Source organism: Acinetobacter dispersus (assembly GCF_009884975.1).
GTDB lineage: Bacteria > Pseudomonadota > Gammaproteobacteria > Pseudomonadales > Moraxellaceae > Acinetobacter > Acinetobacter dispersus.
In genome coordinates this window covers 634385-749727 of record NZ_CP041970.1, presented here as the reverse complement: position 1 = coordinate 749727, position 115343 = coordinate 634385, and the positions used below count along the sequence as shown (strand labels likewise).

104 protein-coding genes and 1 pseudogene (2 of these 105 running past the window's edge) are annotated in these 115343 nt (G+C 41.9%); 32 read left to right on the top strand and 73 right to left on the bottom strand.

Features of this window, described 5'->3' with window-relative positions; all coding sequences use genetic code 11:
- A protein-coding gene (rlmKL, locus tag FPL17_RS03135) for a bifunctional 23S rRNA (guanine(2069)-N(7))-methyltransferase RlmK/23S rRNA (guanine(2445)-N(2))-methyltransferase RlmL (protein ID WP_151715326.1) crosses the window boundary here: on the top strand, positions 1-559 show its final stretch. The gene continues 1646 nt to the left of window position 1, outside the view; the window shows 559 of its 2205 coding nt (coding positions 1647-2205); its start codon lies off the left edge, out of view; its stop codon occupies positions 557-559.
- Here rlmKL and FPL17_RS03130 read toward each other — a convergent pair.
- Positions 552-998, bottom strand: a complete 447-nt coding sequence (locus FPL17_RS03130) for a hypothetical protein (RefSeq protein ID WP_005212921.1) — start codon at positions 996-998, stop codon at positions 552-554. The two genes, rlmKL and FPL17_RS03130, sit on opposite strands and share 8 nt — an antisense overlap.
- Positions 999-1168: 170 nt before the next feature.
- Positions 1169-3748: an ATP-dependent chaperone ClpB gene (clpB, locus tag FPL17_RS03125; RefSeq protein ID WP_005212922.1), complete on the bottom strand. Its 2580-nt coding sequence runs from the start codon at positions 3746-3748 to the stop codon at positions 1169-1171.
- A gap of 260 nt (positions 3749-4008) precedes the next feature.
- Here clpB and FPL17_RS03120 point away from each other — a divergent pair, with 260 nt between their 5' ends.
- The gene (locus FPL17_RS03120; RefSeq protein WP_159883168.1) at positions 4009-4809 is read left to right on the top strand and encodes a M23 family metallopeptidase; all 801 of its coding nucleotides are present in this window, start codon (positions 4009-4011) and stop codon (positions 4807-4809) included.
- A gap of 71 nt (positions 4810-4880) precedes the next feature.
- On the opposite strand, the gene FPL17_RS03115 is transcribed toward FPL17_RS03120, so the two are convergent.
- Positions 4881-5303, bottom strand: a complete 423-nt coding sequence (locus tag FPL17_RS03115) for an OsmC family protein (RefSeq protein WP_005295012.1) — start codon at positions 5301-5303, stop codon at positions 4881-4883.
- Positions 5304-5451: 148 nt separating this feature from the next.
- On the opposite strand from FPL17_RS03115, the gene crp reads away from it, so the two are divergent.
- Together crp and FPL17_RS03105 are read left to right on the top strand one after the other, a co-directional pair.
- On the top strand, positions 5452-6159 hold the full coding sequence (gene crp / locus FPL17_RS03110) for a cAMP-activated global transcriptional regulator CRP (RefSeq protein WP_005187555.1): 708 nt from the start codon (positions 5452-5454) through the stop codon (positions 6157-6159).
- A 201-nt stretch (positions 6160-6360) separates the two neighbouring features.
- The gene (locus FPL17_RS03105; RefSeq protein ID WP_005187552.1) at positions 6361-7137 is read left to right on the top strand and encodes a M48 family metallopeptidase; all 777 of its coding nucleotides are present in this window, start codon (positions 6361-6363) and stop codon (positions 7135-7137) included.
- 68 nt (positions 7138-7205) lie between these two features.
- Here FPL17_RS03105 and FPL17_RS03100 read toward each other — a convergent pair whose 3' ends face one another.
- The 5 genes from FPL17_RS03100 to FPL17_RS03080 form a co-directional block, all read right to left on the bottom strand.
- Positions 7206-8084 carry a class I SAM-dependent methyltransferase gene (locus FPL17_RS03100; protein ID WP_159883166.1) on the bottom strand — a complete coding sequence of 293 codons (879 nt, stop codon included), beginning with the start codon at positions 8082-8084 and terminating at the stop codon, positions 7206-7208.
- 95 nt (positions 8085-8179) lie between these two features.
- Positions 8180-9700, bottom strand: a complete 1521-nt coding sequence (locus tag FPL17_RS03095; protein WP_151715330.1) for a flavin-containing monooxygenase — start codon at positions 9698-9700, stop codon at positions 8180-8182.
- Positions 9701-9793: 93 nt separating this feature from the next.
- The gene (locus FPL17_RS03090; protein ID WP_005212933.1) at positions 9794-10618 is read right to left on the bottom strand and encodes an SDR family NAD(P)-dependent oxidoreductase; all 825 of its coding nucleotides are present in this window, start codon (positions 10616-10618) and stop codon (positions 9794-9796) included.
- Positions 10619-10656: 38 nt separating this feature from the next.
- Positions 10657-11631: a metal-dependent hydrolase gene (locus tag FPL17_RS03085; protein WP_005187543.1), complete on the bottom strand. Its 975-nt coding sequence runs from the start codon at positions 11629-11631 to the stop codon at positions 10657-10659.
- 279 nt (positions 11632-11910) lie between these two features.
- Complete coding sequence (locus FPL17_RS03080; RefSeq protein ID WP_005187540.1) at positions 11911-12870, bottom strand: metal-dependent hydrolase; 960 nt, start codon at positions 12868-12870, stop codon at positions 11911-11913.
- Between the two features lie 487 nt (positions 12871-13357).
- Here FPL17_RS03080 and FPL17_RS03075 point away from each other — a divergent pair, with 487 nt between their 5' ends.
- A complete protein-coding gene (locus FPL17_RS03075; protein WP_004806319.1) occupies positions 13358-13975 on the top strand; it encodes a TetR/AcrR family transcriptional regulator in 618 nt (205 codons plus the stop codon).
- 29 nt (positions 13976-14004) lie between these two features.
- Here the strand turns inward: FPL17_RS03075 and FPL17_RS03070 are convergent, their stop codons facing one another.
- The 16 genes from FPL17_RS03070 to adeS form a co-directional block, all read right to left on the bottom strand.
- Complete coding sequence (locus FPL17_RS03070) at positions 14005-14937, bottom strand: TauD/TfdA dioxygenase family protein (RefSeq protein WP_005187531.1); 933 nt, start codon at positions 14935-14937, stop codon at positions 14005-14007.
- 175 nt (positions 14938-15112) lie between these two features.
- The gene (locus FPL17_RS03065) at positions 15113-15937 is read right to left on the bottom strand and encodes an ABC transporter ATP-binding protein (protein ID WP_159883163.1); all 825 of its coding nucleotides are present in this window, start codon (positions 15935-15937) and stop codon (positions 15113-15115) included.
- A 69-nt stretch (positions 15938-16006) separates the two neighbouring features.
- On the bottom strand, positions 16007-16222 hold the full coding sequence (locus tag FPL17_RS03060) for a TOBE domain-containing protein (protein ID WP_004654121.1): 216 nt from the start codon (positions 16220-16222) through the stop codon (positions 16007-16009).
- A gap of 197 nt (positions 16223-16419) precedes the next feature.
- Positions 16420-17547 (bottom strand): sigma-54 interaction domain-containing protein, encoded by a 1128-nt coding sequence (locus FPL17_RS03055; protein ID WP_005187522.1) that lies wholly within the window; start codon positions 17545-17547, stop codon positions 16420-16422.
- 138 nt (positions 17548-17685) lie between these two features.
- On the bottom strand, positions 17686-18708 hold the full coding sequence (locus FPL17_RS03050) for an ABC transporter substrate-binding protein (RefSeq protein ID WP_159883162.1): 1023 nt from the start codon (positions 18706-18708) through the stop codon (positions 17686-17688).
- Between the two features lie 13 nt (positions 18709-18721).
- Complete coding sequence (locus tag FPL17_RS03045; RefSeq protein ID WP_159883160.1) at positions 18722-19579, bottom strand: ABC transporter permease; 858 nt, start codon at positions 19577-19579, stop codon at positions 18722-18724.
- A gap of 42 nt (positions 19580-19621) precedes the next feature.
- Positions 19622-20452 (bottom strand): ABC transporter ATP-binding protein, encoded by an 831-nt coding sequence (locus FPL17_RS03040; protein ID WP_005204473.1) that lies wholly within the window; start codon positions 20450-20452, stop codon positions 19622-19624.
- A complete protein-coding gene (locus tag FPL17_RS03035; protein ID WP_159883158.1) occupies positions 20449-21534 on the bottom strand; it encodes an ABC transporter substrate-binding protein in 1086 nt (361 codons plus the stop codon). The genes FPL17_RS03040 and FPL17_RS03035 overlap by 4 nt, the downstream gene beginning before the upstream one ends.
- A gap of 12 nt (positions 21535-21546) precedes the next feature.
- Positions 21547-22335 (bottom strand): ABC transporter permease, encoded by a 789-nt coding sequence (locus FPL17_RS03030; protein ID WP_159883156.1) that lies wholly within the window; start codon positions 22333-22335, stop codon positions 21547-21549.
- A 13-nt stretch (positions 22336-22348) separates the two neighbouring features.
- On the bottom strand, positions 22349-23188 hold the full coding sequence (locus FPL17_RS03025; RefSeq protein WP_159883154.1) for an ABC transporter permease: 840 nt from the start codon (positions 23186-23188) through the stop codon (positions 22349-22351).
- Position 23189: 1 nt separating this feature from the next.
- Positions 23190-24443, bottom strand: a complete 1254-nt coding sequence (locus FPL17_RS03020; RefSeq protein ID WP_159883152.1) for an MFS transporter — start codon at positions 24441-24443, stop codon at positions 23190-23192.
- 77 nt (positions 24444-24520) lie between these two features.
- Positions 24521-25588, bottom strand: coding sequence for an ABC transporter substrate-binding protein (locus tag FPL17_RS03015; RefSeq protein ID WP_159883150.1), 1068 nt, complete (start codon positions 25586-25588; stop codon positions 24521-24523).
- Positions 25589-25612: 24 nt separating this feature from the next.
- Positions 25613-27136 (bottom strand): porin family protein, encoded by a 1524-nt coding sequence (locus tag FPL17_RS03010; RefSeq protein WP_159883148.1) that lies wholly within the window; start codon positions 27134-27136, stop codon positions 25613-25615.
- A gap of 431 nt (positions 27137-27567) precedes the next feature.
- The gene (locus FPL17_RS03005; RefSeq protein ID WP_159883145.1) at positions 27568-28617 is read right to left on the bottom strand and encodes an NADP(H)-dependent aldo-keto reductase; all 1050 of its coding nucleotides are present in this window, start codon (positions 28615-28617) and stop codon (positions 27568-27570) included.
- A gap of 89 nt (positions 28618-28706) precedes the next feature.
- A complete protein-coding gene (locus FPL17_RS03000) occupies positions 28707-30062 on the bottom strand; it encodes an LLM class flavin-dependent oxidoreductase (RefSeq protein WP_159883142.1) in 1356 nt (451 codons plus the stop codon).
- Between the two features lie 236 nt (positions 30063-30298).
- A complete protein-coding gene (adeS, locus tag FPL17_RS02995; protein ID WP_159883140.1) occupies positions 30299-31369 on the bottom strand; it encodes a two-component sensor histidine kinase AdeS in 1071 nt (356 codons plus the stop codon).
- Between the two features lie 147 nt (positions 31370-31516).
- On the opposite strand from adeS, the gene FPL17_RS02990 reads away from it, so the two are divergent.
- On the top strand, positions 31517-31816 hold the full coding sequence (locus FPL17_RS02990) for a transporter suffix domain-containing protein (RefSeq protein WP_228277590.1): 300 nt from the start codon (positions 31517-31519) through the stop codon (positions 31814-31816).
- Here FPL17_RS02990 and adeR read toward each other — a convergent pair.
- Positions 31770-32498 carry an efflux system response regulator transcription factor AdeR gene (adeR, locus tag FPL17_RS02985; protein ID WP_159883138.1) on the bottom strand — a complete coding sequence of 243 codons (729 nt, stop codon included), beginning with the start codon at positions 32496-32498 and terminating at the stop codon, positions 31770-31772. The two genes, FPL17_RS02990 and adeR, sit on opposite strands and share 47 nt — an antisense overlap.
- Positions 32499-32641: 143 nt before the next feature.
- Between adeR and FPL17_RS02980 the strand changes: the two genes are divergently transcribed.
- The 3 genes from FPL17_RS02980 (at position 32642) to adeC (ending at position 38380) form a co-directional block, all read left to right on the top strand.
- Complete coding sequence (locus FPL17_RS02980; protein WP_159883136.1) at positions 32642-33787, top strand: efflux RND transporter periplasmic adaptor subunit; 1146 nt, start codon at positions 32642-32644, stop codon at positions 33785-33787.
- Positions 33787-36897, top strand: a complete 3111-nt coding sequence (locus tag FPL17_RS02975; protein WP_159883134.1) for an efflux RND transporter permease subunit — start codon at positions 33787-33789, stop codon at positions 36895-36897. The genes FPL17_RS02980 and FPL17_RS02975 overlap by 1 nt, the downstream gene beginning before the upstream one ends.
- 79 nt (positions 36898-36976) lie before the next feature.
- The gene (gene adeC, locus FPL17_RS02970; RefSeq protein WP_159883132.1) at positions 36977-38380 is read left to right on the top strand and encodes an AdeC/AdeK/OprM family multidrug efflux complex outer membrane factor; all 1404 of its coding nucleotides are present in this window, start codon (positions 36977-36979) and stop codon (positions 38378-38380) included.
- A gap of 97 nt (positions 38381-38477) precedes the next feature.
- Here adeC and FPL17_RS02965 read toward each other — a convergent pair whose 3' ends face one another.
- Positions 38478-39209, bottom strand: coding sequence for a hypothetical protein (locus FPL17_RS02965; protein ID WP_159883130.1), 732 nt, complete (start codon positions 39207-39209; stop codon positions 38478-38480).
- A 67-nt stretch (positions 39210-39276) separates the two neighbouring features.
- On the opposite strand from FPL17_RS02965, the gene FPL17_RS02960 reads away from it, so the two are divergent.
- The 5 genes from FPL17_RS02960 to FPL17_RS02945 are packed head-to-tail and all read left to right on the top strand — an operon-like array spanning position 39277 to position 41919.
- The gene (locus tag FPL17_RS02960; RefSeq protein WP_159883123.1) at positions 39277-39711 is read left to right on the top strand and encodes a hypothetical protein; all 435 of its coding nucleotides are present in this window, start codon (positions 39277-39279) and stop codon (positions 39709-39711) included.
- Between the two features lie 2 nt (positions 39712-39713).
- Positions 39714-41030, top strand: coding sequence for a M15 family metallopeptidase (locus FPL17_RS02955; RefSeq protein WP_159883121.1), 1317 nt, complete (start codon positions 39714-39716; stop codon positions 41028-41030).
- Positions 41017-41274: a hypothetical protein gene (locus tag FPL17_RS18970; RefSeq protein WP_228277589.1), complete on the top strand. Its 258-nt coding sequence runs from the start codon at positions 41017-41019 to the stop codon at positions 41272-41274. Before FPL17_RS02955 ends, FPL17_RS18970 begins: the two co-directional genes overlap by 14 nt.
- Positions 41275-41333: 59 nt before the next feature.
- The gene (locus tag FPL17_RS18965) at positions 41334-41504 is read left to right on the top strand and encodes a hypothetical protein (protein ID WP_228277588.1); all 171 of its coding nucleotides are present in this window, start codon (positions 41334-41336) and stop codon (positions 41502-41504) included.
- Positions 41505-41523: 19 nt separating this feature from the next.
- Positions 41524-41919: an acyl-CoA thioesterase gene (locus FPL17_RS02945; protein ID WP_159883119.1), complete on the top strand. Its 396-nt coding sequence runs from the start codon at positions 41524-41526 to the stop codon at positions 41917-41919.
- Positions 41920-41963: 44 nt separating this feature from the next.
- On the opposite strand, the gene FPL17_RS02940 is transcribed toward FPL17_RS02945, so the two are convergent.
- The 6 genes and pseudogenes from FPL17_RS02940 to FPL17_RS02915 all read right to left on the bottom strand — a co-directional run bounded on the left by FPL17_RS02940 (position 41964) and on the right by FPL17_RS02915 (position 49519).
- On the bottom strand, positions 41964-42905 hold the full coding sequence (locus tag FPL17_RS02940; RefSeq protein ID WP_159883117.1) for a Dyp-type peroxidase: 942 nt from the start codon (positions 42903-42905) through the stop codon (positions 41964-41966).
- A gap of 84 nt (positions 42906-42989) precedes the next feature.
- Positions 42990-43778, bottom strand: a complete 789-nt coding sequence (gene fdhD, locus FPL17_RS02935; RefSeq protein WP_159883114.1) for a formate dehydrogenase accessory sulfurtransferase FdhD — start codon at positions 43776-43778, stop codon at positions 42990-42992.
- A gap of 47 nt (positions 43779-43825) precedes the next feature.
- Positions 43826-46233, bottom strand: a pseudogene (locus FPL17_RS02930) (FdhF/YdeP family oxidoreductase).
- Positions 46234-46398: 165 nt separating this feature from the next.
- Positions 46399-47406, bottom strand: a complete 1008-nt coding sequence (locus FPL17_RS02925) for a putative solute-binding protein (protein ID WP_159883112.1) — start codon at positions 47404-47406, stop codon at positions 46399-46401.
- Positions 47407-47535: 129 nt separating this feature from the next.
- Complete coding sequence (locus tag FPL17_RS02920) at positions 47536-48447, bottom strand: metal-dependent hydrolase (RefSeq protein WP_159883110.1); 912 nt, start codon at positions 48445-48447, stop codon at positions 47536-47538.
- Between the two features lie 70 nt (positions 48448-48517).
- On the bottom strand, positions 48518-49519 hold the full coding sequence (locus FPL17_RS02915) for a putative solute-binding protein (protein WP_159883108.1): 1002 nt from the start codon (positions 49517-49519) through the stop codon (positions 48518-48520).
- 167 nt (positions 49520-49686) lie between these two features.
- Here FPL17_RS02915 and FPL17_RS02910 point away from each other — a divergent pair, with 167 nt between their 5' ends.
- A complete protein-coding gene (locus FPL17_RS02910; protein ID WP_159883106.1) occupies positions 49687-50691 on the top strand; it encodes a helix-turn-helix domain-containing protein in 1005 nt (334 codons plus the stop codon).
- 111 nt (positions 50692-50802) lie between these two features.
- On the opposite strand, the gene FPL17_RS18710 is transcribed toward FPL17_RS02910, so the two are convergent.
- Complete coding sequence (locus tag FPL17_RS18710) at positions 50803-50976, bottom strand: cbb3-type cytochrome oxidase assembly protein (protein WP_005204510.1); 174 nt, start codon at positions 50974-50976, stop codon at positions 50803-50805.
- Positions 50977-51019: 43 nt separating this feature from the next.
- On the bottom strand, positions 51020-51838 hold the full coding sequence (locus FPL17_RS02905; RefSeq protein WP_216070855.1) for a hypothetical protein: 819 nt from the start codon (positions 51836-51838) through the stop codon (positions 51020-51022).
- A gap of 362 nt (positions 51839-52200) precedes the next feature.
- Between FPL17_RS02905 and FPL17_RS02900 the strand changes: the two genes are divergently transcribed.
- The 4 genes from FPL17_RS02900 to FPL17_RS02890 are packed head-to-tail and all read left to right on the top strand — an operon-like array spanning position 52201 to position 56269.
- Positions 52201-53646 carry a cytochrome ubiquinol oxidase subunit I gene (locus tag FPL17_RS02900; RefSeq protein ID WP_159883104.1) on the top strand — a complete coding sequence of 482 codons (1446 nt, stop codon included), beginning with the start codon at positions 52201-52203 and terminating at the stop codon, positions 53644-53646.
- Positions 53639-54643, top strand: coding sequence for a cytochrome d ubiquinol oxidase subunit II (cydB, locus tag FPL17_RS02895; protein ID WP_159883102.1), 1005 nt, complete (start codon positions 53639-53641; stop codon positions 54641-54643). The genes FPL17_RS02900 and cydB overlap by 8 nt, the downstream gene beginning before the upstream one ends.
- Before the next feature lie 13 nt (positions 54644-54656).
- Entirely contained in the window at positions 54657-54779 is a 123-nt protein-coding gene (locus tag FPL17_RS19055) for a hypothetical protein (protein WP_005154018.1), read from the top strand.
- 59 nt (positions 54780-54838) lie between these two features.
- Positions 54839-56269 (top strand): aminotransferase-like domain-containing protein, encoded by a 1431-nt coding sequence (locus tag FPL17_RS02890; protein WP_159883100.1) that lies wholly within the window; start codon positions 54839-54841, stop codon positions 56267-56269.
- Here the strand turns inward: FPL17_RS02890 and FPL17_RS02885 are convergent.
- Positions 56230-57312 (bottom strand): helix-turn-helix domain-containing protein, encoded by a 1083-nt coding sequence (locus FPL17_RS02885; RefSeq protein ID WP_159883098.1) that lies wholly within the window; start codon positions 57310-57312, stop codon positions 56230-56232. The two genes, FPL17_RS02890 and FPL17_RS02885, sit on opposite strands and share 40 nt — an antisense overlap.
- 119 nt (positions 57313-57431) lie before the next feature.
- Between FPL17_RS02885 and FPL17_RS02880 the strand changes: the two genes are divergently transcribed.
- Together FPL17_RS02880 and FPL17_RS02875 are read left to right on the top strand one after the other, a co-directional pair.
- Positions 57432-58148, top strand: a complete 717-nt coding sequence (locus tag FPL17_RS02880) for an enoyl-CoA hydratase/isomerase family protein (RefSeq protein WP_159883096.1) — start codon at positions 57432-57434, stop codon at positions 58146-58148.
- Between the two features lie 36 nt (positions 58149-58184).
- A complete protein-coding gene (locus FPL17_RS02875) occupies positions 58185-59012 on the top strand; it encodes an SDR family oxidoreductase (protein ID WP_159883094.1) in 828 nt (275 codons plus the stop codon).
- A 67-nt stretch (positions 59013-59079) separates the two neighbouring features.
- Here FPL17_RS02875 and FPL17_RS02870 read toward each other — a convergent pair whose 3' ends face one another.
- From FPL17_RS02870 to FPL17_RS02830, 9 genes are all read right to left on the bottom strand, one after another.
- The gene (locus FPL17_RS02870; RefSeq protein ID WP_004654197.1) at positions 59080-60351 is read right to left on the bottom strand and encodes a Glu/Leu/Phe/Val family dehydrogenase; all 1272 of its coding nucleotides are present in this window, start codon (positions 60349-60351) and stop codon (positions 59080-59082) included.
- A 32-nt stretch (positions 60352-60383) separates the two neighbouring features.
- A complete protein-coding gene (gene hutG, locus FPL17_RS02865; RefSeq protein ID WP_159883092.1) occupies positions 60384-61304 on the bottom strand; it encodes a formimidoylglutamase in 921 nt (306 codons plus the stop codon).
- A gap of 34 nt (positions 61305-61338) precedes the next feature.
- Complete coding sequence (gene hutI, locus FPL17_RS02860; protein ID WP_159883090.1) at positions 61339-62544, bottom strand: imidazolonepropionase; 1206 nt, start codon at positions 62542-62544, stop codon at positions 61339-61341.
- Between the two features lie 51 nt (positions 62545-62595).
- Entirely contained in the window at positions 62596-64008 is a 1413-nt protein-coding gene (locus FPL17_RS02855) for an amino acid permease (protein ID WP_159883089.1), read from the bottom strand.
- A gap of 64 nt (positions 64009-64072) precedes the next feature.
- Entirely contained in the window at positions 64073-65611 is a 1539-nt protein-coding gene (gene hutH, locus FPL17_RS02850) for a histidine ammonia-lyase (RefSeq protein WP_159883088.1), read from the bottom strand.
- Positions 65612-65695: 84 nt separating this feature from the next.
- Positions 65696-67372: a urocanate hydratase gene (hutU, locus tag FPL17_RS02845; RefSeq protein WP_004806244.1), complete on the bottom strand. Its 1677-nt coding sequence runs from the start codon at positions 67370-67372 to the stop codon at positions 65696-65698.
- Between the two features lie 238 nt (positions 67373-67610).
- The gene (locus tag FPL17_RS02840) at positions 67611-68192 is read right to left on the bottom strand and encodes a HutD/Ves family protein (RefSeq protein ID WP_159883087.1); all 582 of its coding nucleotides are present in this window, start codon (positions 68190-68192) and stop codon (positions 67611-67613) included.
- Positions 68189-68941 (bottom strand): histidine utilization repressor, encoded by a 753-nt coding sequence (hutC, locus tag FPL17_RS02835; RefSeq protein ID WP_159883086.1) that lies wholly within the window; start codon positions 68939-68941, stop codon positions 68189-68191. The genes FPL17_RS02840 and hutC overlap by 4 nt, the downstream gene beginning before the upstream one ends.
- A gap of 148 nt (positions 68942-69089) precedes the next feature.
- Positions 69090-70145: an aromatic ring-hydroxylating oxygenase subunit alpha gene (locus FPL17_RS02830; protein WP_159883085.1), complete on the bottom strand. Its 1056-nt coding sequence runs from the start codon at positions 70143-70145 to the stop codon at positions 69090-69092.
- 164 nt (positions 70146-70309) lie between these two features.
- Between FPL17_RS02830 and FPL17_RS02825 the strand changes: the two genes are divergently transcribed.
- The 3 genes from FPL17_RS02825 (at position 70310) to FPL17_RS02815 (ending at position 72984) form a co-directional block, all read left to right on the top strand.
- Positions 70310-71242, top strand: coding sequence for a LysR family transcriptional regulator (locus FPL17_RS02825; RefSeq protein ID WP_159883084.1), 933 nt, complete (start codon positions 70310-70312; stop codon positions 71240-71242).
- Positions 71243-71369: 127 nt separating this feature from the next.
- Positions 71370-72320, top strand: coding sequence for an allantoinase PuuE (puuE, locus tag FPL17_RS02820; RefSeq protein ID WP_159883083.1), 951 nt, complete (start codon positions 71370-71372; stop codon positions 72318-72320).
- A 100-nt stretch (positions 72321-72420) separates the two neighbouring features.
- Complete coding sequence (locus FPL17_RS02815) at positions 72421-72984, top strand: dihydrofolate reductase family protein (protein ID WP_159883082.1); 564 nt, start codon at positions 72421-72423, stop codon at positions 72982-72984.
- 139 nt (positions 72985-73123) lie between these two features.
- Here FPL17_RS02815 and FPL17_RS02810 read toward each other — a convergent pair whose 3' ends face one another.
- The 4 genes from FPL17_RS02810 to FPL17_RS02795 all read right to left on the bottom strand — a co-directional run bounded on the left by FPL17_RS02810 (position 73124) and on the right by FPL17_RS02795 (position 77240).
- Positions 73124-74578 carry an amidohydrolase family protein gene (locus tag FPL17_RS02810; protein ID WP_159883081.1) on the bottom strand — a complete coding sequence of 485 codons (1455 nt, stop codon included), beginning with the start codon at positions 74576-74578 and terminating at the stop codon, positions 73124-73126.
- Positions 74575-75369, bottom strand: coding sequence for an ABC transporter permease (locus FPL17_RS02805; protein ID WP_159883080.1), 795 nt, complete (start codon positions 75367-75369; stop codon positions 74575-74577). Before FPL17_RS02805 ends, FPL17_RS02810 begins: the two co-directional genes overlap by 4 nt.
- Positions 75362-76183 carry an ABC transporter ATP-binding protein gene (locus FPL17_RS02800; protein WP_159883079.1) on the bottom strand — a complete coding sequence of 274 codons (822 nt, stop codon included), beginning with the start codon at positions 76181-76183 and terminating at the stop codon, positions 75362-75364. Before FPL17_RS02800 ends, FPL17_RS02805 begins: the two co-directional genes overlap by 8 nt.
- Before the next feature lie 64 nt (positions 76184-76247).
- Positions 76248-77240 carry an ABC transporter substrate-binding protein gene (locus FPL17_RS02795; protein ID WP_159883078.1) on the bottom strand — a complete coding sequence of 331 codons (993 nt, stop codon included), beginning with the start codon at positions 77238-77240 and terminating at the stop codon, positions 76248-76250.
- 667 nt (positions 77241-77907) lie between these two features.
- Between FPL17_RS02795 and FPL17_RS02790 the strand changes: the two genes are divergently transcribed.
- Positions 77908-78921, top strand: a complete 1014-nt coding sequence (locus FPL17_RS02790; protein ID WP_159883077.1) for an isopenicillin N synthase family dioxygenase — start codon at positions 77908-77910, stop codon at positions 78919-78921.
- 14 nt (positions 78922-78935) lie between these two features.
- Here FPL17_RS02790 and FPL17_RS02785 read toward each other — a convergent pair whose 3' ends face one another.
- Positions 78936-79472, bottom strand: a complete 537-nt coding sequence (locus tag FPL17_RS02785; protein ID WP_159886765.1) for an ureidoglycolate lyase — start codon at positions 79470-79472, stop codon at positions 78936-78938.
- Positions 79473-79539: 67 nt separating this feature from the next.
- Positions 79540-80544, bottom strand: coding sequence for an allantoicase (gene alc, locus FPL17_RS02780; RefSeq protein ID WP_159883076.1), 1005 nt, complete (start codon positions 80542-80544; stop codon positions 79540-79542).
- A gap of 163 nt (positions 80545-80707) precedes the next feature.
- Between alc and FPL17_RS02775 the strand changes: the two genes are divergently transcribed.
- The gene (locus FPL17_RS02775; protein WP_159883075.1) at positions 80708-81424 is read left to right on the top strand and encodes a FadR/GntR family transcriptional regulator; all 717 of its coding nucleotides are present in this window, start codon (positions 80708-80710) and stop codon (positions 81422-81424) included.
- Between the two features lie 182 nt (positions 81425-81606).
- Positions 81607-82764: an FAD-dependent urate hydroxylase HpxO gene (hpxO, locus tag FPL17_RS02770; protein ID WP_159883074.1), complete on the top strand. Its 1158-nt coding sequence runs from the start codon at positions 81607-81609 to the stop codon at positions 82762-82764.
- A 109-nt stretch (positions 82765-82873) separates the two neighbouring features.
- Here the strand turns inward: hpxO and FPL17_RS02765 are convergent, their stop codons facing one another.
- The 17 genes from FPL17_RS02765 to FPL17_RS02685 all read right to left on the bottom strand — a co-directional run bounded on the left by FPL17_RS02765 (position 82874) and on the right by FPL17_RS02685 (position 101154).
- The gene (locus tag FPL17_RS02765; RefSeq protein ID WP_159883072.1) at positions 82874-84169 is read right to left on the bottom strand and encodes an OprD family outer membrane porin; all 1296 of its coding nucleotides are present in this window, start codon (positions 84167-84169) and stop codon (positions 82874-82876) included.
- 175 nt (positions 84170-84344) lie between these two features.
- Positions 84345-85718 carry a nucleobase:cation symporter-2 family protein gene (locus tag FPL17_RS02760; RefSeq protein WP_159883070.1) on the bottom strand — a complete coding sequence of 458 codons (1374 nt, stop codon included), beginning with the start codon at positions 85716-85718 and terminating at the stop codon, positions 84345-84347.
- Positions 85719-85768: 50 nt separating this feature from the next.
- The gene (uraH, locus tag FPL17_RS02755) at positions 85769-86104 is read right to left on the bottom strand and encodes a hydroxyisourate hydrolase (RefSeq protein ID WP_159883068.1); all 336 of its coding nucleotides are present in this window, start codon (positions 86102-86104) and stop codon (positions 85769-85771) included.
- Positions 86104-86604, bottom strand: coding sequence for a 2-oxo-4-hydroxy-4-carboxy-5-ureidoimidazoline decarboxylase (uraD, locus tag FPL17_RS02750; protein WP_159883066.1), 501 nt, complete (start codon positions 86602-86604; stop codon positions 86104-86106). The genes uraH and uraD overlap by 1 nt, the downstream gene beginning before the upstream one ends.
- A 177-nt stretch (positions 86605-86781) precedes the next feature.
- A complete protein-coding gene (locus FPL17_RS02745; protein ID WP_159883064.1) occupies positions 86782-89205 on the bottom strand; it encodes a glucose/quinate/shikimate family membrane-bound PQQ-dependent dehydrogenase in 2424 nt (807 codons plus the stop codon).
- A gap of 16 nt (positions 89206-89221) precedes the next feature.
- Positions 89222-90550: a carbohydrate porin gene (locus FPL17_RS02740; RefSeq protein ID WP_159883062.1), complete on the bottom strand. Its 1329-nt coding sequence runs from the start codon at positions 90548-90550 to the stop codon at positions 89222-89224.
- 18 nt (positions 90551-90568) lie between these two features.
- Positions 90569-92029 carry a right-handed parallel beta-helix repeat-containing protein gene (locus tag FPL17_RS02735; protein WP_159883060.1) on the bottom strand — a complete coding sequence of 487 codons (1461 nt, stop codon included), beginning with the start codon at positions 92027-92029 and terminating at the stop codon, positions 90569-90571.
- Between the two features lie 20 nt (positions 92030-92049).
- Positions 92050-92889 carry a type I 3-dehydroquinate dehydratase gene (gene aroD / locus FPL17_RS02730; RefSeq protein WP_159883058.1) on the bottom strand — a complete coding sequence of 280 codons (840 nt, stop codon included), beginning with the start codon at positions 92887-92889 and terminating at the stop codon, positions 92050-92052.
- Between the two features lie 258 nt (positions 92890-93147).
- A complete protein-coding gene (gene pcaG / locus FPL17_RS02725) occupies positions 93148-93777 on the bottom strand; it encodes a protocatechuate 3,4-dioxygenase subunit alpha (RefSeq protein ID WP_005286859.1) in 630 nt (209 codons plus the stop codon).
- A gap of 12 nt (positions 93778-93789) precedes the next feature.
- Complete coding sequence (gene pcaH, locus FPL17_RS02720) at positions 93790-94515, bottom strand: protocatechuate 3,4-dioxygenase subunit beta (RefSeq protein ID WP_159883056.1); 726 nt, start codon at positions 94513-94515, stop codon at positions 93790-93792.
- A gap of 10 nt (positions 94516-94525) precedes the next feature.
- The gene (pcaC, locus tag FPL17_RS02715; protein WP_005187383.1) at positions 94526-94939 is read right to left on the bottom strand and encodes a 4-carboxymuconolactone decarboxylase; all 414 of its coding nucleotides are present in this window, start codon (positions 94937-94939) and stop codon (positions 94526-94528) included.
- A 32-nt stretch (positions 94940-94971) separates the two neighbouring features.
- Entirely contained in the window at positions 94972-96324 is a 1353-nt protein-coding gene (pcaK, locus tag FPL17_RS02710; protein ID WP_159883054.1) for a 4-hydroxybenzoate transporter PcaK, read from the bottom strand.
- 41 nt (positions 96325-96365) lie between these two features.
- Positions 96366-97151 (bottom strand): 3-oxoadipate enol-lactonase, encoded by a 786-nt coding sequence (gene pcaD / locus FPL17_RS02705; protein WP_159883052.1) that lies wholly within the window; start codon positions 97149-97151, stop codon positions 96366-96368.
- Positions 97152-97155: 4 nt separating this feature from the next.
- Entirely contained in the window at positions 97156-98505 is a 1350-nt protein-coding gene (locus tag FPL17_RS02700) for a 3-carboxy-cis,cis-muconate cycloisomerase (protein ID WP_159883050.1), read from the bottom strand.
- Positions 98506-98513: 8 nt separating this feature from the next.
- Complete coding sequence (gene pcaF, locus FPL17_RS02695) at positions 98514-99722, bottom strand: 3-oxoadipyl-CoA thiolase (RefSeq protein WP_005187372.1); 1209 nt, start codon at positions 99720-99722, stop codon at positions 98514-98516.
- A gap of 92 nt (positions 99723-99814) precedes the next feature.
- On the bottom strand, positions 99815-100468 hold the full coding sequence (locus FPL17_RS02690) for a 3-oxoacid CoA-transferase subunit B (RefSeq protein ID WP_005187371.1): 654 nt from the start codon (positions 100466-100468) through the stop codon (positions 99815-99817).
- Complete coding sequence (locus tag FPL17_RS02685) at positions 100465-101154, bottom strand: 3-oxoacid CoA-transferase subunit A (protein ID WP_159883048.1); 690 nt, start codon at positions 101152-101154, stop codon at positions 100465-100467. The genes FPL17_RS02690 and FPL17_RS02685 overlap by 4 nt, the downstream gene beginning before the upstream one ends.
- A 249-nt stretch (positions 101155-101403) precedes the next feature.
- Here FPL17_RS02685 and pcaU point away from each other — a divergent pair, with 249 nt between their 5' ends.
- The 3 genes from pcaU (at position 101404) to FPL17_RS02670 (ending at position 106135) form a co-directional block, all read left to right on the top strand.
- Entirely contained in the window at positions 101404-102228 is an 825-nt protein-coding gene (gene pcaU, locus FPL17_RS02680; RefSeq protein WP_005187369.1) for an IclR family transcriptional regulator PcaU, read from the top strand.
- Between the two features lie 563 nt (positions 102229-102791).
- A complete protein-coding gene (aspT, locus tag FPL17_RS02675; RefSeq protein WP_159883046.1) occupies positions 102792-104477 on the top strand; it encodes an aspartate-alanine antiporter in 1686 nt (561 codons plus the stop codon).
- A 56-nt stretch (positions 104478-104533) separates the two neighbouring features.
- Positions 104534-106135 (top strand): bifunctional aspartate transaminase/aspartate 4-decarboxylase, encoded by a 1602-nt coding sequence (locus tag FPL17_RS02670; protein WP_159883044.1) that lies wholly within the window; start codon positions 104534-104536, stop codon positions 106133-106135.
- A 76-nt stretch (positions 106136-106211) separates the two neighbouring features.
- Here the strand turns inward: FPL17_RS02670 and cntB are convergent, their stop codons facing one another.
- The 6 genes from cntB to FPL17_RS02640 all read right to left on the bottom strand — a co-directional run bounded on the left by cntB (position 106212) and on the right by FPL17_RS02640 (position 113739).
- Positions 106212-107168: a carnitine monooxygenase, reductase subunit CntB gene (cntB, locus tag FPL17_RS02665; protein WP_159883042.1), complete on the bottom strand. Its 957-nt coding sequence runs from the start codon at positions 107166-107168 to the stop codon at positions 106212-106214.
- A gap of 104 nt (positions 107169-107272) precedes the next feature.
- A complete protein-coding gene (locus FPL17_RS02660; protein WP_159883040.1) occupies positions 107273-108724 on the bottom strand; it encodes an NAD-dependent succinate-semialdehyde dehydrogenase in 1452 nt (483 codons plus the stop codon).
- 77 nt (positions 108725-108801) lie between these two features.
- Positions 108802-109917, bottom strand: coding sequence for a carnitine monooxygenase subunit alpha (gene cntA / locus FPL17_RS02655; protein WP_159883038.1), 1116 nt, complete (start codon positions 109915-109917; stop codon positions 108802-108804).
- A gap of 64 nt (positions 109918-109981) precedes the next feature.
- Positions 109982-110935, bottom strand: coding sequence for an alpha/beta hydrolase (locus tag FPL17_RS02650; protein WP_159883036.1), 954 nt, complete (start codon positions 110933-110935; stop codon positions 109982-109984).
- Positions 110932-112587: a BCCT family transporter gene (locus FPL17_RS02645; RefSeq protein WP_167515387.1), complete on the bottom strand. Its 1656-nt coding sequence runs from the start codon at positions 112585-112587 to the stop codon at positions 110932-110934. The genes FPL17_RS02650 and FPL17_RS02645 overlap by 4 nt, the downstream gene beginning before the upstream one ends.
- A gap of 39 nt (positions 112588-112626) precedes the next feature.
- Positions 112627-113739 (bottom strand): tartrate dehydrogenase, encoded by a 1113-nt coding sequence (locus FPL17_RS02640; RefSeq protein WP_159883032.1) that lies wholly within the window; start codon positions 113737-113739, stop codon positions 112627-112629.
- Positions 113740-113839: 100 nt separating this feature from the next.
- Between FPL17_RS02640 and FPL17_RS02635 the strand changes: the two genes are divergently transcribed.
- Complete coding sequence (locus FPL17_RS02635) at positions 113840-114820, top strand: LysR family transcriptional regulator (protein ID WP_159883030.1); 981 nt, start codon at positions 113840-113842, stop codon at positions 114818-114820.
- Positions 114821-114895: 75 nt separating this feature from the next.
- Positions 114896-115343 carry the 5' portion of a DMT family transporter gene (locus FPL17_RS02630; RefSeq protein ID WP_159883028.1) on the top strand. It continues 386 nt past the right edge of the window, so 448 of the gene's 834 nt are visible here — the first part of the coding sequence; the start codon lies at positions 114896-114898; the stop codon falls past the right edge of the window.

The window sequence follows — 115343 nt, the reverse complement described above, 5'->3', positions numbered from 1 at the left end:
CTTATTCTTGGATCACCGTCAAATTCGTCTGAGAATTGCCAAAGAAGCACGTGGCAAGCATTTCTTAAATCTTTATAGCTACACCTCTACAGCAAGTTTACATGCTGCTTTAGGTGGCGCAGCAAGTACGACCAGTGTCGATTTATCCAATACTTACTTAAATTGGTCAAAAGAAAACTTTGTGCTGAATGGTTTAACTGTCGATCATGCCGATGAACAGCATATGTTCTTTGCAAGTGATTGCTTTGAATGGTTAAAAGAAGGCCATGAACAGTATGATCTAATCTTCATTGACCCACCAACCTTCTCGAACTCGAAAAAGTTTTATGGAACTTTTGATGTTCAGCGCGACCATATCTCCTTACTTAAACGAGCAATGAACCGTTTAACCAGCGATGGGACTTTGTACTTCTCCAATAACTATCGCGGTTTTGAGCTGGATGAAGAAATTGAGGCGATGTATCAAGTTGAAGAAATTACCTCTGAAACGATTGGTCTAGATTTCAAACGCAATCAAAAGATTCATCGTGCTTGGAAAATACAACACCCAGCTATTTGACAACAAGCTCAATATTAGTTTCATCATTATAAGTCACATGGACATTGCCTGAATCGAATTCATATACTCTGAATCGATCAGGTGGTTGTTCATGTGGCTTAATCGTAGCCTCTCTCTTATCCTTATCTCTTGTATCAACAGCCAATATTTTCTTTTGCTCCTCGTGAGAAGAAAGTACCCCGTCTAAAATCGTATTGACTCGAATATCACCTAAATATTTATCACTTAAGATACGCTGTGAACGCCAACGTTGTTCTTCAGGTTTTAACGCATCTTGCTGAGCTTTAATGATAATACTGGGGAGCGCATTATTCAGCGCGCCAGTTTGTAAGGCGAGTATTCCCTCATTCAATGGCTGTGCAGCATTCGCCATTGAAGATAAAGCGGTTATCAACAAAATTACACAAGTATATGCGCAATGATGTCTGCTATTTTCCATTGCAATTCATCCTGAATTTTTTTCTTATTTGCTCAAGAAACTATCAAGTTTTTCATCAAGTCGCAATGTCATTGGTAATATTCCTGAAAAAATCAGACCAGTTGCACCAATATAAAAAAAGATGGTGACTTTCATCACCATCTTTTTTGGTCAAACATAAAAATTTCTGCTTAACTCAGTTTCATTTTATCGAAAATCAGATGACCATTTTCACCTTTGATTAAAATGTTATCTCCAGCTTGGAATTCACCAGACAGGATTTTTTGAGCCAAACTATTTTCCACTTGTTGCTGAATCGCACGTTTCAAAGGACGAGCACCGTATATCGGATCGAAACCAGCATCGATCAATAGATCGAAAGCAGTGTCATCCACAGTTAAGCCCATATCTCGATCACTCAAACGTGAACGTAAGCGATCTAACTGGATATCGGCAATACCACGAATCTGTGCTTTTTGCAGTGAATGGAAAATCACCAATTCGTCAATACGGTTAATAAACTCTGGACGGAAATGCTGTGTTACCGCATTCATAACCACAGTTCTCACCTCATCATCAGTCGCCCCTTCACCCAGCTCACGTACATCTTGTGAACCCAGATTAGAGGTCATTACGATCACCGTATTTTTAAAGTCGATCACACGGCCTTGCGAATCAGTTAAACGACCATCATCCAAGACTTGCAATAAAATATTGAACACATCTGGATGCGCTTTTTCCACCTCATCAAACAACACCACACTATATGGCTTACGACGTACGGCTTCAGTTAGAACGCCACCTTCTTCATAGCCGACATAGCCTGGAGGCGCACCGACCAAACGACTGACAGAGTGTTTTTCCATAAACTCACTCATATCGATACGAATCATGGCATCATCACTATCAAACAAGAAGTTTGCCAATGCTTTGGTTAACTCAGTTTTACCGACCCCTGTTGGACCAAGGAACAAGAATGATCCACTTGGGCGATTTGGGTCAGATAAGCCAGCACGTGAACGACGGACTGCATTAGACACTGCAACCACAGCTTCATCTTGTCCCACCACACGATTATGTAAAAACTCTTCCATTTTCAGAAGTTTTTCACGTTCACCTTGCAGCATTTTCGTCACAGGGATGCCTGTAGCCGCGCTCACGACTTCAGCAATCTCATTTTCAGTGACTTTGGTCCGAATCAACTTCGGTTCTTCATTTTCTTCTGCAACTTCAGCTTGCTCTAAGCGTTTCTGTAACTCTGGAATAACTCCATATTGCAAACGTGCAGCTTCAGCCAAATCGCCTTCACGTTTGGCTTTTTCCAAAGCACTACGCGCTTGATCCAGTTCGACTTGTGCTTTTTTATCACCTTCAACCAGTGTTTTTTCAGCTTTCCAAATCTCTTCTAAATCATTGTACTCTTTTTGCTTTTCCGCAATTTGCTGTTCAAGATGATTGACTTCAGCTTTACTGCCGACATCTTCATCTTTTTTCACCGCTTCGAGCTGCATTTTTAATTGAATCAAACGGCGATCTAATTTATCTAAAGCTTCAGGCTTAGAGTCGATCTCCATCTTGATACGTGACGCAGCTTCATCAATCAAATCAATTGCCTTATCTGGTAACTGACGATCAGTGATATAGCGATGTGACATTTTCGCAGCAGCTATAATCGCTGAATCTAAAATTTGTACACCGTGATGGGTCGCATATTTCTCTTTTAGACCGCGTAGAATCGCAATGGTATCTTCAACACTTGGTTCATCCACCAACACTTTTTGGAAACGACGTTCAAGTGCAGCATCTTTCTCGATATATTGACGATACTCATCTAAAGTCGTAGCACCAACACAACGAAGTTCACCACGCGCCAAGGCAGGTTTAAGCATATTGCCTGCATCCATCGCGCCATCACCTTTACCTGCGCCTACGAGTGTATGAAGCTCGTCGATAAACAGAATGATTTCACCTTCATGTTTTGCCAAGTCTTTAAGAACTGCTTTTAAACGTTCCTCAAATTCACCACGATATTTTGCACCTGCAAGTAGTGAACCCAAGTCGAGTGACAGTACACGCTTATTCTTTAAGCTTTCTGGTACTTCACCATTGATAATACGCTGCGCTAAACCTTCTACAATCGCAGTTTTCCCAACCCCTGGTTCACCAATCAGTACAGGGTTATTTTTAGTACGACGAGATAGTACTTGAATAGTACGACGGATCTCATCATCTCGGCCAATCACAGGGTCTAACTTCCCAGCCAAGGCACGCTCAGTCAAATCGATGGTATATTTATTTAGTGAGTCACGTTGATCTTCGTGATTATTACTCATGACTTTGTCATTTCCTCGAATATTTTCAATTACCTTACGTAAACTTTCTGGTGACACACCAACACTATTTAAAATAGTTTTGGTTTCGCCCGTTTCTGCCAGGCTAAGTAAAACCCAATCCGTAGATAAAAACTCATCACCTGCTTTCTGTGCATAGCGGTCAGCTAAATTGAGAGCCTTGACCGCTTCAGGATTCAGATTGATATCACCTGTCGGATTTGCCAAAGTCGGTGCATTTTGCACCGCTTGTTCAAGTTTCTGCTTTAACTCTGGTAAACGTGCACCCGCTTGTTGCAATAAACTCAGATTGGCTGGCTCTTCTAATAAAGATGTTAAGATATGAATCCCTGCTATTGCAGTGTGATCTTTACCCATAGCCAATGATTGTGCATCTGAGAGCGCTTGCTGTAAGCGGTTTGTAAATTTTTCAAATCGCATTCTTGTTATTCCTCACAACAAATTTTTAACTTATCACTTAGATGGGAACACTTTTTAAAATTTCAAATAAAATTTATATATTTTCAATATTTTATATAAAATAAAAAATATAAGACTCGACATTAATATGGGTACAAAAACAATCTATTTCAAGTATATTTTGTATAATTTTGCTACCTAATCTGTTTTGCACAGCAGCAAACTTGTACATTTAAGCAGAACCTTTTAGCTTACAGCTTTCTTTATTCATCATGATGACCATGTATTTAAAAAAAATTTATCTTGTCGCTACTTGTCTTCTGCCGCTTCATGTTGCTTATGCGCAACTGCCACAAGATTCGAGACGGGCTGGTGGAATCGCGGTTATTCCTCTAGAAGCACATACCACTCAAGTTTTTTATGAACAAAATCCTGTACTCATTACACAGGAAGGTTCCCAACGTTATGCGGTGTTTGGCATCCCTTTATCCGCGCCTTTAGGGACACTCACCTTAAAAACCAATAATAGTCCAATTCAAATTGAGCTTAAGCCATATCCATATGCTGAGCAGCGTTTAACCGTCAAAAACCAAGACTATGTCAATCCAAAGCAAGAGCAACTGGATCGTTATGCACGTGAAGCAAAAGAGCAAAATGATATTTATAACTCTTTTAGTCAAAGTACATGGAACAGTTTCCCAAACTTTATCCGCCCTACAGCAGGTAAATTTAGCAACTCTTTTGGCCGTAAACGCTTTTTTAATGGTGAAGAGCGTGCTCCACACTCAGGTTTGGACATTCCAGCCCCAACTGGTCAAAAAGTAATTGCACCTACTGATGGTATCGTAGTGCAAACTGGAAACTATTTCTTTAATGGCAATACAGTCCTGATTGACCATGGGCAAGGTTTAATCAGTATGTTCTGTCATCTAAGTAAAATTAACGTAGAAAAAGGACAACGCATTCGTCAGGGTGAAACGCTTGGCTTAGTGGGCAATACTGGACGAGTCACGGGGGCTCATTTACATTGGGGTATGAGTCTAAATAATGCTCGGGTAGACCCACAATTATTTCTAAAATAAAAAGAAAAGCTTATAAAAAAAGTGATCTATAAAAATAGATCACTTTTTAGAAAAACTTAATAATTTAAGCTTTATGCAGCTTCAACAATTTCAAAATCATGGGTAATTTCAACACCACCGTCCGCAAGCATTTTGCTCGCCGAACAATATTTCTCCGCCGAAAGTTCAACTGCTTTTTCAACTTGCTTGGTTTTTACCGCTTTACCTGTCACCACGAAATGTAAATGAATTTTAGTGAACACGGCTGGAATCGAATCTGCTCTTTCCGCTTTTAGCTGACATACGACACCCGTCACATCTTGGCGAGATTTCTTTAAAATGGTCACAATATCAAACGAAGCACACCCACCAAGTCCCATTAAAATCAATTCCATAGGACGTGGACCACGGTTTTCACCCCCATATTCAGCAGAACCGTCCATCACCACAGTGTGGCCACTTTCTGATTTTGCCTCAAAAGCAACATTCTCTAACCAATGTACACTTGTTTGCATTGCAACTACCCGAAAAACGTTATAAATTTACTCTGTTCTTGTACACTAACATAAAATGAGTTGATAAGGAATTTCATCTCTTCTGTGTAGAAAAGGCTCTAGCAAGGGCCTGTGCGATCGGTTTTATCCAAATTCGGAAATTTTAAGCATGACTTCAAATTTTTCACAACTTAGCACTGATGCTTTGTCTCCAGGTCAACTACCTGAATCAGTTAAAGCATTGCTAAAACGTGCTCATATTAACAGATACCCTAAACGCACCGCGATTGTTGACGCTGGAACTGAATCAAAATCACTGTATTTAATATTAAAAGGTTCAGTGTCAATTATTTTACGTGAAGATGATGAACGTGAAATCGTCGTTGCCTACTTAAACCCAGGTGACTTCTTTGGTGAAATGGGGCTTTTTGAAAAGAACCCTCAGCGTACCGCAGAAGTACGTACTAGAGATGTATGTGAAATTGCAGAAATTTCTTATGACAATTTCCATGAGTTAAGTAAACAATACCCAGATCTAAGTTACGCTGTGTTTGCTCAACTGGTACGTCGCCTTAAAAATACAACGCGTAAAGTCACAGATCTTGCATTCATCGACGTATCTGGTCGTATCGCTCGCTGTTTAATTGACTTATCTGCGCAACCTGAAGCAATGATTTTGCCGAATGGTCGTCAGATTCGTATTACACGTCAAGAAATTGGTCGTATCGTGGGTTGTTCTCGTGAAATGGTTGGACGCGTACTCAAAACGCTTGAAGATCAAGGCATGATTCAAACTGATGGTAAGGCAATCTTAATTTTTGATGCTTCTTTGGAAGAAAATACTTTTACTGAAGAAGAATATGATGAAGAGGATTAATTTGATCTAAGATTAAATTAATTCGAACTAAAGCCAGTGCCCGTCACTGGCTTTAGTTTTTCAATCAAGCAGATAACTGTTGCTGATTACATAATTACAATGATTATAGAGGTATTCAGAATGTTAACTGCTGTCAACATTTTTTATAATCCTCCCTAATTACGACTATATTCATAAGATACTGATTTGGAGAGAATAAGTATGAAGAAGTTAGCTTTGAGCCTTTGTGCTGTTACTGTAATGACAATTTCTGGCTGCGCATCTTTCGCAGATATGGCAGGTGCTGACAGTGCAACCTTGAATGCTCAATCCGCACAAGGCTTCGCTAAAATGACACAAGAAGCGCGTGCCAAAAACCAACTGGATAGCAGCTCAAGTACTTATCAACGAATTAATACTGTCTTCCAACGCTTAAAGCCTTATGCAGACCAAATGAACCAGACTGGTCAACGCTTTGACTGGCAGTTGGCTGTATTAAAATCAGATACCGTCAATGCTTATGTTGCGCCAGGCGGCAAAGTAGTTTTCTATACAGGTATTGTCAACAAGCTGAATTTAACCAATGATGAGATTGCGGCAATTATGGGTCATGAGATGACGCATGCTTTAGAAGAACACGCAAAAAGTAAAATTGGTGCTCAGGCTTTAACAAATCTTGCGATTGGTATCGGTAAATCATACGCAGGTAGCAGCATAGGTGATCTAGGCAGCGCGGCAATCGATTTGGGCAGCCAAGTGGGTGTTGGTCTACCTTACTCTCGTAACTTGGAAAGCCGTGCTGATTACGGTGGTTTAATGTTGATGGCGAAAGCTGGCTATAACCCAAATGCGGCGATTAGTCTTTGGGAAAAAATGAATCGTTTAGATGGTGCTGGTGGTAGCTCGTTCTTATCAACGCATCCATCAAATACGCAACGTATTAGTGATATGCGTAAAAACTTACCAGCTGCATTAGCGCTTTATAATAAACGCCGCTAAGCAATAAGCCCTTTAATTCGCAGTATAGAATTAAAGGGCTGTTTCTTTCGTACCAACAGAATAAAAAATTAAGCTTTGATCAATTGCAGATGCAACATATGTGTCGCAACAGTATGGCGGATATGATCTGACCGTGCATGAAAATAACGTTCAGTTAAGCCATCCCCTGATAAATCCTCAGTGACGATATACCCCATTTGTTCTACTGCCTGATGCAGTGTCTTTGGTCTAAATTGCCCTTTTAGTGGTTCTTTTAAAAACCGAGTAAATTGCGACACAAACAAGGTGCCTAAACGCTCTATACCCTCCAACTCTCGATAGTCAACCGAGTAATCCAAGACCACTTCACTTCCCTGTGCTGCTATCTGAGAAATACTTGCCAACGTATTTAAGGTTGTTGCTGGTTCTAGATAATGTGTCGTCCCCAACCATGAGAAAAAAGCAGCTTGATCCTGTTTAAAAGTACTTCGTGCTAAAGCATCTACAATTGATTCTTTTTCAAAATCAATCGCAACAAATTCAACATTCGCTGGAAGTGCGCCATATTGGCGTAGTTTGCGTTGTTTTGCTGCTTGGGTATCTGGATGATCTACTTCAAATATTTTTAACTGTGGGTATTTCTGGGCCTGTCGTAAGGTAAAAGAATCCAGGCCTGCTCCTACGAGCACATATTGTTGAATCCCCTGCGCCATTGCTTTCTCAAGTAAATCTTCCGCATATCTTGAACGCCCAACCACCTGTCCAGTCAATAAACCAAAAGTACGGTTAAACACAGCGGAGTTCATTACTTTCACAGTTACCGAAGTGGTTAACAGTTTCTTCCAGCCCTTACTGGTTAATTCAAATGCAAAAGGGTCAGAAAAGACTGGATTTTCAGCATTTTGAAAATGATTGGCACGTAATGCTGCGGCTGCTTCTGCTGTGCGACTCGATTGTCCTTCTTTCATTTTGATTCCCCATTTTTATTGCTATCTTGCAAAAAATAAGCAGCAAACTCCATCGCTAGACAAAATTTACTGCTTATTAATGACTAAATTAAAAATTATTTAGTTTTTTCAGTTTGATAGGTCACTTGATAATCATTTAAGTCCATACGTTTCAAACGTTGCTTTAACTTTTTCAATGACCACGGCCATGCAGCAAAGTTACGACCATTGGCATCCAAGTAGTAACTCTTACATCCACCCGCATTAAACACCGTAGTTTTAAGATGTTTTTGCACCAGTTCATTATGATGCTTGATCACTTCAGGCTTGATGTTCAGCTTGGCGATGCCTTTTTCTTTGATTTTCAGTAGGCCATCAACAATATAATCAAGTTGTGCTTCAGCCAAACCAATGAATGAGTCATACACCAAGACATTTGGTCCTAAAACCAAGAAAGCATTCGGGACATTCTCAATACTGGTACCTAAATACGCTTCTGGTGAACTGCTTTTCCAAAGATCATTCAGGCATTCGCCTTTCTCATTTGAGACACGTTTGCCAATAGGAGGATGCGATACTTCGAAGCCTGTTCCCCAAATGATCACGTCCACTTCATGACGTTCACCATTCGCAGACACCACAGTATTACCTTCTACTTTTACCAATCCATGTGGAATCAGTTTGGTATTCGGTTGTTGTAATGCTGGATAGTAATTGTTGGCGAACAACAGACGTTTACAGCCGATAGTAAAGTTTGGGGTTACGTTTTTACGTAACTCAGGATCTTCAATTTGGAAACGTAAAATCAATTTCGCCAATTCTCCAACAGGCTTGAGTACTGCTGGGTTACGTAAACCAAAATTGATCGCATTTAAAGACTGAGCAACAGTTTGACGCCACGTCTTTTGAATCAATGGAAATTTTTCAATCAGGGCTTTACTAACATCACCTAAATCAGTGTCGGGCTTTGGTACCACCCAAGGAGCTGTACGCTGATAGACATACAACTCTTTCGCCAAAGGCTGAATCTGAGGAACAAACTGAATCGCAGAAGCTCCTGTTCCAATCACAGCAATGCGCTTGCCAGTTAGATCGTAATCATGATTCCATTTTGCTGAATGGAACATTTCACCTTTAAAGGTTTCCAAACCCTCAAGTTTTGGAATTTGTGCCTCAGTAATTGGACCCGTTGCAAAAACCACAGTTCTCGATAAGTTTTGACCTTTATTGGTATCAATCACCCATAGATTGCGCTCTTTATCCCATGCTGCATTCAATAGCTCTGTACCAAATTCAATTTTTGAGCTGACGTTAAAGTTTTCGCTCACTTCTTCTAAATAGCTCAGAATCTCTGGCTGGCGAGCGAACAAATGACTCCATTTTGCGCTTGGTGCAAATGAATATGAATACAACGCCGATGGTACATCACAGCCACAACCTGGATAGGTATTTTCTCGCCAAGTTCCCCCTACGCGTGTCGCTTTTTCAATGATCTTGTAGTTGCTATAACCCACTTGATCAAGACGAATTGCAGTTGCAATACCCGAAATCCCCGCGCCTACGATAAAACTATCATAGATGTGTTGTGGTAAAGCCTTTCCTTCAGCTGAGTTTAATTTTTTTGCTTGAGCTGTCATTTAAAAATATCCTTTATTCATTCAACTGAAATAAGCCTTTCGCTAATCGAGGTTCATCTTATTTCAGTGTTTAAAATCTTTTATCCGAGGCAATTACTTCATAAATCGGTACGATGTACCTAAGAATTTTGCATATAAATTTGGTGCAGTACGTTTCATTAGCCAAAACAACTTGGCATCGATTTGAGGAATGGTATAAAGCTCACCTTTATCCAAACGATCCAAGGTCAGTTTGGCCACCTTGTCACTGGTGGTAAAAGCCAAATTGGTGAGGGCATAATCTAAAAGCCCTTTATGCGGGACTTTGCCATTTTTAATGATATTGGTCGGTACTAAGGTTGGACAAAGCACATTGACCTTGATATTCGATTTTCGCAGTTCAGCTGAAAGTGTTTCTGACAAAGCACGAACACCTGCTTTAGATACGTTATAGACAGTCATTTCTGGTGCAGCAGTATAAGATGCAGCGGAAGCCACATTAATAATTGCACCATGTCCAAGTTGTTTAAACTTCGGTACAAAAGCACGGCAGCCGTGGATTACACCCCATAAATTAATATTCATGCACCAATGCCAATCTTCAGAAGACATTTCATCAAACTTGCCTCCTAGACCAATCCCTGCATTATTAATCACCAATGTGACTGGATTCTGCATCAATTGTTGGGCCTGTTCTGCCAACTGATTGACTTGCTCTTCTTTGGCCACATCACATTGCACAGCAAAGGCTTTGGCTCCAAGTGCCTCAACTAAACTGACAGTTTCTTTTGCTGCATCAAGGTTAATGTCCGAACACACCACTGTGCCGCCACGTTTTGCCAGTTCAAGTGCAAAACTACGACCAATCCCGCTTCCTGCGCCAGTCACCACAGCAAATGCTTTTTGGCTTGGCTTGGATTTTTTCCCGAATAATTTCATCTTTGTTTTCCAATCTTTTCGTATGGATATGGACCAAGTTATGCAGTTGCTGCACGTACAGGTGGTACAAACTCTTTAAGGAAATAAGGACTTAATAAACCAGTTTCAGGGTTTAATAAACGTTCTTTGTAATACGCCATATACGCAGTAGTATCATGGTCATTGGGATGAAAACTTGGACGTAAATATTCAAGAATGTGCATAAAGCTACTTCCAAATACCCCACGCTCGCTACCGAACAGTAAAGCTGTGCTTTCCACAATATCTTTCATATAACGAGGATTAATCAGGTTGCTTGGCTTACGTACAAACGGCATTAGATAACCACCCAATGACACACCACCTAGGATGGTTAAGCTTGCCAACAAGAAACCTGTAATTCTGAGCCAGTAATTACCGGATAACTCAAGGAAGACATCGTACGCAATATCTTTATGCTCAGACTCTTCCAACATGTGCCACATCCACATGGCACGCTGTCTTTCGTCTTGAGAACCCAACAGGTATTCTTCGTGCTGCATCATGAATTCGGCAAGTACAGCGGTATAATGTTCAATGCCTGCCATCAATGAAAGCTGTAACGATTGTGGAAGTTTATAGATGCCATATTCGAAAACCTTCCCTGCAATAGCACGCAGCAACTCAACTGGATAACCATTTTCTTTCAAGACTTCATCATTAAACTGATTGTGGATTTTTGAATGAATCGCTTCTTGTCCAATCAAAGATGTGAGTCGTTGTTTTAAAATCGGATCTTCAATAAAGTCACGATGATGACGTGCAGTATCAATTACTACATCTTCACCAAAAGTGAGAAAGATGGATAAAGCATGAAAATAAGAGGTGGCAAGCTCTTTATTTAAAAAGAATCTTTCATCCAATTCTGCTGGGTTGAATTTGAAATCAAAATGGCGAATTGGAATCGGTGACTTATTCGCAAGATTTTGAATAATGCCCTGATATTTGCTACTGAGTTTGTCTGAGAAGACATTTCGAAGAACTTGAGCGACCATGTCTTAATTCCCATAGAGAGTAAAAATAAAATCAGACAGCAATGCATCCATCAAAAATCGTAACGTTGTCTATAAGATTATTTCTGCAACGTTAACGACTTCAATTCTTCAACTTTAAGTTGGGATGCACCCCATACATGGGTCAGCTGAGAATGGTTATTTGCATAGTGCATGAGCGAAATAACAGCAACAAGAACCAAACTGCTCATAAGACATTGAGCTTTTTTGCCAACTTATTAGCTTTATTTCACAACATACGGCTTGCCTATGATTCAACATTTAAGCCGCTTGCACCTTAGGCGTGAACTCTTTCACAAAGAATGGATGCAATGCACCGCCCTCGGATAAAAGTTTCTTTTCGTAGTATTCAAAATAAGCTGTCGCATCATGATCATTTGGATGAAAATCAGTACGTAAATAATCAAAAATACGACCCTGAGTACTTCCAAAAACACCATCCTTCGGACTAAAGATCAGCTTGACGCCACGTCGTGCATCTTTCCAGAATTTCGAAGTCAACATTTCTTGTGGCTTACGTAAAATAGGTACCATGGTTGCCGAAAACGGGATCAATCCAAGAATAGTAAAATAAGCCAAGAAGAAGCCTGAAATACGTAATGCATAGTTACCATTCAGTGTTTGATAAACATCATAGGCAACATCTTTATGCTCTGATTCTTCAAGCATATGCCACATCCATAATGCACGTGTTTTCGCATCATCAGAGAAATAGAAATTCTGCTCATGCGCCATCATGTACTCTGCCAGTACAGCAGTAAAATGCTCAATCCCAGCCATCAATGACAGCTTCAAAGGTTGCGGGAATTTCAAAAAAATGTGATCAAAAAATTGTTCACCCAAGAAACGATAGAGTCTTACTGGATAATCCAATTCAACAATTGCATCATTAAACTCATTATGTAGTTTGGAATGGATCGCTTCCTGACCAATCAATGAAGTCACACGTTGTCTTAAGATCGGGTCTTTCAATTGATCACGGTGGTGACGTGCTGTTTCAATTACCAAGTCTTCGCCATAAGTTAAAAATACTGAAAGCGTCGCGAAGAAAATCGTAGCGAATTGATTATTCATATAGAATGAGAGATCAACTTGTTTCCCTTCAAATCCGATGGCCAAGTGACGAATTGGAATACTTTTTTTACTCGCAAAATCGATTTGCTCAGTTATTGGGTTAGATTTAAATAAACTTAAACCTTTCTTTAATGTGCTGCTAATCATGGCTACACCTACCTACTTCACTTGAGCGTCATTTGCCCTTTGACATGCGTTGCATCGGGTTCATCTCTTTTCATCCTTCTTTTCACTTGAGAAGTCTGAAAAAATATTCGGGAGATTTTTTTGAACCTGATCCTGATATGAAATTACTTTAAACCGATCTTATGTTCGGATTCAATTCGGGTAATTCTCGAGGTTTTAACAGGTAGATTTTTCATAAAACTTGTTCGTTGTTCATTTTTAAAAATAGAAATAAGAAAAACTTAATTTTAATTTTTACATTTATTATCAAATAGATAATTAAAATTAAAAACAAAGATTATTGATGTAAATCTGTATCTGTCTTTCAGAAACCAGATTTTATTACAGATAAAATATAAATATTAAAATGCATGTAATTTTATTTGTTCGGATTAATTTACACGGACTTCCCCTGCTTTCAACCGCATGTTAATCTGAAGTTATGTTCGGATTTTAATAATAAGATTTTATGGCAACTCGTAAACCACGTCAGTCACGTTCTAAAGTCACCGTAGACACCATTATTGAAGCAGGCTTTATTGCAGTAGCAACCAATGGTACCAGCGGCACCACCACGCGGCATATTGCTGATATTGCAGGGGTCAGTGTTGGCTCGCTGTACGAATACTTTAAGAATAAAGAAGAAATTTATGATGCGATGGCCAGAACTTTTGTCAAAGAAGTCTTGGATATGGTGAAAGAACTCACACCGATCATGATTGAGCAGGAACTCGAGCCTTTATTTGAGATGATCTTCTATACCTTCCGTGATCTGCTGACACGCGATGATGACCGCTATCTGATCTGTCTACGCTATGCGACAGAACTCAAATATGAAAAATATATAGGTCAAATTGAGATGGCACTGATGGAAGTCTTGATGAAGTATATGATTCGCCATCCTCGTTACCTAAAGGTCAATAATCTTAGCGTGACAGCGTATATCAGTATTAATAGTAGTATTTTCAATGTGGCTCGTCATTTAATCTTACCCAATCCACAGATTAGCTTTGATGAAATGGTTAAAGGTTTAAGTACCATGATTATTAGTTATATCGAAGCAGAATTGGCAAAAGCAGGAAATTAAAAGCCAGCTTTCGCTGGCTCAGCATAACTTTAGAATGGTCTGGCACCCGCCAAGCTAACACGTTTCAATAAACGACGTTGCTCGGCTGGAAAGGCTGTGCGCGAATGTAAGGTCAGTTGGTTATCCCAATAGACAATATCCCCAATTTCCCACTGATGTTCATAACGATATTGAGGTTGCACAATATGGGCTCTTAAGCGTTCGATCAATGCAGCACCCTTTTGATCGTCATAGCCTACAACTTCAACTTCGGTTTGCGCATCCAGATAGATACCACGACGACCACTTTCAGAATGGGTACGAACCAATGGATGCGGGAATGCAGCACCTAATATCGGTTGATCAGAAAAGCGATATTTTGGAATTGGGCTTTTATCCTTTAAGCGTAAAAATGGATTATACGTAATCAGTTGCAGCCCTTCGATTTCATCTTTGGTTTCCTGATCTAGGTCTTCATAGGCCTGAACAGTATTATACCAACTGGTCGCGCCGCCATCTTTTGGAAGTTCAATTGCGTAAAGCAAGGATCCACTAGAAGGCTGCGGTGTCCAGTGATGGTCACTATGCGGGGTGAGTTCGCCATGACCGGTATAATCACCTTCTCCAACCGCATTGGATACAGGCACGATATCAGGTGGTGCATTGGTATCGTTGCGCGTTGCCAATACAGGTACATCTGTTGGTGGACGGAAAATTCCGCCAAAGTAACTGGCAAAAGCAAGTAAGTCATTGTCTTGCAAGTCTTGCGCCTTGAAAACCAGAATTAAATGTTCATGTAATGCCTTTTTCAGCTTGAGAATCACTTCCCCGCTTTGTGGTTTGCTGGCATCTAATCCAGTTACAATCGCTCCCAATGCGCCTTCGATTGGTGTGATTTGCACGGTATCTAAACTATGTTTCTTGTATTCATGCCAACGCGGTGCATTTTCGATCGCGGCTGAAAGCTGTGTGAGTACGGTCATTTTCTTTCCTATAGATCATTCATTATATTTTTCAAAGCATCGAGCTTTATTCATGATTCCCCAATCACAAAAAATAGTGATTCAGTTAAATATATGCAAACCGTGAAATATAAGAACCAATATTTTTATATTAATTTATTTATTTTTATGATTATAAAGTTCAGCTTACCTGGGATTACCAAGCAAACTGAAACTGATTAAAATCGTTAACAACAGGAATAACTAAATGATCTTCGGCTGCATGACTAAAATCAGTCAAAATATCATTTCTAATCGCAGCAAGTCGGACATCTTCACGAACACGTGGGTGTGGCAAATGAATAGGAACAATCCGCTTGATTCGACCTGGATTGGGTTGCATCACCACAACACGATCACCGAGGAAAACCGCCTCCTCCACATCATGCGTCACGATAATCATGGTAATTTTTTCGGTTTGCCAGATCCGTTGTAATTCCTTTTGTAGATTGGCGCGAGTCAGTGCATCCAGCGCGCCAAAAGGTTCATCTAGCAACAATATTTTGGGTCGATTAATCAGACTTCTCGCAATCGCAACACGTTGACTCATGCCCCCTGAAAGCTGTGCTGGATAAGCGTCTTTAAACTTAGTCAAACCTACCAATTCAATATGTTCATCAATCAATTGATTCTGTTCAGCAACCGTTAATTTACGATTTAACAATGCAACCCGAATGTTATCTTGTACGTTCAACCAAGGAAATAATCGATGATCTTGAAAGACAATACCTCGCTCTAGACTGGTGCCTTGAATCGGTTGTCCATCGACTAGAATCTTACCTTCAAATTGATCATCCAAGCCGACGAGTAAACGTAATAAAGTTGATTTCCCGCAGCCACTACTGCCAACGATACTGACAAATTCCCCCGCTTTAATCTCTAAAGAAATATCATCCAATACGGTTAAAGCATGTTCTTGGTACTGTCCATATGATTTATTGAGATGATTAATTTTTACTGAACCAACATTTAATGATGTCATTTTAGCCCCCTAAAATAGAAATCAAAAATATAATAAGATTAATCTTTACTATATTTTCGATATGACTTCCTATAGTTTTGCCAAAGCAACTTCTGTAGACTTAATTAAAACAATGACTTCACTACCTAATTCTAAATTTAGATTTTTCACTGATCGTGTCGTAATCACTGAAGTAAAAACTCCCGCAGGTGTTTCTACATCCACCTCAGAAACTACACTTCCTTCAATAATTTCTTTAACCACACCACGAAATTGATTACGCACATTAATTTGAGGAATACTCATCTTTCACCACTTTGCATCTGTTTATTAAATTGTGTACCACCATATTAGGCAAAGCATAAATATTTAGAACTATTATTTTTGAATATTTTTTGATTAAAAAATTATATTTATTTTCAATCATTGATTATTATTTTTTTAGCAAAGTAATTTCCAACCAATAAAAAGGTGAACTTCTGTCACCTGATTATTGAATACAACTAGCCCAATAACTCTTCCAACATAATATTGACTACTTTATCGTTTCCCACTAAGCCGTATTTGACCAATCGTGCACGCACGATATTACGACTAATCCCTAAAAGCTTTGCTGTTTGTACTTGATTGCGATGGCAATATTCATAAGCAATACGAATCGTGGCTTCCTCAATCAAGCGATCAAGATTTTCATTTTTCAAGGCATGGGAGGACTCAAATAAATTAAGAAGCGCATGCTGCAACATTTGTTTAGGCAATAAATCTGTTCGTGGAATGGTTTGTGTACTTTTTTCCAAGTCAGAAATTTGTCGTAAATTCAAACTACTGGATAAGGATGCAAAGCAAAAATCTGTAGGTTGAATTTGATGGTTCTTGCAGACCAATAAGGCATGATGAATGGCATTTTCCAGTTCTCGAATATTACCCGGATAGCCATAGGTCAATAGCTTCTGCACTGCACTTGGACTCAAAGTCGCAATGGGGTAACCCAAGCGTTTGCAATACTGTGCTATAAAAAAATTAGCCAACGGCAGAATGTCCCCGGGACGTTCGGCCAAAGGTGAAACCTTAAGCAATGCCACATTCAGTCGATAAAATAAATCCTCACGAAATTTACCAGCTTGAACTGCCTCATCCAGATGGACATTGGTTGCGGCAATGACACGTACATTCAGCTTAATTGGCTTGAGTGAACCGACGCGAACAATTTCACGCTCTTGCAAGACCCGTAACAATTTCACCTGCATCGCAGGAGATAAATCACCGACTTCATCCAAGAACAGTGTGCCGTGATTCGCCGCTTCAAACCAACCCGCCTTGCTATTGATTGCACCAGTAAATGCACCTTTTTCATGTCCGAAAAGTTCACTTTCCGCCAATGATTCTGTAAATGCACCACAATTTACTGCCACAAAAGGACCACGACTACGCTGGCTCATCATATGCACCTGACGGGCAACCAGTTCTTTCCCCGTCCCAGTATTGCCAATAATCAGGACGCTGGCCTCGCTTGGTGCAATCTGTTCGATACGATCCAGCAAATCTCTTGATTTTTGATCTTCAAAAACCATTGCTGTGGCACGCTCAGTACGCGTTAAAGTCTGATTTTGTGGATAAGTAATGAATGACATGCATTTACTTCCCTATTGTTCTAAAAGAGAAGTTATCTTGCATGACTATTTGCTTAAATAGAAATCAGTAATTCACCTTTGTTATTTCCATTTATTAAAATAGAAATAAACGCCATTTAATCAAACTAAAAATATGATTTAATTTTGGCTATATTCATTATATTGATTGCTATATATCTTTTTATAATCAATCTGATTTTGTTTTAACTGACCTTCTTCAATTAAATTATCCACCCATATTTTAAAATCATCATTTTTAAATTTTCCAGCAGTACTTGGAATTCCCCACTGTGTCCAATATTTTAACATGGCATTATTTTCAGGGCGTTTACGCTTTGCTAAAATCTGCTCGAAGCGTGCGATCACCTGATCCCTCGGTTGTTGCCTAGACCATTCAATCGCTTTGGCAATGCCTGTGACCACTTTACGGGTAGTATTCGGATGTTCAGCTATATAGCGATTTGCCATAACATAAGTTCCTGTTGTCAGATCGCCAACGAGATCATAATCACGATAAAGACGACGTACACCACCCCGTTCGATTGAGGGGCCTGTCAATGGTGCTAAATCTACATGACCATTTCTTAGTGCTTGCTCTGAAGAACCTGGAGGCAAGACCACCAGCGTGACCTGATTGATTTCTTCAGGGCTGAGTCCTCCTTTTTTTAAGTACGTCTTGAGCATATATTCCACTTGTGCACCCAAAATATTGGTGCCGACTTTTTTACCAATTAGGTGTCTGGCTGAATGAATTGGACTATTTTCAAGAACATAATAGCCAGCAAAAGGATCATCGAAAGTACCATAGGCAGCAATCACAACAGTGCCGGGTACGCCACTGGCGACCATTTTAACCGCTGAACCTGCAAAACTTGGACTACTAATATCACTATCACCTGACAAAGCAGATTGAATACCTTGTGGCCCGCCTGTAGAAACACCCTGATAGCTCAATTTAATTGGTGCAAGATAACCCAAATCTTCAGCCAGCTCTAAGGGAGTAACGATGCCTGGCGAACCGAGGTATTTAAATTCTAAAGATTCGAGTCCATCCCCTGTGGTCAATTTCGATGCTGGTTTTGTACATCCCAATAAGATGAGTGACATTGTCACCATACAACTCAGATCAAATAGATGCTTTCTCCAGCCTTTCCTATACATCATCTTCTCCTGACTAACGTTCGATTTTCCAAGCGGTCAAACGCTTTTCGATCGCAAGCAGACTATAGTTAAACAGCAAGCCAATGGTGGTAATACTAATGATGCCAAAGAACATTTCAGGGATCTGGAAGTTATATTGTGCATAGTTAATCAAATAACCTAAACCTGCTTTTGCCCCCACCATCTCAGCCGCAATCAGCATCAATACTGAAAAAGACCCTGCCAAACGCACCCCCACAAAAATCGTTGGAATTGCAGCAGGCAAAATCACTTTACGGAATAACTGAATTGAGCTCAGTCCCATGGTCCGTGCGGACTTGATCAACAATGGATCGACATTACGAACACCGCTAATCGTGTTCAGCAAGATTGGCCATGTGCAGGCATAGGTCACCAATGCAATTTTCGAACTTTCACCAATCCCAAGAAAAAGAATAAACACGGGTAATAAAGCTAATGCAGCCGTGTTGCGGAACACTTCTAATAAAGGACTCAGAAATTCGGAAAAGCGTGTGTACCAACCAATTGCCAGCCCCAAAGGAATTGCGATAATGATCGCAAAAATAAAACCACTGAGAGAACGGATTAAACTGGCTTGCAAATGCGTCAAGAGTTGTCCATTTTGAATTAAGCCCCAACCACTGAGCAACACGGTAGAAAATGCTGGCAAGAAAGCGGAATCGACCAAACCAATCCGCGGTACGATTTCCCAGATGGCTAAAAAGAGTAAAATCGCAGCTGATCGTTTAAAACCTGTAGAAAGCCAGCTTAGATTAAAACCATCCCCCAAAGAACTGATCTTAGGTTGAGAAGAAATTGAACTAGACTGAATTGTTTTTGGAAACGTTAATGTCTCTTTTGTACTCGACATAATCACCTCTGCTTCTTGTTAATATTTTAAAATGTTTGGTCCTTAGGCAACCAACTGCTTCTGTTTTTCCTGCTCTTGGGCCTTCAATACTTCTTCACGTAACAAGCTCCAGATCTGATGACGCAGTTGGCTGAATTCTGGGCTGGAACGTACATCCTCCTGATCGCTTCGTAGCTCAGCAGGAACTTCAATCACCTGTTTGATTCGCCCCGGACGTGAGGTCATGATGGCAATGCGCTGCCCCAAATAAATGGCTTCATCAATACTATGGGTGATAAAAATGATGGTCTTCTGAGTCTGTTGCCAGATTTTGACCAATTCAGCCTGTAAGGTTTCACGGGTCTGTGCATCGAGTGCGGCAAAAGGTTCATCCATCAATAGAATGTCTGGGTCATAGGCCAGACTACGTGCAATTGCGACCCGCTGCTTCATGCCACCTGAAAGTTCATTGGGATAATGATGTTCAAACTCCGCAAGCCCCACTAAATTTAGGAAATACTTTGCCGTTTGATAGCGCTGTTGTTTATCAACACCTTTTGCATCCAAGCCAAACTCAATATTTTCTAGGGCCGTTAACCACGGAAATAAAGCGTATTGCTGAAAGACGATACCGCGATCCAATCCCGGTTTTTTAATCGCTTGACCATCAATAGTGATCTGACCTGAACTTGGTGTGGTTAAACCTGCCAGAAGATCCAACAAAGTTGATTTTCCGCATCCACTCGGACCAACAATGGCGACAAACTCACCCGCCTTGACATCTAAAGACAGATTTTCAACCGCTACAAAATCTTCTGCTTGGACTTTTGCTCCTTTGACTTTTTTGGCAGCAAAAGACTTATAAACATTTTCAATTTTTAATTTTGTGCTCATTGGCTATGCTCCTTGTTGCGCTGATCATCAGCTACATTTTTATTTTCACTTGCGTAGGGATTAAATTGGTTGGTGAATAAAGTATCTGCCTTAACCTGATTGGGTTTGAATTCACCACGTTTTTCAAATAGGTCAATCCAACGTTGATATTGCGCTGCGTTTAACAATCCACCTTGGCTTACGACGCCATAGCTGCGCCAGTACTGCATCAATACATCGCTTTCATTGCGTTTTCTTTTTTCAATAATGCTTTTAAAGCGGGCTAAGACTTGTTCACGAGGCGTTTGCTTAGTCCATTCCACAGCTTTGGCAACACCTGTGACAAATTGCTTGACCACTTCTGGATGCTGCTGAATGAATTTCTCGGTAAAGACATAACTGCCTGCGGTAAAACTGCCATACAGATCCGTATCTGAAACCAGTTTTCTTAGACCACCGCGTTCCAAGGCCTTGTCTTGGAAAATAGAAACCAGTGCGGCAGCATCCACCTGCCCAGCACGTAAAGCTTGTTCGGTATTGGTGGGAGGCAACACTACGAATTCAACTTGATTGATTTCATCATTACTTAAACCTTGGCGTGCCAAATAGTCTTTTAAAACAAATTCGTAATGTGCACCCAAAGTGTTTACTGCCACTTTTTTGCCGATCAAATCACGCGCTGAATGAATCTGACTATTATTCGGGACGTAATAACCGACCCAGCTTTTGTCATCACTGCCATAAGAAGCAACCACTGCTTTGATCTTAATCCCTGCCGCAGCAAGCTTAATGATTGCACCGTCAAAAGCAGTTGCCACATCTACATCGCCCGTAGTTAATGCTTGTAAGTCCTGCGGCCCACCTTGCACACTCCCCACATATTTCAACTTTAAATCACCTAAATAACCCAAGTCTTCAGCCAGCTCAGGCAATGACACCACACTGGTTAAGGATTGATAGCGTAGTTCATGTACCTGATTGGCTGGAGTGTCAGATTGTTTACTACATGCAATAAGACTGAGCGTCATTAAACTTAAAACACTGAGCTGCCTAAGCGATTTAAAGAGACGTTTGAAAAACTGCCGAAAATTCTGTTGTTTCATTTTATTATTCTCCTAACGTCGCCAAACCAAAATACGACGCTCAGCTAAATTGGCTAAGCTATTCCACGCCACACCGATAAAACCAATCACAATTAAACCAAATACAATCAGACCAACATCTAAAGCAGCCCGCCCACGAATCACGATATTTCCTAGTCCAACACCATAGTTAGCTAACAGGAACTCTGCCCCGATGGTCGCTACCCAAGCGAAAATCAAACCGAGTTGTAATCCTAAAAAGATTTGGCTGGCTGCCGCAGGTAAAATCAATTTGCTCAAGGTCTGCCAAGCATTGAATTGATAGACTTTGGCAACTTCGTATTGATGCAATGGAATTTGTCTTACTCCATCGATAGTATGTAAGGCCACGGGATAAAAGACGGAAAGCACGATAAATAAGATTTTTGCGCTATTGCCATAATCCAAAAAGGTGGTGATTAACGGTAACCAAGCAAACAAAGAAATCTGCCGTAATACATTAAAACTAGGTAAAAATAAATAATTGGCCCAGCGCGAGACCCCCACGACAATGCCAAAAGTAATGGCTAGAATGCTACCCAATAAAAAACCAGTCAGATCACGGAACAGACTTGCGCCTAAACCTGTCCAAAACTCTTGCTGCTGAAAATGATGAATTGCGATCTGCACCACCTCAAATGGTGCTGGAATGAGTTTAGGATTGACCCAATCCAACTTGGATGCGATCGCCCACAATACAATGAACGTAATCGGGAGCACCAAGCCGTAAACGTTTAAATAATTAAAATTAAATCTTGGTTTTGATGTAGACCTAATAGACATATTTAATCCCCCTTTAAAATGCACTGCGCTGCCAATGGCTAAACCAGCGTTCAACCCAACCCAAGATATGATCTAAAACAAAACCAACAATCCCGATCACAATGACAGCCATAAAAATAATGTCTGGTTGGATCAACTGCCGTCCCCACACGATGAGGTAACCAATTCCTTCACTACTGGCTAATAGCTCGACAAAAACCAGTGACAGCCATGCCTGCATAATCCCTTGGCGTAAGCCACTGACAATATTTGGCAAAGCAGAAGGCAAAATGACACGGCGAAATCGCTGCCACGCACTAAAGCGATACACCTGCGAGACTTCTAATAAATGCGGAGGTACATTCAAAACACTGCGATAGGTCGCAACGAGCACAGGAACAAATACCGCAAGTGAAATCGCTGCAATTTTTAGGCTTTCATCAATACCCAAAAAAATCATCAGTAATGGAATCCAGCCAATCACTGGAAATTGCGCAATCAGATTAAAAGTGGGGTAAATAAACTTGTGTGCGATACGTGATAATCCAATCAGGAAACCCAAGAACAACCCGACGCTGCCCCCGCCCAAGACACTCCAAGCAACCCGTTTTAAGCTGATCCATAAATTATCCTGTAACTCATGCGTATCAACCAGCTCCAACGTGGTTTGCCAAACTAAGTCTGGGCTAGGCAAAATTTGTTCAGGTAACCATTGCTTCTGAAAGGCATAATGCCAAACCGCCAATGCAATCGCAGGTAAAACCAAAGCCAATACAATACGAACTGCCCATAGGCCAATTTGCTTGAAATAAGGGGCTAAATTGATTCGCTGCCAAGTGTGTTCATTTTCTAATTGAGTTTCGATACTACTCATTTTATTGACCCTCTATTTCTGAATACATTTCAATCTCTAGCGGCGGTGCTATAAAAACTTGTGTAAGTTGCTGAGAAAAACCGATCAGCCCGCCAAATAAAACCGCTGAAATAAGAAACATCGACTGTAAGCCCCAGTAATGACCCAACCAGCCTCCCACAATACTTCCCAATAACGCACCTGCAGGTCCTGCCATCGCGGTTAATCCAGACACCTTTGCCATTCCCAAGCGTTCACCCACATTGGCAAACATGGTGAAATTGACGATATGCAGCATCGCGAGACCCAAGCCTAGAATCACAGCACCCACCCAAAGCAGCACGGAAATTTTAGGTATGCCCAACATCACAGATGCCACCGCAACAAAAGCAAAACCCGTTTGATAAAAGCGTTTTATTCCCCATCGTGTCAGCAAAGCTCCCGTCGTAAATAAGGCTACGACAAACATAGCTCCCTGTAGCGTCACCAAACTGGCAGCAATCGTTTCACTCAAACCAAAATCCTTGATTGCAATAACAATAATGAAAAAGCCGTAGTACGCCATCACCGCATTGCTCGCCATTTCAATCAAACTGGTGCGACGTAAAGCCTGATCTTGCTTTAATAAAACCAATTGCTTGGCAATAACAGCAAGGCTAAATGCCTCATCCCGCTCTGCCTGACTAATTTCTGTTGGGCTTGCGCCAAAGGCCAAGGGTGCAAATAATATCGGTAAAAGAAAAAGTCCAGCAATCCACCAAAACGCACCTGAGAATCCCACCGCACTTACCAAGCTTACTGCCAGTAAAGGGCCAACCAGAAAGAACCCCATCATATGTGTGCCTCTAAACCATCCCGCCCGAGCAGCCCCTATGCTTTTTAAATGCTGCATATAGACTGTATTGAGTGAAACAAACCGCATCGGCATGCATAACCCAACCAAGAAAGTAGCTAAAATCAGAGACCAAACAGCTGGATAAAATGGCACGGTGACATACACCAGCGCTGCCAAAAAACTTCCTAATACAAACATTGTCTTAGGTCCATAGCGTTGTACTAAGAGACCAATTGGCAATCCGATCAGCAAAATACCTAAACTCTGTACTGCGGCAATCAGTCCCATTTCAAACTCATTCGCTGCTAACTGTACCGCATATAAAGAAGTGACGATTTTCGCAATTCCAATGCCCAAGCCTGCACACAATGCCAAGCCAATAAACCCCAATACAAAGTGCCTTTGACCCAATTCAACCTGAGCAACCGATTCCTGACGCATAGGTCATTCCTAAAATGGTGGACAAATAAACTGGCTTGCCAAAGGCATACACACCTTTGGCCTAACCCAAATTGCAATTACTTTTTACGGTTGCCATTTACATCAAATTTTGGCCAGAAGTTTTCTAGTTTTAGTTCTTGAATTGCGGTGTTCAGATATTTCGGTTCAATCCAAGAATCCACATCCACTGGACGGCGAATCAGCTTGTAATCAATTGATTGCTGAACCGATTTCTTTAAAGAATTCACTGCATAATCATCAAAATAAGGTGAGTTACGGTCTTTCAGCGAGTAATCATCCCAGTCTTTTTTATAGTCTAGGTAAGGCACGCCACTTTGCGCCCAGAGTTTATATTGGGTATCACGATTCTTTTCATCGGAACTCCACACGTTATCTTTAATAAATGTGGTCACAACGCGTTGCACAATTTGTGGGTATTTCTTCTCAAAATCCTCGCTTACCCATGCCACCAATGGACCATTCAGATTGGGATCTTTACGTACTTCTAAAATACGCTTTGCCACACCACGTGCTTCTAATGTCCAAGGACTGGTAATCAAACCATCAATATCACCCGTGGAAAGCGAGGTTTGAGCTGAATAAAAGTCCTGACTGATCACACGGAAATCTTTTTCAGTGAAACCATATTTCCGTAATAAACGACCGAGGATTAGCTGTTGATTGGTGCCTTTAAACACAGAAATGGTTTTGCCTTTTAAATCCGCCAGACTTTTAGCACTTGAATCAGATGGCACTGCAAAATACACAGGTCCAAAGCGTCCAGTCACAAATAAAAGTTTGGATTTCAAACCCGTTGAACGTCCAACAATCGAAGGTAGATCACCATGTCCAATACCAAAATCGACCTTTTTATTGGCTAAAGCTTCATTTAGCGCGGGTCCCGCACCTGGAAAAAATGACCATTTCACCTTGATACCGTCTTTGGCAAATTCTTTTTCCAAAATGCCGCGTAGATTGGCACTTGCATAAGCACTTCCTCCGACTTTTGGTTTTCCGCCTACACCAGCACCGGGAACCCCTAGTCGAATTTCAGTGGGATTGGTTTCAGCAAAAGCTGAGAAACTGGTGGCAACCAGCAAACCTGCCGCTGCACCAATAAATAAATGTTTCGTCAAAAATTTCATTGTGTCATTACTCATATTGGAAAATTAAAAGGTGTATTGGAATTGCGCTTGTACTTCCGAGAAGTCTTTCTGCGCAGCTGTCTCGTGGTCATAGCTCCAACGATTCAGCCCTAATTGGAATTTGGTGGTTTGTGCGAAGAAGAAATTTAGCCCCAAGGTATGAATATCGACTTTGCCAAGTCCATGCCCAGCAATGCCGATCACATCTGCGCCTTTATTTGGGTTGTAGCTGTCATAGCGATAGAAGCTCTGAATTGATTTCGGCCAGAAGTCATCAAACTTCGCGACGGATTTCACGCTGTTATAAAATTGATCGCCAAAGGTATAAAACAAAGTTGCAGTATGCCCTTCAGACTTTACTTCTGAGGTTGAACCTGTCGCAGTTGCATAATCACTGAGTCCTTTGACATATTCATAAGTCACCCCAAATGGTGCATGGTTGTAGTAAATATCGAAACCCAAACGATCATTGCGACCGTTACCATCGAGAACATTACTGCCTGCAATGACGTTTTTACTACCTTTGAGATACGAAGCACCAAATTTCAACTCACGGAACCAACTGGCATAATCAACGGGTAAGGTGAAAGCCACCCGTCCGATATAATCTTTCTTGTCATTGTCATCGACTTTATTGGTGCCATTGCCATTGACCACACCTAAAGCATATTCAAATAACGGTGCACGATAGTTTGATGAATAATCAACAAATGGTTTGACATCACCACGCACAATCAGACCTGTCTGACGATTGAATAGACCCAATTGCGCCAATCCTGTTGCAACATTAATGGTTGGTCGTAAATCCTCTGGAGATTGTGGGTCTAAGCCAAATGGAATCAGTTGTTGCCCAAGCGTCACGTTTAAACGTGGGACTTCAGGACCACCATTGGTTGAAGTAAAGTTATAGCGTAAAAAAGCATCGGCCAAGTTCAAATCACTGGCACTGCCTGCTGTACCCGTACGCTTGCCGTAGCTAAAAGACAATTGGTAATCTAAGTTTTTGCCTTCCTTATAATCTCGATATAAATTTCCACGTACGCCAAATAAAGCCGTAGGGATATCAAACGTATTACGTCGAGGTGTAACAGGCGCTGGGTTCCCAGCAGAGGTATCTCGACTTTGTGTTTGTGCGCGAACTTGTACCGTGCCATACAAGGTTGTATCTCGGGTTGATTTCACCGAAGTACGCTCATATTGGCGTGATTGATCATATTTATAGTTTTCTAAATCACTTCGGAAACCTGCCAGCTCACTTTGAGTCGCAAAACTATGTTCCGTATTTTCTTCCTGAGCCTCTGCCGATGCATCATCTTGGGCTGTAAGTTGCGCTGTCTCGCTCGCCTCCGTTGAAGCTTGCTTCTTTTGCTTTAATGCATTGACCTGCTGCTGTAGAGCAGTCAATTGCGCCTGTAATTGCGCTAACGTGGTATCAATATCTTCTGCTGCTTGAGCTGTGCCGCTTCCCAAAAGTGTTGCAATGCTCAAAGCAATCGATAAAGAGAGATAATGTTTTTTCACCAATAAAACCCCTAAAACTAAAACCATAAAATTTGAGTAAAAAATCCTGTGTGTGACTGAATAAGCAATCACACCGAAAAAGATTCGAACTAAATGAATTAAAAAATGAGAGAGAAATTAATTTTCCATACAACAACGCAACATCTTCATCCTGTGCTCCTCAGCCTGCATAAAATCAATCTTTGATTTATATACTTTGATCTTTGCAAGCAGCATGCCAAGTATTAAGAAATTGTTTTATATTAATATTTATAAAAACACATCCACTTCTCTCTGTTGAAGCACTGTTGATTTTCCAACACCCTGCTTATACAAAAACAGCACATTTCAAGGTTTCTATTTCTTATTTTTTGATATACAGACTCAGTCGCTTTGTTCTAAAAATAAAAAAAGACAGTTGGATTGACTCAACTGTCCTGAACAAAACGAAGATTAAATTGTAGGAGATTAGCTATGCCTTAAGGTGCGGGATTAGGATGGGTTTGATGGATTTGCTCAATTCCCTGAATCACCTCATCAGGTAACTGTAGGTCAATACTCTCAATATTGGTTTTGAGCTGATTGAGATTGGTTGCCCCAATAATATTACTGGTGACAAAACGACGACTATTCACATAAGCCAAAGCCAATTGGGCAGGATCTAAATCATATTGTTTAGCTAAGGTCACATAACGACGAATTGCATCTTCAGAGGCTTGACCTTTATAACGTGCAAAGCGTTCCCATAAGGTTAAACGTGCGCCTCCTGGTTGTGCGCCATCTAAGTATTTACCTGTCAAAGCACCAAAAGCTAAAGGTGAATAAGCCAGTAATCCTACCTGCTCACGGATCGCAATTTCAGCATTGCCAATTTCAAAACTACGGTTCAATAAGTTATATGGATTTTGGATAGAAACGACCCGCGCTAAGCCCAATGATTCGGAATACTTTAAAAACTGACTGACACCCCATGGTGTTTCATTGGATAAACCAATATGTCGGATCTTGCCTGCTCGAATCAGATCAGACAAAACTGTCAAGGTTTCTAAAATTGGCACCGTGTCTTCATTTTCAACATGGGTATAGCCCAATTCACCAAAATGATTGGTACTGCGATCAGGCCAATGAAGTTGATATAGATCAACATAATCCGTCTGTAAACGTTTCAGGCTATCATGTAGCGCAGTTTCAATATTGGCTCGATCCAACTTGGTTTGACCTGAACGAAAATGCGAGGCTTGAGTTAATTTCCCTGAACGGCCTACCACTTTGGTTGCGATCAGCACTTGATCTCGTTTCTGTGACTGCTTTAACCATGTCCCAATATATTGTTCAGTTAAGCCTTGTGTCTCTGGTTTCGGTGGAACCGGATACATTTCAGCCGTATCAATCAGATTTACGCCACGCTCCACTGCATAATCCAACTGCTCATGCGCTTCGGATTCAGAATTCTGCTCGCCCCAAGTCATGGTGCCTAGGGCGATAACACTAACATCAATATCAGTTTGACCTAATTTTCTATATTGCATTTTTCACTCAATTCAATTGTGATAACACAAGAGTGACGCTTAAAAGTCACCCTTGTTACTTTGATTCATGATTTAGTTTTAACATGATTTTAACTGGCTTTGTTTTTTTCAGCCTGTCGAGCAAGGACATATTGATTTTCTGGACGTGCCAAACCTAGGTTTTCACGTAAGGTCGTGCCTTCATATTCAGTACGGAACAGGCCTCGGCGTTGTAGCTCTGGCACAATCAATTCAACAAAATCATTTAACCCAGCAGGTGTACTTGGCGGCAAAATATTAAAACCATCCGCGGCTTCATTTTCAAACCATTGTTGTAATTGATCGACAATCTGCTCAGGTGTACCAATCAGTTGCCAATGTCCACGTGCACCCGCCACCCATTCATACAGCTGACGGATACTGAAATTGTTTTTCTTGGCAATATCTGCAATTAGAGCAGGACGACTCACCATGCCTTGGCCTTCACCCAATTCTGGGAATGGGCCATCTAGATCATAACCTGAAAAATCAAAGCCGCCACTTAACCCACTCAACAAGGCAAGCCCTGCATCTGGGTGAATCAGGTCTGTAAGCTGTTGGTATTTGGCACGCGCTTCTTCTTCAGTACGACCCACAAACGCAGAAACGCCCGGTAAAATTAAAAGTTCATCGGCTGAACGCCCATATTTGGCCAAACGACTTTTTACATCACGATAAAACTCTTGCGCATCTTCCAGCTTTTGATTGGCGGTAAAAATGACTTCGGCATAACGCGCTGCAAGATCACGTCCTGGCCCTGACTGTCCCGCTTGTACAATCACAGGATAACCTTGTGGTGTACGAGGCACATTCAAGGCACCTTTTACCGCATAGTACTTGCCTTTGTGATTCGGATTATGAACTTTTTCGGGATTATAGAAAACACCTGATGCCTTATCATGAATAAAAGCATCATCTTCCCAGCTGTCCCACAGTTTTTTAATCAGATCAACATATTCCTGCGCGCGCTCATAACGCTCTGCATGTGGAATTTGTTGCTCATAACCGAAGTTAGCTGCGGCAGCTTCCGAAGCAGAGGTCACTACATTCCATCCTGCTCGACCATGACTGAGATGGTCCAAAGAAGCAAACTTACGCGCCAATAAATACGGTTCTTCATAGGTGGTTGATGCCGTAGCAATAAAACCAATATGTTTGGTCACCGTTGATAAAGCCGCAAATAGTGTGACAGGTTCAAAGCCCGCCACTTTATCGCTATACCCTGTTTTCTCAGCTTGTCCGAAATTAACGGCGAGACCATCTGCCAAGAAATAAGCATCAAATAAGCCTTTTTCAGCTAGCTGTACCTGTTCTTTAATAAAATCAAAATCCACTGCTTTGGTGGGTTGCGATTCAGGATGCCGCCATGCAGCGACATGTTGTCCAGTTGCTGGAATAAATGCACCTAATCGAATTTTTCTACTCATGTTCTGCTCCAAATTTGTTGTTAAACACAATTTATCTTTCACTGTGGTTAATACAAATTGAATGCCATGTTTTTTATTTATAAATATCAATTAATTAAAAATTATTAATTTTATCAATGTTTCAGCAACAGCACGATTCTGTTGAGGAGGTGGTGCTAAATCAACACCTCTTCTTTTATTCATAGCAGATATTTATGAACGTAGTCGAACGCTAACAATCACCTAAATCACTTAGATTAAACGTGAACAGGCAGATGGATCGTAAATACACTATTGTGATTCGGGTTTTTATATTCGATTGCACCTTTATGCGCAATGACAATCGCATGTACAACCGCTAAACCTAAGCCAGTCCCACCAAACTCTTTATTTCTAGACTGTTCCAATCTAAAGAAAGGATCGAATAAATCCTGTTGATAATCCTCCGCAATACCTGGTCCTTCATCCTCGATTTGTAAGATCCATTCATCCGAGACTTGCTTTGAGGAAATTTTTAATGTGCCTGCATTGGCATAGCGAATTGCATTTTCAATCAAGGCAATCAGAACCTGCTCGATACGCCGACGATCACAATTTATAAATGTGGCGCTGACCTCCAATACAGGAATAAGTTGCGCTTTTGCCAAGCGATCTTCGAACAGTTTTAAAACTTTCTCCGCATGCAATTTAAAATCAATCTTTTCATAATTTAATCTCAGCTGCTGATTTTCCACCAAACTGAGTGTCCGCAGGTCTTCAACCAAATGTGATAATCCCTCCACCTGATTGAGCAAGCTTTTAAACAATGCTTCATCAGGTTGAAACACCCCATCTAAAACGCCTTGTAAGCGGCCTTGCAAAATCGTGATTGGTGTTCTCAATTCATGTGCAATTGCGGCATTCCAGACCTGTGCATTTTCAACCGAGCTTTCTAGTTGCTGCGCCATATGATTAAAATTCTGCATCAACTCAGCTATTTCAGTGGAATGAATTTGACTATCATCTGCCCGTGCGGAAAGATCACCCTGACTGATTCGTTTTGCTGCATCCGCCAAGAAATTAATCGGCTTAATAAAACGTTGCGCCAGATGCATCCCGATAATGATCGAAATAACACCACCACAAAAAATCACCGTAGATAGCCAAATCCAATCGACAAAATGAAATTCGGTCCAATCTTCCTGTAAAGAACTTAACGTAATCCAACCCACATCAATGGCATAGTTATAAATAAAATAGCCAAGCAAAATAGAAAACAGCGTTACGCTTAAGTTCACGATACTTAATGCGATAAACAACTGTTTACTAATACCTGACTTATTTTTCATTGGTTTTTTCCAATCAATTACCCTAAATTTTTCACATGATACGCTGATTTTTTTAGTGATTTACACACTTTTTCCACACATTCAAGATCATTCCTCATCAAACCTTTCCAAAAATAGCAGCATCAAAATTTTATTGATGTGACCGAAATGCATAAATCAAAACTCAATCTACGTAAAAAAATTGGCTTCGTTCTGTTGAGCATTGTCATCGCTTACTGGCTTGCCTTTCCCATCATTCCATTCTTAGACATCCCGCATAAAGCGTTGATCATGACGGCAATGGCGATTGGGGGTGAAATTCTACTGTTGATCGTGATTGCCTTATTGGGTAAAGAATATTGGGCAAAGATTAAAAATGGATTTAAACGCTTGTTTAGATCGTTCAATTTGCAGAACATGCTCATTCCACAGGATGATCGAGGCGATAACCGACCCCACGCACGTTAATCAACATATGTTGCAAACCGTGTTCTTCCAGTTTTTTTCTGAGCTTACTGACATGGCTATCAACTGTGCGCTCTAAGGCATCACTATCAGGCAGGCAATGATTCAGCAGTTCACTTCGGGTAAAGACTTTATGAGGATGATCAATCATTTGTAGCAAGATTTTATATTCAGTCAGGGTTAAATTCAGCATCACTTTCTTATGCTGCTGATGAATATAGACACTATGAATATCGGTATTAATTTCAATATTTTTATAACTTAGATTTTTACTGGCTACTTGCTGGCTTTGCTGAGCGCGTCGCAGCACTGCTTGAACACGCGCCACCACCTCATTCGGATTGAATGGTTTGACAACAAAATCATCGGCACCGATCCGTAATGCCATGACTTTATCAATTTCCTGATCCAATGCGGTGAGCATAATCACGGGGGTTTGCGCCTTTTGACGAATTTTGCTTAATACTTCCCAGCCATTCAGTTCAGGTAATTTAATATCCAAGACAATCAGATCGATTGTTTGTGCAGCATGGATTTCAATCGCCTGTTTACCATTCATTGCCCGAATCACGCGCATCCCTTCACGCTTAAGATAGTGCTCAATGATGTCCCCAATATCATACTCATCCTCTACTACAAGAATAAGTTTGTCATGGCAATCGAAAGAAAAAGAGTGCTCAAACATAAGGATTTAGATCAATAAAACAATCGATTCATCATACGATGATTTATCTGTTGATCTCCACACTTTTTCCACACTTCTGCGATGATCGTTACACAAAGTTCGAAAATAATGCCAGCATCAAAAACTCCCAAGGTTTGGACAGAATGCAAAAGCATCTATTACTTCCATTATTTTTATCTATCGGACTTGTGCTACAAGGCTGTGGTTCTGAGGAGACAAAGCCAGCAGAAACACCTCCTGCCAAAGTGAGCGTTTTAAATATTCAGCCGCAATCGGTGAACTTTAGCGAAAACTTGCCAGCACGGGTACAGGCTTTCCGAACTGCTGAAATTCGCCCACAAGTCGGTGGCATTATTGAAAAGGTGCTATTTAAACAAGGCAGTGAAGTTAAAGCAGGTCAAGCACTTTATAAAATTAACGCGGAAACTTTTCAGGCTGATGTGAATAGCAATCAGGCCTCCCTCAATAAAGCCGAAGCCGAAGTGGTCCGTTTAAAAGTTCAACTAGAACGCTATGAACAATTACTTCCAAGCAATGCAATCAGTAAGCAAGAAGTCAGTAATGCACAAGCTCAATATCGTCAAGCCTTAGCAGATGTTGCGCAAATGAAAGCCCTGCTTACCCGTCAAAACCTGAACCTTCAATATGCTACTGTTCGTGCCCCGATCTCGGGTCGTATTGGGCAATCTTTTGTGACCGAAGGTGCATTGGTCAGCCAAGGCGATGCCAATACCATGGCAACTGTACAGCAGATCGATAAAGTCTATGTGGATGTAAAACAGTCGATTAGTGAATACGAACGTTTGCAGGCTGCACTACAAAGTGGTGAGTTATCTGCTAATAATGAAAAAACTGTGCGTATTTCTAATAGCCATGGTCAAGCTTATAACGTCACTGCCAGAATGCTATTTGAAGACATCAATGTTGACCCTGAAACAGGTGATGTCACCATTCGTATCGAAGTTCAGAATCCTGAACGAAAACTTCTCCCAGGCATGTATGTCCGCGTCAATATCGACCGAGCTTCAGTGCCTCAAGCTTTGCTTGTCCCTGCTCAAGCAATTCAACGCAATATCAATGGCGACCCGCAAGTTTATGTGATCAATGCCAAAGGTTCCGCTGATATTCGCCCGATTGAACTGGGACAACAATATGATCAGTTCTACATCGCCAATAAAGGCCTTAAAACAGGCGACAAAATCGTTGTGGAAGGTGTTGATCGTATTCAGCCCAATCAAAAACTTGAAATAAGCACGTGGAAAGTACCTGCAACACAAGGAGCTCAATGATGATGTCACAATTCTTCATTCGCCGCCCTGTCTTCGCATGGGTGATTGCGATTTTCATTATTTTATTTGGGGTACTCAGTATCCCCAAATTGCCGATTGCCCGCTTTCCAAGTGTTGCACCGCCACAAGTCAATATTAGTGCGACCTATCCAGGCGCGACACCCAAGACCATCAATGATAGTGTAGTTACCTTGATTGAGCGTGAAATGTCAGGGGTCAAAAACCTGCTGTACTATAGCTCAACTACAGATACCTCAGGTACTGCGGAGATTTCTGCGACCTTTAAACCGGGTACAGATGTGGATATGGCACAGGTTGATGTACAAAACAAAATCAAAGCCATTGAAGCACGTTTACCGCAAGTGGTTCGTCAACAAGGCTTGCAAGTTGAGGCGTCGTCATCGGGATTCTTGATGTTGGTCGGAATCAATTCACCCAATGGACAGTATTCTGAAGTTGATCTGAGTGATTATCTGGTCCGTAACGTGGTGGAAGAGTTGAAACGTGTTGAAGGCGTTGGTAAAGTTCAATCCTTCGGTGCTGAAAAAGCCATGCGTATTTGGGTTGATCCCAATAAACTGGTGTCTTATGGTTTATCAATTAGTGACGTTAATAATGCTATCCGTGAAAATAACGTCGAGATTGCACCAGGACGATTAGGTGATCTCCCTGCAGCAAAAGGTCAATTGATTACCGTCCCACTATCGGCACAAGGTCAATTAGGCGATGTTGAACAATTTAAGAATATCAGCCTAAAAAGTAAAACCAGCGGTAGCGTGATTAAACTTTCTGATGTGGCTGAAGTTGAAATGGGTTCACAGGCCTACAACTTTGCGATTTTGGAAGATGGCAAACCTGCAACGGCTGCTGCGATTCAGCTCAGCCCAGGCGCCAATGCTGTCAAAACAGCAGAAGGTATAAGAGCAAAAATTGAGGAATTAAAACTCAATTTACCTGAAGGCATGCATTTCAGTATTCCTTATGACACCGCACCTTTTGTAAAAATTTCGATTGAAAAAGTGATTCATACCTTACTTGAAGCCATGGTACTGGTTTTCATTGTGATGTATTTATTCTTGCATAATGTTCGTTATACCTTGATTCCAGCCATTGTTGCACCGATTGCACTACTCGGTACATTTGCGGTGATGCTGCTTGCAGGTTTCTCGATTAACGTCCTGACCATGTTTGGTATGGTGCTTGCGATTGGTATCATCGTCGATGATGCGATTGTGGTGGTCGAAAACGTTGAACGAATTATGGCGACTGAAGGACTTCCTCCAAAAGAAGCAACTTCCAAGGCTATGAAAGAAATTACCAGTCCGATTATTGGGATTACCTTGGTCTTGGCAGCGGTGTTTTTACCGATGGCCTTTGCCAGTGGTTCGGTCGGTATTATTTATCAACAATTTACCTTAACCATGTCAGTCTCAATTCTGTTCTCAGCATTATTGGCATTAATCTTAACGCCTGCATTGTGTGCCACGATTCTTAAACCAATTGATGGCCATCATCAGAAGAAAGGCTTTTTTGCATGGTTTGATCGCAGCTTCGACAAAGTCACTAAAAAGTATGAATTGATCCTGCTTAAAGTGATTAAACATACTATTCCAATGATGGTGATCTTTGTAGTGATTACAGGCCTTACCTTTGCAGGTATGAAGTATTGGCCTACAGCATTTATGCCAGAAGAAGACCAAGGCTGGTTCCTGACGTCGTTCCAATTGCCATCGGACGCCACTGCTGAAAGAACGCGAGGTGTGGTCAATGAATTTGAAAGCAGTCTAAAAGACAATCCAAATGTTAAAAGTAACACGACCATCATGGGTTGGGGCTTTAGTGGTGCAGGTCAAAACGTGGCTGTGGCTTTTACCACATTAACCGACTTTAAAGACCGTACTTCGACAGCAACTGAAATGACCAATGCGGTTAATGCCACGATGGCACACAGTAAAGAAGGTGCAACAATGGCGGTACTACCTCCTGCCATTGATGAACTTGGGACTTTTTCAGGCTTTAGCTTACGCTTGCAAGACCGTGCCAACTTGGGCATGCCTGTACTTTTAGCTGCACAAGACCAGCTCATGGAAATGGCTGCCAAGAACAAAAAGTTCTATATGGTCTGGAATGAAGGCTTACCGCAAGGCGACAATATTTCTTTAAAAATTGATCGTGCAAAATTGAATGTTCTGGGTGTGAAGTTCTCTGATGTTTCTGACATTATTTCAACTTCAATGGGTTCGATGTATATCAACGATTTCCCAAATCATGGACGCATGCAACAAGTGATCGTACAGGTCGATGCCAAATCACGTATGCAACTCAAAGATATTTTGAATCTGAAAGTGATGGGTTCAAATGGGCAATTGGTCTCTCTGTCTGAAGTGGTGACACCTCAATGGAATAAAGCGCCACAGCAATATAACCGCTATAACGGTCGCCCATCGTTAAGTATTGCAGGTATCCCGAATTTTGATACCTCATCAGGCGATGCTATGCGTGAAATGGAACACCTGATTGCTAAATTGCCAAAAGGCATCGGTTATGAATGGACAGGTATTTCCTTGCAGGAAAAGCAATCAGAATCGCAGATGGCCTTTCTGCTAGCGTTATCAATGCTAGTGGTATTCCTCGTACTCGCTGCACTTTATGAAAGTTGGGCAATTCCGCTTTCAGTGATGCTGGTGGTACCTTTGGGTATTTTTGGCGCTGTGGTTGCGATTATGTCTCGTGGCTTAATGAATGATGTGTTCTTTAAGATTGGCCTGATTACCATTATTGGTTTATCTGCAAAGAACGCGATTTTGATTGTCGAATTTGCCAAGATGCTAAAAGAAGAAGGCATGAGTTTAGTCGAGGCCACTGTGGCCGCAGCCAAACTCCGTCTACGCCCTATTCTGATGACTTCGTTAGCCTTTACTTGTGGTGTGATTCCATTGGTTATTGCCTCAGGTGCAAGTTCAGAAACGCAGCATGCCTTAGGTACAGGTGTATTTGGCGGCATGATTTCAGCGACGATTCTGGCAATTTTCTTTGTCCCAGTGTTCTTTATTTTCATTCTTGGTGCAGTTGAAAAGCTGTTTTCCTCGAAACAAAAAAATCCATCTTAAATGATATAGAGCAGAGGGAATCAACGGGTTTCCTCTGACTCCGCCTCTGCATTTATTCTTATTTTATTTGGAGAAGACCATGTCTAAAGCGACTGTCTTATCTCGTGGCCTACTTGTCTCTACGCTCTCAATTGCCTTGACCGCGTGTATGAATATGCAGGCACCAAAACCTGTGATTCAATCGGATATTCCACAGAATTTTTCTCAAACCACAACTGGAAATTCGATTGCCAATCAAGGTTATCAACAATTTTTTTCTGACCCACGCTTATTACAAGTGATTGAAATCAGTTTAAATCACAACCGTGATTTACGTACTGCAACACTGAATATTCAACGTGTACAGCAACAATATCAAATCAGCAAAAATGGCCAGTTACCGACCATTGGTGCGACTGGCAGCGCTGTAAGACAGGTGAATCCATCTGCGAACCCAAACAATCCTTATTCAACTTTTCAAGTCGTTCTAGGAATGACGGCTTATGAGTTAGACTTTTGGGGTCGTGTACAAAGTTTAAAAGATGCTGCCTTAAATAATTACTTTGCGACCCAGAGTGCAAGAGAAGCCACACAGATCAGTTTAGTCAGTCAAGTGTCGCAAGCTTGGTTAGATTATGCCTATGCAAAAGCCAATTTAAATCTGGCTGAGCAGACCTTAAAAGCACAGCTCGACTCTTATCATCTGAATAAAAAACGTTTTGATGTCGGAATTGATAGTGAAGTCCCGTTACGTCAAGCACAGATGTCGGTTGAAACTGCTCGAAATGATGTTGCTGCCTATAAAATTCAAGTGGCACAAGCACAAAACTTACTGGATCTATTGGCTGGTCAATCGGTTCCTCAAAAGCTCTTGCCGAATCAAGCCGTAAAAACGATTAGTGCTGAAAGCAACTTTGCAACGGGCCTAAGCAGTGATTTACTGAATAACCGTCCAGATCTAAAAGCTGCTGAATATCAATTGCTTGCTGCTGGGGCAAATATTGGCGCAGCCAAAGCACGTATGTTCCCCACCATTAGCCTGACAGGTTCAGCTGGCTATGCATCGACAGATCTTAAAGATTTATTTAAATCAGGGGGATTTTCTTGGTCAATTGGGCCAAGTATCGACCTGCCCATTTTCGATTGGGGGACGCGTAAAGCCAATATTAAAATTTCAGAAACTGAACAACAAATTGCACTGGCAGATTATGAAAAAGCCATTCAATCCGCTTTTCGTGAGGTCAATGATGCATTGGCTGCACATGCCCATATTGATGAGCGTTTAGCAGCACAACGTCGTTTAGTCTCTGCTACAGAGACCACTTATAAATTATCCACGGCCCGATTTAGAGCGGGTATTGATAGTTATCTGACCGTATTGGATGCACAACGTTCTGCTTATGCAGCACAACAAGGCTTACTGATGCTTGAACAAAGCAAGTTGAATAATCAGATTGAATTGTATAAAGCTTTAGGCGGTGGATTATCTCAGCCAGCGGCTTAAAATTCTCCTTTTACGCCCAATATCTAGTTAAGACATCTTACAGTTTTCTTGTATGTTGTATTGAATTAAGCATCTTGTTTTAACTAGAAAATTTAATTTACATACTATTCCAATAGTTTAATTCATTCGGAATATTAGATGGCGACGTATGGTTAGGAATATGCAAAGCAAGGCCGTCACCTGTTTTACAGGACTGGATATATAAATCAAATGAAGTCGTGATACTTGGGTCAATTGACGCATGTGTCACGAATATTTCTTTGAGCTTAGAAATGTAGTAATCGATAAACTCTTGTTGTGTTTCAAATTCTGCCATAGATTTCAAGTTACGTTGAAAATCTTGTAAAGAGCTCATATCAGGTGGAATATTAAAACATGATATATCCACCTCCCAATCCTTGATTTCATGCAAATATAAGGGAGTTTTATTCCCTGAGCCACCATCAATAACTTGCTGGAAAAATGGCTGTAGAGGAATGGAATATAATAAAGTTTTCTCCCCATTAAACATTGAAAATATAATTGTATTATTTTTTAGACATTCTATCGGAACCCCCTCTAACAATCTTCTTATGATTTCTATGTAAGTTATATTAATATGATTGATCTCCGTGTCACTTTCTTTAATATTTATAAAATATTGTGTAACACGATTTAAAAATGTAGTTTCTCCCGAACTTACAACTCCACCTCTATACCATAACTTTACTTTTTGTTCATTATCATGAAATAAGGATATCCTTCCTGTTTCTAAATCACATTTCATAGCGCGTTTATCTGCTGCAATGAGCACACAATCGCCCAAATGGGCTGATAGAATCATCGTCATAGCTCGTCTAAGACTCCTTTTTTTATGATATTCTCGGCAAACCATTTCACATAACAGAGGGATAATAATGGCAGGTGGTTCACGGATTTTAATCAATGATAAAGGTATAACAATATCCACCGGTGGACAAATTTTATATCAAGCTGGACAACATAAATTTGAGGGTGGAGGGAAAGTTAAGGCTGAAACTCTAACTCTTCCTCTAATCAACCCAATAAACTCATTTACCAATAAATGGGATTTTTATGATTTATTTTATGAAATAGATTTTTCAAATGTAAAATATAAACTAATTAATAATAAAAATAACACTTTTACTTCAGGAACATTAGATGCTCACGGTCGAACTCAACGAATGAATACTCATAATCATGAAGACTACGATATTCTGATTGGCACAGATGAAGATTGGACAATTTCAATAGATGATGAAAGTGACGATAATGATTTTCAATATAACTGTAGCTGTGGATCACATGAAGATCATGGGGACGAAATATAATTATGGATTGTTTAGCAAATATTCGTTTCTTAGATGCCCTTGATCAACCAATCAATGGTTTAGTTCACCAACTTTGGGTAGGCCCTACACTTATCTCAGATTATGTCACCCCTGCCAGTGGTGAATCTATATGGATTAAACGTCCTGTAGGTACTATTGTTGACGTTCGGATAAGAAGTATGGTCACTGGAGAATACAATTCTCAAGTTAAAATACAGCTTATTGGTGAAAAAACTGTTTTTATTGTACGAAGCCCTAAAATCTTACTTAAAGGAGTAAATCTTTCAGCTAAAGATGTCGCAACTGGCACATATGTACGATCAACATATATCGTTGCCGAAGGAGACTATTTAGGTCGAATTGCAGATGATAACGATACGACCACTGATGAATTAATTAGAATTAATAACTTAAAAAGTGATACAGATATCCACCCGGGGCAAGTTTTAAAAATTCCTGTCAAAAAATCTAAAGCACCCGTGCCAGCACCTAAAGACAAGCCAAAACCACAAACACCAAAGCCAAATCAGCAAGAAAAAACAAAAATTATTGTTGTCCAACAAACGGATACTTTACCATTAATTGCAAAGCTTACAGATAATACAGTTGATGAAATTAAAAAATTAAGTGGTCTTACTAGTGATAGATTGGGCCATAATCAAAAATTGAGAGTTTATGATCGTCATGTAGAGTCTACAGCATCACAACCTACGTCCTCGAGGAAAAACACAGAGAAAAAGTCAGCTATACCACCAAAAGTTACCCAAGATGCTTCTAAAAATAAAGACAACACACCTATTGCTAAAGTTGAGTCTGAAAATACTGTAAGTTCAAAAGTTTCTCAAAGAAATGAAAAAGCAATAGCCCGATTACATCCTCAAGTTAGAGATAAAATAAGAAAGTTTATCAATAGTGTTTATCAAAAGCATCAAGTACAGTTAGTGATTGTTCAAGATTATCGCACATATGCACAACAAGATGCTTTATATGCAAAAGGTCGTTCTGCTGGTGGCCGTGTAGTAACCAATGCTAAAGGTGGTCAAAGTAATCATAACTTTGCCTTAGCTGTCGATGTCTTTCCTATATGGGAAGATGGTCTGTTACATATGGATGGCAAGTCAGATAAGAAGAATATCGAAATTCTAAAAAAAGTTGCCCCTATTGGAAAAGAGATAGGATTAGAATGGGGCGGAGATTGGAAATCAATAGTTGATAATCCTCATTTTCAACTTAAAACAGGTAAAAGTATGGCTCAATTGAGACAATTGACTAAAGATGCGGGTGGTGATCCCCTAAAGGTGAAATATGATGTTCAATAAATTAGCAAAAAAATCCTGGTTTTTCTTATTAACTTTTTTAGTAGCATGTAATATTACAGAAAATCAAAATGTTAAAGCAAATGAATCAAATATATTTTCTTTGGATTTAACCGATGAGGGTATAAGTTCAGAAGGAGGAGGAATAGAATTACATAAAGAAGGAAAATTCTGCTTACTTCTCTTAAATGTCTACGAAGAGTCAGGACAAGAAAAATATCGTTTTAAATTTAAAAGAATAATTTAATAGAAACGTCCTATTTTAAATATAGATACCCAAATGGTTTATTAGTTAATGATGATGATTTGAAAGATCTTATCGCTCATGATGAAAACGCTAATCCTAACAGCAAAGATGAAATGGAACTTGTTAAAAAAGACTTAATCATTGGGCAAAAGAATAAAGAAATTTTGCAAAAGTTTTTTTTATATAAACAAAAAGTTCCTAACGATCTTTTAAATAAAAATTGTAATTAACATTTATAAAGAAAAATCTATGTTTACACTTTCGATTACACCAAGATTCTATGAAACTGATGCTTTTGGACATATCAACAATACCGTGATTACAGGCTGGTTTGAAACTGCATGTGAACCTGTTTTTCGCTTATTCAACCCAAGTATGGAGATCAAGAATCTGCCTTTGATTCTCGCTCGGGTGGAAGTCGATTTCGTTGCTCAAATCTATTACGGCGCTGATATCGAAATCAAAACATGGATTGAGCATATCGGCAATTCTTCTTTTATTGTGGCGCATGAAGCTTGGCAAAATGATCACTGTGTTGCACGAGGCAAAGCGGTTCAGGTGTATTTTGATTTCAGCACGCAAAAATCAGGTCGTATCCCAGATCAATTCCGCGACCAGTTACAACAATATTTGATGGGCCAATAAATATTTTCCGCTGAAATAAACTAATTTATTTCAGCGGATTAAACTTATTCGCCTAAATCTTCAAGAAAATCAAAAGTAGGTACAAAGAATAAGCTGCCTGAAACTGCGGTACTAAAATCAAGTAAGCGATCGACATGTCCAGTTTCTTTACCTAAGAACATATTTTCAAGCATGGTTTTGGTGATATTAAAAGAACGAGAATAGCCAATAAAGAAGGTGCCATATTCCCCTTCAGTTGGATTGGAAAAGGGCATATTGGCTCTTAAGATTTTAAGCTCGTTGCCGTCCGCATCATGGGCCTTACTCGCCACATTATGTGCACTTTGTGGTTTAACGTCATCGCCAAGTTCAACATCATCATATTTCTTTCGACCAATCACTTTTTCCTGTTCTTCGGTGCTTAGGCCCTTCCACATCTCCATGTTATGTAGGTATTTTTGTATGAACACATAACTGCCACCAAGGAACTCGACATCTTCTGGACCAACATAAGCGATCTCTTTGGCAATTTCATGTTCAGGATTTTCGGTCCCATCAACAAAGCCAATAATGGCGCGACCATCAAAGTATCTAAAACCCTTGGTCTCGCTAATTGGGTAGGTATCTTCTTTTAATTGCTCATGCAAAATCGAGGCAAGTTCATAGCAAATTGCCATTTGATTAGCGCGAATATGAAAGAATAAATCGCCTGTTGTCGCGACCGCAGTATGTCTCGGCCCTTTGATCTCTTGAAATGGTGCCAGTTCTTTCGGCTTATTTAAATCTGGGAACAGCAAATCCCAAGCATTTGAGCCAATCCCCACCGAAGCACTGAAATTACTGTTTGGAAAACGATTGGTTAGACTGCGGACTAAGGCTGAAAAATTGGCGAGAAAATCAATCACCCCTGAATGATCAGGATTACTATTGATTCCGAGTACGATAAATAAAGCATTTTCACCTGAAAGATTATTGATCACAGGCTGAGGTCTTAAAGGTGTATTCATAATATTTGGGAATAAAAAAACTTAATGCTCATATCCTACACAAATCAATGCATTAGAGATCAGACAAATCACAAATTTTTACTATTATTGCGTATATAAAACAAAGCTCTCACCACGGCAAAAACTGGCTAATGTAAGATTCAATTGTTTTGCCATCTCAATCGCCATACTGGTGGGTGCAGAAATAGTCGCCAAGAGACCAATATTATATTGCGCACATTTACGAATCAGCTCATAACTGGCACGACTGGTCATTACTACAAAACCATCTGCAACATTCATTTTCTGTTCAGCCAAGTAACCCAATAATTTATCCAAGGCATTGTGCCGACCAACATCTTCAAATAACGCTACGATTTGCCCTTTCACGACCCATGCTGCGGCGTGTGCTCCACCAGTGAGTTCACTGATTTTTTGTCTGACTTTTAATTGTGCAATTGCATTAGGAATTTGGCTTAACCATATTGAAGAAACATGGGTACTGACCGCAGGTAGATTTGCATAGAGTTGCTTTAGACTTTCAATGCCACATAAGCCACAACCTGTACGACCAACCATCATACGTCGATGCTCTTTTAAAGCCATGAAAGCACGGGATGAAATGGTCATATCTACTTCAACCCCCAGTTCATTTTGACGAATCTCGAGTGAATATAGCTCGCTTAAACTTTGTAATATCCCTTCCGAGAGACTAAAACCTTTGGCAAAGACCTCAATATCCGATGGTGTTGCCATCATCACGGCATGTGAAATACCATTATAAATTAAGGCAACAGGATACTCTTGGACAATATAATCCAGTTCATTTTCAGAGACATCGCGATGGAAACGATGCACTTGCATCGTTTCATAACCTCGTGTTTTTGTATCCACACTTACCTCATTTGCATCACTGATTCGAAAAAATAGATTCCTATAAGCTATACGTTACTGACACGTTCATTGGCATGCTCAGGGTCAACTTCAACATTCAAATTAAAATGTGCTGGTGCATTACCTGCATGCAAAATCACAGGAATGCTTTTTGACGCTGGAATTTTGGCGTATTTATCATGGCTACCCAAAGCCACCAATGGATTGGTTTCTGGATAATACGCTGCCAGACTGCCTTGCGGAATGTTATACGGCACAATACGGAAACTATGTACAATCCGTTTCACACCATCCGAGAATACACTCTCAATATCGACCCATTGGTCTGCTTCAAATCCTGCTGCATCAATATCTGCTTGATTCATAAACAACACTCGGCGTTGCCCGAATACACCGCGATAACGGTCATCCAAACCATATAAAGTGGTGTTGTACTGGTCATGCGAACGAGTGGTCATCAAGGTATAAACCTGCTGTTCACTATAAGCGGCTGCATATTGGTTTTCTTTATCTTCGTAAACTTCGGCCAGTGGTGTAATCAAAAACTGGGCTTTACCACTTGGTGTATTCCACACATGCTGATTGGCAGGATGTTCTAAATGGAAACCACTTGGTTGATAAACTCGTTGATTGAAATCATGAAATTCATCAAAACCTCGGCAATCGAATCACGGATACGGTCATAACTTTCGATATACCAACGCCATTTCACCTTAGTCTCAGGCAACGCTGCTTCCGCCATACGCGCCACAATATCGGGTTCAGACAAGATATTTTCAGAGATCGGTGGATTACGTCCTGCTGAAAGATGCACATTCGACATCGAATCTTCTACTGAAATCGCTTGTGCACCATGCACTTGCATATCAACTTCAGTACGCCCTAGACACGGTAGCATCAACGCATCTTTGCCACAGACCAGATGGCTACGATTCAACTTGGTAGTAATATTGACGGTTAAATTACAACGGCGTAATGCCTCTTGAGTATAAGGTGTATCAGGGGTTGCAACTGCAAAGTTCCCACCCAAACCAATAAAGACTTTTACATCACCTTCATACATCGCCTTGATGGTATCGACAACGCCAAAGCCATGTTTACGTGGCGACTTGATACCAAATACCCGATCAATACTATCAAGTAACTTATCACTTGGGTTTTCATTAATCCCCATGGTTCGGTCGCCCTGCACATTACTGTGCCCACGTACTGGACAAAGGCCAGCTCCCGGACGACCGATATGTCCCCGTGCCAGCATCAGGTTCGCCAACATATGAATATTGGCTGTACCATGACGGTGTTGGGTAATTCCCATCCCCCAACAGAAAATAGCGGTTTTTGCATCCAGATACATCTTGGCAATCGATTCTAAATGCTCAGGTGAAAGTCCAGTATGTTTATGAATTTCAGACCATGCTGTACCATCAATCTCAGCCAGCATCTCATCAAAACCAATGGTATTCATTTCTATGAAGCTACGATCAAAAACGCTTGCTTTTCCTTTCGCGAGTGCCTTTTTATCCCACTCCAATAAATGCTTCATCACCCCAAACATCAGCGCATAGTCACCACCAATTTTGGGTTGGAAATAATAACGACTAATTGGGGTACTGCCATTGGTCATCATTTCTAACGGCGCTTGCGGATCTTGGAAACGTTCCAGTCCGCGCTCCTTGATTGGGTTAATGGCAACAATATTACCGCCTCTTCGAGAGACTTCTCTTAAGGTTGCCAACATCCTTGGATGGTTGGTGCCTGGATTATGCCCAAAGCTAAAAATGGCATCTGCTTGATCGAAATCATCCAAAATGACCGTCCCTTTACCTAAACCAATCGCATCTTTTAAGCCAACACTGGTGGTTTCGTGGCACATATTGGAACAATCTGGAAAATTATTGGTGCCGAAGCTGCGGACAAATAATTGGTACAAAAAAGCCGCTTCATTGCTGGCACGACCAGAAGTATAAAAAGCAGCCTGATCAGGATGATCGAGTGCTTGTAGATGTTTGGCAATCAACTGGAAGGCTTCATCCCAAGAAATCGGCACATATTTATCTGACACAGGGTCATAACGCATCGGGTCAGTTAAACGGCCCAAATCTTCCAGATAGAAATCATTCTGTTCAGCGAGCCAGCTCACGGTATGCTGTGCAAAAAATTCAGGTGTTACCGTTTTACTAGTTGCTTCGAAAGCCACAGCCTTAGCACCGTTTTCACAGAAGTTAAAGGCATGCGCATCCTTTTTCTCAGGCCATGCACAGCCCGGACAGTCAAAACCAGTCGGCTGATTAATATTAAGTAAGGTGATTGAACCTTTTTTTAAAATATCTTGCCTTTTTAGGTTTCGGGCAACGCTCAGCAATGCGCCCCATCCACCCGCAGGTTGGGTATAGGGTTCAATTCTTGCAAAACTGGTATTTTCTTGCTTATGAATGGGTTGTTCTGAGTTATCCATCACGCTGCCCTCATCTGAGCTATTTTTAACATTGGCTACAGATAGGATTAACATGAATTTTGCTTCTTTTCTATTCTTGATTTGTCTTATGCCTGTATTTTTTGACATCAAAAATAAAGCCTAGATGATCTAGGCTTTATTGATCATTTGATAAAAATTATTAAATTACTCTCCTGCCAAAGCACACTCAAAGTTGGCTTTATCCACTGAGCAACGCGCTTTCTTTAATACAGACATCATACTTGCGTCATAAATCCCACGTTGAGTCAATTCAATACGCCCATCACGCATCATTTTTTGATATTTTAATTTATCTTCAGGGGTCAAATTCATCTTATATTTTGCAGGAATCTCGGCTTCTAAACGCTTAATGGTTGCAAATATTTTCGGTAGTTGCTTAACCGACCAATCACGGGATTTTTGCCCAAAACCAGCAGGGAATTTTTCAGGCCGAATGACCACGTTTGCAGTGACTTGTAATACAGGAAAATTGTACATGACTCCATTGCTGCCTAAACCTTTGCTAAGTTCCAAAGGTTTATATGCATAAGCTGGTGCGCCAATCATATCGACCTGACCATTGTTAAATTTAGCAGCAAAGTTGGAAATATCAGAAAGTACAGCTTGCGCACCAACACGTTGTACAATCAATTTTTGTGCATCGTCATAACCCAATACTGCAAACTTTTTACCTGCGGCTTTTTCAATTGAATTAATACTTTTGTCACGAACAAAGATATAAGCTGAACCTAAAGGGGAAATTCCAACTACTTCATATTTATTGCCACCAAGATTAGTGGTCATTTTCGCTGCGTTACGCGGATCAGATACAAAGGTAATGGCTCGTTTTGCAATCTCGTCATTGGGTACACCCCCTAAAGAATCAATTGAACCTACAAATTTATTGTATGGACGGGCACGCATTGAAGTCATTGCCACGCCCGCACATTTCCCTGCTTTAAAATTATTGTCAGCGACCTGTTCATCTGTGATCGCCAATAGGTTGATATCTGCACCCCAGCCTTTGGCTGCCAATGCCCAGTCTTGCATCATTTTATAAGCCTCACCAGACTTACCTAAAATATCAAAAACACAAACATCAATCGCTGCTTGAGTTGAAGCTGAGACACTCAACATTGAAGTTGTTACGATAGCTAATGCGATTTTTTTCATATGTCCATCCTTTTACAAACCTTATGTTTGTTTTCCTCATAAGACACTCGATGTGCCTTCTTATTTATAACGATTCAAAATCATCGTTATTTAAAAATACTGAATCATAAAAAATTATAATTACAGTCCCTATTTCAATGCTTGAACGGCAGGTGATCGTGCCAAATAATCTAAAGCTTGTTGGGTATTCCCTTCCGTTTCTGGATGAAACTTAGGTGAAATCCAACGAATTGTTGCTTTGGTTATAAACGTCAATGTCGGTCCATTATCTGTTGCTTTGGCTTGTTTGTTATAGGTAGATAAAATGCCAAATAAACTCTTATGTGCAATCTTTTGTACAGCTGGATCTGGGTCTTGTTTACCTAAATGTCGACCAACATCTGCCAATACATAAATAAAAATCGGGAAAACCAATGCCATTAAGAACTGACGATAAAGATAAAAGAGAATCGGATTTGGCAGTATTTCCTTAAATAAATCAAATGCAACACAACGATGTTCGACTTCCTCTGCCAAATGCCAGCGGAACATGTCGGCAATAACTGGATCAGCTTTGTCCCATGATTTATTGTCCATACACCATTGCCCAAGCACACCCGTGAAATGTTCAATGGCAGCAACTACCCCTATTCGTGTAATTAACCAGAAATGCTCTAATGGCTTTATTTCCAATTGTTTAATGCCTAAAGGACTTTCACCGAGCAAAATACCAAAGATCCAGTTGATCTTTTTGAAAGCGGGTTCCAGATCGTAATCATGCTGTTTCAGAAATTCCTGAGCACCTTGATGCGCACGTGCATGAGTTGCTTCTTGTCGAATAAAACCTTTTACATCATCCATGAGAATAGGATCTTTTACATAAGGTAAGGCCTTGTTATAAACACGACAGAACCAAAATTCTCCCGCGGGTAAAATCAAGTTAATCCCATTGATTAAATGTGAGCATACAGGATCATTAGGAAGCCATTGCACAGGAGAGTTAGAAAAATCAAACTTTACAGGCCGAGCAACCAGTTTATGATGATGGGGAATGGCATTCATATTGACCTCAACTTTACAACCTTCATTTATCACATCGTTAATATTTGAATAAGCTCAGTGAATAACTGCGCTATTCACCACTCAATGAACATTCAAAATTGGTTCGTTCCACCGTACATCGTGCACGCTTTAGTACACCCATCATGACGGGGTCATAGACACCCAGTTTGGTTAATTCAATTCGGCCATCGCGAAGCATCTGTTGGTAACGACGCTTATCTTCAGCAGAAAGACTCTGTTTGTACTTTTCAGGAATTTCAGCTTCTAAACGTGCAATCGTGGCAAAGTTTTTAGGCAATTGCTTGGTGGCCCAAGCACGAGATTTCAGACCAAAACCAACTGGAAATTTTTCAGGACGGATAATGATGTCACCAGTTAAATTGATCACTGGAAAATTAAACATTGCGCCATTACTCCCCAAACCTTTGGCAATTTCTAAGGGTTTATAGGCATATGCAGGAGCCGCAATCACATCAACTTGCTTGTTATTAAATTTTTTCGCAAAATCAGAAATTTCTGAAGGTACACCCACCAATTCCAATCGATCTACAATCATTTTTTGAGCTTGGTCATAATGTAAATAGGCGAATTTTTTGCCTTTACCTTTCTCAATGGTATTAATGGTTTTATCTCTCACAAAAACATAAGCCAAACCAATTTGAGCGATGGCAGCCACCTCAAACTCACCATCATTGATGTTTGTCACCAGACGATGTTTATTCCGAGGATCTAATACATAAGTAATAGCTTTCTGGGCAATCGAATTACTGGTGATCGCTCCTAATGCATCAATCGATCCTGCAAATTTATTGTATTTACGTGCTCGCATCGAAGTCATCGATACCCCATCACATTTGCCTGCTTCAAAATCATTTTGGGCTTTGGCTTCGTCTTGGTATGCAATGAGATTCAAATCCGCTTGCCAAGCCTTTGCAGCCAACGCCCATTCTTCTACAATTTTGTAAGACTCACCTGCCTTGCCCAATAAATCGAATACACAGATATCAACTTTTGCTTGTGTTGTGGTTGAAAATGCAGTGAGAAAGGCTGTAATCAAAATTCCTTTTTTCATTACGGGTCCTAGTATTATTTTTAAACGATTTAAACACGCTCAGTAACAGTTAATGCTGAAACATTAAAGCTTTGCCTCAGTGTTAATGTGCCTATTTTTAAATAAAAAAAAATGTTGTAATAGTTCCCAGTAAGCCATTTTAGTATCATTTTCCGACGATCCCTGTTATGCCCTTAAATAAACAATTCGAAAGAACAGTACCTGGCACTTATATTGCGCTCATGGTTGATGTGGTATCACGTTGGGATATATCAGCGGATGAACTACTCAGCAACTCAGGCTTCACTCAAGAGCAATTGGTGCAGCCTTTATGGCGAGCTGATGCAAAAATTGTGATGTCAATCCTACGACGGGCACTTGAACTGACTCAAGTTCCTGCACTCGAATTTGGTTTTTATCTAGGTATGCAAATGACCATTACCTGCCATGGTTTAATGGGGATGGCAGCCATGCTCGCACAAGATGTAAAACAAGCACTCAATATTGCGCAGGAGTTTATTTCACTTCAATCCAGTATTCACACCATCAAACTTGATGTTGTCGATACGCATGCAGTCATTATCTTTGAACAGACCGAAGCCTATTATTTGGATGAAGTTATTCAAATTGCGTTATTGCTTGGTTTTGCACAGATGGGGAAAAATATTTCAGGGCAAGAATTGACTGGTTTTGCCGATGTACAATTTAGTAAACCTGATTATTTTGATAAGTTGCTGCCGTTAATTCCTGGGGAAGTGCGATTTAATCGCCCCTCTACCCGTTTAGAATTTAAAAGAGAAATATTAGATCTTCCTTTACTGCATTCTGATGCTATTGCAGAGCGTCTGGCACGAGAGGAATGTAAATCACAGCTACGTAAGTTATTAAAACAAAATAGTTTTAGCAGTACTTTGCAAGATTTGATCTATGATGAGGCGATGGGAATAAGCCCTTTAACTGAAATCTTAAAGAAAGTTCAAATGTCTGAACGAGCCTTGCAACGAAAACTGGAAAGTGAAGGCACAAATTTTAGAACATTGGTCGATAAAGTAAGATGTGAAAAAGCCATCCAACTACTCAAAAATCCAAATTTATCACTTGAAAATATTGCAGCTCATCTTGGCTATACCAACACCAAAAATTTCTCTCGTGCTTTTAAACGCTGGACTGGAACCTCTCCACGTCGCTATTAGCTTTTTCGTTGGCATCCCAATAAGCCAAGCTTTAGCATTAAAAAAACTTACTGGCAAGTGCTCAAAATCACCAGTAAGAGAGAAAAAAACAAGCTTCGGATTAAAAAATAGTTATTTATTTGATTGAACTGTTGATTGTACATGGGCCGCATTCTGCTTCTGTTGTGATGGCATATAATCGGGTTGATTACTCACAGCCAGAAAGAAAAAGACTAAGAATAAACAACCCAATAAAATACTGATTCCAACCGCCAGGTATGGGAATTTTGATTGCTGTTGAGACATGAGCTCTGCTCCTATTGAAAGACTAAAATTTAATTCATAACAATTACATGGTGGATAAAGCCTTAAAACTAGCGCCATTTTGAATACGGGTTTGCATGTATTCGGCATAGACCGATAACTTTTCAAAAATATGTTCCGAATAGAACATATCCTCGATTAAATGGGCCGCTTGGGCTGGGCTAAACTGACCAATCTTCGCGACTAGATTTGCATTAAGACTGGAAAACAAAGTACATAAGCTTTTGTGTGCTTCATCTTTGTTTTTAAATAGCAGCTTGCGCGTATTAATCAATTCATCATTGAGCATGCTTGGCCTACGATCAGCATCAATCACATCAATTTTTACATCAAAATACTCTTCTAGGATCTGAATCTGTTGCTGATCTAACGATAAATGCGTGACCAAAAAAATATGAAAAACATCTGTACGACACAGTGCCTTGACTAAACAACGGAACAGAAAATCTTGCTCTGCTTTTGCATCATCGACCAGCTCGATATACAGCTTGAGGCTGTGGATGACATCTTCGATTTTAAGATTGACACTTTTCTCAGCTTGATAGTATTGATTCAATATCTTAAGTACAGAAGACGAGACTGGCGTGGTATAAATCACTGGCTGATTTAAATTGGCAATCATAAATGGTGCAAATAAATAGGCGAGATTATTATCATTTTCCACAATTTCAGCTTGAGCAATATAAGCGACCTTCTCCTTAGAAAAATCTCTCAGCACCTTACCTCTTAATAAAGTTGCTTCAAGATTTACATATTCAAGACCTAGCTGTTGTTGTACTGCTTGCGATGGGACTTTGCTTTGAAAAAGCTGAGTCAACGCATTAAGTTCTTTGGTGATAAACATAGTCATACGCCATTCAGTCCGAATTAGTGTCATTCAAACGACTTACAATGCTTGATCAATATTTAACACACTGCATCGTTGCTTGATGCTATTTTGAATCAGGTACAAACAACTGAATAGCTACAGAGTTTCGCTAAAAAAATATAACAGATCATTTATGGACACCCCATCTGTTATAAAAAAACAAAAAGAAATTGTACCTACTCATATACAACAGAAGATTGGATGATGAATAAAACTTAAATCGCTTTTAAATATCCAAGCCACAGTTTTTCAGGTTCTGCTTATTTTCAAACATTTAAGTCCGTTCTTTCACATTTTCCTAGCGACTGCTTTTGCTGGTCTGTTATAGGAGAGGATATATGGATCTCGGTCTCACTGCTTTAGAATTAGCCCGAATACAGTTTGCATTTACTGTTTCATTTCACATTATCTTTCCCGCCACCTCAATTGGTCTCGCCTGTTTTCTTGCTATGCTGGAATGGAAATGGTTGCGTACTCAAAACCCGATTTATAAAGATTTATTCAAATTCTGGATCAAAATCTTTGCGGTTGCCTTTGGGATGGGTGTGGTATCTGGCGTGGTGATGAGCTACCAGTTTGGTACCAACTGGAGCGAATTTTCCCGTATTGCGGGAAGCGTGACTGGCCCTTTGCTCACCTATGAAGTATTGAGTGCGTTCTTCTTGGAAGCGGGCTTCTTGGGCATCATGCTGTTTGGTTGGGGACGAGTTAGCCCCAAAGCCCATTTCTTTGCCACCTTGATGGTTGCCATCGGCACCTGTATTTCCATGTTCTGGATTCTCTCCTCCAACAGTTGGATGCAGACACCGCAAGGTTTTACGATCGAGAATGGCATCATTATTCCAACCGATTGGTGGGCGATCGTATTTAATCCCTCCTTCCCTTATCGCTTTGCACATATGGCCGCTGCGGCATTTTTAGTGTCTTCCTTACTGGTGGTGGGTACTGCTGCATGGCATCTGATCAAAGGTCGTCGTGATGAACTGATCAAAAAATCATTTTCAATGGGTCTATGGATGGTGCTGGTCACTTCATGTTTACAAGTGGTGATTGGTGATAATCATGGCTTAAATACCTTGAAGCATCAGCCAGCAAAATTGGCTGCAATGGAAGGTCATTGGGAGACCAATTATGATGAAGGTATGCCACTGTACTTATTTGGCATTCCAGACATGCAAGAGGAACGTACCAAATACGCGATTGCGATTCCAAATCTAGGTAGTCTGATTTTGACTCATTCTATGGATGGTACAGTCAAAGGCTTAAAAGACTTTGCCCCAGAAGACCGACCAAACTCAACCATTGTGTTTTGGAGTTTCCGTGTCATGGTCGGACTTGGCATGTTAATGGTACTGCTCTCTTTCGTTGCCTTATGGCTGCGCAAAAAAGGCAAACTTTATGGTTCATCTTGGTTTCATAAATTCGCTTTTGTCATGGGCCCTACAGGCTATATCGCCTTACTAGCTGGATGGGTGACGACTGAAGTAGGCCGTCAACCTTGGGTGATTTATGGGGTGATGCGTACCAAAGATGGTTTGTCGCATACCGTGACTGCCGATCAAGTCGGTATCAGTTTGATCATTTTCGTGGTGGTCTATGCCATCGTGTTTGGTAGCGGTATTTACTACATGCTGAAACTACTGAAAAAAGGGCCTGAGTTTATTGAAGCGATTGATCTTGAGCCAGCAGGCCATGGGCATTTCAAGACCCCAATGCGTCCATTGAGTGCTGTTGATGAAAGCATCGATCAGCAAGACCCAAACAAGGAGAATCGCCATGATTGATTTATCTCTGATTTGGGTCGGTATTATCGGATTGGGTGTGTTGATCTACGTCATTTTGGATGGCTTCGACCTCGGGATCGGAATTCTGTTCCCTTTCATCAAAAGCCGTGAAGAACGAGATGTGATGATGAATACCGTCGCGCCTGTCTGGGATGGCAATGAAACATGGATGGTGCTCGGTGGCGCAGGTTTATTTGCAGCCTTTCCTCTGGTGTATTCAACCGTTCTTTCAGCACTGTATATGCCGATTACCCTGATGGTGATTGCATTGATTTTCCGTGGCGTTGCCTTTGAGTTTCGTTTTAAGGCGAATCGCACCAAACATTTATGGGATCAGGCTTTTATCTGGGGTTCAATTCTGTCTAGCTTCCTGCAAGGCGTGATTTTAGGTGCTTATATTCAAGGCATCCAAACCACCAATGGGATTTTCTCAGGTTCAGGCTTGGATTGGTTCACTCCTTTCGCCTTATTTACCGGACTGGGTGTGGTTGCCATGTATGCAGCGCTCGGTTGTGGCTGGTTGATTATGAAAACCGACCATGAGCTACGAGATCAGATGTATGCACTGATGCCTAAGCTGATCATTCTGCTATTTGTGGTCTTTGCAGGTGTCAGTCTCTATACTCCACTAACCCATCCTGAAATTGCAGCACGTTGGTTTGCCTTGCCTAATCTACTGTATTTTAGTCCTGTGCCCATCTTGGTCTTACTCTTTACATTTTTGATTTTAAAAGCATGTAAAGAGCGTCATGATTTTAAGCCCTTTATCTATACCTTGGCACTCGTGTTCTTGGCCTTTACTGGATTTGTGATCAGCCTTTGGCCGAATATCATTCCACCATCGGTCACGATTTGGGAAGCAGCAGCACCGCATTCTAGTCAGAAATTTGCACTAGTTGGCGCTGTGATTCTGATACCGATCATTATCGCCTATACCATTCTGTCGTACTGGGTGTTTAGAGATAAAGTACGGGTTGGAGATACAGGCTACCACTAAGGAGCAGCTTTGCATGAAAATTAAATCTCTGCATTTAAGCCAAACGCAATGGTTTATAATCTTATGGTTAGTTGGTTTTTTTGCACTCGCCATCATTGCAGGTCTCTTTAGACTGTTATTGATGTTTGCTTATTAAAAAAGAGATGGAGCAGCTTGCATAAAAGCTGTTCCATCAAGATGGATTCACTTTACTTTATGTATAAATCAGAACAATTAGCGCACAACCTGAAACTTCTCATTGAAAATGGATCATGGCAGCCTCACAGCAAACTTCCTTCTTTACGTGAGCAAGTGCAACGATCAGGGTTTAGCTTAATTACCGTAATGAATGCTTACCAAGAACTGGAAGCGCAAGGATTGATTTATTCCAAAGAAAAGTCAGGTTATTTTGTCGCTGAGCAAAATAATATCCAGATTCCACAGGCCTATTCGGTGGTCTCTTTAAACCCCAAAATTGAAATTAACTCCTTGGTGTTTAAATACCTGAAATCGATCCAATCCAAACAGGTCAGCCCACTAGGTTCTGCATTTCCAGATAGTCAGTTACTCTATCCGCCCAAACTGATTCAGATCATGGGGCAACTTTCCCGTAATCGGCATAGTTATGATCAGACCAGCAACCTGCCACCTGGGAATTTAGCACTCAGAAAACTCATCGCGCAACGCTATTGTATGCAAGGGATTCCAACTGATGCAGATGACATTGTCATTACATCTGGTGGTTTAGAAGCTTTGAATCTTTCCCTGCAAGCGATTACTCAACCGGGCGATTATATTTTATTGCAGCAAACCATCTTCTATGGCGCATGGCAGGCAGCTGAACGTTTGGGACTCAAGGTCATTACCCTCCCAGAACATCCACAATATGGCTTTGATATTGAAGCTTTTGAACAAGTCATTAAAAACTATCCGATCAAAGTGTGCTGGTTTATGTTGAACGCACATAACCCGATTGGCTTTACCGTCAGCGATGATATCAAATATAAAATTGCCAAGCTGTTGCACGAACATCAAATTCATTTGATCGAAGATGATGTCTATGAAGAACTGTTTTATGGCAATCAAAAGCCGCTACCCATGAAGTATTTTGATCAGCAAAATCTGGTCTTGCACTGCTCTTCTTTTTCCAAAACCTTAGGTTCAGGGTTTCGTATGGGATGGGTCTATGCTGGCAAATTTTCCGAACATATTCAGCACCTACAATTGATGAGCACCATTTCTGCCAATGCCCTGATCCAGAATGCACTGGTGGAGTTCCTCTCTCATCATCATTACGAAAAGCATTTAAGAACGCTTAGACGGGCTTTGGAAAAGAATAAAAAACAATTCTTTCAATATCTCAAACAACATCTACCGAAAGACTGTAAGGTATATAACTATCCAAGTGGCTATTTTCTCTGGATTCAACTGCCTGATAAAGTCAGCAGTATGCAAGTCTATGAACAGCTGATTCAACAACAAGTAGGTGTTGCGCCAAGCCCTTTATTTAATGTGTTGCCCTCACATCAACATTTTATTCGTATGAATTGTTCCTTCGAATGGACAGAACAGATTCAACATTCGTTAGAACGCTTTATTGAAACGGTTCAGTTGGCGATGTCGGATGAATCGGCCTTGGACAAATAGCTTTTCCGATACTGACTCGGTGTTTCCCCAAACATCTTTTTAAAAGCGCGAATAAAATTAGTGGCTTCTTCATAACCCACCAGAGCTGCAACATCTTGAATACTATATTGTGGTTGTTGCAGTAACTTCTTGGCTTGACTAAAACGAACCTCAGCCAAAATCTGCAAGAACGTCGTTCCTTGTGCCTGCAAATGTCGCTTGATGGTTCGTTCAGACATATTCAATCGCTGTGCAATCAACGCTAATGTCGGATAAGTATTGCCAGCTCGATACAACAACTCAGAACGAATACTTTTCTGCAGGTCGCGTGCCGACTCTTTGAGTAATTTCAATTTGTCATTTTCGCAATACAATAATGCCTGCTGGAATGCGACTTGATCAGCATTGGGATTTTTACAATGCAGATATTGCTTGGGAAAACGCAGGCCATTACGTTGCTGGTTAAAATGAATCTTGATCTGAGATAAATCGATACGTTTATAATTCTGTGCATCGGCCCAATCAACAAAGACCTCACAACGTTCAACAATTTTTTCAGAAAATAAAGCTAAAAAATGTATTGCACCAAATAACAAACTTTCAATCATAAACTGCCGTAATTGATCAGATTGCTGTTCATTGCCAAATTTAACAGGATGTACACCATCCAAATAGACATAGACAAAATCTTCATCAATATACGATTCAGGGGTGAAGTTTTGGATTCGTGTACAGAAATACTGTTGGCACAGCGTTAATGCAGTTTCAACATCCGTACAGCTCAGAAATGCAAAACCTAAGGCTCCATGTGAAGTGGGACGTAATTTAAAACCATATTCAATCCCAAGCCGTGGATTCCGCGTCAGCCTTAAAGCATTGACCACCAGCTTTGACCATTGATGGGCACTCATTTTGGCATCAGCTTGTTTCATTTCTGCCAGCACTAATCCTGTGCCAGATAAAACTGTTTCAGTATCAATGGCATAATTATGCACAATTTCTAATAATAGATGTGCATATGAAACCGAGATGGTTTCCTGAAACAATCCAAAAGGATCTCGCATCGCACACCCACTGTCCTAAAATGATCATCAATATGGCATAGTCACACCTATTGTGCGAGTGTTTTATTCGAAATAATGACTGCAATCAATCAACCATCGCAGAATGAGGAAGCGCTTCAATGACCACCATGACGCTTAATCAACAGCAGTCTATTTATGTTCTTACCTTAACCAATGGCGATCAGGACAATGTCTTAAATCAAGAGGTGCTGAATGAATATATCGAGATCTTTGATGAGATCGAGCGCCATTCGCATAATGCTTGCCTAGTCATTCAAAGCGACCATCCCAAAACGTTTTGCAATGGCTTAGACCTCGCTTGGTTAATGCAGCAATCCATGCAAGATAAAAAAGCTTTTACCACGCAACTGGAAAATATGCTGCTACGCTTGGCTTTGCTTAACCTTCCTGTCATTGCGGCAATTAATGGCAATGCTTATGCAGGTGGTGCAATCTTGGCATCTGCATGTGACTTCCGCTTGATGCGGGCAGACAAAGGACGTTTTTGCTTTCCTGAAGTCAAACTGACCATTCCTTTTACCGACTGTATTGCAGAAATTGTGCAACTCCTTCCCAATCAACATGCGATTTGGGAAATGTCCTTAACAGGCAAATCCATGACTGGGATCGAATGCTTAGACGCACATGTGGTTCATCAGATTCATCCTGCCGAATCATTAAATGCTGAAGTATTTAAATTTGCTGAAGAGATGTCACAAAAGCATCGTCTAACCTACGCCGTAATCAAACGTCAGTTGCGCCACCGTATTGTTGAGATTGCCAAACAACGACAGTTATACAATCCAGAAAAATTTGCACATCCTTTTATGATTTAACGACATATTGATAAAAATTAAATATAGGACATCGACATGAGTAATATGCAAGGAAAAACCATTTTTATTACCGGTGGCAGCCGAGGAATTGGCAGAGCCATTGCGCTGAAAGCAGCACAAGCCGGGGCAAATGTTGTCATTGCAGCAAAAACCGAAGTGGAAACAGCCAAATTAACAGGCACGATTTATAGCGTCGCCGAAGAGATTGAAGCTGCTGGTGGCAAAGCACTGCCCTTAATTTTAGATGTACGAGATGAACAGCAAATCCATGCTGCCATGCAACAAGCAGCCAAGAACTTTGGTGGCATTGATGTGCTGATTAATAATGCAGGTGCGATTGCACTCACAGGAGTCGAAGCCACCTCATTAAAACAATATGACCTGATCCAAACCATTAACCATCGTGCAACCTTTATTTGTGCGCAGGCCGCTTTACCCTATCTCAAACAAGCAAAAGATCCGCATATTTTAAGCTTATCGCCACCTGTGAATATGTCACCGAAATGGTTAGGTATGCTCTCGCCTTATGCCTTGTCTAAATATGGTATGACGATTCTGACGCTAGGTATGGCAGAAGAGTTCCGTCACTATGGTATTTCATGTAATACCTTATGGCCTGAGACCTATATCGCAACAGCAGCAGTTTCTAAGAATTTAGGTGAGGAAAATACGCAACAACTCAGCCGAAAGCCAGAAATTATGGCAGATGCGGCATTTGCGATTTACAGTACGACAAAAGGTGAACTGACTGGACAAAGCCTCACCGATGAACAAGCGTTGGGGCGTATCGGGATCACTGATTTCACTCAGTATGCCTGTGTCAGTGGCAACACCCAGCTACAAAAAGATTTCTTTCTGGATTGATTCCACAATAAAAAAACGACCTTAAAAGTTTACACCTTAAGGTCGCTCTGATGATATTCAGCCAGTATTAACCTGGGAAGATACCACGCTCTTTACGTGCTTTTAAGATACGCTCACAACCTAAAATGAAGGCTGCTGTACGTAAAGTACATTCTTTTTCGCTTGATTTGTGCCATACATCGTTAATGGCTTGAATCATCAACTTATCCAGTCTTTCATTAATTTCTTCTTCAGACCAGAAGTAGCTCGACATATCTTGAACCCATTCGAAGTAAGATACGGTTACACCACCCGCATTACAGATCACGTCAGGTACAACAGTGATACCACGTTGAACTAAAACATCATCCGCTTCAGGGAATGTTGGGCCGTTCGCGCCTTCAAGCACTAACTTCGCAGTTAATTTTTGAGCACGTTCAACTGTGATTTGGCTTTCTAATGCAGCAGGGATCAAAATATCCATCTCTACATTCCAGAACTCTTCATCACTGATCACTTGCGCACCAGCAAAGCCACCCACACCTTGGTGAGTTTCCATGTGAGTTTTTAATGCAGCAAGATCGATCCCTTCAGGGTTGAAAATCGTACCTGTGTGATCTTGAATCGTCACGATGATTGATTTCGAGTCTGCAAACAAATATGCAGCTTCGCTACCTACGTTACCAAAACCTTGAACCGCGATTTTCGCACCGTCTAAAGGTAATTTGATTTTTTCAGCTACTTGTTGACCTGTGATAAATACACCACGGCCTGTCGCTTTAATACGACCAAGAGAACCACCGAGGTGTACCGGTTTACCCGTTACAACACCAGTCACTGTATGACCTTGACCAGATGAATAAGTATCCATGATCCAACCCATCACGTTTGGATTGGTACCCACGTCTGGTGCAGGGATATCTTTTTGTGGGCCAATGATATGGCTGATTTCACTGGTATAGCGACGTGTCAAACGTTCTAATTCACGTGGTGAAAGTTGACGCGGATCAACACGGATGCCACCTTTTGCACCGCCGAATGGTAAATTTACCACTGCAGTTTTAATTGTCATCCATGCTGAAAGTGCCATTACTTCATTTAAATCTACATCTGGGTGATAGCGAATACCGCCTTTACCCGGACCACGTGACAAGTTGTGTTGTACACGATAACCTTCAAAATGACGAATTGTGCCATCGTCCATAACAATTGGCACGTCGACAATCAAAGCACGTTTTGGGCGCTTCAATGTGTCCACATAGTCTTCTAAACCATCTAGATATGGAGCAACACGCTCGATCTGTTCAAGATAAGTTGCCCATGGACCGTCATTTTGAGAGACATAAGATAAATTAGACATGTTTTAACCTTTTGATGAATTCACATGATCCATCAATCAAATATGTAGTTAAAAATTATATAAGCGGCTAATTTGGCAGTTCTACTATCCAAATCAAACCGTGGATTACATTCCGCCACATCAAAAACTTTAATCTTTCCGGTTTCCTTAATGGCCTCTAGTAATGGGTCAAAGACGGATAAATCAATCCCTTTAACCGCAGGTGCGCTTACACCTGGCGCAATGCTAGCACTAAATACATCAAGATCAACTGTAATATACAAATAGTCAACTTTTCCGGTAAAAGCTGTCAACTTTTCGATTAAAGTTTCAACATTTTGTTGCTGCAACTCATAATCGTAAATATAAGTACAATTCAGCCGATCTGCGGTTTCAAATAAAACCTTGGTGTTTGAATGTTTCGCTACGCCAATGCACAAATAATTAAATTCTTGCTGATGCTGTTCAGACAGTTTTGCTGCATTTAAAAAAGGTGTGCCAGAAGTCACCTGTTCAGCTTCACGCAAGTCGAAATGTGCATCGAAATTGATGATGCCGATCTTCTTATTCGGCTCATGATTTTGCAGATATTGAAACAGACCTGAGAAGCTACCAAAAGCCACCTCATGGCCACCCCCTAACACAATCGGCTTCATGCCCTGTTTGAGGCTTCTTTCAACTTGTTCAGCCAATTCAGCCTGTGCTTGTTCCAGTTTTGAGCCGTCACATACCACTGTGCCAATATCTGCAATGGTGACTGGTTGATGCACAGGTAAATTAGCCAATTGCGCACGAATACTGTCAGGTGCATCTGCTGCACCCAAGCGCCCTTTGTTACGCTTAACGCCCTCATCCGAGCTAAAGCCAATCAAGGCATAATCAGCTCGTGGTGTGGTATTGACGACTTGGTGAATCCTTAAGTGTTCAGCACCCTCACCATCTTTACGTCCCTGCCATGTAAATGAATAATTCATTATGTCTAGCACCCTTTAAAAATGAGCTTCGCTGTTAGATTGAGATTTCATTGCCATGCTGAATAATCCGCTTCGGTAAATCGCCACCCAACCAATAAAAAATCTCGGATGGATGCTCAATATCCCAAGCAATAAAGTCTGCAACTTTACCAGTCTCTAAAGTGCCGTGAGTCTCTTGCAGACCCAATGCATACGCCGCATGCGTTGTCACACCTGCCAAAGTCTGTTCAGGTGTTAGACGGAATAAGGTACTCCCCATATTCATCATTAAGCGTAAAGATAGGGCTGGTGATGTGCCTGGATTTAAGTCACTGGATAGCGCAATGCGTACCCCATGTTGATGCAAACTGTCTAAAGGTGGATATTTGGTTTCTCTCAAGAAATAGAATGCGCCCGGTAATAACACCGCCACCGTTCCAGCAGCAGCCATCGCCTTAACATCATCCTCAGTCATAAACTCTAAATGATCTGCCGATAAGGCTTGATAACGTGCAGCCAAACTCGATCCGCCCAATGCAGATAACTGCTCAGCATGTAACTTGATCGGAAGATTTAAAGACTGTGCTGTTTTAAATAGACGTTCAACTTGTGCAGGAGAAAATGCCAAATATTCACAAAAGGCATCCACTGCATCAACCAAGCCTTCTTGATGCAGTTTTGGCAGCATCTCATTGCAGATATGCTCAATATATGCATCGCTTTGATCTTTATACTCAGGTGGCAACGCGTGTGCTGCCAAGCAGGTACTACGAACCGTCATCGGCAAAGTATCTGCAATCTGACGAATCACACGCAGCATTTTCCGCTCATTGGCATAGTCCAAACCGTAACCTGACTTAATCTCAATGGTAGTGACACCATCTTTAAGCAAGCAACGAACTCGTTTCAAAGCCGATGCAAGCAACTCTTGTTCACTGGCTTCACGCGTTGCACGAACCGTACTGGCAATCCCACCGCCACTAGCGGCAATTTCAGCATAGCTAACACCTTGCAAGCGTTTTTCAAACTCAACACTGCGGTTGCCGCCAAACACACTATGGGTATGACAATCAATCAAACCCGGTGTGACCCATGCGCCATTCAAATCAATGGTTTCGGAATAAGCATCGGCAGGAAGATCTTCAAATGTTCCAATCCAGTGGATATGCTGCCCTGAAGTGACCATTGCAGCATGTTCAATACTGGAATATTGCCCATTTTGCATGGTGGCAATATGACAGTTTTTCCAAAGCTTTTTCATTCACAGTTCCTCTCACTGCTCAGGCGAGATGACACCTGAGCAGCTTGATATTTAACTTTCCATTTCAATGTTTTGTTGCATGCTTTGATTTTCTTTTACCGTGTTTTGCTTGGGCTTCACCCAAATGGTATAAGCAATCCAAAGTAAAACTAACCACGTTGCGCCAACATAAATTGCAGGTCGGGAGTCTGGGAAATATCCCATCATCGCCAAGATAAACAACATGAAAGCAATTGCAAATGCAGGGGCATACGGCCAGCCAATCACGGGGAAATCGAGGGCTTTGATTTCTGCTTTAGACAACTTACGACGCATCGCAACTTGAGAAAGTAAAATCATGAGCCACACCCAAACCGTAGCAAAGGTCGCAATTGAAGCAATGATGATGAATACATTTTCAGGAATCAGATAGTTCAGTAACACACCGATCAATAACACCCCTGCCATCACCACAACCGTCATCCAAGGCACGCCATTTTTGGAGATTTTTTGGAATACTTTTGGTGCTTGTCCACGATTGGACATACCATACAGCATACGCCCAGCACCAAATACATCACTATTGATCGCAGAGATCGCCGCAGTAATCACCACGATATTGAGAACGGTTGCCGCTGATCCAATCCCAAGATTTTCAAAGATCTGTACAAATGGACTGCCTTGGCTACCAATTTGATTCCATGGGAAAATCGACATCAATACAAAAATCGTCATTACATAGAACAACAGAATACGTACTGGCACCGCATTAATCGCTTTAGGAATAGAAGTTTTCGGATCTTGTGATTCACCTGCGGTAATCCCGATAATCTCAATCCCACCAAACGCGAATACCACCACAGATAAACAAGCAACTAAACCGGCAATACCATTTGGCATAAAACCATCATGAATCCACAAGTTTTGAATGCCTGTGGTAAAACCACTATGATCCGCATGGAAACCATAGAACATTAAACCTAAACCACCGACAATCATCGCAACAATCGCCGTCACTTTGACAATTGAAAGCCAGAATTCCAGTTCACCAAAGACTTTGACATGAATCAGGTTAATTGCCCCTAGGAACATGATCAGTGACAGAATCCAGATCCAGCGTGGCACATCGGGGTACCAGAACCCCATATAAATCCCGAAGGCGGTGACATCGGCCAAGGCCACAATGATCATTTCAAAAACGTAGGTCCAGCCTGTAGTGAAACCTGCAAGTGGACCAATATATTGTGAGGCATAATGACTGAATGAACCCGATACTGGATTATGTACAGCCATCTCACCCAATGCGCGCATCACGATATAAATTGCAATCCCTGCAACGATATATGCGATTAATACAGACGGACCTGCCATTTTGATGGCTGTTGCCGAACCGTAAAAGAGTCCTGTCCCAATGGCTGAACCCAATGCCAAAAAACGAATATGGCGGGTGTTTAACCCCCGCTGTAATGTGGAGTGTTGTGACATTATAATCTCCAATCCTTGAGGAAATTTAGTTAGATTCGGCCACTCCATGTGACCGATTTATTGATCACACTTCAGACAAACTCGGTAATAGCTGTGGAATAAGTAATTCGTTCAAGCAGCCACTTGCAAGCAATTCACTCGCTTGCTCAATATCTGGCGCAAAGAAACGATCTTCACTGTAATAAGGCACTTGGTCACGCAACACTTTACGTGCACGCTCAAGTTTTGGAGAACTCTTCAAACCTTCACGGAAATCAAGACCCTGACATGCCCCTAACCACTCAACTGCAAGAATGCCGCGAACGTTGTCAGCCATATACCACAAACGTTTGCCCGCATTCGGCGCCATAGAAACATGGTCTTCCTGATTTGCAGAGGTCGGTAAACTATCAACACTGGCAGGATGTGCAAGTGCTTTATTGTCACTTGCTAACGCAGCGGCTGTTACTTGAGCAATCATGAAGCCTGAATTGACGCCACCATTGGCAACCAAGAATGGCGGCAATTGTGACATATGACGGTCCATCATCATCGAAATACGACGTTCTGATAGTGAACCAATTTCGGCAATTGCCAATGCAAGGTTGTCCGCAGCCATAGCCACTGGTTCAGCGTGGAAGTTACCACCTGAAATCACATCACCTTCCGCTGCAAAGACTAATGGGTTATCCGACACAGCATTTGATTCAATTGCTAATACTTCTGCAGCTTGACGAATTTGAGTCAAACACGCCCCCATCACCTGAGGTTGGCAACGCAGTGAGTATGGGTCTTGAACCTTGCTACAATCTTCATGTGAATGTGAAATTTCACTCGATTCAGTCAATAAGTCACGATATGCAGCAGCAACATCAATTTGACCACGTTGACCGCGAACTTCATGAATACGCGCATCGAATGGTGCACGTGAACCCAACATGGCTTCAACACTTAAACCACCACACACCGTTGCAGCAGCAAATAAATCTTCTGCTTCAAACAAACCACGTAATGCGTATGCTGTAGAAACTTGTGTCCCGTTTAAAAGTGCTAAACCTTCTTTCGCAGCTAAAGAAATTGGCTCTAAACCCGCAATTTTAAGTGCTTCAACCGCAGGTAACCATTCACCTTTATAACGCGCTTTGCTTTCGCCTAATAACACCAAAGACATGTGTGCCAGTGGTGCCAAGTCACCTGAAGCACCAACAGAACCTTTTAATGGAATATGCGGATAAACTTCTGCATTGATCAACGCCAAAATCGCATCAATTACTTTACGGCGAATACCAGAAAAGCCACGTGCCAAACTATTTGCTTTAAGCAACATAATCAGACGCACCATCGCATCATCAAGCGGCTCGCCCACGCCAGCAGCGTGTGACAGCACCAAAGAACGCTGTAATTGCTCTAAGTCTTCTGGTGCAATTTTAGTTGATGCAAGTAAACCAAAACCTGTATTGATCCCGTAAGCAGTACGGCCTTCATTGACGATTTGTTCGACACAAGCAACACTCGCATTGATGCCAGCAGAAGCGCTTTCATCGAGTTTCACTTTGATTGGATTTAAATAAGCGTGGCGCAGATCTGCTAAGCTAAGTTTGCCGGGTTGAATTAGAAGTTCCATTATTGGCGTCCTGTTTTGCACTCTATTGTTCGCTTACGATGCTGCTTACACAATTGCAAAAAGCATCGTAATGTCCTTGTCTGTTTATTGTGTGATCATCGGCAAGTTCAAGCCTTGCTCTTTGGCACAATCAATCGCAATGTCATAACCCGCATCGGCATGACGCATCACCCCTGTCGCAGGGTCATTGGTCAATACACGTGCAATACGTGCTGCTGCTTCATCAGTACCATCACATACGATCACCACACCTGAGTGTTGAGAGAAGCCCATACCTACACCGCCGCCGTGATGTAATGACACCCAAGTCGCACCACCAGCAGTGTTGAGCAAGGCATTTAATAACGGCCAGTCAGATACGGCATCTGAACCATCTTTCATTGATTCTGTTTCACGGTTTGGACTAGACACTGAACCTGAATCTAGATGATCACGACCAATCACGATAGGTGCTGAAAGTTCACCACTACGCACCATTTCATTAAATGCCAAACCGAGTTTTGCACGTAAACCTAAGCCGACCCAGCAAATACGCGCTGGTAAACCTTGGAAGCTAATACGTTCACGCGCCATATCTAACCAGCGATGTAAATGTTCATCATCTGGAATGAGTTCTTTTACTTTGGCATCTGTCTTATAGATATCTTCTGGATCACCTGAAAGTGCAGCCCAACGGAATGGACCAACACCACGACAGAACAATGGACGGATATAGGCAGGAACGAAGCCTGGGAAATCAAAGGCATTTGCTACGCCTTCATCTTGTGCCATTTGACGGATGTTGTTGCCATAGTCAAAGGTTGGAACACCCATTTTTTGGAAATCCAACATCGCTTGAACGTGCTGTGCCATCGATTGTTTCGCTGCTTTAACTACAACTTCTGGCTCAGTTTTAGCACGCTGACGGTACTCTTCCCATGTCCAGCCAATTGGTAAATAACCATTTAATGGATCATGTGCGCTGGTTTGGTCAGTCACCATGTCTGGATGTACGCCACGACGGACTAATTCAGGTAAGATTTCTGCTGCATTGCCATGTAATGCAATCGAAACAGCCTTACCTTCTTTGGTATATTTTTCAATACGCGCCAAAGCATCATCTAAATCAGTGGCTTGCTCATCGACATAACGCGTACGTAAACGGAAATCGATACTGCTTTGTTGGCATTCGATATTGAGTGAGCATGCGCCTGCCAATGTTGCAGCTAAAGGTTGTGCACCGCCCATACCACCTAAACCAGCAGTCAAGACCCAACGACCTGTCAAATCACCGTTATAGTGTTGGCGACCTGCTTCTACAAACGTTTCGTAAGTGCCTTGCACAATGCCTTGGCTACCAATATAAATCCAAGAACCCGCTGTCATCTGACCATACATTGCCAAACCTTTAGCATCCAATTCATTGAAATGCTCCCACGTTCCCCAATGTGGAACAAGATTCGAGTTTGCAATCAAAACACGCGGTGCATCTTTATGGGTTTTAAACACACCCACAGGCTTACCAGATTGGACCAACAAGGTTTCATCAGTTTCTAAATTCTTTAGTGTTTCAACGATCTTGTCAAAACATTCCCAGTTACGTGCAGCACGACCGATACCACCGTAAACAACAAGCTCTTTTGGATTCTCTGCAACATCAGGGTCAAGATTGTTCATTAGCATGCGTAACGGTGCTTCTGTTAACCAACTTTTTGCATTGAGCTTTGTACCACGTGGTGCGCGAATTTCTACATCACGAAATTTTGTTGTCGTTGTTGTCACAATCGGACTCCTTCCATTGAGTTTGAATCAGCAAATTAACCTGCTTTACTGTATAGCAATGTATTAACTTGTATATACATCCATATACTACACAAAACTTTTATATTGAAAAGATGCTTTTCAATTCTTTTATGAAAATAAATTACAAGCTAATGAAATAAATAGATTTATTTTTTGATCGGCAATAAAAAACACATACAACCTGAAGTCATATGTGTTTCGTGAAATTTGCAAAAAATTAGATTTTTGTGATTTCGATCAGACAAGCTTGCTTAAAACGCTCAGATTTTAAAACCAGTTTTTTCAATGCTTTTTGCTGCTCTATTTTAAGACTCTCATGGTGCGCTAAACGAAAAACCTGCCGATCCACTTCAATTTCTAATGGTTCTGGACTCTGATTAAAAATAAAAATCAGATCGGCTGAACTGAAAATCTCAGTGCTTGCTGACTCAAAAATCCATTGGTAGCGAGAACGCCATTTTTCAGGATTATAAATCAGATTAAAATCCCGAATCGGCCCGTCGATTAGTCTACAACTGGTCGTGCTATCCCCACTGAATTGAGCGGATTCTAAGGTTTTTAGATGCTCGGAATCATCATCAATATTCAATACGATGCCAGCACCTTCCAATACTGTGAGGATGCGTTGCATGCCATTAAACTTGGAGAAATCCCCCGAAGTTTTGACATCAGCCATGGAGATACGCCAATCAAACCTATCCAGACTGTCGCCATCACTTCGGGCAAGCTCAATGGTATAACCTGCACCATTCTTCCACAGCATCTGTTTATAGTCAGCCGTGTCTAAGTGTTGAATCATTGGGTAAACTTACCTTCCAGATAATAACGACTACCGGGATAGATCAATCGTGCGCTAGAAATCAGTTGTTTATTCGACCAGGTACGGCGACGAATCAACAGACAAGGTTCAGTCTTATTTATTTTCAGCCATTTACATTCTTGTGCTGACCCAAGAATTGCTGTCACCACATGTTCCCCTTCAGTCACGGGTGCTTTCGACATTAAATAAGCATTTGGTGTGATGGACTTAAAATCTTGTGCCAAGTAATCTGGAATCAACATCGGATCAACCAGTCGATCTTCGATTTGTACAGGCACATCATTTTCATAATGCACGATGATTGAGTGAAATAGCTTTTGCCCTTCTCGAATCTGCATCAGCATACTTTGTTCAGCATTGGCCTGAATCTGTTCCAGTACCAAGACTTCGGCATGATGTTTGTGGTTTCGGGCAATAATTTCTTCGGCAATATTATTGACATGAAATAAAGCGGTACGCCCTTGTCCTTCTGCAACAAAAGAACCAACACCTTGGATACGTACTAACAAACCTTCACTGGTGAGTTCGCGCAAGGCACGATTCACGGTCATGCGACTACAGCCGAGTAAATTAACCAATTCACTTTCTGATGGAATTTTTTTATTGACGGTCCATGTTCCTTCATAGATTTTTTGCGAAATCATTTGTTTCACACGTAAATACAAAGGAACAGGACTATCTTCTTCTAAGGACAAATCTAAATCGTTTTGCTTTGTCGCTCTTGACATTGGCTAAAACTCATACTAAATACTATAACTCATTGTATATTGAATTTAGCGCAATTGTATATACAAGCCTATACAAATAAACAATTTAGGCTTAATAGAAGATAAACAACTCTGATTTAATCTCTTAAATATCCCAAATTTATTCAAGCTAAACCGTATAGCGTTTGCTTAAACCCCATTCAGCCAAGATACGGCGATACATGGTCGAAGAACGATCTGCTTCAAAATGTGCTTCCATACTAATATCTAAAGGTAATTCTTCTGGCTTTTGCGCCTCTACCATCTCTTGATCCTCGGCAAAAATCTGCGCATTAAAATCATACACCGCCTGTAAATCCCCCGTAGTATCAAAATTACGGGTTAATGGTACAAATAAGCGAGTTTTATTATGCGAGATGGGACAACAGGCATTTAAAATCTTGAGCACACCGTCATTCGGGAAGTGAATGGTTAACACTGCTGAAAATGGCGGATAAACATCAAAGATCCGCTCCCATAAAAAATCATCAGGTGCTAAATGCTGCATCCCATGCGGATAATTGCTGACATTACTAATGTAGTTTGTATGCAAACCATAATCGGTACGTTCAGTCGAATATTTAGGTACAACAGGATTATCTCGATCGGCAAAGGCCTGATGATGTACCCAAGCAAAGTGTGCCACATCAATAAAACCTTCCAATTGACGACCGCTTGAACCGGCAATATCGACTGAAGGCGGTAAAATGGCTTGATGTGCCTCACTCTCCCATGTGTCTAATACAGGGAAATTTGCCAAACTTTCATCTCTGCCCAAAATGCTGGTCCAGACCAGTCCATATTTTAAAACCACGGGAAACTTGGTCAGCGAAAAGCGCTCTGAGATTTTAGTTAAATCAGGTTGAGCTGGGATTTTAGAGCATTTGCCATCTTCATTAAAATGAAGTCCATGATAAGGACAAATCAAAGTATCTCCCTCAACCCAGCCTTTACTCAAAGGCACACCGCGATGCGGGCAAATATCCCGAGCTAAATGAATCTGCCCTGTTTCGGTCTTATACAAAGCCAGGTTCATATCCAATAAGGTCACTTGCTGCGGTTTACTGCTCACATCTTCAATACGTGCCACGGGATACCAATGTTGTGCAAGAATCTGCCAATCCTGATCATCAAATTGGCTATGACATGGCTTATTTGGAAGATTGATGAATGGAATTGCGTTCATATCCTGTGCTCATTTTTAAGATTTTTCTCTTCATGAGCAGTGTGGAATAGATCAATATTCTCGTCTATTAGAATGATTTATATGCATCATTCTAAAAATTAGAACAGCACAGGCACTAAAATTGCTTCTGTATTAAAACCTGCTTTATCTCAAGTGAGTTTGCAATGGCGCTGCCATTTTCACGTTTTGCCGATTATTTTATTGCCGTTGCCAAAACAGGCAGTTTAAGAAAAGCGGCTGATCAACTGTTTATTTCTGTCTCCGCGGTACATCGGCAGATTGTTTTGGCAGAAGAAGAACTCGGTGTGGCTTTATTTGAACGTTTGCCCAGTGGGCTTAAGCTGACTTTAGCTGGTGAATTACTCTATGCCGATCTACGCAGCTGGCAAAAAGAGTTCCAAATCACACAGAAACGTTTGAATGAAATCCAAGGCATACAACGCGGTTCAATTGATTTTGGGATGATTGCAGCACTCAGTGAAAGCTTTGTCAGTGCCGTAATGCAGTCTATTGTTCAACAATATCCATGGATTAATTTTAAGGTTCGTGTCTTGGACAGTGATCGTATCGCTGATTTAGTGATCAATGCTGAACTCGACTTTGGCTTGATTCTGAATCCCAAACATCAGCATCAATTGCAGATCAGTGCCTTTATTGAAATGCCCTTGGGTTTCGTGATTCCTAAACAGCACGCTTTAGCCCATAAAGAAAAAATCTACTTCTCTGATACGCTGGAATTCAATCATATTATTCCTGCCGAGCCTTTGGTTATTCATGACCATGTCACCGCCTTATATAAAAAACAGGACTTTCACCCACGCCATACCATCGAATGCAATGATATTCATATGATGATTTCATTGCTCAGGCAAAACCTAGGCATCAGCATCATGAGTTATCTGGATGCAGCCCCTTATATTGAAAATGGTGAATTTGAATTTAGAGCGATCAATGACCATGGTCTACATCCAATTACGGTCGCACTTTGTGTTGCACCAAAACGGCAACTTTCTCGGATTGCTCAAATCATGATGAATCAAATCATTATCGAGATGGAAGCACTAAAATCGCGCATGCTAATAAATATTCATCAATAACATGGTATTTTTGCACCAAAACAAAACACACAAACCATTGATTTAAATCAATATAGTGTTTGACACCCAAAGTTTTCTTAGGTTAAGTTGATGTGAAGATTCACCTTTTCACGATTCAGGCATTGCTATGGTTTGGCCCAATACAGACACTCATTTAACAGCAGACTACCCTCGAGATATGGTCGGTTATGCCGATCAACCGCCCCATGCCCAATGGCCCAATCAAGCAAAAATCGCGGTGCAGTTTGTACTGAATTATGAGGAAGGTGGTGAAAAACATATTCTGCATGGCGATGAAGGCTCGGAACAGTTCTTGTCTGAAATCAGTGGTGCGGAAAGTTATCCTGCACGACACCTTTCAATGGACTCAATCTATGAATATGGTTCACGAGTCGGTTTCTGGCGCATTCAGCAGGAATTTGCCAAACGCCAATTGCCTATGACTATTTTTGCTGTAGCGATGGCATTGCAACGAAATCCACTGGTGGTCGAAGCGATTAAACAAAATAACTATGATGTGGTCTCACATGGCTTACGCTGGATTCATTATCAAAATATGGATGTTGAAACCGAGAAGCAACATATGGCTGAAGCCATGCAAATATTCAAAGATCTGTTTGGTGAAATGCCAACGGGCTGGTATACAGGCCGCGATAGCCCCAATACCCGTCAATTATTGGCTGAATATGATCATGTGCAATATGACAGTGATTATTACGGCGATGACTTACCTTTTTGGACAACACTCAGTAATGAAACGGGCACAACACGACCGCATTTAATTATTCCCTATACGCTCGATACCAACGATATGAAGTTTGCTTCACCGACTGGTTTTAATCGTAGTGAGGATTTCTTTGAATATTTAAAAGATGCTTTTGATGTACTGTATGCAGAAGGTGCAACCTCACCCAAGATGCTTTCAATTGGTATGCATTGTCGAATTTTAGGACGTCCTGCCCGCTTTAAAGCATTACAACGTTTCCTAGACTATGTACAAAATCATGATCGCGTCTGGATTTGCACCCGTCAGCAGATTGCCGAGCATTGGTATACACATCATCCTTTTCAGGCTTAGATTTATTAAAGCGTCATCATGTGTCGTATATCCGATTTAAACAATTTATCCAAACAAAATAAGCTTTAAGCTACTCCTTTAGAATAAGGAGATGATCAGGATGAAAGTACAGTATTTTGCAGCGAGTACACTAGATGGATTTATTGCGACCGAAGACGATTCTTTAGAATGGTTATTTGCATTAGGCGAACTAGATAACTCAAGTTATCCCGCGTTTATTGCAAATGTTGGTGCTTTAGTGATGGGATCGGCAACTTATGAATGGATATTGAATAACGCAGAGCAAGTTGCTGCTGAAACAGGTTCTCCTTGGCCTTATACTCAGCCAACCTGGGTATTTTCCAGCCGTAAACTGCCCTTGATTGAAGGTGCAAATATCCATTTTGTACAAGGAGACATCACTCCTGTTTATGCTGAAATACAATCCATCATTGAGGATAAGAATATTTGGATTGTAGGCGGTGGCGAATTGGCTGGTCAGTTCTATGATGCAAATTTGCTTGATGAACTCATTATACAAATTGGTTCGGTTACTCTTGCAAAAGGAAAAGCGCTTTTCCCCCGAAGAGTACTTGCTCCAACACTTAAATTGATCTCCGTTCATCACATGGGTGAAGGTATGGTTGAATTACATTATAGCGTTGATCGTAAAACAGAAATTTGATAAACAAAAATTTGGCACTGTAAATCAGCTATTTTGCTGACCCTGTAAATATCTGTATAGCGAGTTTAAAATACCCTCATTAAAACAGCGCATACAAAAAATATTTACAGGAATATAGTAAAAATTAATCATCTATGGCTTAGGCTATTTTCGCCATGTCCATACTCCGCTGTTGTAACAACTTTACCGATTGCTTGGCTTGCCAAGCCAACTCCATCATATCCAGATCAGGAATCTGATCATTTTCCATCACCATTTTCCCTGCTATAAACATCGCCTTAATATGCGCTCGTCCGCCACTTGCCACAGGCCCAATCGCCATATCATGCAAGCCAAAATAACGAGGATCATCTAACTGATAAATGACCAAGTCAGCCTGTTGCCCGACTTCAATTGTACCGACTTGATCAAAGCCCAAGATTTTCGCACCACCCACCGTTCCCCAACGGATCACATCCTCAATACTGGCAGCGTCGGCACCACCTTCAAATTGTCCGCCCTCATATTGAGGTGTCGCCAACATCCCCTTTCTGGCGCGTTGTAATAGCCAAGCAGCATGAGTTTCAGACAACATATCTGCGGCTTCGTTGGAACCCGCACCATCAACTCCAATCGAAATGGTCATGCCTGCCCGTTCCAAAGCAACAAGATCAGCAATACCGCTACCCAAACGTGCATTACTCTGTGGACAGTGCGCAATTCCTGTTTGAGTTTGGCCCAACAACTGAATTTCTTCAGGTAATAATTTCACTAGATGTGCAAACCAGACATCACTTCCAATCCAGTCCTGCTCGGCACAGAACTGGACTGGGGTCATACCAAACTTGGCTTTAGCTGCATCCAGATAATCTACCGTTTCAGATAAATGACTATGCATCCGAATCCCCAATTGTCTGGCAATTCTGGCACTTTCGCGTAATTGCCGCGCTGTGGTCGAATGCAAGGTTGAAGTCGGTGCCATCACGATTTTTCGGAAAGCATTTGAATCTGGCTGATGATAGTGCTTCACCAAACGCTCAATATCCAACATATAGTCTTCAAACTTCTCAGGACGCAGGGCTTGAGGTAACTCACTTTCCAAACCACGCGTTAAGGTTGCGCCGCCACGACACAACACAAAGCGCATACCCAATTTTTCAGCTTCATCAAATAAAATTGCAGCACCATCGAACGGTATCTGTGGCCAATATAAATAATGATGATCTGCTACCGTTGCACACCCCGAACGTAACAACTCGATCAAGCCAATACGCACTGCAATCCGAAAAGTCTTTTCATCAAATGCGCCACGGAACCGATACGGTGTACTGGCAAGCCATGAGGTCAGGTTTTGATTCAATCCTTGTGGCTCGCCCTTTAATAAAGACTGAAATAAATGATGATGGGTATTTATCCATGCTGGGTAAATCACACAATCTTTGGCATTAATCACCTGTTCATTCGGCAGAGCGCTTAATCGCCCCATTTCCGTAATTTTTCCAGATTGGATGCGGATATCAGTAGATGAACAACGTGCTGCGTCCCCAGTCAAACCCGTCAAAATGGCATGGGCATTTTGAATTAAATAGCTTTGATTTAATTGCTTTGTACTCATACTTGCTCACTCTCATGCCATTTGCTTAAAAAGAACTGACTTAATAAGGACATCAATACAAATAAGCCCAAACCTGTGCAAGTAATTAGGAATAGTGCAGCAAACATCAAGGGTAAATCCAACTGAAAACCTGCTTGTAAGATTTGATAAGCCAAGCCTGCACTGGTGCCACCCGCGCCTGCAACAAACTCAGAAACCACAGCACCAATCAGTGCCAAGCCACAGGAAATCCGTAAGCCACCAAAGAAATAAGGTAAAGCATTCGGTACACGTAAGCGCATTAAAACTTGCCAACGACTGGCTTTATTGATTTGAAAAAGATTGAGCAAACCTTTATTGACACTACGCAAACCTAAAGTGGTGTTGGTCAGTATCGGAAAAACTGCGACTAACATGGCACATACCACTAACGCCAAAGTGGTATTTTGAATCCAGATGATAACTAGAGGTGCGATTGCAACAATCGGTGTCACCTGAAATAAAATGGCATACGGCATAAAACAAGCTTCAAGCACGCGACTTTGTACAAATACAAAAGCGATCAATGTCCCAATCATTACAGCGCAGACAAAAGCCAATAAAGTGATTTTTAAAGTTACCCATAAACTACCGAATAGCACACTGGACTGATTAATCAGTGCCATGACAATATCACTCGGTTTAGGTACGACATAAACAGGGACTTCAAGTTGTTGAAAACTCAGTTGCCAAAACAGTAGGAAGATCAAACCGAGTCCCAATGGCGCGGCAATACGTTGTAAAGTTGGATGTTGTAGCAATGGTTTAATCATGAGCATGCCCTTCACTCGCTTCGGCCAATAATTGCGATAGATGCGAACATTGTTGAATAAAGATGTCTGAGCTTCGGAAAGACTCATCACGTTGGTATGGTCCTTTAATCTTCAGATCCGCCACCACACGCCCTGGTCGTGCACCCATCACAATGACCCGTGAGGACAGATACACCGCTTCATAAATACTATGGGTCACAAACACCACTGTAAGATCTCGTTCTGACCATAATTGACGAATATCGCTATCCAGTTTATGGCGGGTAAACTCATCCAATGCACCAAAAGGTTCATCCATCAACAATAGATCAGGTTCTGTCACTAAGGCTCTGGCCAAAGAGGCACGCATTTGCATGCCGCCTGAAAGTTCACGTGGATAAGCTGTGCTGAATTTTTCTAAACCAACGGCTTTTAAAGCAGCTTGGACTTTGGGCGTACTGGTTGATTTGGCAATACGCTGTAAGTCCAAAGGTAAACGCACATTGTCCTCAATATTGGCCCACGGCATCAGCGTGGCTTCCTGAAACACCATGGCCATTTTGCACTGTGATTGAATATCAGCTTTACCATTCCAGCGCACTAATCCAGCAGAAGGTTGCTCGAGATCGGCAAACATTTTCAGCAAGGTGCTTTTACCGCAACCTGATGGTCCCAATAATGAAATAATCTCGCCGCGTGCAATATTTAAATCCAGTCTTTGTAAGGCATTGGTGCCATTGGGATAAGTTTTTTCAACCCCTCTAGCCATGATCATTGGCGTAATAAAGTTAGAAGATTCTTGTATTGGTATCTCAATTGATAAAGCAGAATTCATGTGGTTTCCCCTTGATGCGAATGCACTATTTTGTTAACCCTTCAACCATGATTTAGAGCTAAGATTATTTGCTAGCTTTAATAAATTGCGTGGTATAAGCAGCTTTCCAATTGGTCTGAGCTTTGAGTAAGCCTGAGTTCACCATAAAATCTCGCGTTGCTTTCCAACGTGCATCTGTCATCACGCCAATGCCTTGGGTCTTGGCATCTCCTCCATCAATCAATTTCAATTTGCGCATTTGCCCAACTGCAAACGTCAGTAATTCTTCATTCATATTCGGGTTTTCTTTTTTAATGATGTTATTGCCCAAACGCGGATCGGCTAAATAGTTTTTCCACCCCTCCATCGAAGCTTGGACAAAACGGCTCAACACATCAGGTTTGTTTTGAATGACATCATTGCGGGTCACTAAAATGCCGCCATAGGCTGGATAACCAGCATCAGCAAATAAAAAGAAATTACTCGATAGTTCTGCTTTTTTTGCCTGAAAGACTTCAGAGGTCGCATAAGCTTGTTGCACGACATTTTTGCCTGCTAAAAAAGGCTGCATATTGAAGGTATATGGGCGTGCTTGTGCAGCATCTAATTTATATTTACCTTTTAACCAAGGCCACCAGCTTGCTTGTCCACTGGTCGAAACAAGAATGGTTTTGCCTTTGAGATCGGCCAAAGACTTTACATCGCTGTGAGTGAGCACGCCTTGTGGATCAAATTGAAATGGTGCTGCCACCGCTTTGATGGGAAAGTTGCTTTCGATGCCTTTTAAGACCTGTAGGTCATAATTAATAATAATGTCGGCACGCTTTGATAATAATAAGGTCATGTTATTGACCTGTGGCCCACCTATTTTAATCTCGACATCGAGCCCGTATTTTTTATAAATTCCTTGTGCCAGTGCTTGGTAATATCCCCCTTGCTCGGCTTGTGCAAACCATGTGGTTTGTAAAACAAGTTTATCGGCTGCATAACTGGTTGAACTAAGAAGTATTCCTAAACCCAATAACGTGCTTGCGATAACAGTACGTCGCCCTTTGCCTACATAGTGCTGAATATTCATAAGTAAGACCCCTAAATCTGTATGGATTCATCTTGCTATTCTTTTTAGGGGGCAATCAATGTATAAGCTACACATTTCTCTCAAAACCAAATCAATTGGCTTTGTCCCCGAAAGAGGAACAGCAAACGCTGTAGAGCAATGTCCCGTGTGTTCACAACACACTGACCGCTTATACTCAGTAATGATTTAGCAAGCTCTGTGCCAAGATTGATTTCATCATATTTTTCATCGTCATAATCTAGATTGGATTTATTTTTATTGGTTCCTAGCTAAAGCATCCAGATTGTTTTTTCAATTTTGTGCGCAATCAAAAATAAAATTGAATACTAAATGCACTGTTTTAAAACAAACTTATGCCCAGCAATGAATCATTTGTACTTTGATGGAAAGAAAACCATTTGTGAACCTTAGAACTTATCTGTGTATTCGTCCATTTTCATTCATTTATAAACTGGTATAAAAAATGCTTATGACTTTATGTCAGAGTAGAAGCGTTCAGCATAGTTAGTCACATCGACTGTTATGTGGGTCATTGCTCAGAAATCAGCTCACTTTTTCCACCAAGCTTTCTCTTATGGAAAAAGTGCGGCTCTTTTTTGAATGTGACCCCGTCTCTTTCAATCTATTTGATTGGGTCACGGTTTATCCAAAAGATGAGGTTGAAAATATGAATAGCGCCAACATGACAGCATTAGCGGAAAATGACTACAGCTTAGAAGAGCTACAAAAAGAAGCCCGTATGGGTGCTTTGGGACAAGAAACCTTTGAACGTGAAGTTCGGGTGATTGATTTATCTGACTTTGAACAACGTAAGTATGAAATCGCGGAGCAGCTTTGGGCCGCTGCTACTGATATCGGTTTTTTTCAGGTCTCACATCATGGTATTCCACTTGAGCAAATCCAAACTGCATTTGACATGACACAACAGTTTTTTGCTCTACCTGAACCTGTCAAAGCACGCTATCCGCTTAATCGAAATGCGGGTTGGGAAAGTAAGGCTCAGGTTCGTCCATCAACCAGTACCCCAGACCAGAAAGAATCCTACCAAATTACTCGTCCACGAATGGAGGGACTGTATCCAACCGAACAAGAGCTGCCTGACTTTAAAAATACCATGCTCGAATTTGAACATGCCTGCTGGCAAGTTGGGATGAAAATACTCTCCTGCTTTGCTTATAAACTGGGTTTTGCCGATAATTTCTTTAGTCTTGCCCACGATCCTGAACAAGACAGCTATCAAAGTACCTTAAGAATGTTGCACTACTATGCAATTGATCCAGCATTAAAAGACCAATTAGGGCTATGGCGTGCCGGTGCACATACCGATTTTGATTGTTTGACCCTACTGTTCCAACGTAAAGGTCAAGGCGGATTGCAAGTCTGTCCAGGTAAAGATATGGAACAACAACAATGGACCAGTATCGAGCCACGTGATGATGTGATCACCTGTAATATTGGCGATATGCTGATGCGTTGGAGTGATGATCAATTACCTTCTAATTTCCATCGTGTCAAAAATCCAGAAGCAAATGAGTATCAAGGAGCGCGTTATAGCCTAGCCTTCTTCTGCCAAGCCAATGAAGATGTGCTGATTGAAAGTCCGCAACAGAAATATCCAGCCATCACGGCGAAGGAATATTTAAAACAAAGAATTAGTGCGAATTTTAAAGGGAAATATTAAAACTACTAAGTCAGTCAGAGATTCACAATCTCTGACTGTACTAAAGCTTCAGTGATCCAGTACGGTTGAGATAAATGATGTACATCACAATTACTACCGCCACCAATCCGATCTACCACTAGAAAATCACTATTTGCCTCTAAGGTAATTAAAGGATGATGCCACACTCCTTGATGGTAGCTGATCCCCTGCTGCCCATTACTGATAAAAGCTTGAATCCGTTGTTCATCAGGTCGTGATTGATCAAACGGCAATGCCACAACAATAATAAATTTCTGTTGCTGTAATGGAATAAAAGACTGCGAACCATAAGGATGCCGTTCTAACATCTCAATTTGAAATGGAATCGATGTTGCAAACAGATTATGAAAAATACTCATCCCAACCGTAGCCTGCTCTCCTGAAATCTGTGCCAGTGAAAGCGCATGATAACGTTCAGTGAGCCCCTGATTAATTGGAATAAAGTCTTTACCACTCTTTTCAATTACATCGCCAAATGGTGCAAAACTCTCTTGAGTTAAAGGTCGAATTTCAATATTTTTTTCATGCATATGTTTATTCTCTTCCATTTCTTATCAGCCCCATTGAATCACAATGAGGCTATTCACCCATGAGAAATTACCTAACTACTTTCCCCCATAAACGAATCCGACTAATCCCTCCATCAGGAATCATATTGACGCGGATATAATTCACTTTTTGATGCTGAAGCACTTCTGCAACATATTCATGAATATTGTCCATCGTCAAAGGCTGCTGTTCTAATAAAAAGGACCAAAACATACTCTGAGGAATAAGCTGCGCGTCGGTTGCATCTTCAACATAAGCCGCTTGAATCGAACAAAATGCAGGATAATTCCCTTTGAAATAAGCGGTATCCACTTCAACTTTTTCAATTTGCCCTGTTTGTCCCAAAGCAATAATGCACCAATCAAAACCTGGTGCACGGCGACGTTTGGTCTCCCAACCATCTCCCATGTTTAAACCGCGATCAGGACTTAGCAAATTATTCGGATGGCCAAAATGCGCATCACTAAAGGCCACAATGCGCCCACCATTTTTTAAACCAATCAAATCCATCTGCTGAGTTGTATCAACATTTTCAAGCACCACACGGCCATACACCCGTAAACGGGCAATACCCCCATCAGGGAAAATATTAATGCGGATATGCGTGATTTTCTGTGCTGAGCAATCAAAGAAATGGTGCTGATCCGGAGATAGAACTGTATTTTCTAATAATGCAGTCCATGTCATACCTTCTAATTGATTATCTGGTGCATAACAGCCTTCAATAGAAGCGGATGCTGGATAATTGCCTGTAAAGAAAGAAGTATCAATATCAAATCCAGATACCAGCCCTGCCACACCTAGATGAACAATACACCAGTCATAACCTGCTTCTCGCTTACGCCGTGTTTCCCAACCATCCATCCATTTACCGTGATCATCATATTTTCCGTCGATGAATTGAGCGGGTGTGCTTTGCAACATTCTTGCAGCTTCAGCAAAAAACTCATCGGAACAGCTCACGATAGTTGCACCAATTCTGGCATCCGCAAGATTGGTTAGGCATTGAAAATGGTTCGGTAAGGCTACGCTTTTAGCAACATGCACTGTCATTGATCATTCCTGATATTTCATTTCTATTCTATTATGCAAGATCCAGTCCAACTGGTCAGACCTGTTGTTAAAAATATAGCTATTTTCAATCAAGAACGCCAACACAAAGATAAATTTTGTGTAGAATCAAACTGTTTATTTTTATATTTAAGGTGCGTTGCTGATGAGTCCACAAGCTATGCTCAATGGAAAATCATCTCAGGTGACTGAGCAAGCGGTGGAAGTGATTCATCAACGCATTCAACAGAACACTTATGCGGTCGGTTCTGCCCTGCCATCACAACGTGATCTTGCTCTTCAATTAGGAATCAGCCGTGCTTCTTTACGCGAAGCATTAACCCGTCTTGCAGCCTTAGGGCTATTAGAAATCAAGGCTGGTAAAGGAGTTTACGTTATTTCACAGCATAGCCAAGCGGCAGAACAATGGGATGGCGAGCATCGGATTTCTCTCAAGGATTTCTACCAACTACGCTATGTACTCGAGGGCTTTTGCGCACTGCTGGCGTGTGAATATTTAACCGCACAAGACAAATCTATTTTAGAACAACATCATCAAGCACTGACTAGTGCAATTCAAGAACAGAATTGGCAAGCAGCTTCTGAAGCTGACTATGCTTTTCATCAGCAAATTATTTTACTAAGCCATAATCAATCAATTATTCAAACACTTAAAATGCATACTGAATGGATCAAAAAGAGTCAAATCCTGCCTTTCCTACAACCCAATTTGGCATTTAAAACCATTCAGGAACATGACGTCATTCTACAAGCCTTATTTAAACAAGATGCAGCGGCGGCAGAAAAAGCCATGCAAGCGCATATTATTGGGGCTGCGCAACGGGCTGGGGTCTATTTTTCTCGACATAACAGCTCGATCTAACGACCAAAATTAAATCTGCACCACTTTGCCCCATGCTTTGAACCACATCAATGCAGCCTTTCTATTTCTGCTTTTTAATAAAGCAAAATATCTGGTATGACCAGTAAAACCAGTTATTAGAATTGGCACACTTCTCGCTTAGAACTGTTTAGAAACTTATTTATATATTTAGAGTCTGAACGATGAATATTGCGATTGTAGGTGCAGGTATGGGCGGTTTGACTGCTGGTATCGCTTTAAAAAAATTTGGTCATCAGGTCACGATTTACGAACAGGCAGCCGAAATATTACCTGTTGGGGCTGCGATTTCACTTTGGTCAAATGGCGTCAAGTGCCTAAATTATCTCGGATTAACCGATCAAATTCAGGCTTTAGGTGGGCAAATGGAATCTTTGGCTTATATTGACGGACTAAGCCAACAAACCATGACCCAATTTAGTTTAACACCTTTATATAAAGAAGTTGGACAACGTGCCTATCCTATTGCCCGAGCGGATTTGCAGCAATTGTTAATGCAACAATTTGGTTTGGAAGATATCAAACTGGGCATGAAAATGACCGCAATAGAAACTCATCAAGAAGATGTCACGGTCCATTTTCAGGATGGCTCGCAAACCACAGCCGATCTACTGATTGGTGCAGATGGTACTCACTCTCTCACTCGACAGTTTGTACTTGGCTATCAAGTCGAACGTCGCTATGCAGGCTATGTCAATTGGAACGGACTGGTCGAGGTAGATGAAAATATTGCCCCTGCTCTGCAATGGACCACGTATATTGGTGAAGGCAAACGTGTTTCACTGATGCCTGTTGCACAAAATCGTTTTTATTTTTTCTTCGATGTGCCATTAGCTGCAGGACTGACAAATGATCGTGAATATTATAAACAAGAGCTAAAAGCACATTTTCAGGGTTGGTGTCAGCCTGTACAAAAACTCATAGACTGTTTAGATCAACAAAAAACCAATCGTGTTGAAATCCATGATATTGAACCTTTTATGGATTTCTATAGAGGACGAGTGGTATTGTTAGGTGATGCAGCTCACAGCACCACACCCGATATTGGACAAGGCGGCTGCCAAGCGATGGAAGATGCGATTTACCTTGCCCGTGCCCTGCAAATCAATACCTTCGGTTTAGATGATGCCCTAACACGCTACCAAAACAAACGGAATGATCGAACTAAAGAAATGGTACTCAGAGCACGTAAACGTTGTGATATCACTCATATGAAAGATCCAGAAGTGACTCAAGAATGGTATCAATCACTATATCAGGAACAAGGCTCACATATCATGCAAGGGATTATTAGCAATATTATTGGTAATCCACTGGATTAAGTATTTATCTTTTTAACTCCCCCCGATCAAGGGGGCTTTTTTTATCTTTTTGATCATAAAAAATGCACACCTCTTGTGAGGTATGCATTAGCTACAATCGCTCAATCAATTAAAACTTATAACTCAACGCAAAACGGTTTTGTAAAAAATTCTTGTCATAACGTGGCGAAGTCTGAATCCCTGCAAAATTACTGACACTGAAACCTTTTAAAGCACCTGCGAAATTATAAATACCGAATAGCATATATTCTGATTGATTACGGCTAGCGGCACTCTCGGTCTCTTTTAAATCCATAAATGAATAACGTGCCCCTGCAATCACTTGATCAGTTAGTTTACCCTCTAAGGACAACATCAAAGCATTGCCTGCACCTAAATCCTGGGTACTGGTAAAAAAGGGTTGTGCAAAGATTTCACCAGATGAGGTTTGACTAGCATACGGCATTAATAAGGCACCATTTAAATAGCTGTTCTGGTCTGGCTTAATATAGTTATAGGCGACCTTCAAACTAGCGGCAGGCAATACTTTAAAAGCAGCCTGTACACCCCAAACCTGACTGTTGATCTCACCAGCAAATGCTTTACCCTGATCCTTACCAGACATATATTGTAGTGAAAATTCAGGAGCATATTTCAGTTGTGAAAATCCAAGGTCCGCTTGGGTATAAATCAAGCGTAGATAGTCATCATAGTCTTGATACCAGAGTTGTGTCTTGAGGGTTTTATTCGCGTCTAACTCAAAACGTTTCCCTACACCAATTGACCAAACGCCATCCGTTTCTACTTTTGAATTTTGGCGCGAGCTTTTAGTAAACTCATCTTCAGCATAACTTTTATATTTATTAACTTTAGTCAAACGTATGAAATCATATTGGTTGCCGATCTGCACATCCGCGGCTTGATATAAAAACATCAATACACGGCGGTCTGCGTAGTCTCCCATAAAAGGTAAATTTAAACGCTGATTACCTACCGTCACCCGAGCCAAATCATTTTTCCATGTCAAATAAGCTTCTGCTAAACCATCACGATCTTCTTTTAATTCAGAAACTTCATCATTTTTGTTCTTCTCGTCTAAACGACGCTGAATATCATAACCAACAGCAGCCTGTACCCCATAAAAAGGAGCGGTCTCATATTTGATATAGCCACCGATCACAGCTGTATCTTGGTTTAAATTATTGACAAAATAGCCATTATTCAAAGAATAATAGGCTGATTTCACTGCACCATGCACGCTGCCGCAACTCAATACTGTAGTTATAGTTGCAACTGAATCATTGCGAGTCTGACAGTCCTGTTGCAAATTAAACAGCCCATTTAAGCTGGTATCTGCCGCCCATGCTTGCATTGCAGCGGTCATCGCGATGGTCAATGTTAATGCATTTAATTTAAGATTTCTCATGAGTATTTCCCCGAAAGTTAGATCTAAAAATCGCTTTAGGTCTTTAAAATCCTGTTTTTAGCTTTTTCAAGACAAAAACTCCCCTAGACCTATTCATAAATGAATAAGCGACTTTTAAATTTTTGTTGATTAAAAAAATGGTTGTATTAGAGATCCACCTCTAAATTGATATTGATCAATGCCCTGAATTTAATGGCAAAGTCGCAACATCCACAGATTTCTTGTTAAATGGCAAATGATTGAAGATGATATTGAGTAAAATTGCAGTGATACACGCCGAGCTAATGCCTGAATGCAATAAGGTTTTTACCCAGACTGGAAACTGTGCATAAAACTCCTGATTCACTATTGGGATCATGCCAATTGCCAGTGAAGTCGCCACGATGATCAAATTTTTATGATCGTTATAATCCACTTTGGCTAAAGTACGGATACCACTTGCAGCAACTGTACCAAACAGTACAATGCCTGCCCCACCTAGTACTGGCATTGGGATTGAAGCAACCAGACGTCCCACGATTGGCAATAATCCCAAGATGATTAAAATTCCCCCCGCAGTCGCCACCACAAAACGGCTTTTCACCCCTGTAATAGCAACCAAGCCGACATTTTGAGCAAAAGCCGTTTGCATAAATGAACCAAAGATTGGAGAAATTGCACTCGATAACATATCCGCGCGCAAACCATCACCAATACGTTTCGAATCAACTTTAGTTCCAACAATTTCACCAATCGCAATAATATCGGCAGTGGTTTCCGTCATGATCACCAAGGTCACAATTGTCATGGAAAGAATGGCAGAAAACTCAAATATAGGAGAACCGAAATGGAAGAAGCTAGGTAAGGCAAAAATAGAACCTGATGTAACTTTAGAGAAATCGGCAAATCCTGCAAAATAAGCGAGGATGGTTCCCAACACAATCGCGACTAGAATTGCCAAACGACGGAGCATTTGACTACGTAACATACTAAAAATAATTACAATTGCTAGCGTCATGACAGCCAAACCCACATTGGCTGGATCACCCCAATTTTCTGCCTTCGGATTGCCCCCCATAATCCAGCGGATCGCAACAGGCATCAGTGAAATACCAATCATGGTAATCACACAACCCGTCACTACAGGTGGAAAGAAGCGAATAATTTTTGCAAAGAATGGGGTAAGTAATAAGCCAATTAAGGACGCCACAATCACCGCACCAAAAGCAGATGCTAATCCTCCACCGGTACTGACAATCGCGAGAATGGTCGCGACACCTGCAAATGATACCCCCTGTACAATCGGTAGCTTAGCCCCAAAGTGTTTAAAGCCAATGGTTTGCAAGACCGTAGCAATTCCTCCGACAAATAGCGCTGCTGCAACCAACAATCCAATTTCAGAAGCTTGCAATCCTGCTGCAGCCCCAATAATTAAAGGTGGTGCGATAATGCCCCCATACATGGTCAAGACATGCTGCAATCCATACATCAGATTTTTATTCATGCCTAAATATTGATGTTCTGCGGATATATTTGTTTCTGATTCTGAACGTATATTGTCTTGCTGCATGGGTTAATTCCTCAAATTAAGTTCATGATGTCCACATTGTTAAGTTATGTTTAGCTGCCACGATAGGTTGAATATGAAAACGGACTGATTAATAACGGCACGTGATAGTGCTGTTGAATATCAGCAACCTTAAAATCAATACACACACGTGGATAAAAACTTTCGACATGTAAAGTTTGAAAATACTCCCCCACCTCAAAAATCAATTGATAATTGGCTTGGATAAATGATTCGATTTTAAATGCAGGAATACGGCCATCTGCATCTGTGAACTGTTCATCCAGCAAAATATATTGATGATTGATTTCCTGACGTAATTTCACCAATACCTGACGAGCTGGCTGACCAAGTGATGCATTTAAAATATGTGTGCTAATACCCGCCATTATTGAATCTCCTGTTTTAAACGAATCAAGGCAATTTCCGCCAACTGTTGTTTTACTTCGGCTTGCTCTTGTGCAACCGTATTGAGTAATCGACGTTGTAGTTCAGACAATATCTGTTGCCCCGAACGACCCGCAGCGCGAATCAGGAAAATATGCCCAAATTTGTGCTCATAATCTAAATTGCCCTGATATAGCGCCAGTTGTACGACAGCGTCTGTTTCAACTTGAGCTTGTTCACGTTGAGAAAATTGCTGTTCTTTTTCAGACAAAACCGCTGCCGCTTTTTTCTCGCCAATACGTGGATGTTGCTCCAAGGCAGCTGAGATTTCAGGCCATTGCCAAGTTTGCGCTTGCTCAGTAGCAGTCTGATAAAACTGTTCTATAGATAGATAAGGACGTTGCTGTAGCAATTTAGACATCCAAGTAGGGATATGCACACAGCTCTGCAAGACTTGACTTGCCTCTACAGTGCCTAATTGATTGAATGTTTCGAGTTGCATCGCTGCTCCAATTTATCGCATTGTCAGACTGGTCTGACCAGATAGCATAAATTAAGCAATGAATATGCCAATTATTACTCCCTAGGCCACAAATATCATCAAGATGGTCTTTTATTCGATTGAAATAAAAAACGACAATCGCTAAGGATTGCCGTTTTTTGATAGAGATTAAAAAGTTTAGTTCAAGCTATACGCAATTACATAATCACCATGATCAGGCGATTGACGTGCACCGCCCGCGGTAATCAGCACATACTGCTTGCCATTTTTTGGAGACACATAGCTGATCGGTGTACCTTGGCTCCCTACGGGTAAACGCGCTTTCCACAGTTCCTTACCAGAAGATGAATCCAATGCACGCAAGTAATAATCCTGAGTTGCAGCAAAGAATACCACCCCACCTTGAGTTGCCATTGGTCCACCAATGGTTGGCATTCCAATCGGTGCTTTAAGCCCCATTTTGATGCCCATTGGCCCTGTATCTTGCACGGTTCCCATTGGAACCTGCCATGCAATTTGACGGGTTTTCATATCAATTGCCGTCATGGTGCCATAGGGTGGTTTTTGGCATGGGATATTCAACTTCGACCAGAAGCGATCTTTGTTGACTTTATAAGGTGTGCCTTTCATTGGTACTGCACCCATCCCTGTATTGACTTTTTCTCCGCCATTGGCTTGAACAGCCAAGTCTTCTGGCGTTTGTTCAATTAACTGAATCCATAAGCCCAAACGCATGTCATTGACGAACATATATTGATGGCTTGGATCAAAGGCAATACTGCCCCAGTTCATACCGCCTAGAGAACCCGGGAAGCTCAATGATTTATCCGTGCCCGGTGCAGTGAATAAACCTTCATAACGCATCGATTTAAAGTTCATTCGGCACATCAACTGGTCAAATGGCGTAGCACCCCACATATCCGATTCAGTTAAGGTTTGATTGCCAATTTGCGGCATTTCCACCGAACGTGGTTGAGTTGGGCTATATTGCTCACCTTTGATATCGGCAGGTTTAACTGGCTGCTCAATCACTTTGGTCAGTGGTTGGCCCGTTACACGATCCAATACAAAGAACTGGCCTGATTTAGTACCAATCACCACAGCGGGTTTATTGCTACCATCTTGCATTGGGAAATCCACCAAGCTTGGCTGCATTGGTAAGTCAAAATCCCATAGGTCATTATGAACGGTCTGATAGACCCACTTTTCCTTGCCAGTGGTTGCATCCAAAGCCAGAACGGATGAGTTGTATTTGTGGTCCAATGGTTGACGATTACCACCCCATACATCGACCGATGAGCTGCCCATTGGCAAAAATACCGTGTTCATCTGAGGATCATAAGACATCGCTGCCCATGAGTTTGCTGAACTACGTTTATAGGTTTCTCCATCCTTCAACACATAGTTTGGATCAGGGTTGCGAGGATCAAAAGCCCAACGTAATTCACCTGTAATGACATCGTATGCACGAATTACACCACCCGGCATATCGGCAGCAAAGTTATCGGCAATACGGCTACCCACCACAATTACCGTACCCGCAATAGTTGGCGCAGAAGTCACCTCAAAACGTGGTGCTGTTGTGCCCTCACCTAAACCTTTGAGTAGGTCAACGGTACCTTCCACACCAAAGTCTTTACAACGTTCGCCCGTGTCTGCATTGACTGCAATTAAGCGACCGTCCGGTGTATTGGTATAGACTCGACGTAAGCATGAAGTATTATTTGCCACCGCTTTTACCTGTGTCGCTCCAGCCAGAGTCGGCTGAACCAAGGCTTGGGTAGAATCAAAATAAGCAACCCCTCTACATCGCTCCCATGCATCTGACTTCGAGTTGACTTCGGCTTTCCAGAGTTGTTTACCTGAGTCTGCTTCCAACGCGAAAATATTATTATGCGGAGTACATAGGAAAATCTTATTGCCCACTTGTAGCGGCGTCATTTGATCTTCTGCACCATTTCCCGAACCTGTGGTGAAATCACCCGTCCGAAAACGCCAAACCTCTTTTAATTGATGTACATTGTCCCTTGTGATCTGATCCAGTGCAGCAAAACGGCTCCCTCCTGAATCCTGACCATAATGCGCCCAGTTGGTCTGCTTCATATCCGTTTTTACAGGAATCAGTGGTAATACCTCACCAGAAGCCGTCACGGTTGGATGAGGTTGGAACATCTGATAGAGACCAATCACCATACCAATAACCGTCAATATACCTAGACCATAAGCAGGTAAATCTGTGCTCGGTTGAAATTGATAACGACGGATGGCAGGTAAAGTAAACATCAGCGCGGCAAATAAGCCTGCTGGAAACATCAGTCTTGAAAATAAAGGCCAGAACTCCCAACCTGCATCAATCAATGACCAGATGATCGTTCCTGCAAAAACCAGACTGAATAACCATACGCCCAATGCTTTTTTCTTAAAAATAAAAACAGCAGAGATGAGTGTGAGTACACCCGAGATCACGAAATACCATGATCCGCCTAAGGTCGCCAGCTTTACGCCACCGACTGTAAAAAACAGTCCTGTCAGCAGCAAAACTAAGGCCAAAATAAAGCACCATATTTTCAGTATGGTATGTGAGCTTGAAGATTCAGACATCTGTCATACTCCTGTATTAGAAATTCACACGCATGCTCAGGCCCGCAACCCATGCATCATCAACCTCTTTAACACCCGCAGGTTGATGAATATATTGCAGGTTCGGTCTTAACATGACCGCAGGTGACCACTGATAGGTATAATTCAGCTCAACATTGAGCTCATCACGCTGTACGGGTACATAACCTGCAGCAAGCGCATCGTATTGGTCATAACCACGACTCTGGTTAATTTCAATCTGACGATCTTTATAACGATCATTTACGAGGTAATTGGCAATACCAAAACCAATTGAGTCATTTGGACGACGATCAAAAGGTCCTTTGTACCAAAGTGCCAGTTGCTGGGTACTGTTGACTGCTGTAGTGGCTTTATCATTAACTACGGCATTGAAACTGACGTACAAACCACGTTTCGGATCGTCACCTTTTTGGCTGAGTTGTTGTTGTGCATTCAACCAAAAACTATGTTTACCATCATGTACCTTACCCACAGTCGCAATATCATTGGCTTCGGCTGTTGAATAGAGTGCCCCGACTTTATATTCGCCTGATAAGCCATTGAAGGCAGCAAGTTTTGGTCGCCATGCCAATTCGACTGGAATGGTTGCGCCTTTGACATGATCCATATCCAGATTAAAACCATCACGATTGCGATCAGTTTTAATATTGTCTGGATTGACTTCATAGACACCGACACCTAACGCCCATTCAGGTGCGAATTGATATTTAACATTGGCGCCCCATAATCCAACAGGTAAGTTGTACCAGATTGAACCAATCGACTTTCCAAGCTGACCACCACACAGTAACAGGTTCTGAAATTCGCATTGCGAGCCATTAAAATCTTCTGACATACCCATACGGCCAATCTTGAACTGCACCGTATTGTCAACAAAGCCTTTTTTCACCCATGCCTGACTCAGGCGCCAGATTTTGCCACGACCGTAGATTTCCTGTGAATTGCCTAATGCACTAGAACGTGGGTCTTTAATTCGATCCAAGGTTAAGGCATTACCATCGCGTTTGGTGATTAAAAGACTGGCACTGGTATCTTTCCAACCTGCAATTTTCTCTAAATCAAAATTGGCACCTAAAGACAATTGCGCTGCATTTTTAAAAGCATTGTCATCGTTATAGCCTCCATCCAGATTGGTCGCAGCTTGACTCATGATCGAGGCTGTAAATTTATAGCCTTCTTTTTCCAGTTGCTGACGCTGACCATTCCAATCACCGAGTAACCATTGGCGATCCTGTGACCAAGCTTGATCTGCAAAGCTAGATTGAGCAGCATATACAGCCACTGCCAGACAGCTCATTTTGAGCAATAATGCATTCGACTTCATATTCGGCCTCCTTGCCGTTTATTTCAGTTTTACAGCTGAACTGAGTTCAGATGTCGCACCTACACGGTCAGTGATCGTTGCTGTCACTGAAGCAACTTGCGTTGTTGGTTTCCAAGTTAGCGTTGCAGTTCCTTGTACATTGGTTGCAGCAACCGCTGAACCTAAATAAAGCTCTGCCTCATTTGAATTTGCCGATGTATTGCCAAAAAACTCGACCTGATAACGCTGGTTCGGCTGACCTTTGACTTCGACTGCAATTTGTCCTTTGGACACACTTAATTTTGGTGCCTGAATATTCTGGTTCGGTTGAGCATTACAGCCTTGCTCATCGGATGTGTTGCAGGTTTTTTGCAAGTTGGCAGGATCAATTTTGACGCCATGACCACGTGAACCTACAAAATGTGCATGCTCTAATCCTGGAATATCAAAGATAATTGCGCCGACGCGTTGATTCGGTACGCAACTTCCACCTGCCTCACAGCGTTTAATGTCTTTGCCATTATTCCAGATTAAGTTTTTGGTCAGGGTAATATGTGCATTGGCATCTTTTTCAGAACGGATCGCGATTCCCACCCGATTGCCATGTACTTTATTGCTGTCAAAAATGTTGCCATCACCGGTCAGATTAAAACCATTGGAGTTATTGGTCAGTTCGTTATAGGCAATATAGTTGCGCTTGCCCCAGTTGATCTGTAGCCCATCTGAATAATTTTCAAATTTATTGCCCACCACCGCATTGTCATTACCCCACAGAATTTCAATCCCTTGTGAAGGTTCAGGATTTGCTGCAGTAGAAATAAAATGGTTATTGGCAACTAAGTTAAATGCTGCACCACGAGTCAGTTCAAGGCCATCGCCATTGTCCTGAAAATAGTTATTCAATACTTTGTTGTTATTGGTGGTGGTCGCTGTTGGATTGCCCTTGCCATCATCGCCAGTCAGCATCACCCCTGCACCACCATAGTTGTGCATAATGCGGTTGTTTTGGATCAAGTTATTGCTGGCACGGTTCATCAAGATACCAATACAGAAATGACGAATTTCCAAGCCTTGGATGGTGACCCCATTGACGTCGCGCAATACAATGCCTGGTAAAGTCGTGGTACGGACATTGGTCCCGAACTGCCCTTCAACCGCACCAGGACAGGCTTCAACACCAGTTCCTTTAATATAATTCGATCCATCGACTGCAATAAACTCACCTGTTTTTGCCCATTGCGTCCCAATGATTTTTACAGGCGCTTTGATCTCAGGTAATGGACTGTTGACCTTAATGGCATAAGGCGCTTTACCTACTGCCTGAATCAGAATCTCGCTGGCTTCAGTCGGCTTGCTATTGGCTTGTTCAATTGCCCAACGCAAAGAACCTTTATCTTTATCATCTTGATAACGATCAACAACATAAGTTTCTGCTGCTGCCATTCCCGAAACCGCCATCGCCATCGCTAAAGTGCTTAAACGTAAGTAAATTGCTTTCATGTCTAAAAATCCTTTTTAAATTATTGTGTAGGTTGAACCGTTTTTAAAAACTGTTTCAGTTGCGTAACATCGATCTGACCCGGTGCCGAAGCTTCACCAATCATGCCAAAACTGAAGCTGCCGCCCATATTGGCCGTCGCAATGCGGGAAATCGTCCCAAGTTTACCCATTGACATGGTAAGTAATGGCTTTTTAGATTGCTGACTGACTTTCAATGTCGCATTCATGAGGGTAAATACGTCTTGTTTGCTTTGTGGCATGACTGCGATTTTAAGAATATCTGCCCCCAACTCATCTTGCTTGAGCAAGCGTTTAATGATTTCAGCCTCAGCGGGTGTTTTTTGAAAATCATGATTCGACATTACAATCAGCACTTTTTTCGCATGTGCTAATTTGACCGTATTCTTCACAATTTGCTGATCGCGGAACATTTCCACATCCAGCATATCCATAAATGGCTGCTGTAAATAAGCCTGATAGGTCTTGCCATAATCTGCATCACTAATGGTCAGTTGCCCACCTTCATTATGAGTACGAATGGTGGCAATCATCGGCTTAGTACCAAGAATCTGTTTTAACTCTTGACCCAAGGCAATCACTTGCTTGCTATCACTGGCAAAGCTCAGTAAATCAATCCGAAACTCAGCGAGATCCACATCAGCATTGGCGGCAATCACTTTTGCCTGTGCAATCGCCTGCTCTTTGGTTTTGGCGGTAATTGGTACAATAGTTTTCACAGGCAATTTTGCCAGTTCAGATAATTCAACCTGTTTGTGTAGATTGTCTTGTGCTTGTACGCTTTGAACCATCAATAGAGGGCTAACAAGCAGCATCAATGTTGCCAGTGTTTTCATTTTCATCTGTATCGTCCTTAATAATAGATTTGCTCATTCAGCGGGGTCTTAGCGAATTTTGATTAAATGATAGGATAGGCCTTCGGCTGGACTTACTTTGGCTCCGCCCTGAGAAGCGCTTGAAGCTTCGTAAGGGCAAAAGCATTGTCATCCCGTAAGGTTTCACTTCCGATACCACATTCGTAGCATAGCTACTCGTCTTGCGCTCAGATTGCAGATGACATTCCCGAGTAGCTAATTTCTACATACGTTTCTTTAATATATTTAAATATCAAAGAACACGGTTTCATCATCACCTTGGATACGAATATCAAAGCGATAAACCACTTCACCATCCACTTCACTGCGTTTGGCGATTAAAGTCTGGCGACGTACTGCCCATTCAATGCTGTTTAGCACTGGATCATTGGCATTGGCATCCACTTCATCTTCAAAATAAACACGGGTGTGTAAGCCAATATTGATGCCGCGCGCAAACACTGCCACAGCAATATGCGGCGCCTGAATTGAACCTTTACGCCCAGCAACAGCGCCCGGTTTTACCGTATTAAAGCTCCAGAAACCTGTTTCAAAATTGGCACCTGTACGGCCCCATCCAAGAAAATGTGGATCGGCAGTTTTACCTTGAGTATCCGCCTGACTTGGATAAACACCATTTGCATCCGCCTGCCAGATTTCCAGTAATACATCTCTTAATGGCAAACCAAGACCATCAAACACCTGACCTTCGAGACGAATACGTTGTCCTTGAGTGTGGTCATTGACTAACTGGTTATCAAAGTTATGCTCAAATACTTCAATATTGGCTTGTTGCGGTAATAAACCGATATGAACATAAGGACCACCTGTTTGTGATGGGGTTTCCTTTAATTCCTGAAAATTCCATGCATTCATCGTATGTCTCCCTTAAGTCAAATCATTTTCAAAATAAGTCGCACGACGACCACGAAGATGAATATCAAAGCGGTAACAACGACTATCTGCTTCGATGAAGTTGTTTTTATCTTCCAGTGCGATCAAGGCACGACGCTGATCTTCTGAAGGAATAGTTTTCAAAATCGGGCAAGTATCAATCAAGGTATCGCCTTCAAAATAGAACTGCGAAATCAGACGCTGTGCCCAACCATCTGCGAGTAAGGAGAAATGAATATGCGCTGGACGCCATTCATTAATACGGTTACGCCACGGATATGGGCCCGGTTTGATGGTACGGAAAATATAAAAACCATTTTCATCGGTTAAGGTACGACCACAGCCACCAAAGTTAGGATCCATGGCACCAATGAATTTGTCATTCGGATGACGATAACGACCTGATGCATTGGCTTGCCATACTTCTAATAAGGCATTTTTCACAGGACGACCAAACTGATCACGCACATAACCATGCACAATGATACGTTCACCCACAGGTAGACCTTCTTTGGCATAGTTCAGGATCAAGTCATTGTCTTTAGGACCAAAAATACTTGGTGAAAAATGCGGTGAAGTGACTTCAGTCAAGGTTTCATTAATTGAGATCAATGCATTCTTTGGCGAGCGTAATACACTGGTCTTATAACCGGGTGTATATGCTGGCGGATGATCATCGGTATTACGTTGTGGGTATGCACCTAATGTATGCTTTAACATACCAGTCTCCTTAATCCTGTGGTTGTGCTGCAATAGGCTGCACGTCGATGCCAAGTTCTTTAAAGACTTCTTCGGCCATATGCATTGCTGCATTTGCTGCTGGCAAACCTGCATATAAAGAACTATGCAAGATCAGTTCTTTCAGCTCGTCCTTGGTGACACCATTGTTGAAGCAAGCACGTAAATGCATTCTGAGTTCATCTTCTCGCCCCAAAGCCAATAAAATGGCAATCGTGACCAAACTACGGGTATGACGTGGCAAGCCTTCACGTGACCACACTTCGCCCCAAGCAAAACGACTAATAAAGTTCTGGAAATCCTGATTGAAATCATTCAGGTTCGCCAAAGAGCGGCCGACATGTTTTTCACCCAACACTTCGGTACGGACTTTCAGTCCTTGTTGATAACGTTGTTCATCATTCATGAACGTTGCTCCTCATCTTGAAAATATGAGCCTTAGGTTGCATCGGTATGAGCAACTAGCGATTTAACAAAAATTGCGATGGCCGCTGCCGTAGCAGGAATCATCAATAAACTGAGAATGGCGGTAAACGACCAGTCATTGCCCAATAACACGGCACCAATCCATGCACCGAACACGGCACCAAAACGGCCGATCCCTGTCATCCACGCGATACCAGTTGCACGACATTGGGTTGGATAGAAACGCGCACTTAACGCTGGCATAGACGATTGCGCACCATTAATGGCAATCCCTGCACAAAGCACCAACACAGCCAATAGAGTTGGATTGCTCAGGCTTTGCCCAACAGCAACAGCAAATAAACCTGCAATAAAATAGAAACCCGAAATAATGCGATTTGGATTAAAACGATCCATTGCCCAGCCAATGAACAAGGCACTGAGTACACCACCGAATTGGAACAATCCGCCGATAAACGCAGCACGCTCCATAGTTGCGCCCGTTTCACGCATCAAGGTTGGTAACCAACTGGTCAGTAAATAAATCACCACCAAACCCATAAAATAGGTCGACCACAATAAAACCGTACCTTTGGCATATTGTTTGGAGAACAGCATGCCGAACACATTTTTCTTTTCTGCAACCGCAGACTGTTCTTCTGGTATATGGAAATGCTCAGCTGTTTGAACTTTTTCAGGTGCAATATGACTCAAAATCTTACGTACTTTTGCAGGATCTTGACCTTTCACGATCAGGAAGCGATAAGACTCAGGTAATAAGAAAATCACCAACACCATCAGAATTAATGGTGTCCATCCACCCAATAAGAACAGACTATGCCAACCATAAGTCGGAATCAGCCAACTGCTGATAAAACCACCTGTAGCCATACCTAAGTTGTAGCCACAGAACATACAAGTCACCAATAAAGAACGACTCCGTTGCGGACAATATTCTGAAAACAAGGTGGTCGCATTCGGCATCGCCGCGCCTAAACCAATACCCGTTAAAAAGCGCAATACCACCAGACTATTTAGATCCGGTGCATATGCTGAAGCCAAGGTAAAACCACCAAAGATCAACATGGAAATGGTTAAAACAATTTTTCGTCCAAATCGATCCGCTGTTGGTCCTGAAACCAGTGCACCAATGATCATGCCACCGAGTGCAGCACTCATTACTGGACCGAGTTGGGAGCGATCAATGCCCCAATCCAGTGCCAAAGCAGGTGCAATAAAACCCATTGCGGCAGTATCGATTCCATCGACAAATACAATGAGAAAACAAATAATTGCGATCATCCATTGATACTTGCTTACAGGTGCCTCATTAATCAGTGCCTGTGCATCCATACTGTTTTTTTGGGCAGCAAATTCCTGTGCCATAGTTGCCTCCTTGTAGGCGAATTCCTTTCTAACCCTTATGGTTATATGTTTTGAATAAACTTGGACAATGTCTGATTGAACACTTGGGGTTGTTCAATATTGGATAAGTGCGACGCTGCCAAAATTTCAAGCTGACTGGTTGCAATGAGTTGATGCATAAACTCTGCATCTTGAACCGTTGTGACAGGATCGTACTGCCCTGCAATAATTAGCGTCGGAATCTGAATTTGATGCAGTTGATCTCGAACATCTGCATCAGCTAAAGCACGACATGCATTGGCATAACCTTGTGCAGGTGTCACTGCAAGACTCTGAATGGTCTTTTGCGCTAGAACATCATGCGCATAATCAAAATGTTCACTAAACCAACGCGTATGTGTGGTCTTTACAATTTCAGCTAAACCGTTTTGTTCAACACTCTCCGCACGAGTATTCCATGCTTCGGCAGTACCAATTTTTGCTGCGGAATTTGCAACAGTAATGCTGTGAAAACGTTCAGCATGATAGATGGCTAAAGCCAATGCAGTAATTCCGCCCATTGAAATGCCACAAAAATGAACTTTTTCAATGGATAAAGCATCTAGGATATCAACCACATCTTCAGCCAGATTTTGCAGGGTACTATTGGCAATGACTGCACTTGCGCCATGCCCACGTGTGTCATAGCTAATAATTTGATAATGATCAGCCAAAGCTGCAACTTGTGCCTGCCACATACCATGGTCAGTTCCCAAAGAGTTGGAGAACATGATGACTGGCGCATCTTTCGGGCCTTGATGTAGGACAGCAAGTGAATGTCCTTGACGATTATTGATATGCGTGATCATGTGCTTACTCTCCTTGTGCTGCGTGTAGCACGGCATCAATTTGGTCCTGAATATTGCCGAGGTAAGTTGCTGGCTGGAACAACTCATCCAAAGCCTGATCATTAAAATGAGTGTTGACTTCATCCATTGCTGACAAAATGATTTTTAAATGCTGCTGTTGAGCAACTGCTTGCTGACATGCTTGCTCAACCAAATGGTGTGCATTTAAACGACCAATCTTGGGCGCAAGTGCCATCATCACAGCCTCTGCCATGATGAGGCCATTTGTACATTCAAGATTACGTTGCATCGCGTCTGCATTGATTTGCATATGCTCGAGCACATCGCAACTACGTTCTAAAGCACCTGCACATAACTGGAAAACTTCTGGGATTGCCAACCATTCGGCATGCCAAGCCCCTAGAGCACGTTCATGTTCTTGCACCATGCTTTGATACACGCTTGCCATTAAGGCGGGCACACGATTGGCTGCGGCAAGAATTGAAGCTGCTGCCACAGGATTACGCTTATGTGGCATAGTCGATGAACCACCACGCCCTTTTGCTGTTGGTTCAAAAACTTCTGCGATTTCGGTTTGCATCAGCAATGACCAGTCTTTTGCCATCTTGCCAACATTGCCAACAATCAAAGCAAGCATACTGGCAAGTTCAACCATACGGTCGCGTTCACCATGCCATGTACATTCTGGAACGGTTAAATTGAGCTGAGCTGCAAAAGCTTCGACCACCGCTGAACCTTGATCTTGTAAAGACGCCAATGAACCTACTGCACCACCGAGCTGTGCAGTCAATATGCGAGTTTTTATTGTCTGTAAGCGATCAAGATCACGTTTCAAAGCTGCTGCCCAGCGTGCAAATTTATACCCCAAAGTAATCGGCAAAGCTTGCTGTAACCAAGTCCGTCCAATCATGACCTGATCGCGATATTGCTGCGCTTGCTTTAAGCAAATTTGATATGCCTGGTGCAGTTGCTTTTCGATCAAAGCCTGGGCATCTCGACACTGCAAAATCGTTGCCGTATCAATAATATCCTGACTGGTTGCGCCCCAATGCACATAGCGTGAAGCGTCTTCATCCTGCTGTTTCACCAAAGCAGTGAATTGTTTTACCAATGGAATCGCAACATTACCTGCCAGCCCTGCTGCTGTTGCCAACGCATCCAAATCGATTTGTGTTACGGCATTTTGACCGACCTGTTCAATGATCGTTGCCGCTGAAGCAGGAATGACTTTGACCTGTGCCTGAGCTTTGGCTAAAGCCACTTCGGCTTGAATCATATAACTCAATAAAGCTTGGTCACTAAAAATGGCAGTGACTTCAGGCTGATAAAATAAGCTGGCGTATAACTGGCTCATGACAGACCTCACTCAACACGTTGAATAATCAAGGCGATGCCTTGACCAACACCAATGCACATCGAACATAAGGCATACTGACCTTTGATCTGTTCAAGTTGATTTAGAGCCGTCGTCACTAAGCGTGCACCTGAAGCACCCAGTGGATGACCCAAGGCAATTGCACCGCCATTCGGGTTGATTCGTGCATCGTCATCACTCAAACCTAAATCACGAGTTACCGCTAAGGCTTGTGCTGCAAAGGCTTCGTTCAACTCAATCACATCCATCTGCGCTAGAGAAAGATTGGCTTGTTTCAGTAGTTTTTTGATTGCAGGCGCAGGCGCAAAACCCATAATCCGAGGTTCAACTCCGACAGTCGTCGCCGCAATGATTTTGGCACGTGGCTTTAATTGATATTTTTCCACCGCTTGATCTGAGGCAATCAATACCGCAGCAGCACCATCATTAATTCCAGAGGCATTACCTGCTGTCACAGTGCCTTCAGCTTTAACTACACCTTTGAGTTTGGTTAAGCCTTCTAATGTGGTTGATGCACGTGGATGCTCATCGGTATCCACCACAACCGCATCACCCTTACGCTGTGGAATGCTGACAGGCACAATTTCATTTTTAAAGAAGCCATTGGCTTGCGCCGTTGCCGTACGTTGTTGGCTGTTAAGTGCAAACTGGTCTTGATCGGCACGGTTAATCTTAAATTGTTCCGCTACGTTTTCAGCCGTTTGTGGCATGGTGTCTACACCATACATTTCTTTCAGTTTTGGATTGATAAAACGCCAGCCCATGGTGGTGTCTTCAATCTTTTGGTTACGGCCAAACGCGCTGTCAGATTTGCCCATCACATAGGGTGCACGGCTCATGCTTTCGACACCACCTGCAATAATTAGGTCAGCCTCATTGACTTTAATGGCACGGGCAGCCATGGCAATCGCATCCAGAGAAGAACCACATAAACGGTTCACTGTGGTGGCTGGCACTTGATAAGGTAAACCTGCCAATAAGGCTGACATGCGTCCCACATTACGGTTATCTTCACCCGCTTGATTTGCACAGCCATAGATCACATCATCCACTTGTTGCCAGTCGATACTTGGATTGCGTTGTATAAGTGCCTGAATTGGAATGGCTCCCAAGTCATCAGCACGGACAGGTGCAAGACCGCCTGCATAGCGACCAAATGGGGTACGGATGGCATCAATGATATAAGCGTTTTTCATGTGTTTTTTCCTTTATCTAAAATCCCTCCCAACCTCCCTTTATTAAAGGGAGGAGTTCCCCTCTTTTTTAAAGAGGGGTTAGGGGAGATTTATTATCCTTGAGTTGCATCAATCAGTTTCGCACCCGTCAACGCCTGTAACTCCGCAAAGCTCAAACCTTCGACTTTCTCAATCACTTTTAAACCGTCTACTGTCACATCAATCACACACAAGTCGGTATAAATACGATCGACACATTTCAAGCCTGTTGCAGGATATGAAAGAGTTTCAACAATCTTCGGTTCACCTTGCTTGGTGTTGTGATCGGTGGTGATAAACACTTTCTTGGCACCGACAGCGAGGTCCATGGCACCGCCCACCGCAGGAATGGCATCTGCTGCACCGGTATGCCAGTTAGCCAGATCACCATTGGCTGCCACTTGGAACGCACCGAGTACCGCAATATCCAAATGTCCGCCACGCATCATGGCAAAGGAATCACCATGATGGAAAAAACTGCCACCAGTCAGCATGGTGACGTATTCTTTACCTGCATTAATCAGTTCAGGGTCTTCCTCACCTTTGGCAGGTGGTGGACCAAATGCGAGTAAGCCATTTTCCGAATGCAGAAATACATCTTTATCGGCAGGAAGATAATTGGAAATCTTAGTTGGTAAGCCAATACCTAGATTGACATAAGCACCATCAGGAATATCTTGTGCGACACGTTCAGCAATTTGGTCACGGCTTAATTTTTGATAGCTCATTGTTCTGCTCCTGTGCCATTGGCTGCATCGACAGCGACCACATGCTGTACAAAAATCCCAGGGGTAATAATGTGTTCAGGATCAAGTTGCCCCAGTTCGACCAGTTCAGACACTTGAGCAATAGTGACATCAGCTGCCATCGCCATGATTGGACCAAAGTTACGGGCTGATTTGTTATAAACCAGATTGCCCCAGCGATCGCCTTTGTGTGCCTTAATCAGTGCGAAGTCTGCTTTGATTGGGTATTCAAGTACATAGTCTTTACCATCGATATGACGGGTTTCTTTACCTTCCGCCAATAAGGTACCGAAACCCGTTGGGGTAAATACTGCACCGAGCCCCATGCCTGCGGCTTGAATACGGCACGCCAGATTGCCTTGCGGGACCAGTTCCAGTTCGATCTTGCCGGCACGATAGAGTTCATCGAACACCCATGAATCTGACTGGCGTGGGAAAGAACAGATGATTTTACGTACCGCATCTGTTTTAAGCAGTTTGGCCAAACCATAGTCACCATTGCCTGCATTGTTATTGACGATGACCAGATCCTTGATGCCAAGCTCAATCAATCCATCAATCAGTTCAGCGGGTTGCCCTGCGGTGCCAAAGCCACCAATCATGATGGTTGCCCCATCTTTTATTTGCGATAGCGCCTCGGTTAATGAGAGCGTGCTTTTATCAATCATCTGACTACTTCCTGTACGATGCATCACTCGTATTTTCATCCTGAAAACCGATGAAATTAAGTCGAGTGCTTTGTTCGGATTTCTTCTATTCATTCTTGATAAATTCTGCGCTTACTTCTAGACGTTGAAGTGCATTTTGTTCGATGATTATTTTTTATGTTCGATCATCGAACATTATCCAAGTAAAATAGTCATCTTTCGCTTAGAATGTTTTTATAAAGAACCCGTTTTAGCAAGGATGTCTAAATTATGGAAAATGATCAGGAAAAGAATCCGCGTTTGATTCATCATAACGAAAATAAAAAGACCATTCGGCATGAAGACTTTATTGCAGGAATCGCGAAAGGCTTGGCAATTTTGGAATGCTTTGGCCCCGAACGGCATCGCTTAAATATGAGTACCGCCGCTGAAAAAACGGGCATGACCCGCGCTGCTGCACGACGCCATTTACTCACTTTAGAATACTTAGGCTATTTAGATTTTGATGGGCATTATTATTATTTATCACCCAAGATTCTTAAATTTTCTGGGGCTTATCTCGATGGTTCCACACTTCCTAAAATATGCCAGCCCTTATTAAATCTTTTAACCAATCAAACCTCATTGATTTATTCGGTGATGGTTTTAGATGGTTATGAAGCAATTACCATTGCCCGTAGTGCAGCTCACCAACAAACTGATCGAGTCAATCCTTATGGCTTACATTTAGGTAATAGACTCCCTGCCCATGCAACTTCTGCTGGAAAGATTCTGCTTGCACATTTAACGCCAGAACAACAAAAACGATGGTTAGAAAAATACCCGTTAAAACGTCTAACCAAATATACCCATACCGAAACTGATCAATTTTTAGAATTACTGCATGAAATCAAAGAACAAGACTGGTGCTATTCCTGTGAAGAACACGAACTGGGAGTGCATGCTGTGGCTGTACCGATATATGATTCCAATGCAAGCGTGGTTGCTGCCTTAAATATCGTGTCTCCGACCATGCGCACCACCAAGGATTATTTAATTGCCCATATTTTACCTTTGCTACAAGAAACGGCTCGCGATTTACGCCAAATCATTTAATCAGGCAAAAAAAAGCCACATCTGGAAATGTGGCGAAAGGTGTATTGCTGCTACGGCTTATGTCCGTATCTTTAAATTAACCACCCTTGCTTAAATGAACATTAATTTAGTGAACATTCATTATATTTTTTAGTCACCAATAGAAATTGCAATTTTTCTGTACGCACTTACTGTAAGCAAAATATTAAATTCAAAAATTAAGTGCCACACCGTTTTAAATTAAATACTTTTTCCATAAAAAAGGCCTAGGCCCGACGAAAATTTAACACTATTTATTGAATGTAATATTCATCTCACAAAATATCAAACACCGCCTAAAGTGTTATTTTTTGTATAGAAAAATAACATATTGTAATAAACAGCTTAAATTTTATGTTTGTTCTTTATCCATTGAATCAGATAAAAAAATAACTTATTGATATATAAATAATTTAGTAAAAACAAGGCTTTAAAATCCTGTCTATTTGTATTCGCTACAGAAGCATAGTATTTTAAAAAACACATGAAAAATAAATAAATTTCAAACCTAAAGATAGATCGAATAATAAAAGTGAGATCGAAAAATGATTGAATGGTTACAAGGCGAATTAAAACATAGCCCAGAAATACTATTGTTCTTATCCTTAGCAATAGGTTTCTGGATCGGTCAGTTTCAATTCGGAAAATTTCAGTTCGGTGGTGTAGCAGGTTCCCTACTTGTTGCAGTCGTACTCAGTCTCATCGGTGTTCCAGTCGATAATGGGGTCAAAGCCATTCTATTTGCATTATTTATTTATGCAGTTGGTTTTGAAAGTGGCCCACAGTTCTTCAAATCATTGGGTCCACAATCGATAAAAGAAATCCTATTAGCAGTCTTCATGGCGGTCAGCGGCTTAATCACAGTCTTGGTCATGGCAAAGTTATTCCATTTAGACAAAGGATTGGCAGCTGGATTAGCCGCAGGTGGTATGACCCAATCTGCAATTATTGGGACTGCAGGTGATGCGATTTCCCGTCTCGACCTGCCCTTGGCTGAGATTCAAAAACTACAGGCCAATGTCGCAATCGGATATGCCGTCACTTATATTTTTGGTTCATTGGGTGCCATTATTGTCTGTGTGAATATTCTGCCTAAATTCATGGGCAAAGAAATTCATGATGATGCTTTGAAAGCACAATCCGAACGCCTCAAAGGTGCTTTTGAACTAGCGCCTGGTCAAGAACTGGCGATGCCTGAAATTGTCGGACGTATTTATAAAGTCAAACAAGCCAATGGACAAACTGTTGCAGAACTTGAATCCAAACAAAGTAGCATCACCATCGAGCGCTTAAAGCGCAAAGATCAATTGATTGATGTTGCACCAGAACTAACTTTACAAACAGATGATGTGATATTGCTGGTTGGCCGTCGTGCCAGTGTTGTTGCTGTTTCAGACCAAATTGGTACTGAGCTGCAATCTTCACAAGGTATGGAAATGATTATGGATACGACGGATGTGATCCTGAGAAATTCCAAGTATATCAACCGTAGTCTCGGCGATATCAAAGGCAATACGCCTGCCTATTTAAAGCATGGGATTTACGTGCTGGCGATTAAACGCAATGATGAAGCACAAAGCTTGAGTGATGACACCGTTTTACATCAAGGAGATGTTATTACGGTTTATGGAACTAAAAGTGATCTTGATCGTTTAGTCAAAGAAGCAGGTACAGCACTGCCAGAAAGCTTAAAAACCGACTGGATTTTCCACGGTGCAGGGCTGGTGGTCGGCTTATTAATTGGTCTGTTTGTAGTCCGTATTGGTGATGTCCCTCTAACACTTGGTGCAGGTGGTGGTGCGTTACTCTCAGGTCTTCTGTTTGGTTGGTTGCGCAGCCGTAATCAAGTCCATGGCAATATGCCTTTAGCCGCATCGCAACTACTGAAAGATTTGGGTCTTGCAGGATTCGTTGCTGCGGTTGGCTTGCAATCTGGTTTACAAGCCATTCAAACCATTAAAGACAGTGGTCTATCCCTATTTATGATTGGTGTCGTAGTCACATTGGTACCGCTAATTCTTTCCATGCTTTTCGCGCGTTATGTGCTGCGTTATGACAACGTTGCCGTTATGGCGGGTGCCTTGTCTGGCTCCCGTAGTGCCAACCCTGCCTTTGGTGCAATTCTAGATAAAGCGGGAAACTCGATTCCGACCGTGCCTTTTGCAATCACCTATGCCTTGGCAAACGTGTTCTTAACTCTGCTTGGTCCACTGATTGTTGGCCTCGCCTAAATTTATAATCCATATTCAAAATTTTATTGCCGTCACTATAATTAAGGAGACTTCCCATGGGGAACGTTGATTACTCAAAATACTCAAAACTTAGCCCATTCGAACTAAAAGACAATTTAATCGAACTTGCCCAAAGCAAAACAGACAGGATGATGCTGAATGCAGGTCGTGGAAATCCGAACTTTTTAGCCACGATTCCGCGTCGGGCATTCTTCCAATTGGGGCTATTTTCAACAACGGAATCAGAGTTCTCTTTCTCTTATATGCCAGAAGGCTTAGGCGGCTTCCCTCGCCCTGTCGGTCTGCAATCTCGCTTCGATAACTTCATTATGCACAATCGGGATAAACCGGGCGTGGTGTTTCTAGGTAAAGCCATTTCCTATGTCCGAGATCAGCTCGGCTTAGATCCAGACGCTTTTTTACTGGAAATGGTCGAGGGAATTTTAGGTTGTAACTACCCTGTTCCAGACCGCATGCTCCGCATTAGCGAATCGATTATCAAAGAATATATCCTACGTGAAATGGGCGTCCAAGGCATGCCGAAAGAAGGCTTAGACTTGTTTGCGGTCGAAGGTGGAACGGCAGCAATGGCCTATATTTTTAACTCTTTAAAAGAGAATAAAATTATTGCCAATGGAGACCGTATCGCGATTGGTGCACCCATTTTTACACCGTATTTAGAAATTCCAAAGCTGAATGACTATCAGCTTGAAGAAGTCTTGATCGAAGCTGATCCGAAGCTTGACTGGCAATATCCAGAATCTGAATTGCGGAAATTGGAAGACCCATCGATTAAAGCCTTCTTTCTGGTGAATCCAAGTAACCCACCTTCAGTAAAACTCAGCGATGAAGGCTTAGCAATTTTGGCTGATATCGTTAAAAAACGGCCTGACCTGATTATTTTGACCGATGATGTGTACGGTACTTTTGCGGACAATTTCAAATCACTGTTTGCGATCTGCCCAGACAATACCATCTTGGTGTATTCATTCTCGAAATATTTTGGGGCAACCGGTTGGAGACTCGGAGTAATTGCCCTCTCCAACAATAATATTCTGGATCAGAAGCTGCCAGCACTGTCTAAAAAAGACAAAAAAGAGCTGGAAGAGCGTTATTCATCTTTAACCACAGATCCAGCCAAGATCAAATTTATAGATCGTCTGGTCGCAGATAGTCGCAATGTAGCACTGAACCATACCGCTGGTCTTTCTACACCTCAACAAGTACAAATGGTACTGTTTGCCCTATTCAATATGATGGATTCGCAACAGAACTATAAGAATGCGGTTAAATCTGTAGTGCGCGAGCGTGATGCTGCGCTGTATCGCCAATTAGGGGTTGAAGTTCCTGCTGATCCAAACTCAGTCGATTACTACACTTTAGTAAACTTGGAAAATACCTCTCGAACACTGTATGGGGATGAGTTTGCAGATTGGGTCATGAAGAATAAGAACCCAACCGAATTATTATTCCGCGTTGCTGATGAAACGGGTGTGGTGCTTTTACCAGGTTCAGGCTTTGGAGTACAGCATCCTTCTGCCCGTGCATCATTGGCCAACCTGAATGAATACCAATATGCTGCTATTGGGGATTCCTTAAGACGCTTTGCCGAAGAATCTTATCAAGAATATCTAAAAACCAAGAAAGGCAAAAAATAAATCTGAATTAATGTTCCTGATCAATAAAAAAGCAGCTTAGGCTGCTTTTTTATATTTTTAAACTCAAAACTTTAAATTAAAGATCAAGTACCAGTTTTTTGCCTTTGGCACGCGACACACAAATCATCATCGACTGCTGTGAAGCTTTTTCATCATCACTCAGATATTGATCGAAATGCTCTGCCTCACCTTCTAGAATCATGGTTTCACACGTGCCACACACCCCTTCACGACATAAACATTCCACATCAATATTAAGCAATTCAATCGCTTGCAAAATGGTTTGATTGCCTTGCACTTCCACTTCTTGATTGGATTTCGCCAATACAACCGTAAATGCTTCACCCTCTTCAGGTACCGTAGATGCAAACTGTTCCCAGTGAATATATTCATCACGGTAACGATGGTAATTACAACGATCGATCACTGCATCAATCATTGGCTTTGGGCCACACACATACACATGCGTACCTTTGGGTTGAGCGCCAATCAACTGATCCAGATCCAAACATTTTCCATCTGAGTCAACATAGCTAAATATATGTTCGCCATGTTTCTGTTTGAGTTCTTCCAACAGTGCTGCATGCTCTGGGGAACGGTAGGCATAATGCAATTCAAAGTCGGCACCACGTGCAGCCAACTCATCCATTTGCGGCACAAACGGGGTAATCCCAATACCCCCCGCGATGAGGATATGTTTCTCGCCATCTGCCGCCAATGGAAACAAATTCTTCGGTTCAGAAATCAGAATTTCACAGCCTTCATTGCACTGATCATGCATAAAGACTGAACCACCTTTACCTTCAATATCTTTACGGACACAGACTTGGTAAGTCGATAGATCATGAGCACAGCTCATCAATGAATAGGCATTGGATAGCTGATCATTCATTTTCACAATGATATGACTGCCACCATTGAATTGAGGGAAATTTTGTCCGTCCTGACGTTTAAATGTAAACCGTTTGATCAGTGGAGTCAGTTGCTCTACGCGTGTGACCACCGATGCAAACATTTCATAATGACTAGCCATGTCTAAATCCTCTTTACCGCATGCTGCTCATCTAAGCATTTTCTAATTTTAACTGCATATTGCCTGTTGACCCTCGATGAAGAGAGTCCCAACAGGCATTGTTGCTATAATCCTAAACACATATATTTAATAGTCATAAATTCTTCCAAACCATATTTAGAACCTTCACGACCTACACCAGACTGTTTAACACCGCCAAATGGCACCACTTCATTTGAAATAGCAGTTGAGTTCATCCCGACCATGCCATATTCCAGTTGTTCAGCGACACGCCAAATCCGTGAAATGTTTTCGCTATACACATAGGCTGCCAAACCAAAAATGGTATCGTTGGCTTGCGCGACCACATCCTCTTCCTCAGTAAAACGAATTAAAGGTGCTACTGGGCCAAAAATTTCTTCCTGAACAATTTCCATATCACGCGAAACATCGGTTAACACGGTCGGTTCAAAGAAGGTTTGTCCAAGTGCATGTTGTTTACCACCGCACGCCACTTGGGCACCTTTGCCACAAGCATCATCAATTAACTGTTTTGCTTTCAGTACTGCCTTGTCATTGATTAACGGCCCGATCTGTACATTCTGTTCCAAACCATTGCCGATTTTGAATTTCTGTACTTCTTGCACAAATTTCTCAGTAAAGGCCTGATAAACCTTGTCATGTACATAGATTCGATTGGCACAAACACAGGTTTGCCCTGCATTACGGAACTTGGCAAAGATCGCACCTTGAACCGCTTTATCCAGATCCGCATCATCAAACACGATCAATGGTGCATTGCCACCCAGTTCCAGCGCCAATTTTTTAATCGTGCCTGAACATTGCTGCATCAATAAACGACCGACAGGCGTAGAACCTGTAAAAGTCAGTTTTTTGACTTTTTCATGGCTGGTAAATACCGAACCAATCTCTTGCGATTTGCCTGTCACCACATTAATGACACCCGCTGGAATGCCCGCCATTTCTGCCAGTTTAGCAAGCGCAAGTGCGCAATACGGGGTTTCATTGGCAGGCTTGATCACGATGCTACAGCCTGCCGCCAAAGCAGGTGCTGCTTTACGGGTAATCATCGCAATCGGGAAATTCCACGGCGTAATTGCGGCAACCACACCCACAGGTTCTTTGGTGATAATAAAACGCTGCTGGCTATTGGTGGTTGGAATCACATCGCCATAAACACGTTTGCCTTCTTCCGCAAACCATTGAATAAATGAAGCTGCATATTTCACTTCACCCAAAGCTTCAGCTAAGGGTTTACCCTGCTCAATGGTCATGATCCGTGCCAGCTCATCCGCGTGGCTCAAAACCAGTTGATACCAAGCCAATAACAGATCTGCACGTTTTTGTGCAGTCAATCCTTTCCATTGCGCTAAAGCCTGATACGCCACTTCGACTGCTTCAGTAGCTTCTGCTGCTCCCATATTGGGAATTACACCAATTTCCTCACCTGTCGCAGGGTTGGTGACAGAAATGGTGGCATTAGATTGTGCACTCACCCATTGACCATTGATCAGTCCGTGTTGTTGAAATAACGGACTTGCTTGCAAACTTGACATGTCATGTTCCTATCGATTGAAGTGAGGTGTGGCTTTATCGTTTGCCACGCCTCCCTGATCTAATGCCTGAGACAAAATTATTGATGGTGTTGTGCAACAAGATTCTGGAAATAAGCAATACCATGTTCACTGATTCCCGAACGTTGCTTGTCGGTCATGATACGCCCTTGACCACGATAACCCCGTGATTTTAAACCACGTTGTACGCTTTCAACCAATTCAAGGTCTTCAGGACGGAAGACATTGCGATACCATTCGATCAGGTCTTTCTGATCTTGGGTCAGTTCTTCATTGGTAAAGAAAATGTCATAGTGCTGCAAAGTAGTTTCTGCATCCATCGGAAACTCATAAATCACGGTCATGAAGTTTGCACCGGGTGGTACGTTAAACATGGTGCACGGCCAGGTCCAGAAACCGCTAAAGGTCGGATCTTTCACCGATGGATCTAGCTTGAATGACTTTTCTGAAGAACGTGCATAACCATATTGCAGCGTCCAGTTTTGATGGGTGGTGTGCCAGTATTTATCGACCTGCACTGAATCGGCGAAACCCGGATGTGCTGGACCACAGTGATAACATTCCAAATAGTTATCTACGATCACTTTCCAGTTGGCAGGTGTTTCCGTTACGAAACGTGCCGCCAGTTTCAGGTCTTTAATCACCGCACAGGCTTCATTCAATTTTTGTGCAAATTCAGGCAACTGATCTTCAACACAAGTGGCATTTTCATCCATATTGATAAAGACAAAACCACCATATTCCTCAACTTTTAACGACACCATGCTAGAGTTTTGCTTGTCAAAAGACTCAACATGATCACAGTTACGCGCCAGCGCCAAACTACCATCCAGCTTAAAGGTCCATGCATGATACGGACAGGTAATCACGTTTTTGGCTTTACCGCTACCACTTAACAGCTCATGACCACGATGTGGGCAGACATTATAAAATGCACGTAATACGCTGTCTTTACCGCGAATCACGATGATATTTTCACCAATCACCTTACGGGTAATATAGTCATTGTTCTGGGCAACTTCACTACCATGTGCCACGCAAATCCAGCTTTTCGCAAAAATTTCTTCTTTTTCACGCTCAAATACCTGAGATGAGGTATAGAACACTTTGGGAAATGTCCATGCCACATCCGGGTTTGAACAGAAATCTTCTGGTAATTTTTCAACTGCATTCATGGTTTTACTCCATTAAACTCTTTTGTCCTAACGACTGTTTTATCAAAATTGGCTGGTGTTCAAATCACTTGAACATTTGCTTTAACGAACTCAGCATGTGCTGATATAAATCCTGTACCACAGGACAGTCCCGTACTAAACGTAAACTGCCATGCAGTAATCCTTTGCCGAGATAAAACTCGGCAGCAATATTGGCTTGTTTTAACTTGTCTACGAAAATACGTCCGTCGTCACTCAGTGGATCGTATTCAGCCACCGCAACAAAGCTACGTGGCATGTCAGAAAAATCCTGTGCATTTAGTGGCGCTAAACGTGTATCTTCCCAGTCACTTTCATTCGGAGCATATTGTTTTAGGTAATAATGCATTTCCTCTAACGTGAGTAACGGCGCATGTGCATGCTGCTGGCAAGACGCTGTATCAAAACTGCTGCTCAAACAAGGATAAATCAAGGCCAAACCACAGGCCTGATGACCCGTATGTTGCAACTGAACCGCCAGTGCCGCAGCTAAATTGCCGCCTGCGCTATCACCTGCTAATACCAACTGCGCTGGATTGATGTTCCAGTCTGCGCCATGCGTGCGGAGCCAGTGATAGACCGTTTCACAATCCTCATAAGCGGCTGGGAAATGATGTTCGGGCACCAAACGATAATCCACACTCAGTACCGCAACATTCAAATCACGACATAAATAACGGGTAATAAATTCATGCGAATCCAGATTCCCCAGCATCCAGCCACCCCCATGGATAAACAACACGCAAGGCCAACCTTGCGCAGGTGCTTGGCCCAAGGGTGAATACAACCGAACATTGACTGGATGAGTGGCATGCGCAACGGTTTTATCTTCAATATTGACCGTACCATCACGTGGCAAGGTGTAGTGCAGGCACATCGCATCATAGGCTGCACGAATTGAATCAATATCGTTATCCGCTGCTGAATAAATGCTGCTCCAATACACCAGACTTTGCATTTCTTCGCTTAACTCATAGCGCGTGTTCGGCTGCTGTGTCATAACAATTCCTTTTGACTGCTTTTATGTGCAAGTGGTGTTGCCGCAATATCAATCTGCATCTGTTGATTTGAGTCCGTATGCTCAAGTGCTTCCAAGTCATTAAAGCTATTCTGCTCAATCAAATGCGATGGCACCTTGGAATAATCCTCAATCAGCCACTTCACCAACCCATAGGTCTGCACCAGAATAATCACAATAAACGGTAAGGCAGTCACAATGGTCGCAGTTTTCATGGTATCTAACGGCGCCTTAGAGAAAATCATCGCAATCGGCACTAGGGTTAACATCAGACACCAAAACAAACGCGCATTCGGAGATGGATCTTGCCCTTCACTTAAACCACGGGTACAGGTTGCAGAAACCGCATAGCCCACCGCATCCATATGTGCTGCAAGGAAAATCACCATAATGCCAAGGAACAACCACATCATCAGCTTGCCTGCTGGCAATAAGCCCAACAGTTGACCAATTGCCACTTCACCACCTTGCTGGCTCAAGATTTGCGGAACATTGACCATGCCGTGAATGAAGCTGTGAACGCTATAATTTTCAAATACCCCAAAGATGAACCATAAACCAACGCTACCGCCGATGACCATGGCAAGAATCACTTCTTTAATGGTGCGTCCTTTAGATACACGGGTCACAAATAACGCCACACCCGGCGCATAAGAAATCCACCACAACCAATAGAACACTGTCCATTCACGGGTGAATTTTCCATCGCCCATCGGATCGGTAAACAGACTCATATCGACAAAATTGGTCGCCATCAAGCCAAAACTCATCAATGAATTATTCATAATGAATTGGGTTGGCCCAAAGCAGAGTACATAGATCGCAAACAGCACCACGCCCAAGCACACCATATGACTCAAACGCTGCATGCCTTTATCCATACCGACATAAGAGCTCAGTGCAAATAACACCGATACCGCCAAGATGATAATGACTTTGGTCATGAAGGTATTCGGAATACCCGTGAGCTGCGACAGAATGTTGGTAAAGGTGACCGCAGTCAGTACCAGTGAAATGGTCAAGGCACCAAACATACACAGCAAAAACATCAGGTCGACCACACGTCCAACTGGGCCTGTCGCTTTAAAGCCAGTGACCGCTTCCACCATTGACGCTAAGCTCAAGCCTTTATTCTTTCTGACATGGTAGCTATAGCACAGTGAAATCGATGCCAAGGCATAGATCGACCATGCACTCAAACCAGAGTGAAAGAACGAGTAAGCCACGCTGTATTTCAGGGCTTCAGCCGATTCAGGGGCTAAATTCAAACCCGGAGTTTGGTAATAATAGGCCCAGTCTAGAAAGCCCCAGTACAAGGTAGATGACCCAATCCCTGACAAAATGAACATGAAAATCCATGACATGGTGCTGTATTGGGGCTTACCTTCACCGAGCTTAATTTTGCCGTATTTACTAAAGGCCAAACCGAAGGTAAAAATAATTGATAAAAAAGCAAATAACAGGACTGGCGTGGTAAACACCGACGTGGTCCATTGCATCCATTTTGCTGCCAGTTGTATTGATTCAGATGAGTAGATTGCCAACCCAGCCACCGATGTAAATACAACGGCAAGACTGGTGATCGCAAGCGTCTTATCTGTATAAGGCTTTGTAATTTGATTATCCATATCTATTCAATCCATCTCGGATAGTGACTATTCCCTAAGAGGTACTTACTCCATCGCGAATAAATCCATTTTTTGCTCAGTCACACAGGATGCAATCGCATCACCCACTTCATAGGTCTTGGCAGTTCCACCGACATCAGGCGTTTTCGGACCATGCATCAACACATGCTCAATCGCCTGCATAATTTCCTGCCCTGCCTGAATGACTTGTTCATCTCCATCTGCCAAGAAATCCAGCATCATCGCACCTGACCAGATCGCTGCAATCGGGTTGGCAATTTGCTGACCGTAAATATCGGGTGCTGAACCATGCACAGGTTCAAACAATGACGGGAATTTACGCTCAGGGTTGAGGTTGGCAGAAGCCGCCAAACCAATGGTGCCCGTACATGCAGGGCCTAAATCCGACAAGATGTCACCAAATAAATTCGATGCCACCACCACATCAAAACGCTCAGGCTGTAAAACAAAACGTGCCGCTAAAATATCGACATGCTGTTTATCTGCCTTGATCTGTGGATAGTGTTTTGCCATTTCATCGACACGTTCATCCCAATACGGCATGCTGACGGCAATACCATTGGACTTGGTTGCAGCCGTGATTTTTTTAGCCTCACGTTGATCCGCAAATTCAAATGCATATTTTAAAATGCGATCGACACCATGACGGGTAAACACTGCTTCCTGCAAGACAAACTCACGATCCGTACCTTCAAAGGCTTTACCACCAATCGCTGAATATTCACCTTCGCTGTTTTCACGCACCACATAAAAATCGATATCGCCTGGTTGTTTGCCAGCCAGTGGACATTTCACCCCAGGCATTAACCGAACCGGGCGTAAATTCACATACTGATCAAAACGACGACGGAACTGGAGTAATGATCCCCACAATGAAATGTGATCAGGCACCTTTTCAGGCCAACCTACCGCACCAAAGAAAATTGCATCATATTGCTGCAAGACTTCAAACCAGTTATCCGGCATCATTTTGCCGTGTTCAAGGTAGTAATCACAGCTGGCCCAATCGAAGCTATCCATTTGAACTTGAATGCCATATTTGTCTGCTGCTGCCTTTACAACCTTGATGCCTTCTGGTAGAACTTCTAAACCAATCCCATCACCCGCAATCGTGGCAACTTTATACTTTTTTGCCATAACGCTCCCTTACACCTTTGGTTAATATCCTTAGCTGTAAACATGCTGTTTTCAGCAAAAATGATCAATAAGAAAACTATCACCCCAATGGACACGGATCGTGAATAATCTACCTAACCTATCGGATTTAAAGGTTTTTTGCACAGTCGCCAAACGCAAGAGTTTTGTCGATTCAGCTGAGGAGCTGGGTGCTTCACCTGCATTTATCAGTAAACGCATCAATATTTTAGAAACCAACCTGAACTGTAAACTGTTCCATCGCAGTACCCGCCATGTCAGTTTGACCGAAGATGGCAAACTGATTTTGGATCGGGTCTCCAATATTCTGGATGAATTCGATGAAATCAGTGAGCTGGTGAATAACCCCTTAAGCACGCCCACAGGACATCTCGACATTGTCAGCAGCTTCGGTTTTGGCCGTAAACATGTTGCGCCAATTCTGTCTAAATTAATGACCATGTACCCCAAACTGGAAATTCAGTTTGATACCATCGACAACACCAAAGACCTGATTCAACACAGCATTGATCTGGATATTCGCATCGGCAATGAGATTGCCCCGAATATGATTGCCAAAAAACTGGTGTCGAATTTCCGAATTTTCTGCGCTGCACCCAGCTATTTACTGCAGCAAGGCATGCCTGAAAGTCTGGAAGATTTACGTAATCATGATTGCCTGACCATCAGTGAACGTGATCAATCCTCGGTATTATGGAAATTACGCCATCCTTCGGAAGATCGGTCGGTACATGTCACACCGCGCTTCATTTCCAATAATGGCGAGATTATTCACCAGTTGGCGATTGAGGGACATGGCATTATCTTACGTTCGATTTGGGATGTCGCAGATGAATTGATTAGTGGTCAGTTACAGCATATTTTGCCTGAATACTGGCAAGATGCCGATGTTTGGGCAGTGTATCCTTCACGTTTAAAAAGTTCGTCTAAACTACAGACCTGTATCCTGTTTATTCAAAATGAACTGATCAACCGTTTACAGCATATCCAGAACCTAAGCCGTGGTCAGTTGATCCAACCGATTGAGCCGATCAATCCAAATACAGAGAAAGTATTTCTATAATCGCGCTAAGCTGCCTGCTTTCTTTTTTCAACCATATCATGCACATTAGCAAGATCATGAAATAACAGGCAGCTTATGAGCACGGCAATATTTGGCCTTATTTTACTTGCAGCGACATGTCACGCCACATGGAATGCCATTGTAAAAGCGGGTACAAATAAATTTTTAACTACCGTATTGGTCACTGCATCCGCAGCAGTTTTAGCCGCACTACTGCTGCCCTTTTTCCCCATGCCGCATCGCGAGAGCTGGCCTTATATTCTGGCTTCAACCGCAATACAAATTCTGTATTTTGGCATGGTGGCAAAAATCTACCGTGTGGCCGATATGGGGCTGACTTATCCCTTAATGCGTGGCACAGCACCGCTGATTGTTGCCATTTTAGGCACCTTGTTGCTGCATGAACAACTACAATTCAATGCATGGCTAGGCATCATTACCATTTCTGTCGGCATTTTATCGATGATTTTGGCTGCACCCAAAACGGGACGCAAAGGTATCGGTCTGGCTCTACTCAACGCTG

Coding starts and splice junctions, on each gene's coding strand:
- FPL17_RS02900 (WP_159883104.1), top strand. CDS start 52,201: ATGGATCTCGGTCTCACTGCTTTAGAATTAGCCCGAATACAGTTTGCA.
- FPL17_RS03130 (WP_005212921.1), bottom strand. CDS start 998: ATGGAAAATAGCAGACATCATTGCGCATATACTTGTGTAATTTTGTTG.
- FPL17_RS02690 (WP_005187371.1), bottom strand. CDS start 100,468: ATGAGCTATCAAAAATTAAGCCGTGACCAAATTGCTGAACGTGTCGCA.
- FPL17_RS03060 (WP_004654121.1), bottom strand. CDS start 16,222: ATGAGTATTCCTCAAATTAATGTGCGTAATCAATTTCGTGGTGTGGTT.
- FPL17_RS02805 (WP_159883080.1), bottom strand. CDS start 75,369: ATGATTAAACCATTGCTACAACATCCAACTTTACAACGTATTGCCGCG.
- pcaF (WP_005187372.1), bottom strand. CDS start 99,722: ATGAAAAACGCTTATATCATTGATGCCATCCGTACCCCATTTGGTCGC.
- FPL17_RS02760 (WP_159883070.1), bottom strand. CDS start 85,718: ATGCAGCAAGACAATATACGTTCAGAATCAGAAACAAATATATCCGCA.
- adeR (WP_159883138.1), bottom strand. CDS start 32,498: ATGTTTGAGCACTCTTTTTCTTTCGATTGCCATGACAAACTTATTCTT.
- FPL17_RS03000 (WP_159883142.1), bottom strand. CDS start 30,062: ATGAGTAGAAAAATTCGATTAGGTGCATTTATTCCAGCAACTGGACAA.
- FPL17_RS02905 (WP_216070855.1), bottom strand. CDS start 51,838: ATGTTTATCACCAAAGAACTTAATGCGTTGACTCAGCTTTTTCAAAGC.
- FPL17_RS03020 (WP_159883152.1), bottom strand. CDS start 24,443: ATGCGTCAGGAATCGGTTGCTCAGGTTGAATTGGGTCAAAGGCACTTT.
- FPL17_RS02790 (WP_159883077.1), top strand. CDS start 77,908: ATGAATAGCGCCAACATGACAGCATTAGCGGAAAATGACTACAGCTTA.
- pcaK (WP_159883054.1), bottom strand. CDS start 96,324: ATGGCACAGGAATTTGCTGCCCAAAAAAACAGTATGGATGCACAGGCA.
- FPL17_RS02830 (WP_159883085.1), bottom strand. CDS start 70,145: ATGAACGCAATTCCATTCATCAATCTTCCAAATAAGCCATGTCATAGC.
- FPL17_RS02660 (WP_159883040.1), bottom strand. CDS start 108,724: ATGTCAAGTTTGCAAGCAAGTCCGTTATTTCAACAACACGGACTGATC.
- FPL17_RS02885 (WP_159883098.1), bottom strand. CDS start 57,312: ATGCGAGATCCTTTTGGATTGTTTCAGGAAACCATCTCGGTTTCATAT.
- FPL17_RS03120 (WP_159883168.1), top strand. CDS start 4,009: ATGTATTTAAAAAAAATTTATCTTGTCGCTACTTGTCTTCTGCCGCTT.
- FPL17_RS02880 (WP_159883096.1), top strand. CDS start 57,432: ATGACCACCATGACGCTTAATCAACAGCAGTCTATTTATGTTCTTACC.
- FPL17_RS18710 (WP_005204510.1), bottom strand. CDS start 50,976: ATGTCTCAACAGCAATCAAAATTCCCATACCTGGCGGTTGGAATCAGT.
- FPL17_RS18970 (WP_228277589.1), top strand. CDS start 41,017: ATGATGTTCAATAAATTAGCAAAAAAATCCTGGTTTTTCTTATTAACT.
- FPL17_RS02650 (WP_159883036.1), bottom strand. CDS start 110,935: ATGACACAGCAGCCGAACACGCGCTATGAGTTAAGCGAAGAAATGCAA.
- FPL17_RS03115 (WP_005295012.1), bottom strand. CDS start 5,303: ATGCAAACAAGTGTACATTGGTTAGAGAATGTTGCTTTTGAGGCAAAA.
- FPL17_RS02775 (WP_159883075.1), top strand. CDS start 80,708: ATGAGTCCACAAGCTATGCTCAATGGAAAATCATCTCAGGTGACTGAG.
- FPL17_RS03070 (WP_005187531.1), bottom strand. CDS start 14,937: ATGACCGTACTCACACAGCTTTCAGCCGCGATCGAAAATGCACCGCGT.
- aroD (WP_159883058.1), bottom strand. CDS start 92,889: ATGAAAATGAAAACACTGGCAACATTGATGCTGCTTGTTAGCCCTCTA.
- FPL17_RS03035 (WP_159883158.1), bottom strand. CDS start 21,534: ATGAAACAACAGAATTTTCGGCAGTTTTTCAAACGTCTCTTTAAATCG.
- FPL17_RS03040 (WP_005204473.1), bottom strand. CDS start 20,452: ATGAGCACAAAATTAAAAATTGAAAATGTTTATAAGTCTTTTGCTGCC.
- FPL17_RS19055 (WP_005154018.1), top strand. CDS start 54,657: ATGAAAATTAAATCTCTGCATTTAAGCCAAACGCAATGGTTTATAATC.
- uraH (WP_159883068.1), bottom strand. CDS start 86,104: ATGGCGGGTATTAGCACACATATTTTAAATGCATCACTTGGTCAGCCA.
- FPL17_RS02795 (WP_159883078.1), bottom strand. CDS start 77,240: ATGAATATTCAGCACTATGTAGGCAAAGGGCGACGTACTGTTATCGCA.
- FPL17_RS02640 (WP_159883032.1), bottom strand. CDS start 113,739: ATGGCAAAAAAGTATAAAGTTGCCACGATTGCGGGTGATGGGATTGGT.
- alc (WP_159883076.1), bottom strand. CDS start 80,544: ATGACAGTGCATGTTGCTAAAAGCGTAGCCTTACCGAACCATTTTCAA.
- hutI (WP_159883090.1), bottom strand. CDS start 62,544: ATGAAAAAGCTTTGGAAAAACTGTCATATTGCCACCATGCAAAATGGG.
- FPL17_RS02840 (WP_159883087.1), bottom strand. CDS start 68,192: ATGATTCAACACTTAGACACGGCTGACTATAAACAGATGCTGTGGAAG.
- FPL17_RS02890 (WP_159883100.1), top strand. CDS start 54,839: ATGTATAAATCAGAACAATTAGCGCACAACCTGAAACTTCTCATTGAA.
- FPL17_RS03100 (WP_159883166.1), bottom strand. CDS start 8,084: ATGAAAGAAGGACAATCGAGTCGCACAGCAGAAGCAGCCGCAGCATTA.
- FPL17_RS02920 (WP_159883110.1), bottom strand. CDS start 48,447: ATGAATGCCATTCCCCATCATCATAAACTGGTTGCTCGGCCTGTAAAG.
- FPL17_RS03095 (WP_151715330.1), bottom strand. CDS start 9,700: ATGACAGCTCAAGCAAAAAAATTAAACTCAGCTGAAGGAAAGGCTTTA.
- FPL17_RS03025 (WP_159883154.1), bottom strand. CDS start 23,188: ATGAGTAGTATCGAAACTCAATTAGAAAATGAACACACTTGGCAGCGA.
- cydB (WP_159883102.1), top strand. CDS start 53,639: ATGATTGATTTATCTCTGATTTGGGTCGGTATTATCGGATTGGGTGTG.
- FPL17_RS02855 (WP_159883089.1), bottom strand. CDS start 64,008: ATGTCACAACACTCCACATTACAGCGGGGGTTAAACACCCGCCATATT.
- FPL17_RS02980 (WP_159883136.1), top strand. CDS start 32,642: ATGCAAAAGCATCTATTACTTCCATTATTTTTATCTATCGGACTTGTG.
- FPL17_RS02810 (WP_159883081.1), bottom strand. CDS start 74,578: ATGAGTACAAAGCAATTAAATCAAAGCTATTTAATTCAAAATGCCCAT.
- pcaG (WP_005286859.1), bottom strand. CDS start 93,777: ATGAATGCATGGAATTTTCAGGAATTAAAGGAAACCCCATCACAAACA.
- FPL17_RS02965 (WP_159883130.1), bottom strand. CDS start 39,209: ATGACGATGATTCTATCAGCCCATTTGGGCGATTGTGTGCTCATTGCA.
- cntA (WP_159883038.1), bottom strand. CDS start 109,917: ATGAATGCAGTTGAAAAATTACCAGAAGATTTCTGTTCAAACCCGGAT.
- FPL17_RS02915 (WP_159883108.1), bottom strand. CDS start 49,519: ATGAAAAAAGGAATTTTGATTACAGCCTTTCTCACTGCATTTTCAACC.
- uraD (WP_159883066.1), bottom strand. CDS start 86,604: ATGCAACTCGAAACATTCAATCAATTAGGCACTGTAGAGGCAAGTCAA.
- FPL17_RS03010 (WP_159883148.1), bottom strand. CDS start 27,136: ATGGTTTTAGTTTTAGGGGTTTTATTGGTGAAAAAACATTATCTCTCT.
- FPL17_RS02990 (WP_228277590.1), top strand. CDS start 31,517: ATGCATAAATCAAAACTCAATCTACGTAAAAAAATTGGCTTCGTTCTG.
- hutG (WP_159883092.1), bottom strand. CDS start 61,304: ATGAATTATTCATTTACATGGCAGGGACGTAAAGATGGTGAGGGTGCT.
- adeC (WP_159883132.1), top strand. CDS start 36,977: ATGTCTAAAGCGACTGTCTTATCTCGTGGCCTACTTGTCTCTACGCTC.
- hpxO (WP_159883074.1), top strand. CDS start 81,607: ATGAATATTGCGATTGTAGGTGCAGGTATGGGCGGTTTGACTGCTGGT.
- FPL17_RS02740 (WP_159883062.1), bottom strand. CDS start 90,550: ATGAAGTCGAATGCATTATTGCTCAAAATGAGCTGTCTGGCAGTGGCT.
- adeS (WP_159883140.1), bottom strand. CDS start 31,369: ATGAAAAATAAGTCAGGTATTAGTAAACAGTTGTTTATCGCATTAAGT.
- FPL17_RS02765 (WP_159883072.1), bottom strand. CDS start 84,169: ATGAGAAATCTTAAATTAAATGCATTAACATTGACCATCGCGATGACC.
- FPL17_RS02975 (WP_159883134.1), top strand. CDS start 33,787: ATGATGTCACAATTCTTCATTCGCCGCCCTGTCTTCGCATGGGTGATT.
- pcaD (WP_159883052.1), bottom strand. CDS start 97,151: ATGATCACGCATATCAATAATCGTCAAGGACATTCACTTGCTGTCCTA.
- FPL17_RS02910 (WP_159883106.1), top strand. CDS start 49,687: ATGCCCTTAAATAAACAATTCGAAAGAACAGTACCTGGCACTTATATT.
- FPL17_RS02670 (WP_159883044.1), top strand. CDS start 104,534: ATGGGGAACGTTGATTACTCAAAATACTCAAAACTTAGCCCATTCGAA.
- FPL17_RS03015 (WP_159883150.1), bottom strand. CDS start 25,588: ATGAAATTTTTGACGAAACATTTATTTATTGGTGCAGCGGCAGGTTTG.
- FPL17_RS02785 (WP_159886765.1), bottom strand. CDS start 79,472: ATGCATGAAAAAAATATTGAAATTCGACCTTTAACTCAAGAGAGTTTT.
- FPL17_RS02735 (WP_159883060.1), bottom strand. CDS start 92,029: ATGAAAGCAATTTACTTACGTTTAAGCACTTTAGCGATGGCGATGGCG.
- cntB (WP_159883042.1), bottom strand. CDS start 107,168: ATGGCTAGTCATTATGAAATGTTTGCATCGGTGGTCACACGCGTAGAG.
- FPL17_RS03065 (WP_159883163.1), bottom strand. CDS start 15,937: ATGACATCATTAAATGTTGGTTCAGTAAAAATTAATCATCTCAATAAA.
- crp (WP_005187555.1), top strand. CDS start 5,452: ATGACTTCAAATTTTTCACAACTTAGCACTGATGCTTTGTCTCCAGGT.
- FPL17_RS03105 (WP_005187552.1), top strand. CDS start 6,361: ATGAAGAAGTTAGCTTTGAGCCTTTGTGCTGTTACTGTAATGACAATT.
- FPL17_RS02940 (WP_159883117.1), bottom strand. CDS start 42,905: ATGAATACACCTTTAAGACCTCAGCCTGTGATCAATAATCTTTCAGGT.
- clpB (WP_005212922.1), bottom strand. CDS start 3,748: ATGCGATTTGAAAAATTTACAAACCGCTTACAGCAAGCGCTCTCAGAT.
- FPL17_RS03080 (WP_005187540.1), bottom strand. CDS start 12,870: ATGATTAGCAGCACATTAAAGAAAGGTTTAAGTTTATTTAAATCTAAC.
- FPL17_RS02870 (WP_004654197.1), bottom strand. CDS start 60,351: ATGTCTAATTTATCTTATGTCTCTCAAAATGACGGTCCATGGGCAACT.
- pcaC (WP_005187383.1), bottom strand. CDS start 94,939: ATGAATGATGAACAACGTTATCAACAAGGACTGAAAGTCCGTACCGAA.
- FPL17_RS02815 (WP_159883082.1), top strand. CDS start 72,421: ATGAAAGTACAGTATTTTGCAGCGAGTACACTAGATGGATTTATTGCG.
- FPL17_RS02925 (WP_159883112.1), bottom strand. CDS start 47,406: ATGAAAAAAATCGCATTAGCTATCGTAACAACTTCAATGTTGAGTGTC.
- FPL17_RS02955 (WP_159883121.1), top strand. CDS start 39,714: ATGGATTGTTTAGCAAATATTCGTTTCTTAGATGCCCTTGATCAACCA.
- FPL17_RS03045 (WP_159883160.1), bottom strand. CDS start 19,579: ATGTCGAGTACAAAAGAGACATTAACGTTTCCAAAAACAATTCAGTCT.
- FPL17_RS03055 (WP_005187522.1), bottom strand. CDS start 17,547: ATGTCATTCATTACTTATCCACAAAATCAGACTTTAACGCGTACTGAG.
- FPL17_RS02745 (WP_159883064.1), bottom strand. CDS start 89,205: ATGTCTGAATCTTCAAGCTCACATACCATACTGAAAATATGGTGCTTT.
- FPL17_RS02685 (WP_159883048.1), bottom strand. CDS start 101,154: ATGATTGATAAAAGCACGCTCTCATTAACCGAGGCGCTATCGCAAATA.
- FPL17_RS03030 (WP_159883156.1), bottom strand. CDS start 22,335: ATGTCTATTAGGTCTACATCAAAACCAAGATTTAATTTTAATTATTTA.
- puuE (WP_159883083.1), top strand. CDS start 71,370: ATGGTTTGGCCCAATACAGACACTCATTTAACAGCAGACTACCCTCGA.
- pcaU (WP_005187369.1), top strand. CDS start 101,404: ATGGAAAATGATCAGGAAAAGAATCCGCGTTTGATTCATCATAACGAA.
- FPL17_RS03050 (WP_159883162.1), bottom strand. CDS start 18,708: ATGTATAGGAAAGGCTGGAGAAAGCATCTATTTGATCTGAGTTGTATG.
- FPL17_RS02945 (WP_159883119.1), top strand. CDS start 41,524: ATGTTTACACTTTCGATTACACCAAGATTCTATGAAACTGATGCTTTT.
- aspT (WP_159883046.1), top strand. CDS start 102,792: ATGATTGAATGGTTACAAGGCGAATTAAAACATAGCCCAGAAATACTA.
- FPL17_RS03085 (WP_005187543.1), bottom strand. CDS start 11,631: ATGGTCGCTCAAGTTCTTCGAAATGTCTTCTCAGACAAACTCAGTAGC.
- FPL17_RS02960 (WP_159883123.1), top strand. CDS start 39,277: ATGGCAGGTGGTTCACGGATTTTAATCAATGATAAAGGTATAACAATA.
- FPL17_RS02700 (WP_159883050.1), bottom strand. CDS start 98,505: ATGAGCCAGTTATACGCCAGCTTATTTTATCAGCCTGAAGTCACTGCC.
- pcaH (WP_159883056.1), bottom strand. CDS start 94,515: ATGTTAAAGCATACATTAGGTGCATACCCACAACGTAATACCGATGAT.
- hutH (WP_159883088.1), bottom strand. CDS start 65,611: ATGGAACTTCTAATTCAACCCGGCAAACTTAGCTTAGCAGATCTGCGC.
- FPL17_RS03005 (WP_159883145.1), bottom strand. CDS start 28,617: ATGCAATATAGAAAATTAGGTCAAACTGATATTGATGTTAGTGTTATC.
- FPL17_RS03075 (WP_004806319.1), top strand. CDS start 13,358: ATGGCAACTCGTAAACCACGTCAGTCACGTTCTAAAGTCACCGTAGAC.
- FPL17_RS02800 (WP_159883079.1), bottom strand. CDS start 76,183: ATGAATTCTGCTTTATCAATTGAGATACCAATACAAGAATCTTCTAAC.
- FPL17_RS03090 (WP_005212933.1), bottom strand. CDS start 10,618: ATGAAATTATTCGGGAAAAAATCCAAGCCAAGCCAAAAAGCATTTGCT.
- FPL17_RS02825 (WP_159883084.1), top strand. CDS start 70,310: ATGGCGCTGCCATTTTCACGTTTTGCCGATTATTTTATTGCCGTTGCC.
- hutC (WP_159883086.1), bottom strand. CDS start 68,941: ATGTCAAGAGCGACAAAGCAAAACGATTTAGATTTGTCCTTAGAAGAA.
- FPL17_RS02875 (WP_159883094.1), top strand. CDS start 58,185: ATGAGTAATATGCAAGGAAAAACCATTTTTATTACCGGTGGCAGCCGA.